Origin of the sequence: Nesterenkonia sp. HG001 (assembly GCF_034438835.1) — a bacterium.
GTDB lineage: Bacteria > Actinomycetota > Actinomycetes > Actinomycetales > Micrococcaceae > Nesterenkonia > Nesterenkonia xinjiangensis.
The window spans coordinates 56,856-170,763 of sequence record NZ_JAOSZD010000004.1 but is presented as its reverse complement, the minus strand read 5'-3'; the positions used below and the strand labels follow the sequence as shown (position 1 = coordinate 170,763).

The following is a 113,908-nucleotide window of genomic DNA, read 5'->3' as shown; positions in this document are numbered from 1 at the left end:
CACACCTTGACCCGGTGCCCGCGCGCGAGGAAGTAGGCGGCCCAGCCGCCGCCGATGGTGCCGGCTCCGATGCAGGCGATCGTGCCGACGTCGTCGATGCTGCGTCCCGGCGCCATCATCCTCGGGCCCTCGCTCCGCCGGAGGGGACCTGGACGGTCAGGTCGAGGATCTCACGGGCCTCGTCCGGAGTGGCGACCTTCTCGCCGAGGGACTCCACCAGCCCCACCGCCCGCTCGGTGAGCTGCGCGTTGGTGGCCTTGACGCCCTTCGAGAGGTAGAGGTTGTCCTCGAGGCCGACCCGGACGTGACCTCCGGCCAGCACGGACCGGGCGGCCCAGGGCAGCTGATTCCGGCCCAGGGCGAAGGAGGTGAACTCCGCGCCGTCGGGAAGCATGTGCACCATGGCCTGCAGCAGCCCCGGGTCGGCGGGGGCGCCGTAGGGGATGCCCATGCACAGCTGGTACATCGGAGGCGGGTCGATCAGCCCCTCCTCCACCAGGACGTTGGCGAACCACAGGTTCCCGGTGTCGAAGATCTCCATCTCCGGCTTCACCCCGAGCTGCTGGATCCTCGCCGCTCCCTCGCGGAGCATGTCCGGGGTGGAGACGTAGAGGTTGCTGCCCTCGCCGAAGTTCAGCGAGCCGCAGTCGATGGTGCAGATCTCCGGCAGCAGCTCCTCCACATGAGGCAGCCGGTCGGTGGCGTTGACCAGGTCCGTGCCCTCCTGCTGCGTGGTGGGGCGCTGCGGGTCGATGACCAGCTCACCGCCCATCCCGGCGGTGAGGTTCAGGACGGGGTCGACGTCGGAGGCCCGGACGATCCGCACGACCTCTCGGTAATGGGCGACCTCGCGGGAACCCAGTGTGGTCTGCGGGTCACGGACGTGGATATGGACGATCGATGCTCCGGCTCGGGCGGCGGCGATCGCGTCGGCGGCGATCTCCTCCGGTGTGACCGGGACGTTCTCATTGCGGCCGGCGGTGTCACCGGCGCCAGTGAGCGCACAGGTGATGATGACTCTGCGTGGCATGGAGGGGCTCCTTCTCTGGGGGGGGGTGGTCGGGTGCAGACGGATGACCCACCGTCGAGTGGGGGATTCATGGCGGCTGAGAGCCGGATCTGGGACTTTGGCCGTCAGGGATTCCCCCACTCGACGTCAGGACTGCAGATGCGGTCGTGTCGGGGACGGCGGCCTCAGCCGGGGTGTCGTCCTCCGGCCGCTCAGGCCTCGACGGCGGGCGGCGAGCCCTGCGAGGAGGGCACGGGGCGCTCGATCGGCAGGTCCACGTCGGGCTGGAGGATCCGACGTCGCAGATGCTCCCGAAGACGCCGCTCCATGTCCTCCTCGGAGAGCACACCGGTCAGCACCTGCACGCCCAGGCCGTCCACGAACGCGGTGAGCTCTCCGGTGAGGTCCTCGCTGAGGCCCGGCTGGAATGTCCCTGCGCGCTGGCCTGCATCGATGGCGCTGCGGACGGTCTCGAACCAGCGGCGGTAGATCTCCACGTACTCCTCGTCCCGGCCGCCGGCCAGCGCCACCCGGTTCCAGGACTGCAGCCAGATGGACCAGTCGAGCCGACCGGCCTCTCCGTGGGGCGACTGCATCTCCAGAAGCCTCCACAGCCGCTCCACCGGATCCTGGACGCCGGTGAGCCGAGCGACCTGCCGGTCATAGGCGAGCTTCACCGAATGGCTCAGGGCCATCGCGAAGAGATCCGGCTTGGCCGGGAAGTAGTAGTGCACCGTGGCGCTGGAGACTCCGGCCGCCGCCGCGATGTCGCTGACGCGGACGGCCTCGAAGCCCGTCCGGGCGAAGAGCCGCCACGCGGATTCGATGATCTCCAGACGGCGGCGAGCCTGCTCCGGGGTCGAGGGCGAGGCTCCGCTCGGGTCAGTCTCCGGCGGAGCCACCGAGACCGGCGCCTCTCCCGGCCCTTGCTCGAGCAGCTCGCCCACAGGCACACCGGTCACGCGTGCCAGGGTGACGAACTCGTCGTCGGTGAATCGACGCTGCCCGGACAGCGACTTGGAGAGCTTCGTCTCGTCCATCCCCATCTCAGCGGCCACCTGGCGCTGAGAGCGGCCGCTGGCGCGGATGGCAGCACGCACCCGATCCGCAGAGGGGCGGCCCGTCGTCGACCTGGACATGGCGATCAGCGTACTGAGGCCCGGCACGGAATCGCAAGTCACCTGACTTTTGATCAGAACTTGCGATATGCTCACCCTCGGTGCCCCGTGGTGACCCACGCCTGAACCCGGTCCGCGGTCCGCAGACCCCTGAGTCGGCGGGCAGTATTCCGTTACGATGACGTGTCGTCGCCATGCCGCTGGACCAGCGAGCAGAACCATGGCCCAGCGGCAGCACCCGCACCCGACCAGAGAGCCAGAGATCCGTGTCCCCTGAGAGTCAGCAGCCCGAGCAGACCCCCGCCCGGAGCCATATGCGCCACCCGCTGTCCTTCGTACGTCGCAGCAACCGGCTGACGCCGCGCCGCCAGCGCGCCTGGGACGCCGCCCTGGGCCAGGAGCTGCTGGACATCCCCCAGGGCCAGCGGGATACCGCCGTCGCCGACGACTTCCGCATCGACTGGAAGACCGAGTTCGGCCGGGATGCCGAGCTGATCGTGGAGATCGGCACCGGCTCGGGGGAGGCTGTCGCCCACGCCGCCGCCCAGCACCCGGAGAAGAACTTCCTGGCCGTGGAGGTCTACAGGCCCGGCGTCGCCCAGCTGGTCAGCCGCCTGCGCCGCGAGGGCCTCCGCAACGTGCGGGTGGCCAACGTCGACGCCACCGAGGTCCTGGACAAGCTCCTTCCGGAGGACTCGGTCGCTGAGCTGTGGGTCTTCTTCCCGGACCCGTGGCACAAGAAGAAGCACAACAAGCGCCGCCTCATCCAGGATTCCTTCGTGGAGAAGATCGCCCACGTGCTGCCCGACGGCGGGATCTGGAGGCTGGCTACCGACTGGTCGGGCTACGCGGTGCAGATGCGGGACACCATCTCCGCCTCGCGCGCCTTCACCAACGCCCACGCCGGCCAGCGCGTCGGTCAGGAGTCTCCGCTGACGGCTGTACGCCTCGAGGATCTCGACGCGCGGAGCATGGGCAAGACCCCGCAGCCGCTGCCGCTGGACGAGGCCGTCGACGACGTCGGCGGCTGGGCGCCACGCTTCGAGGGCCGCATCCAGACCGATTTCGAGACCAAGGCGCTGAAGGCCGGCCGGAAGATCTTCGACCTGACCTTCGTCCGCACTCCACGCACCTGAGCCTGTCCCTCCCGCGACACCGAGATCTGGCAGGTGACAGGGCGGGGTGCGCGACCACGAGATTCTGTCCGATGAGAGAACCGTCCCCGAGACACCAGAGGTGTGATCAGCATGGCTGACTCTCAGCCACCCCACCATCGCCCAGACGAGGGCTCCCGCCGAGACGGGGGCCACGACCCCGAGCATGGGGCCCATGAGACCCAGCAGGAGCCACCGGAGGGCATGGCTGCGGCCCGCCCCCGACGCTCTCCCGTGGAGAAGACCGCCGCGGCCGCCGGCAAGGCCGGGACCGCCACACGGCGGGCCGGCACAGCCCTGAAGCGGCTCAACGTGTATTCCCAGGGCGAGTACCCGCACAACATCCACCCGGCGCTGGTCCCTGGCCTCGGAATCGACGAGCAGCGGCGGCGCTACTCCGTGGACCGAGTCGTCTTCCTGCTGGCAGGGCTGCTGACGGTGGCCTTCGTGATCTGGGGAGTCTCCAACCCGGAGAACGTCGCCGAGGTCGCCGGAGCGACCTTCACCTGGACGATGGAGAACCTCGGGTGGCTGTTCAACGTGGTCGCCATCGTGGTGCTGATCTTCCTGCTGTGCCTGGCGTTCTCCAAGTACGGGCGAATCCCGCTGGGCCGGGACGGGGAGAAGCCCGAGTTCTCCACGTTCTCCTGGACCTCGATGCTCTTCGCGGCGGGGATCGGCATCGGAGTGTTGTTCTTCGGCCCCTCCGAGCCGCTGACCTACTTCCACTCGCCGGCCCCGCTGACCGCCGAGGCGGAGTCCACCGAGGCGCTGCACTCTGCGATGGCGCAGACCTACTTCCACTGGGGCGTGCACGCCTGGGCCATGTACGCCCTGGTCGGCGGGGCGGTGGCCTATGCCGCCTACCGTCGCGGACGCGTCCCGCTGATGTCCTCGATCTTCCGGAACCTCTTCGGCCAGCGGCAGACCGAGGGCTTCGCGGGGAAGCTGATCGACATCTTCGCGATCATCGCCACCCTCTTCGGCACGGCAGCCTCACTGGGCATCGCGGCGATGCAGATCGGCCAGGGCTGGACGATCGTCTCCGGCAACGAGGTCACCAACACGCTGCTGATCGTCGTCATCGCCATCCTGACGGTCGGCTTCGTGGTCTCCGCCGTCTCCGGAGTCGCCCGCGGCATCCGCTATCTGTCGAACATCAACATCGTGCTGACGATCGGCATCATCTCGCTGGTGTTCCTCCTCGGCCCGACCCTGTTCCTGCTGAACCTGGTGCCCTCCTCCTTCGTGGAGTACGTGGGCTCGCTGTTCGAGATGATGGGCCGATCCTCCTCCTGGGGTCAGGAGACCATGGACTTCCAGTCCGCATGGACGGTCTTCTACTGGGCCTGGTGGATCTCCTGGTCCCCGTTCGTCGGAGTCTTCATCGCCCGCATCTCCCGCGGCCGCACCATTCGCCAGTTCGTCCTCGGCGTCATCCTCATCCCCAGCTCGCTGCTGTTCGTGGCCTACGGCGTGATGGGCGGCACCTCCATCTGGATGTACCGTGAGGGCCTCGAGGGGTTCAATGACGAGATGCCCGCCGCCGAGGTGCTGTTCACCATCATCAGCCACCTCCCCTACGTGGAGTGGCTGCCCGCGGTGATCATGGTGGTGCTGGCGATCTTCTTCATCACCTCCGCCGACTCCGCCTCCGTGGTGATGGGCATCTTCTCCACGCGCGGTGATCTCAACCCCCGCAAGTCGGTGGTGGTCTTCTGGGGGCTCGTGATGACCGGCGTCGCCGTCGTCATGCTGCTCACCGGTGGAGACACCGCGCTGCAGGGACTGCAGAACCTGGTCACGGTGACCGCAGTGCCCTTCGCGGTGATCATGCTGCTGATCATGGTGGCTTGGCTGCGCGATGTGCGCACCGACCCGCGGGCGCTGCGCACCAAATACGCGGAGAAGGCCCTGCGCGACGCCGTCATCGATGGTGTGGACCGGTACGGCGACGACTTCAGCCTGCAGGTGGCGCCCACCGAGCCGGGACTCGGCGCCGGAGCCGGAGTGGACTCGGAGGACGACATCTATACCGAGTGGTACCAGCGCACCGATGAGAACGGCGAACCCGTCGGCTACGACTTCACCACCGGCACGTGGGAGGACGGCTGGACCCCGGAGGGCGACGAGGACTGGCATGGCGACGCCGGGGCCTACACCCCGGCGACCACCCTGGCGACCTCCTCGCTGCCGATCGTCCCCGCCGCGGAGGACGACGCCGAGGCGGAGGAGACGCCGCCGCGCTGACCCCCGACGTCGGCTCGACCTCCTCACTCCCTCGAGTGGGGGATCTGGGTCCGCTGCCTCGCCCCATCGGGCCGACAGCGGCCACAGGTCCCCCACTCGATGTGGATCTGGAGATGTCCAGACGCCTTCCCCCGACTCCCGGGGGTGGCTAGACTGACGCGATCTGCAAGGTCTCGACACCTCAAGAGCCCTGGCATCCGGGCGAGGTCGGAAGGAATGCGCCATGGCCGAACGCACCACCTCCACGAAGATCCGGCGATCACGGCGGGACAACGAGAACCCTGGCCTCCTGGTCCGGCTCCTCCGGTGGATCGAGCGGATCGGCAACCTGCTTCCCCATCCGTTCTGGCTGTTCATCATCCTCGCCGTGGTCGTCGTCCTCCTCTCCGCAGTGCTGGAGGCACTCGGCGTCGGGGCGGACAACCCTGCCGACGGCGAGTACATCGCGGTACAGAGCCTGCTCACCCCGGAGGGCTTCCAGCGCATGGTCACCGATGCGGTGGAGAACTTCGTGACCTTCCCGCCGCTGGGGCTGATCATCACTGTGATGCTCGGGGTGGCCGTGGCCGAAGGCTCCGGGCTCATCAGCGCGGCGATCCGAGTGGTCGTCTCGCGGGTCTCCCGAGGCTGGCTGACCTTCACGGTCGCCCTGGCCGGCGTCACCGGCTCAGTGGCCTCGGACGCCATCTACGTCATCCTCATCCCGCTGGCCGCCGCGGCGTTCAAAGCCAGTGGGCGCTCGGCGGTGCTGGGCGCAGTCGTCGCCTTCGGAGCGGCTTCGGCCGGCTACAACGCCTCCCTGCTCATCACTGCCAGCGATCCCCTGCTGGCAGGCATCTCCACCTCGGCGGCCCAGCTGATCGATGCCGATCACGTGGTCTCCCCGGTGGCCAACTACTTCTTCTCCGCCGCCTCCGCGGTGATCCTGGCGCTGGTGGTCACCCTGGTCACCGAGCTTCTGCTGGTGCGGATGACCGAGCGGATGAAGCACGAGGAGGACGCTTCGGGCGGAGCGGCCACGGCGGTGCTCGCCGCCGGCCGTGACGTCGATGTCGAGCAGCACGACGGGACCGGCACGCACCTCGGCACCGGCCGTCCCGGCGAGCACCCGTCGTCCCCCACCACCGACGACGGCCAGGCCGCCCCGATCTCGGACCACAGCTCACTGCTGACCTACAGTCGCCGAGAGGTGACCGCACTGCAGGCCTCGCTGCTGGCCCTGGCGGGGTTCCTCGCGGTGTACTTCACCTTCCTGCTCGTGCCGGGCTCGCCGTTCCGCGCGGAGACGGGAGAGGTGCTCGATTCACCCCTGCTCACCGACATCGCCGTGCCGATCGCCCTGGCGTTCCTGGCCGTCGGCATCACCTACGGCATCAAGGCCGGCACCATCACCCGGCCCCGCGACATCCCGGAGCTGATGGCCCGATCCGTCAAGGAGCTCTCCGGGGTGGTGGTGCTCTTCTTCGCCGCCGCCCAGTTCATCGCCTATTTCGGGTGGTCGAACATCGGCATGGTGCTGGCCATCGAGGGGGCCCACCTCCTCGAGCGACTGGACCTGCCGGTGCTGGTGATGTTCGCCGGCGTCGTCCTGCTGGTGGCGCTGTTCAATCTGACCATCACCTCCGGCTCCGCGCAGTACACCCTCATGGCCCCGGTGCTGGTGCCGATGCTCATGCTCGTGGGCATCTCTCCGGAGGTCACCCAGATGCTGTTCCGGATGGGCGACTCCCCCACCAACATCATCTCCCCGATGAGCCCCTACTTCGCCCTGGTGCTGGGATACCTGCAGCGCTACTACCCGCGCGCCGGCATCGGCACCCTGGTTTCGCTGACCCTTCCCCTCTCCGTGGCCCTGCTGTGCGCGTGGTTCCTGTTCTTCGTGCTCTGGTGGACGGTGGGCATCCCTCTGGGTCCCGGCGTGCCCGTGAGATGACATGCGCATCCCTCCCTGGCGGGATGAGACGATCAGCCAGGACAGCAGATCCGGACAGAGAGGACCCCGTTGGAGAACCGCCCCATGACATCCACCCCGGCCCCGGACTCCGCCGGCGCACAGCCCACGGTCCCGCTGCAGGCGCTGCGCCAGCATGCAGCCGCCCACCACGACGAGATCCTGGAGGACCTGCGGCGGATCGTGCACTGCGAGACCCCCAGCCACGACAAAGCGCTGCTCGATGCCGGCCTCGAGGAGATCCGCACCCTGGCGGCCGAACGCCTCGGCGAACCGGTCGCAGAGACCCGCATTCCCGGGGGCGTCCACGGCGATGTTTTGGATCTGCGCTGGCCCGGACAGGGCCACGACGGCGGCACAGTCGACGATCCGGCCACAGCGGTGCTCTCGGTCTGTCACTATGACACCGTCTGGCCCGCCGGCACGCTCGCCGGCTGGCCGCTGACCGCCGACGGGGACCGGCTCACCGGCCCGGGCGTGCTGGACATGAAGTTCGGGATCGTGCAGACCCTCTGGGCTCTGCGCGCACTGCGTGAGCTGGGCGTCCCGCACCCTCCGCTGCGGCTGCTGCTCACCGGCGATGAGGAGATCGGCTCTGCGGCGGGGCGACCGGCCATCGAGGCCGCGGCGCGCGAATCGGCCCTGACCCTGGTGCCGGAGCCCAGCGCCGGCGGCCAGCCGAAGGACCGCCGCAAAGGCATGGTCTTCGCCGATCTCACCGTCCACGGGGTTCAAGCCCACGCGGGCCTGGAACCGGAGAAGGGCGCCAGCGCGATCCACGCCCTGGCCGCGGTGGTCCCCGCCATCGTCGGACTGGCCGCACCGGAGGAAGGCACCACGGTCACCGTGGGCACCTTTCACGGCGGGACCAGCCGCAACGTCATCGCCGGGCGGGCGGAGTGCCAGGTGGATGTGCGGGTGACCGACCCTGCCGAACAGGAACGGGTGGCCGGTGCCCTGCGCGGGCTGCGACTGCCGGCTCCCTACGACGCCGACGACCGGCTGGACCTGGTGGTCGAGGTCGATGCCAACCGACCGCCGATGAACCCGACGCCGGCCTCGCAGAACGCCATGGCCCGGCTGGGACGTCTCGCCGCCGCCCTGGGGCGCACGATCGTTCCGGCGGCAGTGGGCGGCGCCTCGGATGCGAACTTCGTCTCCGCCCTCGGCCTGCCGGTGCTCGACGGTCTGGGCGCGGTCGGGGAAGGGCCCCACGCGATCCACGAGCACATCCTGCTCTCGGAGATCGCACCGCAGACCGCGCTGTTGGCCGGGCTGCTGGCCGACGTCGCACAGCGTCCCTGAGGCCGGACCACGCCTCGCCACCGCCCGGTGCCCCGCCGTCCCCATCGGAGACGGGCAGCCGGCTCACCGGCGGCGGGGGTCCCAGAGCACCAGGGCCTGGGTGCTCGACCGGGCGCGCCGCCCGCGTGCCACGGTGACGACGTCTCCGCCGGGTCCCACGGCGAAGACCCGGGGCTTGGTGGAGTGCCGCTCGGCCTCGCGCAGCTCATAGCGCAGCGCGTCGACCGTCTCCTCCAGCTCCAGCACACGGTTCTGCAGCTCGATGATCCGCCGGATCCCCTCCAGCGAGACGCCCTCCTGGGAGAGCTGCTGGATCTGCCGAAGCTGCTCGACGTCGTAGGGCGAGTACCGCCGGTGCCGACCGCCCTGCCGGCGTGGCGTCACGAGCCCGATGCGGTCGTACTGGCGCAGCGTCTGAGGGTGCATGTCCGCCAGCTCTGCGGCCACCGAGATGACGAACAGGGGTGCGTGACGATGCTCGACCTCGATCATCCGAGGGTCTTCGCCCCCGATCTGGGGCCGGCGTCTCCTGACCACTGCTGGTCACCTCCTGGCTCCCGTCCCGGCGGCCCGGGATCAGGCCTGTGTCATGCCTCCATGATCGCGCATCCGCTGCCTCACAATGCGGCGCGGGCCTCCAGATCTTCGCGGGGGTCGACGTCGCGCGTCGCCTCCGCGTAGGCCTTCACGGCCTCCACGGCTTCCTCGGGGAGGTCCTTGGGCACCTGCACGTCGACGACGACGAGCATGTCGCCCTGGCTGGACTTCCGGCGCACCCCATGGCCCTTGAGCCGCAGCGTGCGCCCTGACGTCGTCCCGGCCGGGATCTTGATACGCACCTTCTCTCCGTGGACGGTGGGGACCTGCACCGTGGTGCCGAGCACCGCCTCGTCGAAGGAGGTGGGCAGGTGGATGCGGATGTCGTCACCGTCGCGCTCGAAGAAACGGTGCGGTGAGATGGACACCTCCACCAGCAGGTCGCCGGCACCGCCGGGACTCGGCTGGCCCTTGCCCTTCACCCGGACCTTCTGGCCCTCCTTCACCCCGGCAGGGATGCGCACGTCGATGACGTTGCCGTCGGGTTCGCGCAGTCCCACAGTGGTGCCGCGGACGGCTCCGGCGAAGGAGATGGTGGTCTTCGCGGTGCGGTCGGCGCCCTTGGCGGGCGCGCCGCCGCCGAACCGTCCGCCCATCCCGCCGAAGATGTCCGAGAAGTCGGGCCCGCTGCGGCCCCGGCCGAAGCCTCCGCCGTCTCCGAAGAGCCCGCCGAAGATGTCCTCAAAGCCGGATGCCCCGCCGGCTCCTCCTGGCGCACCGGAGAAGCGGGCGCCCGAACCCATCGCGCGGATGGCGTCGTACTGTTCGCGCTGCTCCTTGTCAGAGAGCACGGTGTTGGCCTCGGAGACGTCCTTGAACTTCTGCTCGGCCGCCTCATCACCGGGGTTCTTGTCCGGGTGGTAGGTGCGGGCTAGCTTGCGGTACGCCTTCTTGATCTCTTCCTCAGAGGCGTCCTTGGAGACGCCGAGGATGGCGTAGAAGTCCTTGTTGATCCAGTCCTGCGAGGCCACGGCGCCTCCCTCCCTGCTTCATCTGTGCGGTCCTGCCGCCCGAAGGGGGCGGGGCCTGCGCATGCTGTCCTGTCTGTGGCGCCGGGTGCCGGCGTCGTCCTGATGCGGACGACGCCGGCGCCCGGCCGGGACGCGGGGCGGCTCTCCGGGAGCCGCCCCGCGTCAGGCCTGGCTCACTCAGCCGGGCCGGTGGAGACCATCACCTGCGCGGCGCGCAGCACACGGTCGCCGTGGCGGTAGCCTGCCCGCAGCACGGCGGCCACGTGGTCCGCCGGGATCTCCGGGTGCGGCTGCTGCATCAGAGCCTCGTGGACCGAGGGGTCGAAGGGCACAGCCTCCTCGTCGATCCGTTCCAGACCCTGCTGCTCCAGCAGCGACTCCAGCTTCGCCGCGATCGCCGCGAACGGACCGTCCACCAGATCACCGGCCTGACGGGCGGCGTGGATGTCATCCAGCACCGGAGTCAGGGACGTGATGACCTGGCCGACGGTGCGGGCGCGCTCCACAGCCCGGTCCCGCTCCACACGGCGCCGGTAGTTCACGTACTCCGCCTGGAGACGCTGCAGGTCGGCCTGCAGCTCGGCCTCGCGGTCGCCGGCAGAAGCCGCTTCCAGCGGGACCTCCTGCAGCTCCGGCTCCTCGAGCACCTCGCCGTCGACTCCCTCAGCACTGTCACCCGGCAGGTCCCGAAGGATCTGCTCAGCCTGGGCGAGGGGGTCCCGCACGGGGTCGGCCGGCGTCGCGGCGGAGGCTGCAGCAGCCCCTTCCTCGACGCCGGTCTCGCCTTCGGCGTGACGGGGCTCGCCCGTCTCCGGGTCGATCCGACGCTTGTCGGTGAAGCGGATCGGCTCCTCGGACTCCGGACGGTCAGCGCCGTCCGGGCCCGGGTTCTGGTCCTGCTCTGCCATCAGGGATGACCTCTCACTTCTTCTCGTCGGCGTCCTCGTCGACCACCTCGGCGTCGACGATGTCCTCGTCCTCAGCCGATGCGTCGCCGGCGGGTGCGCCGTCCGCGCCTGCGGCGTCGGCCTGCGAGTACAGCGCCTCGCCGAGCTTGGTCTGCGAAGCCTGCAGCTTCTCGAACGCGGCCTTGATCTCGTCGTCGTTGTCCTGACCCTCCAGGGCCTTCTTCAGGGCGTCGACGTCGGCCTGGACCTCGTCCTTGACCTCGGCGGGGAGCTTGTCCTCGTTGTCCTTGATCAGCTTGTCCACCGAGTAGGCGGTGGTCTCGGCGGCGTTGCGCTGCTCGGCGGCCTCGCGGCGCTTCTTGTCCTCCTCCGCGTGGGTCTCGGCGTCGGCGACCATGCGGTCGATGTCTTCCTTGTCCAGTGAGGTGCCACCGGTGATGGTCATGGACTGCTCAGTGCCGGTGCCCTTGTCCTTGGCGGAGACATGGACGATGCCGTTGGCGTCGATGTCGAAGGTGACCTCGATCTGCGGGACACCCCGCGGAGCCGGGGCGATCCCGGTCAGCTCGAAGGTGCCCAGCGCCTTGTTGTCCCGGGTGAACTCACGCTCGCCCTGGAAGACCTGCACCGCCACGGAGGGCTGGTTGTCCTCCGCGGTGGAGAAGACCTCGGACCGCTTGGTCGGGATCGCGGTGTTGCGCTCGATCAGCTTGGTCATCACTCCGCCCTTGGTCTCGATGCCCAGGGAGAGCGGGGTGACGTCGATCAGCAGCACGTCCTTGCGCTCACCGGCGAGCACACCGGCCTGCAGAGCGGCGCCCACGGCGACGACCTCGTCCGGGTTCACGCCCTTGTTGGCGTCCTTGCCGGAGAGCTCCTTGACCAGGTCGGCCACGGCCGGCATGCGGGTGGAGCCGCCGACGAGGATCACGTGGTCGATCTCGGAGACCTTGACGCCGGCCTCGGTGATGACGTCCTGGAACGGCTTCTTGGTGCGGTCCAGCAGGTCAGCGGTCAGGTCCTGGAACTTGGCGCGGGACAGCGTCTCGTTGACGTGCACCGGGCCGTTCTCGGTCATGGCGGCGTACTGCAGGTTGATGTCGGTGGAGGTCGCCGAGGACAGCTCCTTCTTCGCCTGCTCGGCGGCGTCCTTCAGACGCGGCACGGCGATCTTGTCCTTGGAGAGGTCCACGCCCTCCTTGTTCTTGACCTGCTGGACCAGCCAGTCGATGATGCGCTGGTCCCAGTCGTCGCCGCCGAGGCGGTTGTCACCGGCGGTGGAGCGCACCTGGATGGTGGAGAAGTCGTCCTCATCCTTGCCCACCTCGAGCAGCGAGACGTCGAACGTGCCGCCTCCGAGGTCGAAGACGAGGATGAGCTCGTCCTCCTTGCCCTTGTCCAGCCCGTACGCCAGGGCGGCGGCTGTCGGCTCGTTGACGATGCGAGAGACCTTCAGACCGGCGATCTCACCGGCCTCCTTGGTGGCCTGACGCTCGGCGTCGTTGAAGTAGGCGGGCACAGTGATGACGGCTTCGGTGACGTCCTCGCCCAAGTAGGACTCGGCGTCGTGCTTGAGCTTCATCAGCGTGCGGGCGGAGATCTCCTGCGGCGTGTAGGTCTTGCCGCCGATCTCCTTCTTCCAGTCAGTGCCCATGTGGCGCTTGACCGAAGCGATGGTGCGGTCCGGGTTGTTGACGGCCTGGCGGCGGGCGATCTCTCCGACCAGGACCTCGTCATCCTTGGAGAAGGCGACGACGGACGGCGTGGTGCGAGCACCCTCGGCGTTGGCGATCACAGTGGGTTCGCCGCCTTCGAGGACGGTGACGACGGAGTTGGTGGTTCCGAGGTCGATGCCGACTGCACGTGACATGTGGGGGACTCCCTTCGGTGGACGTTCTCGCTCCGGGGGTGGAGCGCAGGTCTGCTTGAGTGAACCAGGCTCAAGTCTCCACCTCGGCTGCCGAGGTGTCAAACTGACTTGAGTCAAGTCGACTCAACTTTGCATGCTGTGTCCAACGGAGAGGTCCGTCGATTCATTCCCGACGCCGGCTGACTCTCACCCACACCCGCCCCAGACACACGTCGAGTGGGGGATTCACTGCCGCTATCCGCCACATTCGGCGCGATAGCGGCAGTGAATCCCCCACTCGATGTGCAGACAGTGTGGGCGCTCCGGACGTCAGTCCATCGCGATCCCGATGAGCTTGGTCTCGAGGAACTCGTCGATGCCGGTGGGGCCGCCCTCGCGCCCCAGCCCTGACTCCTTGACTCCACCGAAGGGAGCCGCCGGGTTGGAGACCACGCCCTGGTTGAGGCCGACCATGCCGGACTCCACCGCCTCCGCCACGCGCAGCCCGCGACGCAGAGACTCCGTGTAGACGTAGTTGACCAGCCCGTACTCGGTGGCGTTGACCGCGGCCACCGCCTCCTCCTCCGTGTCGAATGGAGTCAGCGGCGCCACCGGCCCGAAGATCTCCTCGTCGCGCATCCGGGCGGAGGCCGGGACGTCGGCCAGCACGGTGGGCGCGTAGAAGAACCCGCCGCCGTCGAGCACCTTGCCTCCGGTGAGCACACGCGCACCGCCTGAGATCGCATCCTGGACCAGCTCGGCGACCTTGTCCCGCTGGTTCACGTCGATCAGCGGTCCGACCTTCACCCCGTCGTCGACGCCGCGGCCGACCGTCATCTCGGACATCCGCTCGGCGAGCCGGCGGCCGAACTCCTCGATCACGCTGCGGTGCACGAAGATCCGGTTGGCCGCCGTGCAGGCCTCCCCGGAATTGCGCATCTTGGCCAGCATGGCGCCGTCGACGGCCTTCTCCAGGTCGGCGTCATCGAAGACCACGAAGGCCGCGTTGCCGCCGAGCTCCATGGAGGTGCGCAGCACCTTGCCCGCACACTGCTCCAGCAGCCTCCGGCCCACCTCGGTGGAGCCGGTGAAGGAGAGCTTGCGCGCGATCCCGGACCGGATCAGCGGCTCCATGACCTTCCCGGAGGTCGAGGTGGCCAGGATGTTCACGCTGCCGGCAGGGGCGCCGGCCTCGGCGAGGATGTCCCCCAGCGCCAGCATGGACAGCGGGGTCTGGGCGGCCGGCTTGGTGACCGAGGTGCAGCCGGCCGCGAGCGCGGGCCCGATCTTCCGGGCGCCCATGGCCAGCGGGAAGTTCCAGGGGGTGATGAGGATGGAGGGCCCCACCGGCTGACGGGTCACCAGGAAGCGGGAGCCTCCGGTGGGGGCGGTCTGGTAGCCACCGTCGATCCGGGTGGCCTCCTCGGCGAAGTGCCGGAAGAACTCGGCCGCATAGCGGACCTCCCCCTTGGCCTCGGCCAGGGGCTTGCCCATCTCCAGGGTCATCAGCAGGGCGAGGTCGTCGACGCGCTCGTGCATGAGCTCGAAGGCCCGCATCAGGATGTCGGCCCGCTTGCGCGGCGCCAGCGCGGCCAGGTCCGGCTGGGCGCGTTCGGCGGCCTTCAGCGCGTCCCAGCCGTCCTCGACGGAAGCATCGGCGACCGCGCACAGCACCTCCCCCGTGGAGGGATCGACGACGTCGAGGGTGCGACTGCCGCGGGCATCGACCCACTGGCCGTCGATGAAGAGCTGCTTCGGGGCCTGGGCGACGACGTCGGCCTCACGGCTGGGTGTCACGGTCTCAGTGGTGCTGCCTGTCATCTGGACTCCTTCTGACGCTTGTTCTCACGGCGTGGTGCTCACGATACGCCCGCCATGCACGGCCGGTCACGGGTGCGACGACACCGGTCCCGGCGGCGGGCTGACATTCTGCGCTCCCACCAAGTAGCCTAGGCCACGAACGGATTGTCAACAATCAGAATGAGGTGCACCGGTGGCGACTCTCTCCCCCCTCCTGAAGCAGGCGACCCCCGTGGTCGCCACGCACGGCCAAGGCGTGAACCTGTACGACACCGAGGGCCGGCGGCATCTGGACTTCACCGCGGGCATCGGGGTGACCAGCACCGGCCACTGCCATCCGAAGGTGGTCGAGGCCGCGCAGGCCCAGGTCGGGAAGCTCATCCACGGCCAGTACACGACGATCATGCACGAACCGCTGCAGCGTCTCACCGAGCGGCTCGGCGACGTGCTGCCGGCGGGACTCGATTCGCTGTTCTTCTCCAACTCCGGCTCCGAGGCCGCCGAGGCCGCTCTGCGCCTGGCCAGGCAGGCCACGGGACGGCCGAACATCGTGGTGTTCCAGGGCGGATTCCACGGACGCACCGTCGCCGCGGCCTCGCTGACCACCTCTGGCACCAAGTTCAAGACCGGCTTCGCCCCGCTGATGCCCGGCGTGGTCGTCGCGCCCTTCCCGAACCCCCGGCACTACCGCGCCTACGGCTTCGACGCGGAGCAGGCCACCGACTTCGCACTCCGCGAGCTGGACCTGGTCCTGCAGACCCAGTCGGCGCCGGCGGACACCGCGGCGTTCCTGGTGGAGCCGGTGCTGGGCGAAGGCGGATACGTGCCCGGCAACCGCCGCTTCTTCGAAGGGCTGCGCCAGCGGGCTGACGAGCATGGGATCCTGCTGATCCTCGACGAGGTGCAGACCGGCTTCGGAAGGACCGGTGAATTCTGGGGACTCGACCACTTCGGGGTCTCACCGGACATCATGATGTTCGCCAAGGGGATCGCTTCGGGTTTTCCGATCTCGGGCATCGCGGCCTCCGAGGAGGTCATGTCCAAGGCCCGGCCGGGGTCCCAGGGCGGCACCTACGGGGCCAACGCGGTGGCGTGCGCCGCGGCGGCGGCCACGCTGGAGGTCATCCAGGAGGAGGGGCTGGTGGGCAATGCCGCCGCCCGCGGCGCCCAGCTGTGGGCCGGCCTGGAGCGGATCGGTGAGCAGCACCCCCAGGTGGCAGGGGTGACCGGACTCGGCCTGATGCTGGCGGTGGAGTTCGTCGACGCCGACGGCGAACCGGACGGCGCGACGTCGGCGGCTGTCCAGCAGGAGGCGGCCAGGCGGGGCCTGCTGCTGCTGAACAACGGCATGTATGGGCAGAACGTGCGGTTCATCCCAGCGCTGGTGGTCAGCGAGACCGAGGTGGACGAGGCGTTGGAGCTCTGGGAGGAGACCCTGGCCGCCGTGCTCGGCTGAGGCACCGCACCCTGAACCCACGCACGTCGCTCGTGGCCGACCTCGTCCGACGGGGCCGGCCACGAGCGACGTGCACCTCACCTCCCCCACGGCGGGCGTGGCCCTGGGAGCGGCTGTGGCCGCCGCCTCCCACCGGCTGTGCGGCTCATGCGCGGAGCCCGCCGACCTCACCGATCACGAGACCCGGCGGCGATAGATGCTCGCTGCGACGACGCAGCCGACAGCCGCCACCCCGACGCACCAGGCCAGCGCGACCCAGACCTCAAGACCCACAGGCGTCCCACCCAGCAGGTGCCGAAGCGTGTCCACGATCGGGGTGACAGGCTGGTTCTCGGCGAAGAGCCTCACCGGAGCGGGCATGGAGTCGGTCGGCACGAAGGCTGAGCTGAGGAAGGGCAGAAAGATCAGCGGGTAGGAGAACGCGCTGGCGCCGTCCACGGTCTTGGCCGACAGCCCGGCGATGACCGCCAGCCAGGTCAGCGCGAGGGTGAACACCACCAGGATCCCGGCGACCGCCAGCCATGCCAGTACGCCGGCGCCGGAGCGGAAGCCCATCAGCAGCGCCACACCGATCACGATGACCAGCGAGACTGTGTTGGACACCAGAGACGTGAGCACGTGTGCCCACAGAACGCTGGAACGAGCGATCGGCAACGAGCTGAATCTCTCGAAGATGCCACCCTGCAGATCCAGAAACAGCCGGTATGCGGTGTAGGCGATGCCTGAGGCCACGGTGATCAGCAGGATCCCTGGGAGCAGGTAGTTCACGTAGTCGTCAGTGCCAGCGTCGATCGCGCCGCCGAAGACGTAGACGAAGAGCAGCAGGAAGGCGATGGGCATGATCGCCGTGGTGATGATCGTGTCAGGACTGCGCCCTATGTGGCGCAGGGAGCGTCCCAAGAGGGTACGGGTCTCGCTGAGGGCCTGGGTGCTCATGAGCTGTCCTCTGCCGTCGCCCGTGTCCGCGGCTCTTCTCTGGTGATGGACAGGAAGATCTCCTCCAGGCTCGGCTGCTTCTCCACGTACTCCACCTCAGCGGGAGGCAGCAGCTCCTTGAGCTCGGCGAGGGTGCCGTTGGCGATGATCCGGCCCTCATGCAGGATGGCGATCCGGTCGGCGAGCTGCTCGACTTCGTCGAGGTACTGCGTCGTGAGCAGAATGGTGGTGCCGCCGCGGGCCAGCTCTGTGATGGAATCCCACACATCAAGCCGAGACTGCGGGTCCAGGCCCGTGGTGGGTTCATCGAGGAAGATGACTTCGGGGTCGCCGATCAGGCTCATGGCGATGTCCAACCGCCGGCGCATGCCGCCGGAATAGGTGGAGGCTCTGCGCCCGCCCGCATCAGTGAGGGAGAATCTCTCCAGCAGCTCATCGGCGATGGCGCCGGAGTTCTTCAGGTGCCGCAGGCGGGCCACCAGGATGAGATTCTCCCGACCGGTGAGCACCTCATCCACGGCCGCGAATTGACCGGTGAGACTGATGGATGCCCGCACTCTTCCAGGGTCCTGCGCGACGTCGAAGCCGTTGACCCGGGCAGCGCCGGAATCTGCCGCCAACAACGTGGACAGGATGCGCACCGTGGTGGTCTTGCCTGCACCGTTGGAGCCCAGGAGGCCGAAGATGCTTCCGGGCGCCACGGCGAATTCCACCCCTTGGAGCACCTCATGATCTTTGTAGGCCTTTCTCAGGTCACGGACGTCGATAGCGGGCTCGGGGAGCGTCGTCGTGGTCATGACGTGTTCCCTTGGTTCTGGATGCGAACCGCCTCGTCGATGGACTTCTTGAGGCGGTCCTTCTCCTTGTTGATCCACTGGCTGTCGGTGTAGTTGGCCAGGAACTCTTCGGCGAAGTCCACCGGGTCCTCGCCGAAGACCTCAGCGACGGACGTGCCGTCGGCCGCGGCGCGTTCCATGAGCTCGGTGAGATCTTCGAGCATCTGCAGCAGCTCCTCACCGTTGCTGATCCCGCCCCGGTGCAGGAGGTAGCGCTGGATCGCTTCCTGGGCCTGGCGGTAGCTCGCCGGCAGCTGCTTCACGCGGGCCTGCTGCTGCTTGTACTGCCTCTTCTGCTCGAGCGAGCCGATCAGCCACTCGAACCACTTCTTTCTCTCGACCATGTCTATTTCCCTTCCTCACGGAGCTGCTCGATGCGTTCGGCCAGGAACGTCCAGTTCCTCCAGAACTCATCGAGGTGCTGCCGACCCTGATCGTTGAGCGTGTACACCTTGCGCGGCGGGCCCTTCTCCGAGGGGGTCCTCTCCACATCCACCAGCTGCCGCTTCTCCAGCCGGACCAGCAGGGCGTAGATGGTGCCTTCGGCGATGTCGGCGAACCCCTGGTCGCGCAGCCACGCGGTGATCTCGTAGCCGTAGGCGGGGCGGCCGGCCAGGATGGCCAGCACGATGCCCTCCAACGTGCCCTTGAGCATCTCGGTCACCTGTCTGCCCACCATGTCTCCCCACTACTCAGTGACACTGATTACTGGTACATAGTAACACTGAGTACCAGCGATGCAAGAGGTAAGACGATCCGTTCTCGAGGGGCCCCTCCGGCTTCTCGAGGCGGGGTCGGACGGAGTCAATGGCCGTGGGGGCCAGGCTCCCGCGGGGCGGAGCCATCGTCACCCAGGCGAGGTGCGACGTCGACGTCGTCCTCCTCCCCGGGGGCCACGACCACGAACTGGCCCATCATGCCCTGATCCTCATGCCAGAGCAGGTGACAGTGGTACATGTAGGGGATCTCGGTGCTGGTGTAGTCGCTGAACCGCATGATCAGCCGGACGCGCTCGTGGGGCGGGAGGTAGACGGTGTCCTTCCATCCGGCCAGCTCCGGAGGCGGGGGCTCGGCTCCCACACTGAGGATCTGGAACTGGACATCGTGGATGTGGACATTGTGCGGCTGGCCGTGGTCGTTCCACACCTCCCAGATCTCGGTGGTGCCGGCCGTGACGACCTCGTCGATCCGGCCCTTGTCCATGGACCGACCGTTGATCCGGTTGGTGCGCAGCTCGAAGCCGCGGACCGTGGAGGCTGCGGTCTCCTCGAGCGCCTCCAGCCTCGCCAAGATGCTCGGCAGGGCTGAGGCAGGGCGAAGCGTCTGAGCAGCGCGGAGGAGCATGATGTCCAGCTCGTCCCCCGACCCGGTGCTGTCCGCCATGCCGCGCGTGAGGCCCAGGTCCTGCGGGAAGGAGCGCAGGACCACCTCCTCGGCGGGTTCCATGTCCACGAGGATCTCGGCGCGTTCCCCGGGCGTGAGCATGATCCTCTCCATCCGGACCGGGGCGGGCAGCAGTCCCCCGTCTGAGGCGATCATCGCGAACTTCCTCCCGTCTTCGAAGCCGAAGGCGTAGCTGCGTGCACCGGAGCCGTTGAGGATCCGCAGCCGCGTGCGTTCGGCGGAGACCTCGAGGATCGGGTCGGCGGTGCCGTTGACCAGGACCGTCTCCCCGAGCATCCCGTTGTTGCGGTGCGAGGTCTCCACCAGCTGGCCCTGTGCATCGAAGGTGCGGTCCTGGACGATGACCGGGATGTCATCGACGCCGTACTCCCGAGGCAGATCAAGCGCCTCCTCCTCGTCGTCGTCGAGGAGGAACAGGCCCGCGATCCCCCGATGGACATGCGCCTCCGTCTCCCCATGCGGGTGCGGGTGGTACCAGAGAGTGGCCGCAGGCTGGGCGATGCGCCAGGACGGCTCCCAGCTCTCCCCCGGCTCGACCATCTGATGGGGGCCGCCGTCGGCCTCTGCGGGCAGATGCATCCCGTGCCAGTGCAGGGTGGTGGTCTCGGAGAGCCCATTGGTGAACCGGACGATCACCGTGTCCCCGCGTCGCGCCCGCAGGGTGGGGCCCAGGTGGTCTCCGTTGATGCCCCAGGTCAGGGTCTCGCCCTGGTCGACGATGTGCGCGCGCCCTTCCTGGGCGGCGAGGTCGAAGGTGAGACGCGCGCCGTCGTCGCCCTGTACCCGCGTCGGTTCGGCCAGAGGCGGGATGTGGAGGGCGTGCCGGAAGTCCACATGCCCCACGGTGCTGCGAGCGGTGCGCACCGGCGCGGACCCGCAACCCGCAGCCCCCAGGGCGGCCAGGCCGAGCCCGCTGACCCCGAGCCGGAGGACGTGGCGACGCCCGAGCAGTCGGTCGGCAGGGCTCATCGGACGCCCTCGGCCTGGACCCCGGACCGGGTCCGCGCGGCACGGCGCCCGGAGACGCCCCGGAGAGCGATCACGCACAGCAGGCACGTCACCAGCAGGATGACCGCGCCGAGGGGCACATGGACGCTGAGCAGGTGGAGGTGCCCGAGCGCGACCTGGGCGATCACCATCACGACCAGCAGCAGGGCCAGGGACGGCCCCCAGACGGTGCCGCGGCCGGGTCTCCACCACAGCACGCCGAGGATCACCAGGGCCATGGAGGCCGGTACGAGGAGACCGCCGATGATGGCGTGCGCCCTCAGCGCCGCAGCATGCCCGTCCAAGCTTCCGCCCGCGAGGAACGGCTGGACGACGACCATCAGCGTCTGCAGCACCACCGCACCGGTGAACAGCCACCGGCAGGTCAGGGCGACGCCGACGGCGAGGCCCTGCGGCGAGCGGCGGGGGCGGCCAGACGGCTGAACCGTCGTCTGGGTGGCTGATCGATCCATGCCTCCGACGCTACGGAGCCCTGGATCACCGCACATCCGCCCCCAGGCGACAGCCGGTGTCGACGGACGTCGACATCCGACCCTGAGCCGACCCTGAGCCGACCCTGAGCCGACCCTGAGCGGAAGCCCTGCCGCAGCCCGGATCAGGGCCGGCGGCTCGAGACTCCGGACCTCACCAGATGCGGGAGGTCAGTTCCGGGTACTTCGGAGACATGTCATCGCCGGAGGAACGCCCGGTCAGGCGCCGCTTCACCCAGGGGTAGACGTGTTCACGGCCCCAGCTGACGTTGTCCACGGTCTTCTCCAGCAGGGAGAGCGGCGGAAGCTCCTCGATCTCCGGGTCGTCGATCTCGTCGGTCTCCCCGAGCACCTTCAGGACCGCCTTCGCCATGCGGGTGTGGCCGGCGATGCCCAGGTGCATGCGGTCCACATCCCAGTATCGCCAGTCCTGGAACTCCTTCATGTGCCAGAAGTCGACGAGATCGATGTCGAGGTCGTCGGCGATCTTGCGCACGTGCTCGTTGTAGATGGCGGTGCGACCGCGGGTGGCCTTGAACAGCGGCGCCTTGGCCGAGTCGAATCCGGTGAACACCACGACCCTGGCGCCGGAGTCCACCAGCTTCTTCACCGCATGCCGGTAGCGGGCCATGAGACCGTCGATGTTGACCAGCGGGCGGAGGATGTCGTTGCCGCCGGCGTAGATGGTCACCAGCGTGGGTTCCATGGCCAGCGCGGTCTCGAGCTGCTCGTCGAGGACCTGGCCGATCTTCTTCCCTCGGATCGCCAGGTTCGCGTATCCCCAGGAGGAGTCGTTGGCGATCAGCTGCGCGGCGACCCGGTCGGCCCAGCCGCGGCAGTCGTTGGGGCTCGAAGGGTCGATGTCCCCGACACCCTCGGTGAACGAATCGCCCAGGGCCACGAACCGCTTCTCGAACGGGCCGTCGAGTTCATCTGCTGCTGACATGCACGAGCTCCTCGGAAGACGAAGGTTCACCAACCTTCACACTATCGCGGGCGAGGCGGACCGGACCACCGAACGGCCTCAGGGACGGTCCCTCCTCCCCACTCGACGTGAAGGCGGGGCGAAGCGGGCGAGCTCAGTCCAGCAGCTCCTGGATCTGAGCCTCGGTCAACGGCCGCACCGAGCGATCCCTGACCAGGAACGCCAGCTGTGCGGACACCTCGAGCTCCTCGGCGGCGTTCGACGCCGCCTCCAGCGACTCTCCGGCCACGATCGATCCGTGGTTCGCCAGGACCACCGCCGGCCCCTGCCGCGCGGCGGCGCGCAGCTCGACGTCCACCTCCGCCGACCCAGGACGGAAGTAGGGAACCATCGGCACCTCACGGCCCACCCGCATCACGAAGTACGGTGTCAGGGCCGGGATCACCGGGCCCTCCTCGGCCAGGCAGCTCACCGCCGTCACGTAGGTGGAGTGCAGGTGCACCACGGCCTGGGCCTCGGGACGCACCTCGTAGAGCGCTCGATGCATCACCACCTCTTTGGACGGCCGGGGCCCGCCCACGTGGTTCCACCCATGGTCCAGCTCCGCGAGCGAGTCCGCCGTGAGCCGTCCCAGCGACGAGTTCGTGGGCGTCATGAGGAAGCCGTCACGGGTGCGCACGCTCAGGTTCCCGGCGCTGCCCACCGAGAACCCCCGGTCGAACAGGCTGGCTCCGATCTCCACGAGCTGCTCACGCAGCTGCTGCTCCGTCAATGCGGTGTCCTCTCGTCTGCGGGTGCTGGGGTCCGATCGCGTCTGCGATCATACGACGGCGCTGATGATCAGCAGGGTCACCAGGCTCACCGCCCAGGCGATGGTGGTGGGCACCGACCAGGTGAGCATCTGATGCTTGGCGTTCTTGACTCCCAGCATCCGGTTCACCACCCAGAACAGGCTGTCGTTGAAATAGCCGAAGAACATGGATCCCAGGCAGGCCGCCTGGGCGGCCAGGACCATGTTCACATCTGGCATCTGCGCCATGATCGGGGCAGAGATGGAGGCCGCGGTGATGATCGCGACCGTCCCCGAACCCTGGATCGCCCGCACGATCGTGGCGATGACGAAGGGGATCAGCACCGCCGGCAGCGCCAGCCCGGCGGCCCACTCCCCGATCGCGTCGCCGGTGCCGCTCTCACGCAGCACCGCGCCCAGCGCACCACCGGCACCGGTGACCAGCAGGATGATGCCCGCGCTCTCCACGCCCTTCTCCAGGTCCGCGATCGTGCCCTGGCGGTCCTGCCCGCGGGTCAGTCCGTAGACGGCGATCAGCACACCGATCAGCAGGGCGATCACCGGGTTCCCCAGGAACGCCGCACCCTGCACGAACCACTCCGGCAGGGCGAGCACACCGGCCTCGGTCAGGTTGGTGGAGAAGGTGTTCAGGAAGATCAGCACGATCGGCGCGAAGATCGGCATCACGGAGATCGTCAGCGAGGGCAGCTCGCGCTCCCGCTCGACGGCGCGATCCTCGAACTCGGCGAAGGCCTCCTGGGGAGACAGCTTCTCCCCGGTGTCCGCCTCGATCATCGCCTCGATGCGCGGCCCCATGATCTTCGCGTAGAGCACCACGCACAGCAGGGACGGAATGGTCAGGATCACGCCCCAGAGGATCATCTCCCCGACGCCGACGCCGAAGATCCCGGCCGCGCCCAGCGGGCCCGGGGTGGGCGGCACCGCATGGTGGGTGACGGTCAGGCCGCCGGCGAGCGCGATGCCCAGGGTCAGCAGGGACCGGCCGGAGGTGCGGCTCAGTGACTTCACCAGCGGGGAGAGGATCACGAAGGCGCTGTCCACGAAGATCGGGATGGAGATGATGAATCCGGCTCCGGCGAGCGCCCATTCCTCCTTCTTCCTCCCCAGCCAGCGGATCAGCGTGACGGCGAGCTTCTCTGCCGCGCCGGAGGCCTCCAGCACGCGGCCCATCATCACGCCCAGCCCGATCACCAGGCCGATGGTGGACAGGGTCGCACCGAAGCCGGTGGTGATGGCCTCGACGACGCTCGCTGGCGCCATGCCGGCGGCGAGGCCGGCGATCGAGGCGGCGATGATCAGGGCGAGCACGGCGTGGACCTTCGTCCGCAGCACGAGGAAGATCAGCAGCGCGACCGCGGCCGCGAGGCCGATCACGGCGGTGATCTCGGTGAGCCCTGCAGTGTCTGTCTCTGTCATGGTGTCCTCCTTGACACGCTCCCGACCCCAGGGTGGGACGGGTGTTCCTTCATCAGGCGACGAATTCGTCTCGGTACTGCTTCACCGCGTCCTCGAAGCTGGAGTCCGGGCGGAAGCCCAGCGCAAGGAGGCGGTCGACGTCGAAGGCTCCCGGCCAGGAGCGGACGATCCGGCTGATCTCTTCGTCCTGCTCGTGGGAGACCAGCGCCAGTGCCTCAGCTCCGCCCACGCGTTCGAGGCTCTCCAGCATCTCGGCCACCGTGACGGTGACTCCGGGCAGGTTGAGCACCCTCCAGCCGGGCAGCTGAGCGGGGTCGAGCCGGACGGCGTGCACCAGGTTGGCGACCACGGTGTCCGGGGAGGAGAGCCACAGGCGGGTGTCCCGGGGCACGGGGCACACGGAAGGCTCGCCCTGCAGCGGCTCACGGATGATCCCGCTGGCGAACGAGGAGACGGCAGTGTTGGGGCGACCGGGCCGCACGGAGATGGTGGGCAGCCGGCAGATCCGGGCGTCCACGAATCCGCGCCGGGAGTACTCGTTGACCAGCAGCTCACCGATGGCCTTGGTGGCCCCGTAGGTGGATTCGGGCTGCACGGCCTGGTTCTCCGGGACGACGTCGGGCATCGGCCCGCCGAAGACGGCGATGGAGCTGGTGAACACGAATCGTGGGGCGGTGCCCAGCGCACGGGCGGCCTCGAGCAGGTGCCGGGTCGCGTCCACGTTGACCCGGTGGGCGAGGTCGAAGTCGTCCTCCGAGCCTCCGCTGAGCACTGCGGCAAGGTGGTAGATCGCCGCAGTGTCGGCCTCGACGACGTCGGAGAGCGTCTGCGGGTCAGCGACGTCACCCACCACGGAGACGACGCGCGAGTCCTGCACCGGGCTCTCGGCCAGGTCCAGGGAGGTGATCCTCTCCATCGGGAAGCCGAGGCTTCCGGCGTCGTGGGACTTCAGCAGGGCGGTGATGACGCGGCTTCCGAGGAAGCCGGCACCCCCGGTGACGATGACGTGCATGGATGGGTCCTTTCGCAGGAGGTGGGGGGGGCGGGTCAGTCGGTGATGAGCAGCTCGACGCCGAGATCCCGGGCACGCTCACGAGCGGCCTCGGGCAGGTCGGAGTCGGTGATGAGACCGTCGAACGCGCCGAAGGGGACGGCGCGGAACGCGGCGACCTTCCCGTACTTGCTGCTGTCGGTGGCCAGGTACGCATGGGTGGCGTTGTCCACCAGCGCACGCTTGACCACGGTCTTGGCGTCCGATGGCACGGACAGTCCGCGCAGGTCGAAGGAGGAGGCTGAGACGAAGGCGAGGTCGATGTTGTACTCGTCCAGCTCCGCGGCGGCGAGCGGCCCCTGCGTGGAGAGGTTCGCGCTGTCGAGCTGGCCGCCCAGCACATGGACCCGGGCGGTCGGGTGCTCTCCCGCGGCGGCGGCCACGGCGAGGTCATTGGTGATGATGTCCCCGGGGCCTGTCGGCCCGGCATCCTGCCGGGCATGCTCGACGGCCCGATCCACCAGCTGCCGGGCCAGGGCGAGCATCGTGGTGCCGGCGTCGAGGTAGATGACGTCGCCGTCGCCGACCAGCTGCGCGGCCCGGGCGGCGATGTGCTCCTTCTCCGAGGGCCGCAGCCCCAGCTTGGTCTGGTGGGTGGCGTCCAGAGCGATGCGGGAGGGCAGCGTCACCCCTCCGGCGACCGAGACGAGCCGGCCGGCCTCCTCCAGGCGGCTGACGTCGCGGCGGACCGTCATATGGGAGACGCCCAAGGCCTCGGTGAGCGCGGCGATGCTGGCCGAGCCCTGCTCCTCGACCAGGTGCAACAGCCGGCGGCGTCGCTCGTCGGGGATCATCGGTGCGCCTCCCTGACCTGCTGCAGCCAGCCGAGGCCGGCCTGGGTCTCCCCCGCTGGGCGGTACTCGCAGCCGATCCATCCGGTGTAGCCGGTCTCCTCCAGCACGCTGAGCAGGTGGGTGAGGTCCAGCTCGCCGCCGTCGGGCTCGTGACGGTCCGGCACGGAGGCGATCTGCACGTGGGCGGTGATCCCCGCGGTGGCTCGGATGAGTTCGGTGAGGTCACCCTGGATGACCTGGGCGTGATAGAGATCCAGCTGCAGGGCGACGGAGGGGTGGTCGATCTCCTGGATCAGGTCCCGGGCGAGGTCCACGGAGTCCAGGAAGTAGCCGGGCATGTCGCGGGTGTTGATCGGTTCGATCAGCACCCGCATCCCGTGGGCGGCGGCCTGCTCGGCGGCGTGCCGGACCCGTGCGACGTAGCGCTCCCGCAGCTCCTGCGGCGTGCCGGCGTCAGCGCCGGGGACCCCGGCCATCGCGTGCAGCTGCCGGCAGCCCAGCGCCTCGGCATACCACAGCGCCGTCTCGACGCCGGCGCGGAACTCGCCCTCGCGGCCGGGCAGGGTAGCCAGGCCGCGCTCACCGGCGGCCCAGTCTCCCGGGGGCATGTTGAAGAGCACCTGCTCGACGCCGGCACGGCGGCGCGCCTCGGCGACGACCGAGGCCTCGTGGTCATAGGGGAACAGGTACTCGACGCCGGTGAACCCGGCGTCGGCTACGGCCTGGAACCGGTCCAGGAAAGGCAGCTCGGTGAACAGCATGCTCAGGTTCGCGGCGAAGCGGGGCATCGGGTCTCCGGTTCTGGTGGGCTGCGGGGCGGTCACGTGTGCCTGCCTGTGACGAGGCGCTGGGCTGCGGAGAAGAAGTCCTCCGTGCCGAAGTTGCCCGACTTCAGGGCGAGGTCCACCCGATCGGCACCGGTGTCGAGGGTGCGGGTCCAGGGGACTCCGGGCGCGATCTGCGGCCCCACCTCGAAGCCTGTGACTTCCAGCGCTTGGGTGACCGCGCCGGAGGTCTCCCCACCGGCGGTGATGAACCGTGTGGTGCCGCGTGCGTGCAGCGCGGAGGCGAGGCGGCCGAAGAACTCCTCGACGGCGGCGGAGACGCGCGCCGCGCCGTACCGGTCCTGCCAGCCCCGGACCTCCTCCGGCGGAGCGGTCGCGGAGACCAGCGGCGCAGCCTCGGTGCCTCGCTGGGCGTCCTCCGCCCAGGCGGCCACCTCGGCGACGTAGTCTGCTCCCCGGCCGAGGACCTCGGCGACGTCGACGGCCAGACTGGGTGCCAGCGGACGGTACGCGGCGACCTGCCGCCGGGTCATCTCGGAGCAGGACCCGGAGAGCACCACCGTGTGTCCGGCGGTGAAGCTCCAGCTCTTCTCAGGAGCATGCTGCGCCGCGTCCTGGCTCGCATCGGATGCTCCGGTCAGCGCGCGGGCGATGCCGGATCCGAGCCCTGAACCGCCGGTGACCAGGCGCATGTCCGCGGTGGCTGCACCGATGGTGTCCAGGTGGCTCATGTCCAGAGCGTCGACGACGGCGTAGCGTACGCCGTCGCGCCGGGCCTGGGCCAGGGCCTCCCGGACGGCCTCCGGACCGGCGCTGACCACCGTGTAGGGGATGTTCCTCGCCCGTCCGGTGCTCTGCGCCTCCAGGAGCCGCAGGAGGTTCGAGTCCCGCATCGGGGTCACCGGATGGTCACGCATGCCGGATTCGTGCAGCAGCTGGTCATAGACGAAGAGGTGCCCCTGGTAGACGGTGCGACCGTTGACCGGCAGCGCGGGGACGACGACCGTGAGGTCCTCGCCGAGCCGGTCCAGCAGCGCGTCGGTGACCGGGCCGATGTTCCCCTCCGCTGTGGAGTCGAAGGTGGAGCAGTATTTGAAGACGATGCGCTCGGCACCGAGCTCCACGAGCAGGCGGCAGGCGGCGAGGCTCTGCGCCACCGCGTCCGCTGCGGGAATGGAGCGCGTCTTGAGGCTGATCACGACGGCGTCGGGATCGGCGGGCAGGTACGTTCCCGGTCTCGGATCGTTGAGCTGCACCGTGCGCAGGCCGGCGGCCACGAGGAAGCCGGCGATGTCTGTCGCGCCGGTGAAGTCATCGGCGATGACGCCGAGTCGAAGCGGCATCCTGCCCACCTCTCCTGGAGTGCCCAGGACGGCATCACCACCCTGGATGTTCTGAAATGTGAATCTCGCGCTGCGAGTTCACATACGCTAACATCATCGCATCAAGATTGTGAAGCACCTCACGATTCTCGCCGCCCCGACCGCGACCTCAGCCGCCCGATGAACCCTCAGGAGACATCATGAGCATCCGCCCGCCCCAGCCCCTGCGCGTCACCTTCGTCGGTGTCGGCGCGATCGGCCTGCCCATGGCCCAGCAGGTCGCTCAGGCCGGACACGCCGTGACCGGCGTAGACCCCTCCCCGGAGCGGCGGGCACTGGCCGCCGAGCACGGCCTCACCGTCGAGGAGACCCCGGCCTCGGCGGCGGAGGCTGACGCCGTCGTCGTCATGGTGGCCACCCCGGACCAGCTGCACGCCGCCGCACTCGGCGAGCATGGGCTGCTGGCACGGATGCGCCAAGGCACGACCCTGATCGTGATGAGCACCGTGGGGCCGGATCCGGTCCGTGCCCTGGAGGCGCCGGCCGCCGAGCACGGGGTGCGGCTGCTCGACGTCCCGGTGACCGGCGGGGTCGGCGGCGCGCAGAAGGGCGCGCTGCGCCTCTTCGCCTCCGGTGCGGCCGACGTCCTCGAGGACAGCGCGGAGCTCCTGGGAGCGATGGGGACCGTGGTGGAGTGCGGTGAGCAGGTCGGCCGCGGCCAGGCGTTCAAAGCGGTGAACCAGCTGCTGTGCTCGGTGCACATCGTGGCCGCGGCGGAGGCGCTCGCGCTGGCCGAGCGGCTCGGGCTGGAGCAGGGCGCCGTGCTCGAGGCGGTCTCTTCAGGAGCCGCGGGCTCCTGGATGCTGGTCGACCGCGGCCCGCGGATGCTGGAGGGCCTCGACGCCGAGGTGCGCAGCGCCGTCGGGATCTTCGTGAAGGACTCCGGGATGGTGGCGGAGATCGCCGGGTCCCTGGGCCTGGACGCTCCGCTGCTGCGCGCAGCCCAGGCCAAGTACGTCGAGGCCGCCGAGGTCGGCCTGATCGCCCGCGACGACTCCCAGGTCATCCAGACCTACCGCTGAGTCTCGCCACGCCCCCTCCTCGTTCATCGAACGGGGCCTCCACGCTCCGTACCGCCGTCGTCAACCGTGCAGCGGGTTCGCCCCGGGCGGGCGCTCCTCCTCCGCCACCGGCCCGGGGGCGGTGCCCGCGCCGAAGGGTGAGCCGCCGAGCTTCTCCCGGCCGTGGTCGGAGAGCCAGTTCTCCAGGTCCGGTCCCTGCGGCACGATCTGGGTGGGGTTCACGTCCTCGTGGACCACGTAGTAGTGCTCCTTGATCTGGTCGAAGTCGACCGTGTCCCCGAAGCCGGGGGTCTGGAACAGGTCCCGGGCATAGGCCCACAGATTCGGCATCTCGGTGAGCTTGTTGCGGTTGCATTTGAAGTGCCCGTGGTAGACGGGGTCGAAGCGCACCAGCGTGGTGAAGAGACGGACGTCGGCCTCGGTGATGTGCTCGCCCATCAGGTAGCGGCGGTCGTCGAGCCGCTCCTCCAGCCAGTCCAGTGCGGTGAAGAGCCGCTCATAGGCCTCGGAGTACGCACGCTGGGAGCCGGCGAACCCGCACCGGTAGACCCCGTTGTTGACCTCGGTGAAGATCCGCTTGATCACCGGAAGCATGTCCTCGATCAGGTCCTCAGGGATCAGATCCGGCGCACCCGCGCGATGGTGCGCCTGCCACTGGGTGGAGAGGTCGAACGTCAGCTGCGGGTAGTTGTTGGTCACCACCCCGCCCGAGGGCACGTCGACCAAGGCGGGCACGGTGATCCCCCGGGGGTAGTCGGGGAACCGGGCGAAGTAGTTCTGCTGCAGCCGCTCAGTGCCCAATACGGGGTCGCGACCGCCCTCGGAGAGGTCGAAGGTCCACGAGCGGACGTCGTGCACCGGCCCCGGGGTGGCCAGGGAGATGACGTCCTCCAGGCCCAACAGTCGGCGGATGATGATCGACCGGTGCGCCCAGGGGCAGGCGCGGGCGGCCACCAGCCGGTAGCGCCCCGGCTCCACGGGCCAGGCCTGCGCGTCCTCGGTGAGTCCGGCGGTCCGCGGGTCGCCGATGCTCGAGCTCTCCTCGCGCGGGGCTGCTGTCACGGCGTCGACGTCGGCGACCACGCGGTCTTCGATGTAGTTCGTGTCCCGGGTGAACTCTCCCCCGGTGACGTACGCGCCGGAGGTGGAATGCTCGGTGCCGGCGGTGGGCTGCGGGTCGGTGGTCTCAGCGGTGCTGTCCTGTGCAGGTGCCATTCCGCCAGCCTACGACGATGCCCCCTCCGGTGGAACAGCGGCAGGTTCACCTCGTCCTAGAGTGGTGGCATGACCATGACGACGACGTCGGTGACACGCCTGCTCTGCGAGAACCCCTCCCCCATGACTCTGGAGGGCACCACCACCTACCTCCTGGCCGGCGAGGACACCGTCGCCGTGGTCGACCCCGGACCCGCCGACCACCCCGAGCATCTCGAGGCGATCCTCTCCGCCCTGGGGAAGCGCCGGGTGACCCAGATCCTGGTGACGCACCGACACCGCGACCACACCGGTGCCGCCTCCGTGCTCGCGCAGCGCACCGGGGCGCCGGTGCGGGGCGCTGACCCGGAGCAGTGCCTGCCGGGGGCCGACGGCCGCTCCCCGGCGCCGCTGACCCACGGCGAGCGCCTCGACCTTGGCGATGCTGTGGCTGAGGTGGTGCACACTCCCGGCCACACCTCCGACTCGATATGCCTGTTCCTGCCTCGGGCCCAGGTGGTCGACGAAACCGGCGACGACCGCTTGGGACATGTCGCCCCGGAACCGGCGGCGATGATGCTGACCGGGGACACGATCCTGGGCCGGGGCACCACGATGCTCGACCATCCTGACGGTACCCTCACCGACTATCTGAGCAGCCTCGACCGCCTCGCCCAGTTCGGGGACAGGCAGAAGGACCAGGACCGGCCAGGTCACGGGGACGTGCTCATGCTCCCCGCCCACGGTCCGGCCCAGCCCTCGCTGGCCGAGTCCGCGCGGGCCTACCTGGCGCACCGGCAGGAACGCCTCGACCAGGTCCGGGCTCTGCTGGCCGAGGCTCGACCGTTCTCCCCTGACGGCGAGGCCGACCCCGAGGCGCTGGGCCGGATCCTCTATGGGACCACGAGCCCCCTGCCGGCGCGGGTGACCACCAAGATCGCTGCGGCGCAGCTGGATCACCTGCGCCGCCTCGGCGAACTCTGAGCATCGGCGTAGGCTCGCCCCATGGGTGAACACATGCTCGTGGAGAACCTTCTCTCCACCTGGTGGATCGTCGCTGCCGCCTTCCTCGCCCCCATGCTGGCCCTGGCCACCCGGCGCAGGATCCCCGACGTCGTCTGGCTGCTCCTCCTGGGAATGCTGATCGGCCCTTTCGGCCTGCAGCTCGCCGAGCAGACCGAGGCGGTGGAGTTCCTGCGCGAGCTGGGCATGGGATTCCTGTTCCTGCTGGCGGGGCTCGAGATCAACACCGGTCAGATGCGCGGACGGCAGGGGCGCTCCGCAGCACTGACCTGGGTGATCTGCCTGGTGCTCGGGATCGGCGCCGGGCTGCTCGTCGCCCAGGGAGAGCTGCATGTGGCGATCGTCTTCGCGATCGCCTCCACCTCGACGGCGCTGGGCACCCTGCTGCCGATCCTCAAGGACTCCGGCAAGGCCGCCACCCCGCTCGGCTCAGCCACCATGCTGCACGGCGCCCTGGGTGAGCTGGGCCCAATCGTGGCCATGTCCCTGCTGCTCTCCACTCGGGGCACGCTCGCCGCCGCCCTGGTCCTGGTGGCATTCGCCCTGGCGGCCGTCCTGGTGGTGCTGGTGCCGCACCGGCTGTTCACCCGGATTCCCCTGCTGGGCCGTGCCATGGCCTCCGGCGCGAACACCACCATGCAGACCACGCTGCGCTTCACGGTGCTCATCCTGATCACCCTGATGCTGCTGACCGCGGTCCTGCAGCTCGATGTGGCACTGGGCGCGTTCGCCGCCGGGATGCTCCTGAATGCCGTGTTGGCAGGGGCCGCCGCAGAGCATGGTCGCACCCTGGTCCACAAGGTGGAGACCATCGGCTTCAGCTTCCTGATCCCGATCTTCTTCGTGACCAGCGGAATGTCCATCGACATCGGCTCGGTGGTCTCGCAGTGGCCGGTGCTGCTGGGCTTCGTGCTCTCGATCGCCGTGGTCCGCGGGTTGCCGGTGTTCCTGCGCGAGCAGCTCACGGAGACCCACTCCGAGCTGCGCACCGTCCGCGATCGCCTGGCGCTGGCCCTCTATGCCTCCACCGGTCTGCCGATCATCGTGGCGGTGACCCAGATCGCCGTGTCCTCGGAGCTGATCGAGGAGTCCATGGCCTCGGTGATGGTCACCGGCGGGGCGATCACGGTGCTGCTGTTCCCGCTGCTCGCCCAGATCGTGGAGAAGGGCCGCGCCTCCGCGCCGACCTTCGACGCGGCCTGAGCACCCTGCTCAGGGCTGTCCCGACTGAACCTGTCCCGGCAGGGAGCTCCGCAGGTCAGAACGGGCGCTTCTGATACGGGTGCTCGGTCCAGCGGATCTCGGAGAGCGCGATGCCGTCGGCCTGGAGGTGGTCCACCAGCGAGGTCGCAGCGGACCCGAGCCGGTCGAAGGCGTGGGGCTGACCCACCCCCACCGGACCCGTCGCATAGAAGATCACCTGGAGCACGCGGCGCCCGCGCCGATTCTCGGTGTAGTGCTGGGTCACGGAGAGCTGCCCGTCGGTCACGCCCACCAGCGGGCGCCCGTCCACGTCCTCCCGGAACGAGTCCATGAATCCGGTGAGCTCCTCGACCGCGTTCTCGACAGCGTCGAGGTCGTCGGCGTCGATCTGTGCCTCGAGCACCGCCCATTCATCCCCGGCGAGGGCCCGCGGCCCCCAGTCGTTCCTCTGGCGCCAACGCATGGGCCCCTCCTCCTGAGCTCTGATTCGCAGTAACAATGCATCTTCGTCGCGTCATCTTGACGCGGCTCCCGGGATTCGTCGGCCCGTGAGCCGTCGTCACAGGCGCGCTGGCCGAACCCGCTGAACATCAGCTGAACGGAATCGGCGGCGCGCCACAGCCTCTCGCCCTAGGATACTGACATGAGTACCCATACCGCTCTGATCACCGGCTCGACGTCCGGCCTGGGCGCCTCGTTCGCTCGCCAGCTCGCCGCCCAGGGCTATGACCTGGTGCTCGTGGCCCGCGACGGCGACCGCCTGCAGGCGCAGGCAGAATCCCTCACCTCGCAGTACGGTGTGCGCACCACCGTCCTCGTCGCCGACCTGGTGACCGAGGACGGCGTCGGCGCCGTCCAGGAACGGCTGACCGATGCGCGCCACCCCGTCCACCTACTGGTGAACAACGCCGGCCACGGGCTTCCCACAGACTTCGTGGAGTCTGAGCTCGACGCCGAGCGGGATCTTCTGCGGCTGCACGTGCAGACCACCATGGAGCTCACCCACACCGCCGCCCGGGCGATGCGCCGTCGTCGTGCCGGACGGATCATCAATGTGGCCTCGGTGGCCGGGTTCACACCCACCGGCACCTATTCGGCCGCCAAGGCCTGGGTCATCAACTTCACGAAGTCCGTCCACCAACAGCTGCGCGGCGACGGCATCACCGTCACCGCTCTCTGCCCCGGTCTGGTCCGCACGGAGTTCCACGAGCGCTCGGGGATCAAGGTCAAGGGCGCCAAGCGCTGGATGTGGCTCGATGCCGAGGACGTCGTCCGTGAGGGCCTGACCGCCAGTGCCCAAGGTGCCTCGATGTGCGTGCCCTCGCGCAGTTATCAGATGCTCACCGCCTCGCTGAAGTTCGTCCCCGACACCATGGTCCGTTGGGCCATGGAGCGCCGGGTGGGGGTCCCTCCAGAGGGCGAGGCCATGGCGCAGCTGGAGTCCGGAGGAGGACGGCGGCACGGCGGCGACGGCACCGCCGAGCCGACCAGCGAGGCGACCCGCACCGTCGACGCTTATAAGGCCGCCAAGGCCCAGGACAGCCGTGGCCGGGACGCGGCGGCACCCCGCTCCTCCGAGACAGAGGCAGCAGGACCTGAAGCAGAGGGCCCTGAGACTGCGAGCTCTGAAACTGCCACCTCTGAGGTGCCGACGACGCCGACCTCGACCGTCCGCGCCGAGACGTCCACCACCCACGGGGAGCCTGAGCCTTCCGGCAGCATGAGGCTCAATGGGCGGAACCCGCTGAAGAAGTGAGCTGACGGCTCGCCACGCGGGGAAGAGCCCAGCAGGAAGCTGCCGGTGCGGAGCGTCACCGATGCAGGATGTCGACCACCAGCCGTGAGCCGTCCTCGGTGGTGAACACGTCGAAGTCGTGGACGTCCTCCAGCGCGATGTAGTAGCTGGCGGCCGCCTCATAGGCGAAGGTGGTAGCAGTGCCCTCCACGATCGTGTCCTCCTGCGGCCAGTCGGTCTGCATGACCAGATGGCCCTGGTCCTCCCCGGCGTTGCCCGGGCTCAGGCCCGTGACGCTGATGGCCAGCCAGGCGTCGCCCTCCATGTCGATGGCGTGCCCGCTGCCGGGCTCGGTCGGTTCATCGACGTACTCCGCGTGCCAGCCGGGCAGACCTGCGTCGTCATGGTCGAAGACGACCCGGTCATAGCCGTCATGGGCGCCCAGCCGCACCTCGCTCAGCAGCAGGGTGTCTCCGTCGGACGGCGGGAGGAGCGTGTCCGGGAAGCCCTCGCTCTGCCGGGTCTGGGTGCCGAACCGGTCCATGCTCAGACCCTCGCGATGCTCCAGATAGGGCCCGTCCTCAGGGCCCTGCTCCGCGCCTTCCTCGTCGTCGCTCTGCGGGTCGTCGGCTGGTTCCCCGTCGGTCTGGTCCTCCGTGCTCGGCTCCTCCTCGGTGGATCCGCCGCAGGCGGTCAGCGTCACGGCCAGCAGGCCGGCTCCAAGGGCGCCCGTCCCCCGCTGACGCAGCGTCCGGCGTGCTTCCGGGGCGAGCACGGGGCTCCCGACCCGTCTCGGGGGCGGGCTGTCCTGGCCGGGGACCGTCTCAGGCGAGGATTCCCGTCGCGGCCACCAGACTCGGCGGCCGCCGTCGCGCCGTGTGCTCATCTCGGGGTCTCGGGGGGGGGTCACGATGATCACCCACCTGCCTATCGGAAACAGGAGTCCGTCCAGCGTACGTGTCAGCCCTCGTCACATGAACCCCCGCAAGCTGACGTCGACCCTGGTCAGACTGACCTGGAGTGGTCCGAGGCAGAGCGCGGCACCCGCGATCCCGATTCGTGCTCCACCGTTGTCTCCGACGGGGGATCGCACGAACCGAGGCGCGGGCGCCGCTTCGCTGTCGAGAGCGGAAAGCCCCGACTCCTACAAGGACGTTCCTGGATCAGCCGGTGAGGGCGTCCACGATCTCCTGGTTGTTCTCGAGCCACTCGGCAGCGCCGGCGGAGGGGTCGTCGTCATGCACGTTGACGACCAGGTCCTCCAGCTCCCCGTACTGCTCATCGTCGAGGCTGAAGCCGCCCATCCACTCGGCGACCTCCGGGAACTCCTCAGAGAACCCTTCGTTCGCGATGAAGTTCAGGGTCTCCGGGTCACCGAGGGCCCCTTCCGGGTCCTCGAGATCCTTGACCGGGAACTCGGCGTTCGCCCAGTAGGGACGCCACAGCGCCACGACGATGTCCTCCTCGGAGTCGATGGCGCTCTCCAGCTCAGCCAGCATCGCCACAGTGGAGGACTCGACCAGCTCGAACTCCTGGTCCAGCTCATACTCCGGGAACACCTCGTTGTTGGTGATGGTCATGTGTCCCGAACCCGGCTCGATGCCGACGATACGACCGTCGAAGAGATCGGCGTTGTCATTCAGATCGGCCAGCGAGTCCACATCGGTGTACTCAGGGACCGCAAGGGTCAGCACAGCACCGTCGTACCAGGCCCCCAGATCCTCCAGGTCCTCGCCGTACTGATCCATGTAATCAGCATGGGTGACCTCCGGCCAGGCGGACGGGTAGACGTCGATATCACCCTGCGCGACGCCGGTGTACAGCGGGCCCGCCTCGTTGATCTCGGTGATCTCGACGTCGTAGCCTTCGCCCTCCAGGATGTGGGACCACAGATGAGCCATGCTCAGACCGTCGGTCCAGGATGGGATGATTCCCAGCTCGATGGTGCCGCCGGCCTCTGTCTCGGTGTCCGTCTCGTCGTCGCCGTTGCCGTTGCCGTTGCCGCAGGCGCTCAGTGCCAGAGCCGCAGCCGCCGTCACGGACACGAACGTCGCGACACGTCCAGTTGTCGTCGTCATGATGTACCCCTCTCAAGGTCGATCTCTTTCAGTGTGCATGATCCCCACGAGCAGACGGCACCGCCGCCGGCCCGCCGAAGTGGTCACTCACTCATCGTCCGAGCCTTCCGCGGCCTCCCGACGGCGCCTCAGTGCGCGGGCGAGCCGCCCCGTCCCAGGCGAGGTCCCACCGATGGCCGCGGTAACCCGGTCCAGATAGATCGCCAGCACCACCACGGAGAGACCCGCTTCGAATCCCAACCCAATGTCGAGACTCGAGATCGCGCGAGCGACCTCCCCGCCGAGGCCTCCGGCCCCGACGAAGCCGGCGATGACGGCCATGGACAGCGCCAGCATGATCACCTGGTTGATGCCTGCCATGATCGTCGGCATCGCCAGCGGCAGCTGAATGCGCCACAGGATCTGTCCCGGCGGGGTGCCGAAGGCCTGCCCCGCTTCGACGACTTCGCTGTCGACCTGGCGGATGCCCAGCTCGGTGAAGCGCACCCCTGGAGGCAGGCAGAAGATGAAGGTCGCGACCACACCTGCAGTCATGCCGATGCTGAAGAGCATGACCACCGGTACCAACCAAACGAAGGCCGGCATGGTCTGCATTAGATCCATGATGGGTCGGACGACGTTGCTCACGCGGTCGTTCTTCGCTGCGAGAATTCCCAGGGGTATCGCGATGATCAGGGCCAGGGCGGCGGCGACGGCGATCATCGCCAGGGTCTGCATGGCTGGCTCCCACATGTCCATGCTGATCACGAAGATCATCATCACTGCAGACAGCAGCGCCAGCTTCCAATTGCGCAGATACCAGGCCAGCGCTGTGAACAGGAGCACCATGATGAGCGCATCCGGGGCGTTCAGCAGACTCCCCAAACCATCGGTCAGCGCGTTGACGGTGTCGCGGATCAGCCCGAACAAGCCGCTCAGGTTCGCGTTGAGCCAGCCGAAAGCCTCCTCGATCCACTCGCCCACGGGCACACGCGGCACCCCGAGCCCTTCGGTCTCCTCTGTGGCCCGGATCATGAGGGCACCTCCTCACCGACGACTGTCGGTTGCGTCCCGGTCGCCTGGCTGACCGGGTCGACGAGCGCATTGAGCAGGGTGACCCGTGGGATCACCCCGAGCAGCCGTCCGCCGTCGTCGACCACAGCCAGGGCGACGGCGCTCGCGGCGGAAGCCGGCATCAGTTCGACCAGGGGCGCGTCCGGGCGGACGGCGACCGCGGGGTGGATCATGCCGTTCAGATCATCACGGCCGACCGCGACAGCGTCGGCGACGTCGGACTCATGGACCACACCGCGCAACAGCTTGCCGCGTTCCACGACCATCAGTGTCGTCGTCTGGTGCTCCCGCATAAGCCGGTGCGCGCCCCGGGGCCCCTGTGCGGCGCCCAGGACCGCGACGGGTGGCTCCATGATGGCTCCGGCCGTGAGCACGCGCGTGCGGTCCACGTCCTGGATGAACTGGGCGACATAGTCGGTCGCCGGGTCGTTGAGGATCTGTTCGGAGGTGCCGATCTGGACGATCCGCCCGTCACGCATCATGGCGATCCGGTCGCCCAGACGCATGGCTTCGTTCAGATCGTGGGTGATGAACAGGACCGTCTTGCCCAACTCATGCTGGAGCTCGATGAGCTGATCCTGCATCTCTCGGCGGATCAGCGGGTCAAGCGCACTGAACGCCTCGTCCATGAGCATCACGTCGGTCTCGGCCGCCAGGGCACGGGCGAGGCCGACTCGCTGACGCATACCACCGGACAGCTCGTCAGGGCGGTGCCCGCCCCAGCCGTCCAGACCGACCATCGACAGGGCGTGTGCGGCCCGACGTTCACGATCCGCACGGTTCACGCCTTGGACCTCCAGCGCATATGCGGCGTTCTGCCCCACAGTCCGGTGCGGCAGCAGGGCGAAATTCTGGAAGACCATGGAGATCCGGTCGCGACGCACACGGCGGAGCTCGCGACCGGTGAGCTTGGCGATGTCCTCTCCGCCGACCCTGACGACCCCGGCCGTGGGCTCCCAGAGGCCGTTGACCATACGGATGAGCGTCGACTTCCCTGAGCCGGAGAGTCCCATGACCACGAATATCTCGGACTCTGCGACGTCGAAGGATGCGTCGATGACCGCCGGTGTGAGCCCGCCCTGGAGGAGCTCCTCACGAGTGGCTCCCGCGCGGAGCTGATCGACCCCTCGCTCGGGGCGTCGCCCGAACACTTTGTAGGCGTTGCGGACACTGACGGCAGGATCGGTGCTGTCCTGGCTCACGTGGATCCTTCGTTCGGGGACAGGCCATGCGACCCTGAACCCCAGGCGGAACGGCGTAGCCCAATGGGAGACCATCGCCGGCGACGCGCATCCCCTCTGTCGGACGACCGCCGGGCGGCGAGCTCAAGGTGCGTGTTCCCGCACCATATCAAGCAACCGTTCAGGCTGGCGCCAGACGGCGCTCAGGCACCGTCGTCGGGACGCGCCCGCGGGTGCTCCTGCTCCTCCTCATCGATCTCCTCGCCGCCGTCGTGCTCCTCCTGGCGCTCCCTGCGCTCCCGGTAGGCGCCTTCGCCGGGACCGGAGAACTCACGGTTTCGCTCCACGGCGGTGATGGAGCCGGTGAACACCGAGGCGCCCTCCCCTGCCTGGGTCAGCGGAGTCTCGCTCGAGGCCGGTGCCGCAGCAGAGTCCTCCCTCGGGGCATCCGATTCCTCTGCTGCAGACGGATGTCCCGCAGACTCGGCCGATGAGCCGTAGCGGCGGATGAACTCCTGCTCCTCGAGGCTGGGGCGTCGGCCACCGGCGGCTCCGGGCCGCGCACCGTCACGGGAATCTGCGGCGGGCACCTGCGGCTGTTCCCGGGTGTCCCCGATGCGTGACTCGGCGGGCTCCTCGACAGTGCCGAACTGGCCGGTCCGGACCTGATACGGCCCTCCGGTGAGCGCTTCCTCGTGCGAGACCAGCATGCGCTGGGTCAGCACCGCGTAGGGATGCTCCGCGCGCAGGTAGTTGACCAGGTCCTCCCTCACCAGGCAGCGCAGATCCCAGAGCTCTCCGGAGTTACGGGCCGAGACCACCACTCGGGCCTTCACCATGCCGCCGGTGGCTTCGGTGACCTGCATCGAATAGTCCTTGTGGTCCCACAGCTCCGTGGAGTCCAGCAGGCGCTTCAGGCGGCCCCGCAGCTCATCCATCGGCACCCGCCAGTCGACGTCGAGCTCCACGGTCCCCATCAGTTCAGTGCCCACCCGGGTCCAGTTCTCGAATGGTGTGGCCACGAAGTAGCTGGAGGGGTAGATGACCCGCCGCTCGTCCCAGACCTTGAGCACCACGGCGGAGAGCGTGATGTCCTCTACGGTCGCGAAGGTATCCTCGACCACCACGACGTCGCCCACCCGGATCGAGTCGGTGAACGCCAACTGGATGCCGGCGAACACATTGGTCAGCGTGGACTGCATGGCCAGACCCGCGACGACGGAGACCACACCCGCCGAGGCGAGAAGACCGGCTCCCAGCGCCCGCACCGATTCGAAGTTCAGCAGCACGGCGGCGAAAGCCACGGTGATGATGATCGCTGCGAGGATCCGGCGGATCAGTGAGACCTGGGTCTGCAGCCGGCGGCCCCGCCGGTCGTCGATGTCGTTCTCCCCGGTGTAACGGGCCAGCACAGCGGCCTCGACCACACCCACCACACGCATCGCCCACCAGGCGATGCCGATCACGATGACGATGAACAGGATGAACGCCAGCCAGGAGTACCACGCAGCATCGCCGGCGGCGAGGCGCAGGGTGACCCGCGTGCCGATCAACGTGAGCGCGAAGAACAACGGGAGCCTGGTCCGGTTGATCGCCCGCTTGACCTCGGAGCTGCGACGGAATATCTGCTTCATCGCCAGGGAGGAGACCACTGTGATGGCCAGCGCCACGAGCAGTGCGATCCCCACGCCGAGGAAGATTCCCAGCACGGGCCCGGCGCCGGATACGAGGGATTGCACCCCTTCAGGGACCGTGTCGTCGACGATGGTGTTGAGATCCTCGTCGGGGACCGGCTCTTCAGTGGTCATGGCGATCACGGAATCTCCTCACACATGTCGATCACTGCCGGGCGGCAGACAGTTCGAGCGGGACCGCGCCTACGGCGTCTGCCGGTACGCGATCACCCAGCATGGTGTCATGCCAGCCTGGAGCGCAACCGGAGCCGGACCACGTTCCCTCCGGGGCCGGGCGCGCACACCCTCGTCACAGCACGTGGCGACCTGCTGTCATGTGATTCTGCGTCCTGCGTCTCCACGGGAGAGAATGGGCGATGAATCCATCCGCCCCGAGGAGGAACATGCTCACCCTCAAGGATCTCCGCGGCAGCACCGCGGACGTCAGCACCGTGCTCCCCCGCGCCGAACAGGACATCTCGGCCACCGTCGAGACGGTGGCGCCGATCCTTGAAAAGGTCCGGCACGGCGGCGTCGAGGCCCTCACCGAGCTCTCCGAGACCTTCGACGGCGTCCGCCCGCCGGCGCTGCGGGTGCCGCAGTGGAAGCTGGAGGAGTCCCTCGCCCACCTGGACGCCCGGGTGCGGGAGGCGCTGGAGACCCTGATCGAGCGGGCTCGGGAGGTCCATTCGGCCCAGCTGCCTGCCGCGTCGGTGGTGTCTCCAGCCCCGGATGCCCGGATCACCAACCGGTGGGTGCCGATCGAACGGGTAGGGCTCTACGTGCCGGGCGGCCAAGCGGTGTACCCCTCCTCAGTGGTGATGAACGTGGTGCCGGCCCAGGTCGCCGGCGTCAGCTCACTGGCCGTGGCTTCCCCGCCGCAGAAGGACTTCGGCGGGTACCCGCACCCCACCGTTCTGGCGGCGGCGCACCTGCTCGGCATCGAGGAGGTCTACGCCGTCGGCGGCGCACAGGCGGTGGCGATGTTCGCCTACGGCGCCCGTGACGCCGCCGGGCACCTGGTGTGCCCGCCGGTGAAGCTCATCACCGGCCCGGGGAACATCTTCGTGGCCACCGCCAAGCGTGCGGTGCAGGGTGTGGTGGGCATCGACGCCGAGGCCGGACCCACGGAGATCATGGTGTTGGCCGACGACTCCGCAGACCCCTCCCTGGTGGCGGCGGATCTGATCTCCCAGGCCGAGCATGACGAGCTGGCCGCGGCAGTGCTGGTGACCGACTCGATGACGCTGGCCGAGCGGGTGCTCACCGCAGTGGACGAGCAGGCCGCGCAGACCCCGCATGTCGACCGGGTGAAGCAGTCGCTGACAGGTTCGCAGTCGGCGGTGCTGGTCGTGGACTCCTTGGACGTGGCGGTCGAGGTCGCCAACGCCTACGGGGCCGAGCACCTGGAGATCATGACCGGCGACGACGTCGCTCTCTCCCAGCGCATCCACAATGCCGGAGCACTGTTCCTGGGTTCCTACACCCCGGTCTCGCTGGGCGACTACTGCGCAGGCTCCAACCACGTGTTGCCCACCGGCGGCGCCTCGGCCTACAGCTCCGGGCTGAACGTGACCAGCTTCCTGCGTTCCCAGCAGGTCATCCGCTACGGGCGCGAGGGACTGGGCCAGGTGGCCCGCCACGTCAGCGCCCTGGCTGCGGCTGAGGGCCTTCCGGCGCACGGGGAAGCAGTGGAGGTCCGCTTCCGCTGACGCCTCCGCATCGAGTGGCCACGAATCCCGGCATCTCGGGCCCCTGACCGGCGTGTCATCGGGCAGATCCCGTGATTCGTGGCCACTCGATGCGCGGGGCGACGCACTAGCCTGGAGCTGTGGATCACGAGCAGCCGCTGACCGGCGGCAATGTCAGCGACGACGTCGTCCGGGTCGGAGGCACGGTCCGCAAGCCGTGGAGCTCTGCGACGGCGAGCGTCCACGCCTTCCTGACCCATCTGGGGAACCATGGCATCGACGTGCCCCGGGTGCTGGGCAGGGACAGCCGAGGCCGCCAGATCCTGGAGTTCGTCCCTGGTCCCACGGTCGAGGCTCGTCGACTCACCTCTGACGAGCTGCACAGAGTGGGCGCGCTGGTGCGGCGCATCCACGACGTCGCCGCGCTGCACCGTCCCGACGAGGACGCTCCCTGGGAGAACGTCATCCCCGCCCCGGAGCACGAGCTGATCTGCCACAACGACCTCGCCCCCTGGAACCTGGTGGTTGGCGAGCGCTTCGTGTTCATCGACTGGGACGGTGCAGGACCGAGCAGTCGGCTCTGGGACCTGGCCTACTCCGCACAAGCCTTCACCGCGAACGACCCTGCGGAGGATCCGGAGGCGGCGGCTGCCCGACTCGCCACGTTCGTCGACGGGTACGGCGCGGACTACGCGCTGCGTTCTGCCCTCCCCCAGTCCATGGTCGACCGCACCGCTGCCATGCACCGGCTGCTGCGCGAGTCCCACGCAAGGGGCCGCGAGCCGTGGGGAAGCATGTACCTCACGGGCCACGGCGCGCATTGGGCCGCGGTGACCTCCTATGTGCGCGCGCATGAGCAGCACTGGCGTGAGGCGCTGCTGCCCCGCCGGTGAGGACAGGTCCTCACTGCATCGAGTGGTCACGAATCCCGGCATCTCGGGCCCCTGACCGGCGTGTCATCGGGCAGATCCCGTGATTCGTGACCACTGGATGCGGGTGGAGGACAGGTCAGGCCTTGGACTCCTGCTCGTCAGTCCCCTGCACCTCGGCGAGGATCTTCTCGCGCCGGGTGCCCCTGACCTTGCCCCAGATGCCCAGGCCCACGAGACCCACGATGATCAGGACCAGGACGAGAGAGAAGGGCCTGGTCACGAAGATCGTGAGGTCCCCGCCCGAAACCAGCAGGGCACGGCGGAAGTTCTCCTCGATGATCCCGCTGAGCACGAACGCCAGCACGAAGGCAGGGAGCGAGAAACCAAGGTTCCTCATGAAGTAGGCGATCACACCGACGGTGAGTGCGACCCACAGCTCGAAGCTCGAGGTGTTCGCCGCATAGACGCCGACGATCGAGATGAGCAGGACGGCGGGGATGAGCATCTCACTGGGAATCTTCAGCACCCGCGAGAAGATGGGCGTCACCAGCTTCCCGGAGAAGAACATCGCCACTGAAGTGAGCAGGAAACCGAAGAGGATTCCGTAGGTGAGAGTGGGTTCCTCGGCAAAGATGTTGGGGCCGGGCACGATGCCATGCATGAGGAAGGCTCCCATCACGATCGCGATGGCCGGCGACCCGGGGACCCCGAGGGTCAGCAGCGGCAGGAGGGACCCGCCCACTGAGGAGTTGTTGGCGGATTCAGCGCCGGCGATGCCCTCAGGACTCCCCTTGCCGAATCTGTCCGGGTTCCTGGAGAGCTTCTTCGCCAGGCTGTAGCCGAACCACGAAGCGGTCCCAGAGCCCGTGCCGGGGAAGATCCCGATCAGCGAGCCGATGATGCTGCCCCCGGTGGTTGCCTTGGCCGTCGTCCTCAGCTCCGCGAACGGGACCTTCGTCTTCACCGACAGAGTATCGGGTGCCGGCTGGCTCCCGTTGTCACGGATCATCGTGATGACCTCGGAGAAAGCGAACATTCCGAGGATGATCGCCACGAGTGTGAACCCGCTGTAGAGCTCCATCTGGCCCCCGGTGAACCGCGGGGCGCCGGTGATGAGGTCCATGCCCACGGTGCCGACCATGAGTCCCAGGATCGCCGAGATGATGCTGCGGACCAGATCGTGGGAGCTGATCACCGCCACGGCGAGGATGCCGAGCATCCCCAGGAGGAAGTACTCCGGATAGCTGAGCGTCATCGCGAAGGCCGCGATTGGGACCGCCAGGAAGAGCAGCGCGAGCCCTCCGACGAGACCGCCGATCGCGCTCGCCCACAGCGAGTACCCCAGCGCCTTCCCCGGCATGCCGCTTTGGGCCATCGGATGCCCGTCGAGGATCGTCGCAACATTCGACGGCGACCCAGGGATGCCCAGGATGATGCTGGAGATCGACCCGCCGTACTCGCTCGACTGGTACACGGCCAGCAGCAGGAGCACTGCGGGCAACGGCGGCAGCAGGAACGAGATGGGCAGGAAGAGGACAAGCACCACCATCGCCCCGACGCCCGGAATGGCGCCGAAGAACATGCCAGCGAGGGAGCCGACCAGGATGGCGACGATGTTGAGCGGGTCGAAGAGGACCGAGACGTCGAATTCCGTCAAGCCCATGTGAATACGTCCTTTCGAGGCGGCAAGGCGGGCGTCATGTCAGGGAGATCCCGAATGTGGCATCGAAGATGAGATACACCAGGCCGGTGAGCAGCACAGCGACCAGACCGAGCTTGAGGACCGCCGGCAGCAGCGGGGTGCCTCTCTTCAGGGTCAGCACCAAGGACACCGCGAGGAAGAACAGCACAGTGAACAGATAGAACAGCGACTCGGCAGTGCTCCAGAGCAGCAGGTACCCAGCGGTCAGTCCGATCACCAGCAGCACACGGCGGGTGTTCCTCTCCGGAAATGCCTCCCTGTTGGTCTTGCTGAGCAGCGTCTGCAGGAGGCTGACCGCGATGAACAGCAGCAGCGCACAGCCCAGAATGGTGGGGAAGAACCCAGGGTTCAGGAAATAGTCCTGCTCTTCGGCCTCCAGGAAATCCACTGCGCTGACCAGATACCAGACCCCGGCCGCCGCGAGGCCGAGCAGCACGATCAGCTCAACCGATCTGACCTTCATGGTTCACCGTCCTTGGTCGAGAACACGCACGATGAGGATCAGTCCTCATAGTCCGAGTAGGTCTCGTAGGTGGCATCGATCAGCGACTGGAAGTCCTCCGGGCCGGCGTAGTCGATGGAGAGATTCAGGTTCTCGGAGGCCTCCTCGTAGCCCGGGGTCTCCAGCGCCTCCTGGAAGACGTCGTGCAGGGCCTGGATGATCTCCGGGTCCGTGCCCTCGGGCACGGCAACGCCACGCCAGGAGCTGTGCATGGTGTCCAGGTCCTGCTCGCTCGCCGTGGGGACGTCCGGCATATCCTCGAGCCGCTCGTCGTCGAACACCAGAATGGGCTTCAGACTGCCCTCGTCGATCGCGGACTGTGCCTCGGTGAGTCCCCCGGCGACCGCGCCGTCGATGTGTCCACCCTGAGCCTGCAGCAGGGCGTCGGCCGTCCCGTCGTGAGGCACCGTGGTGGTCTCGATCCCAGCCGCGCTGGCCAGGTCACGGCTTGTGAAAGCTGTGGTGGTCTCAGCCCCGGAGACACCGATGCTGACCTGTCCAGGGTTCTCCTCGGCGTGCTCGACGAAGGAGGCGAAGTCGTCATAGGGAGCGTCAGCATTGACGAGCAGCACGTGGGGCTCGCTGTTGATGAGAATGACGGGTTCGAAGGAATCGTGGGTGTACGGCACGTCGTTGAACATCGGATTGGTGATGATCGAGGGCGTGACCAGCAGCAGGGTGTGCCCGTCCGGGTCCGCCTGGGCCCCTTCGGCCTGACCCACGGAACCGGACCCGCCGTCGATGTTCTCGATGACGAAGTCGTAGTCCTCGTCAACGGTCTCGGTGTGCTCGGCCAGCATGCGGGCCAGCGAGTCATTCGCCCCGCCTGCGGCGAAGGCGGTGATGAAGGTGATGGTCTCGTCGGGGAAACTCTCCGCGTCGTCTCCGTCAGCCTGACCGCCGCAGGCGGTCAGGGCCAGCGCCGGCACGGCCAGTATCCCGGTGATGAGTGTGGTGCGGGTGTGGGTGTCCTTCATGGTTCCTCCCAAGTTGTGGAATGGCGTCGTGGTCGTGGTCTAGGTGGTGCTGCGAATGGACTCGCGCCGCGCGGATTCGTCTGCCAGAACCGCTTCGGCGGCCTCCGCCGCGGCGGTGGCTTCCTCCGGGGCCAGGAAGAGGATGCCCTCGGCATCGGCGACCACGATGTCACCGGGGTTGCACACAGCATGCCCGACGGCGACGGGCCGCCCCAGCCTGGCGGGGCCTGACTTATAAGGTCCGGCGGCCGAGATGCCGGCCGCCCAGACGGGCAGGCCGACCTCGGCGATGCCGGCGGCATCACGGACCGGGGCGTCGAGGATCATCCCGGCGACGCCCGCCTTCTTCGCCCGCTCAGCGATCAGGTCCCCGATGAGTGCCCGTTCGCGTCCCCGCTCTCCGGAGACGACGAGGATCTGCCCGGGCTTCACACAGGCCAGGGCTTGGTGGATGGCGAAGTTGTCGCCGGCCTGGGTCTGGACCGTCAGCGCCGGTCCTGCGATCTGCGGGCAGTCCCACACCGGGTGCAGGTCCGCGCCGACGAATCCCAGCCGGTCGCTGCCGTCGCCGAGAGCGGCGGTGGGCGTGCGCCGCAGCACCTCGAGAGCGGGCGAGACGTCCTCAGCCCGTCGGGCCAGCAGCAGGTGCCGCTCCCGTGCCCCCAAGGTCATGGGCCAGGTGCCCTCCAGGTCCTGGATGAGGTCGAGGCTGTCGGCCAGCTCCTGACTGCGCCGACGGGCGTGGATCCGGATGCCGCTGTCCAGACGGTCCACTGTGGACTCACCTCCGACGAGCGCCTCCGCCATCTGCTGACGCACCCACTGTTCGTCACCGGCGCCGGCCGCGGCCTCCAGGGACTCCTGGACCAGCGCGCTGAGCCCTTTCATGAAGATGCTGCGCAGCAGCTTGCGCCGCGAGGCGTCGCCGACCTCCGCACCGAGGATCTCGGTGCGGGTGCCGACTCGCCTGAGCTGTTGCTCGGCTTCCCCGCTCGCCTTCCCTGAGAGGAGGACCTGAACGGTGGCTCCGAAGGCCCGCACGGAGCCGATGACCGCGCCGTCGACAACCTGCGCGGCGCCGTCGAGGACTCCAGCCACAGATTTCTTCACTGCAGGAGAGGAAGCGTTGAGGTCCAGGTACAGGGCGCCGGGGCGCAGGGCCGCTCGGCACTCCTCTGCCGCCGCGACGGCGAAGCGCGCGGTGGTCAGCGACAGCACCATCTCCGCCTCCGCGACGGCCTCGGCCGCTGTGTCAGCGCGGACGACGCCGTCGGGAGTCGTGGCCGGACCAGGGTCGAATCCCACGACGTGGTCTCCCGCCTGAGCGAAGGCCCGGGCGAAGACCTGGCCCGCCTCACCGAGCCCGAGAACTGCTACAGTCATCAATGCCTCTCACTGAGTGATAGTTACTCTCATCTTATGAGTGTGCTTACCATCACATGACATCGAGTGTGTTGTCAACCACCCCTCCATGAGGAGGCACACTCGTGGAGAATGAAGGGGCGCATCGGTCAAGACGACAGGAGAGACATGGACGCGTCGGGCAACAAGGGACGCACGCTCGAGCGTGCTTTCGACGTGCTGCGGGCTCTGGAGAATGCGCGGTCACCGATCCGGCTCAGCGAGGTCTCCCGCGAGACGGGCCTGCACATCGCGACCGCTCAGCGGATCATGGCCACATTGGTGGGGAGCGGCTACGCCCAGACCTCGGAGAACGGCTACACACTCGGACCCGTGGCGCTGGCCCAGGCCCACGCCTTCGTGCTGCAGGACCCCCTGGTCAAGGCCGCGCGGCCGGTCCTGACGGAGCTCTCCGACTCGACCGGCCTGACGGCGTCGATCTTCGTGCGCTCCGGCTTCGACCGGATCCTGACGGCACGCGTGGAGGCGCCAGAGCCCATGCGATACCAGTTCCCGATCGGCCGACGCCTCCCCCTGGACGTCGGGGCCGGCAAGCCGCTGCTTGCGCACGTCACAGATGAGGAGCTCCAGGAGTACTTCGAGGACTACCCCGGAGTGCGGCTCGCCTCGGGGGAGCACCAGACGTCCGAGAGTCTGCGCGCGGAGCTGAGCGAGATCCGGGAGTCCGGATACCACCTGGGCGTCTCCGAACGCGTGCTCGGCACGGTGAGCGTCGCGGCCGTGGTGCGCAGTGCACGCGGCGAGGTCCCAGGCGTCTTGAACATCGTCGCCCACGACGACACCGTCAGCGTCGAGACGCTGAGACGGCGGGTCCCCGAGGTGCTGCGAGCGGCCGAGCTCATCGGGCAGCAGGTGTAGGACCAGGCAAACGGCGCTGGACGCGTCGCTGTCCTCAGCTGCCCCGCAGGATCAGGGACCGACAACGACGACGTCGGTGCCTCCGACGGCGACGGATCCCGTGGCCGCGAATGCCGGCATCTCGGGTCTCTGACCGGCGTGCCATCGGGCAGATGCCGGGATTCGTGGCCGCTGGAGGCAGAATGCGGCCTGACACGACGACGGCGCCGGTGCGGCTCTTCCCGCGAACGGAAGAACTGCACCGGCGCCGTCCGCCGCACGGCGAGCCACCCGACATGGATGGGCAGCGATCCGCAACCGGCCAGCGGCATGAGAGAAGCCGCCGACGGAGTGTGTGGAGCCCGAAAGGGCTGACGATGACGCCGAGAGATCAGCGCCCCTCAGCGTACATCGTCAGCCATCTCAGGCGTGGGAGAGGTATCCGGTGTTCACCCAGCCGATGTGGGTCTCACCGTCCTCGACGTAGCGCACCTGGATCCAGCTGCCCTCGGTGTCGAGCTGTTCGACATCGGCGCCACGCGGGATCTGTGCGAGCTTCGAGCTGCCGGAGTCGGCATCCTCCCGCAGCGGGACGCTGAAGCTCGCGTTCCAGATGTTCGCCGAGCTGGAGACGGTGCTCGCGTTGCTGCCCATCTCATAGTTGTCGACGCCGCCCGGGTCCCCGGAGAGCCCCAACTTGGCCTTGCAGCCGGGCCACGCGTCCCAGCCCTGGATCTTCCAGAGTTCATAGGCGCGGGAGATCTGCTCGTATTTGGAAGCCTGGTGAGGCATTCCGGTGCCACCGACCCATTCCCAGGACTGCTGAGAGAACTGGACACCGCCGTAGTATCCGTTGCCGGTGTTGATGCTCCAGTCGCCGGTCGCTTCGCACATGGCCAGTCGGTCCCAGACCGAGTTGTACGACGGCGGCGGGGTGGAGTCCTCCGGCTCAGGCTCAGGCTCTGGCTCCGGCTCCGGCTCAGGCTCCGGCTCCGGCTCCGGTTCCGGCTCGGGCTCCGGCTCCGGCTCCGGCTCAGGTTCCGGCTCCGACTCCGGCTCAGGTTCCGGCTCGGGCTCGGGCTCCGGCTCCGGCTCCGGCTCCGGCTCAGGCTCCGGCTCCGGCTCAGGCTCCAGCTCAGGCTCCGGGCTGAGTTCGTCGACACGTCCCTGCAGAGAGGCGTGGTCGAGAGCACCGGCATCATCCGTCAAGGAGTCGTCCCCGAGAAGGTCGTTGAAGAGCGAGTCGATGCTCTGTCCCTCAAGTTCAGCGAGCTGCTCGACAAGGGCACGGGTAGCCGGCAGGTAGTCGTCGAGGGTGTGCCCAGCGACAATCGACCCAGGCTCCTCCTCGACAGGCTCCTCTTCGACAGGCTCCTCCTCGACAGGCTCCTCCTCGACAGGCTCCTCCTCGACAGGCTCCTCCTCGACAGGCTCCTCCTCGACAGGCTTCAGCTCGTCCAGGCGATCCCGGAGCGCATCGTGGTCGAGGAGGCCGTCGTCGTCGGTGAAGGCCTCCTCCCCGATGAGCTCGTCGAAGAGCGTCTCGGCATCGGAGCCCTCGAGCTCGGCAAGCTGTGCGACCAGGGCACGAGTGTCGGGCAAGTAGTCGGCCAGCGAATGCGACGCGACGACGTCGTCCTCGTCCCCTGCCGGAGCGTCGTTGTCTTCGTCGCCGGGAGCTTCAAGCTCCTCTTCAGCAGGCTCCTCGTCCGGCTTCTCCGCAGGCTTCTCGGCCGGTTTCTCCGCCGGTGCATCGTCCTCAGCCTGAGACTCCGCCTGGTCCTCCGCCGGTTCTTCGGCAGGCTTCTCGGCGGGCTTCTGCGACACGTCCGAATCAGACGCCGCCTCGGTGTCCACGATCTCGGCGTGGGCGGCATCGATCCAGCCGCCCTGGCCCTCGTGGTGCACGAAGTACCAGCCCTCCACCAAAGAGGTTGCGGTCAGCTTCGCCCCCTCAGGCACCGTGGCGAGCGAGGCGCCGTCGTCGTCGTGCTGCGCCCGCAAGACGGTCTCCTGCGTGGTGACGACATCGGTGGGCTCGATGTTCTCCATGTCCGCGTGATGGACCTCGCCGCCGGACTCGAAGTTGAGGAACGTGCCGAAGACCCATCCGGTGCGACCGCCCACCGACACCTGATACCAGCCCCCATTGCGCGGTCCGGAGATCACGCGGACCGACTGCTGCGGGCTCAGCACGCGGACGACGCCGTAGCTGTTCCCCGCGCCGGATCGCATGTTCACCCAGGTGGTCGCCGCGGCAGTGCGGCTGTTCGAGGTCGAGCTGGATCCGGAGTTCGAGGAGCCCGAGTTCGACCCAGAGTTCGAGGAGCCGGAGTTCGACCCCGAAGCTCGCTCCAGGTAGCTCGGACCCACATACAGCGTCCGCCCATTGTGACGGATCGCGTACCAACCATTCTTCGTGCCGGTCACCTCGACCTGAGCACCACGATTAAGCACCGTCACCACAGAGGCACGCATCGAAGCATCCGACCGAGCATTCAACCCCGTCGTGGTCCGATACGTCCCCGCCACAGACGAGTTCGACGAACCCGAATTCGACCCAGAGTTCGAAGAACCCGAGTTCGACCCAGAGTTCGAGGAGCCGGAGTTCGACCCCGAAGCTCGCTCCAGGTAGCTCGGACCCACATACAGCGTCCGCCCATTGTGACGGATCGCGTACCAACCATTCTTCGTGCCGGTCACCTCGACCTGAGCACCACGATTAAGCACCGTCACCACAGAGGCACGCATCGAAGCATCCGACCGAGCATTCAACCCCGTCGTGGTCCGATACGTCCCCGCCACAGACGAATTCGACGAACCCGAACTCGACCCAGAGTTCGAAGAACCCGAGTTCGACCCAGAGTTCGATCCGGTGTCGCCCGCCGGCACCGAGGGCTGGGTGGGAGTGATGTGCGGATGAGGGACCCAGCCGCTGCGTCCGTTGGCCTGCACCCGGACCATGCCGTTGCTCATGTCCCCGGGCACAGAAGTCATCTCCGTGCCCCGTGGCAGCTGAGCCAGCACCTGCGCACCGGAGCTCGCGGCCGCTCGCAGCTGGGTGTCCTGGGCCGTGAAGTAGGAGCAGGAGCTCGGAGTGGTCAGGTCAAGCACCCGCTGGGCGCTCCCGCGCAGGTCGACCCCGCGCTGCGCCAGCCAGGAGGTCGGGTTGTGGGAGGTGCCGTTGAGCCACGCCCCCTCCCAGACCTCGAGGTGCAGATGTGGGGCGGTGGAGGGACCCGAGTTGCCCACCAGCGCGATGGTCTGTCCGGCTGAGACAGTCTGTCCGACTCGCACATGCGTGTTGGCATTCCACATGTGGTAGTAGGCGCTGTGGAAGGTCTTCCCATCGATCTGATGCTGAAGCACGACGTAGCCGGAGTTGTAGCGGTTTCCGCTGAAGGTGCGGACCACTGTGCCCTCGGCGACGGCGTAGATCGGGCTTCCCTCAGACGCTCCGAGGTCCTGCCCCAGGTGATTCGTGGAACCACCCTGGATCGGGATGCACCGCGGGCCGTACTCGGAGGAGTATCGGTAGGAACCGGCAGACAGCGGCATGCGGAAGTCAGTGGCGCTGCGATTCGTCGTGATGTCCACGCCGTCGAGCGCACCGGCTAGACCGGTGGCAGGGAGGGTCGAACCGCTTCCAGGCAGCGTCGGGCTGAGTGGGGACACTGGTGCGGCGGTGGCCACACCAGTGTGGAGGGGCAGCGTCAGGCCGACGGCGAGAGTGCCGACAATGGCCGTCGAGATCTTATTCGGCACAGCTTTACCTCACTAGACGTTCGCGCAGAACCGTCCCCTTGAAGCTGTGAAGGCACCACGGTCGCGCTGCCGCTTCGGTCACGGATCTCCGCCCGGTGATGGGAGCACCGGACGCCGTGGCACGACGCATCAGCACGCCGTCCTTCGAAGTGAAGAGCCCTCGCTTCGCAGGCTGACATGCGACCTGGGGAACCAACATGCCCGCACCTGATCACGATGGGAAGCGTCTCAGCGGACATATCAGAAGTCGGCACCACTGTAACCCGGCATGCACAGCGGAAAGCAAGGAAAGATTCAGAAAGCTTCGACCTCAGCTTCAACCATTCTGTGATGGTCCTGTCGCCCGACGGTGACCTGCCGGGCCGGGAACGTCTCCGCGCAGACCGGGAGCATCCGAGGCCCGCACTGCGGGCATCACTGGCGCTCACAAGGAATGACGGGGTCCGATCGCCTCGCTGCGGAACCTCCGGCGATAAGAGAGAGGAGGGCAGCGCGGCATGTCGAATGCCACTACCGCAGGACACTCGTCAGGGTCGCCGCACTGCCCTCTTCCTGCTCCACTATTCCATCCTCCCTGGCGAGCGGGGGAGCCAGACTGGAACCTCAGGTGACATCGTAATAAGAACGTGACCCAGAAGTCCTCAGGCATGCAAGACTGACCTCCATGGACTTCGAGATCCTCGCTGAGAAGAGCGCCCGGACCCCTTACACCGCCGTCCTGCTCCACCAGGCCGAGGGCACCCGCCCCTCGCGTCGACACTGGCGTTCAGCAGCCGCCATCGCCCTGATCGCGCCGCTGCTGCTCATGGGCTGTGCCGCTGACACCGGGGACGACGACCGTCCCGCGGAGGCGGATGGGGATGAGACGACCTCGGAGCCCGCTGAGGACCCCAGCCCCGACGACGACAACCCTCACGACGACGGTGACGCCCCCGAGGACGGCGCTCAGGACGTCGAGGGCCAGGATGGGGCCGACGACTCCCAGGAGGCGATCACCCGTGACGGACTCCCCGACCCCGAGACCACCCTCGACGTCGAGCGCACCGAGGAGCTGGGAGCCTTCTTCTCAGAGGAGGAGGCCTGTATGACGGTCGGCTCCACCGTGGACGGGCTGCGCGATGACATGGAGAACGGGCTGGAGACCGAGCAGGACGCCGACGGCGCCTACGAGGCCGTGGAGCAGACATACCTGCTCGTGCCCGAAGACCTTCGCGCCCCGTTCGAGAGCATCGCGAGCCTGCTCGAAGCAGACCACGACGCCGTCGACACCGAGTCCGTCCTGACCGAGCTCGAACCGCTGGACACCTGGATGCTGGAGACCTGCGACGGCCAGTATCACCAGCAGGACTCCCCTGAGCACGAGGAGGACGCCGATGCCTCTGCCGCTGACGACGGCGAGGGCTGAGCTCCTGCCGCACCCATGGAATGCGCCGTGCTCAGAGAATCCCAGGAGACTCCCAGGGAGCACCCATTGAGTGTTCACGATGGGTCCGTATTGTAGGCAGTGCCTCTTCAAGGTGCGAGTGATACAGCAGGCCCCGTGCTGGGAAGCAGCGTCCCCCCTCTACGCTCCCAGCACGGGGCCTGTTTCTCTGTCCGGACCACCCTCTGCACCCGTCCAGCCCGGCACCGTAGACTGGAGGCATGCCTGCGAACGCCCCGACAGTTCCGGTCCGCGTCGACGCGTGGCTCTGGTCGGTGCGCATCTTCAAAACACGCTCGGCCGCCACCACGGCCTGCCGTGCGGGCCACGTCAAGATCGACGGTGAGCCGATGAAAGCCTCCGCGAAGATCTCCCCGGGCACCGTGGTTCGTGTGCGCCGCCCAGGTCATGAGCTGGTCCTCGAGGTCGTCCACACTCTGTCGAAGCGTGTCGGCGCCCCCGTGGCGCAGAAGGCCTACCGGGACCACTCGGAGGAGCGCGTCCGGCCGCGCGATGTGGGCCTGCCGGTGCGGGCGCGTGGCGCCGGACGGCCCACCAAGCGCGAACGCCGCCAGCTCGAGCAGCTGCGCGGCCATTGAGCCGACACTGAGTCGACACTGAGTCGCACAGATCCGACGCCCCCTCGATCCTGCAAGAATGACCCTGCACGAAAGAGGCGCTGCGACCCGCCGGCCGCAGCGCTGCATCCACTTGAAAGGCAGTCCTGATGACCCAGTCCCCCGACGCCGACCTCACACGCACCGCGCTCGACCTCGGCCCCGTCGACACCCTCGAAGAAGGTGAGGTGATGCGCGTGGCCGCCGAGGACTCCGGCTATGAGGCTGACATCGCCGTGGTGCACGCCGAGGACGGCGGGTTCTACGCACTGGATGACGAGTGCAGCCACGAGTCGGTTTCGCTCGCCGACGGATTCGTGGAGGAGAACACTCTGGAGTGCCCCATGCACGCCTCGGCCTTCTGCCTGCGCACCGGAGTCCCAGAGACGCCTCCGGCGCTCACCCCGGTGAAGACCCACCTGGTCACAGTGGAGCATGACCACATCATGCTCCACCCGGGCACTCCGCGCCCCGAAGCTCAGGGGTCCTGAACCGCGCGCCACAGTCCTTCCAGCACGCACGCAGGGGCACCTGTGCGTGAGGTCACCGAGCCGCCCCCGAGCTTCTGGGCGCGGCGCTGACCTGGAGGGATCCGCGTTCACATGGATAGCTCGCCTGAAGCCCGCTCGAAGGTCACCAAATTTCAGGAAACTCCCAGGGATTATCAGGCGAACCATCAAGATAGGTCCCTAGAGTAACTATCACCTCATCAAGGTGCGAGTGATACGAGAACCCCGAGCTGACCGCTCATATGCGTCCCCCTCACGCAGGTCAGCTCGGGGTTCTCCCCTTTCCAAGACGACCTGGGCCCTGAATCCCAGCCCTCGCGATCCGAAGAGGGCGCCCTCCCGAAGGAAGGACGCCCTCAAGAGTGGTTGCGACGAATCACCTCACGCAGTCGCGCGGCGAATCATCCAGTAGCTGCCACCCGTGAGCGCGGCGATCGGCAAGACCAGCCAGGCTGTCCAGCTCAGCGCTGTCTGCTCGGTCATCCACTGCCACACCGTCGTCCAGCCTTGGGACTGGGTGATCAGCATCGCCGCCACGGCGAGCACCGCCACCAGTCCCAGGATGAGCGCCCACAGCACCGCGACGCTGAACCGCTTGTACAGCATCACCGAGGCGAAGCCGACCAGCATCAGCAGCAGGCTGACCGTCGCCGCCAACAGGCCACCAGCCCACAGACCGTCGCCGATCAGGTAGGGCAGGGCGAAGTTATACAGATGGATGCCGTACCCGTCGGTCCACTGCTCGATGGCGGCGACCAAGCCGAAGGCGACCCCGAACGCCACTGAGACGGCGAGGAAGGCGAGAAACGTGCCGATCACGTAGACGCGCCGGCTGTAGCTCAGCGCCAGCGAGAACGGGAAGTTGTGCGTCCCCGCGTACGCCGCCATGAACAGCAGGCACCAGAGCGCCGCCTGGGAAGCGCCCGTGTAGATGGGGTCCTGGGCCGCGATCCGGTCATCCGATATCGCGTCACCCCAGAATCCGATCACCAGAGCGATCGCCCACGAGGCCATGAACACCAGCAGTGGCACCCAGATGAGGGTCGGGACGATGAACTGCAGGCGGAAGGCGGCCGGGATGCGCGCGTAGCTCGAGCGCGACCCCGGCATGACCTCACGCGCATCAGCGGTCGGTGCTCGATCGTCGATCCTCGATGTTCCGGCCTGCATCCTCTGCTCCTTGATCTCGAGACTCATCGTGCGACCTCCTTCTGCTCCCGTTCGGTGAGCCGGACGACCAGCTGCTGCAGGGAGACCGGCACGACGTCGAGGTCCAGCACCTCGATCCGGCGGCGATCGCCGTCGTCGAGGGCTCCCAGCACCGTGGTGCGTGCCATGCGGCCCATGGTCTCCTCGTGCAGAACCTCCCGGCCGGCCGCGATCTCCGCGACGGCCTCAGCTCGACCGACCAGCGTCACCGCCCGGTCGCGCAGGTCCTCGACCGGTTCGTCGAGGATGATCCGCCCCTGATCGATGAGCACCACGTTCTCGATGAGATGAGCGACCTCGTCGATCAGGTGCGAGGAGAGCACGATGGTGCGGGGGTGCTGAGCGTAGTCCTCCAGCAGCCGGTCGTAGAAGAGCTGCCGCGCCACGGCGTCGAGGCCCATGTAGGGCTCGTCGAAGAACGTGACCTCTGCTCGGCTGGCCAGACCGATGATGACGCCGACCGCGGAACGCTGGCCGCGGGACATCTTCTTGATCCGCGTCTTGGGCGGAACCTTGAAGTCCCGGATCAGGCGGTCGCAGAGCTCCTGATCCCAATTCGGGAACGAGAGCGCGGCCGCCCGGAAGGCGTGGTGCGCCTTGGCGTCGTCCATGTACTGCTGCTCTTCACGCACGAAGCAGATGTGCGGCAGGATCTGTTCGTTCTCGTGCGGGCTCTTGCCGAAGACGCGGATGTCTCCGGCAGTGGGCCAGTCCTGCGCGGTGATCAGGGACATCAGCGTGGTCTTGCCGGCTCCGTTGCGGCCCAGCAGCCCATGGATCATGTTCTTCTCGAAAGCGACGGACACCTGGTCCAGCGCCATCGTGTTCCTATAGCGTCGCGTGACTCCGCTGACTTCGATCGCGGTGCTCATGGACGCCTCCTCTCCTGGTGACGGGATGCCGCTCAGCGATCTGCGCGGCTGCGGATCATCTCGATGACGGCCTCAGTGGTGAGCCCGACTGCGCGGGCCTCGGTGAGCATCGGGTCGAGGTAGTGATCGGCGAACTGCTGACGCCGTTCGGCACGAAGGACCTCGCGGGCACCCTCGGCGACAAACATGCCCAGACCGCGCCGCTTGATGAGGATCCCGCGGTCTACCAGCAGGTTGACCCCCTTGGCCGCGGTAGCCGGGTTGATGCGATGGAACGCCGCGAGCTCATTGGTTGACGGCGCGCGCTCACCTTCGGCGAGCGCGCCGTCGAGCACAGATGCCTCGACGTGCTCGGCGATCTGCACGAAGAGTGCACGGCCTTCTTCCACTGCCTCACCTTCCTTCAGGAGTTCACCCAGCATATTCCAGTTCACCACCTCTGTGGTTCATTACTCCACTAATGAACCACAGAGGTGAGTGTCCCGTCAAGGTCCCCCGCGGGGTTGAGCTGGTGAGTTTCCGCCGGAATCGACCTGGGGATCGCCGCATTTGGGCGGAAACACACCAGCTCAACGAGGACGGGGCATGGGCAGCGCGCCAGGGACTGCATAGGATGAGGTCATGAACGGTGACTCTGTGGAATGCTGGCTGACCGATATGGACGGCGTGCTCGTCCGTGAGCACGAGGCCCTCCCGGGGGCCGCGGAGCTGCTGGAGCAGTGGCGCCGCAAGGACCTCCCCTACCTGGTCCTGACCAACAACTCGATCTTCACCGCCCGAGATCTCAGCGCCCGACTGCGCCATTCCGGCCTGGTGGTCCCGGAGAACCGCATCTGGACCTCCGCACTGGCCACGTCGACCTTCCTGGCCAACCAGATCTCGCCGGAGTCGAACGCACAGGGCAGCTGCTATGTGGTGGGCGAAGCGGGCCTGACCACCGCGCTGCATGAGGCCGGATTCATCATGACCGAGACCAATCCTGACTACGTGGTCGTCGGCGAGACGCGCAACTACTCCTTCGAGGCGATCACCAAGGCCGTGCGGCTGATCAACGACGGTGCCCGGTTCATCGTCACCAACCCGGACGCCACGGGCCCCAGCTCAGAGGGCGTGCTCCCAGCCACCGGTGCGATCGCCTCACTGATCACCAAGGCCACCGGGCGCGACCCCTACGTGGTGGGCAAGCCGAATCCGATGATGTTCCGCTCCGCCCTGAACCACCTGGGGGCCCACTCGATGCAGACGGCCATGATCGGTGACCGCATGGACACCGACATCGTGGCCGGGATGGAGGCCGGCATGCACACCATCCTGGTGCTCTCCGGACTCTCCAGCCGGGCGGACATCGCGGACTTCCCGTTCCGCCCCAACCGCATCATCGACGGGGTCTTCGAGCTGCTCGACGAGCCGCTCATCGGCGACGCCGACGTCGACGTGCGCGGCTCCGCCTGAGGCGGACCCAGAACGGCATCGAGTGGCCGAGAATCCCGACACCTGACCCCGCGACACGGCGTGTCGTCGGGGAGGTGGGGTGATTCTCGGCCACTCGATGCGTTGGGTCGGCAGTCCGGCCTCAGCGCCTGCGGGGGCCGGCGTCGACCGGTTCCGCGACTCGGGCAGAGTCCTGCTCCGCCGAGTCGGCGCCGTCCCAGTCCTCGACCTCCATGACCTGACGCTCCAGCGCCGAGCCCTCGACGTCGACATCGGGCAGGAGGCGGTCCAGCCACTTCGGCAGCCACCATGCGGCGGGGCCGGCCAGGTGCAGCAGAGCCGGCACCAGCACCAGGCGCACCACGAAGGCATCGAGCAGCACGCCCAGAGCCAGCGCCAGACCGATGGAGGTCACCATCGGATCGTCGGTGAAGATGAATCCGGCGAACACCGAGCCCATGATCAGCGCCGCTGCGGTGACCACGGAGCGCCCAGCATGCAGGCCCTTGCGGACCGCCAGCCGTGCCGAGTCCCCGTGCGCGTACGCCTCCCGCATGCCGGAGCCGGTGAAGAGCTGATAGTCCATCGCCAGCCCGAAGAGGATGCCCACCATGATGATCGGCAGGAAGGTCAGGATCGGCCCCGGCTCGGTGATGCCGAACAGCTCCCCCAGCCATCCCCACTGGAACACGGCGACCACGCCGCCCAACCCCGCGGCGAAGGAACCGACGAAGCCCAGGGTGGCGACCACCGGCAGCAGAATGGACCGGAAGACCATGATCATCAGCAGCAGGGACAGCCCGACCACGACCACCAGGTAGAGCGGCAGCGCATCGGCGATGACCTCGGAGATGTCGATGTTGGCCGCCGTCATGCCGGCCACGGAGACCTCCACGTCGGCGAACTCCTCGCCGGTGAGCACCTCATCACCACGCAGGTCATGGACCAGCTGCTCCACTGACTCCGAGGCGGGCCCATCCTCCGGGATGACCTGGAAGACGGCGACGTCGTCACTCTCGTTGATCGCGGCGGGGACGACTGCAGCGACGTCGTCGCGCTGATCCAGCTCCTGGGCTAGGGCGATCTGAAGATCGGTCGCCTGCCCCGCGCTGAGCCCCTCAGGCAGATCCGCGACCATCAGCAGCGGTCCGTTCTGACCGGCGCCGAATGCCTCCTCCGTGGCCACATAGGCCTGGTAAGAGGAGGAGTCTGCGGACTCTGAGCTGGCGTCAGGCAGACCCAGGCGCATGGAGAAGGTCGGGATCGCCAGCACGGCCAGTCCCACGAGGGCCAGCGCGGCGATGCCGAGCGCACGCGGGGTCTTCATCGGCTCGGTGATGCGACGGGCCTTCCGCAGGCCGATGTATCGGCGCTCCCTGCGGGCGAGGATGCGTCGGCCGGTCAGTGAGAGCGTCGCCGGAGTCATAGTGACCGCCATCAGCACGGCGATGAACACGCAGACCGCGGCGATGGACCCCATCAGCCCGAGGAACCCGATGCCCGTGACGTTGAGTGCCAGCAGCGCGATGATCACCGTCGCGCCGGCGAAGACGACGGCATTGCCGGCGGTGCCGTTGGCGAGGGCGATGGAGGCGCGCAGCTCCATGCCGTCCTTCATCTGGTTCCGGTGCCGGTGCAGGATGAACAGGGCGTAGTCGATCCCGACGGCGAGGCCGAGCATCAGCCCCAAGATCGGCGTCACGCTCATCATGTCCACGAACCCGGACAGCGACATCGCGCCGGCGACACCGATGCCCACGCCGATCAACGCATTGAGCAGCGGCAGACCCGCACCGATGAAGGTGCCGAGCATGACCAGCAGCACGACCGCGGCGATCATCAGCCCGATGGCCTCAGCAGTGCTGAACAGGTGCGGCATCTCGAAGGCGAGGTCGCTGGAGGGCAGGATCTCCACGCCGTCGATCTGTGTCTCGGCGAGCTCGTCGGAGACGAGGGTGAGGTCCCCGGTGCCCACGGACTGCAGCTCCTCGTGGAAGTTCACTGTGAGGATGGCGACGTCCTCGTCGGCGGAGACGGTCTGCACGGCGTCGGTGAGCTCCATCATCTGCTCGCCGCGCTCAAGCTCCCGCTCGCCGGACGCCATCTCCTCCTCCCCGGACTCCAGCTCGTCTTGAGCAGCGTCGAGCTCCTCACGGCCGGCGTCGAGCTCGGCCTGCTGGGCGTCGAGCTCGGCCTGTGTCGCATCAAGCTGGGCCTGCGTGGCCTCGTCGTGGCCGCCGGGCGGAGCCTGGGCGAAGGCGTCGTCGAGCTCCTCCTGGGCCTCATCGAGCTGCTGCTGGCCGGAGTCGAGCTCGGCGTAGCCGTTCTCGACCTCTTCACGACCGGCCTCCAACTCCTCCTGTCCGGTGACGAGCTCCTGGCGGGCCTCGGTGAGCTCCTCCTCGCCCTCGGCGCGCTCCTGGGCGCTGACGAACGGGTCGGTCACGCTGTTGACCGGGTCCAGGGCCTCGAGGTCCTCACTCAGGCCGGCGACCGCGTCGCGCTGCTCCTCAGTGAAGGACCCGCCGTCCTCAGTCTGCAGCACGGCGATCGCGCTGCCGCCGCCGGCGTCGGGGAGCTCCTCGGCGAGCCTGTCCGCCACGCGGGTGGTCTCCAGGTCAGGCAGCGTGATCTGGTCGGTGAGCTGACCGCCGAAGGACAGGAAGGAGGTGACGGCGATGGCCAGCACGGCGAACCAGGCGGCGATGACCGTCTTGGCCCGGCGGGCGGCGAAGAGTCCGAGTCGGTGGAGGAGTCTGGCCATGGGGTGGTGTCCGTCTCCGTCGAGAATGGCAGGAAATGATGAGGAAGGTGACGCGCTTCAGCGACACCGAGCGCGCAGGGTGCACGAGACCCCGGGAGGCTCACGGCACCTCCCTAGGATAAACGGAACGAGCCGTCTCACAAATACGCCGAGATGATCCGGGACTGAAATGCGAGAAAGATCACATCAGCGCTTCAGTGCGGCAGGCGCCACCCTCGATCACCGCGCGCGGGCACCGTCCAAGGCGGTGTCGACCAACGCATGAGCCCAGGCGGCCTCTGGTCGGCCGCTGGTGAGGAGGCGCAGCACCAGCGGAGAGGCGATCGCCGCGGCGGCGGAGCTGGCGTCGAGGTCGGCACGCAGGTGCCCGGCCTCCCTCTCCTGGCGGAGCCGGTCCGCCACCGGCGAGTCCTCCCAGATGCGGGTGACGGCCTGGAACCCCTCAGTGTGCGCGGCTCCGGCCAGCAGCGCGGAGATCAGGCTGCGAGCCATGGACCGATACCCTTCGGTGAAGGCCTCGTCGAGGGTCTGGTCCACCCAGGTGTGCAGGTCGGCGCGCAGGTCGCCGGTGTCAGGGACCTGCGCGAAGTCAAGCTGCAGATGCCCGGTGAGCAGGGCCTCCAGCACCACGGCGGCCTTCTGCGGCCACCAGCGGTAGATCGTCTGCTTGCCCACCCCCGCCTCGGCGGCGATGCCCTCCACCGTGAGATCGTCATACTCCAGATCGCCGCAGGTCAGCAGTCGGGCAGTGGCGGCCAGCACCGCCTGGTGCGCGGCAGCGCTGCGCGGCCGGCCGCGGCGGGTCTCTGCGATGGGCACGTCCTCAGTCACGCCCGTCATCGTATCGGGTGCCCAGTAGACTGGTGCCCATGCCCGCCGACCCCTCGCGCCGCCCCGACTCGGAGCCAGACCCAGGGCCCGCCCGGTCTGTCCAGACCAGCCGCATGTCCTGGTTCACGCTGATCGCGGGCTTCTGCATCGCCGCCACCGGCGCCTACTTCCTTTGGATCGGGCATGACTGGACGTGGTTCTCGGTGCTGCAGGTCGCGGTGGGGATCTGGATGATCGGCGACGGTGGCCGCCATCTGCTGCGACGCCGACGCCTCCTGGGCAGGGACGGCTGACGTACGTCCATGGACGAGTCTCAGCGCACCGGCGTCGGAGATCTGCCGACGGTGCACCGCCACCGATTGGCCGCCGCTCTGCCGGAGGACGCCGCGATCCTACTCTTCGAACGTCTGTCCGCCACCATGCCCACGGCACCTGCTGCTCTGCTGGACTCCAGCGACCATGCCCGCACTGCGGCCCCCGAGCGCAGTCGACGCAGCATCCTGGCCTTCTCCGCCGGACCGTGCGCCCTGGAGGTGCGCCACCACGACGGGGTCACGGTGGAGCACCATCCGGACCACTCCCAGCAGCCTCGGCGCCGCACCGAGGGCCCGTTCTTCTCCTGGCTGCGCCAGGCCTGGCCACACAAGGGATCGCCCGCAGGCCCGGCCGAAACCCAGGGCTCCGGAGAAGGCCCTGCTGAGCCCTTCCAACTGGGCTGGCTGGGCTGGCTGGGCTATGAGCTCCGTCGCGAGGTCGGCTCCCCTGATCTACCCTCCCCTGATCTGCCCTCCCCGGAACGGGCCTCCCCTGAACCGGGCCCCCGCGGCCACAACGTTCAGGACGCCGGTGCCCCCTCGGAGGCCCCCGACGACGCCCACCTCTTCCGCGCCACCCATGCGGTGGTGATCGACCACGCGGCCGACCAGGTGGAGATCCAGTCCCTGGGTGCAGACCCCGACTGGCGGAATCACGTGACGCAGCTGGTCGCGGCCATCGCCACCGAGGACGCCGTTGTCCCCGCATCCCCGGCTCCCCACCTGCGAGAGATGCGCGTGAGGGACACCCGCCGGGAGCACCTGGCGGCAATCGCGGAGGCGCAGCGAGAGATCTATGACGGCAACACCTACGAAGCCTGTCTGACCACGGCGGTCACTGGGCTCGCCGCGGCGGCCGAGGCCGATCCAATGGCGCTGTTCCGGCGGCTCCGGGCCACCAACCGCGCCCCGTTCACCCAGCTGCTCCGCCTGGGCCCCGGCCGCCGAGATCCGGCCCCTGAGGGCGAGGGCCGGCCGCAGGCGGAACGGCAGGGGGTCGACGTCGTCTCCACCTCGCCGGAGCGCTACCTGAGCATCGACGTCGCCGGCACCGTGCGCTCTGAACCCATCAAGGGCACCCGGCCGCGCGGTGAGGACCCGGAGGCCGACGTCGCCCTGCGCGAGGATCTGGCCGCGCACCCGAAGGACCGGGCGGAGAACGTGATGATCACCGACCTGGTGCGCAACGACCTCTCGATCCATGCGATCCCCGGCACACTGCGGACCGAACGGCTCTGCGCCGTGGAGTCCTACCCGACGGTCCATCAGATGGTCTCGACAGTCTCCGCGAGGATCAGCCCGGAGGCGGCCCGCGCCGACGTCGTCGCCGCCGCGTTCCCACCCGGTTCGATGACGGGGGCGCCGAAGATCTCCACCATGGACATCCTGCAGCGACTGGAGACCGGACGACGCGGCCCCTACTCCGGGGTCGCCGGCTATTTCAGCACCACCGGAGCGGCGGACCTGTCAGTGCTGATCCGCACACTGGTGATCTCGGCCCAGGCGCAGGACGACGTCGTCGGCCTCCATCTGGGCCTGGGCGGGGCGATCGTCGCGGACTCAGACCCGGAGGCCGAATGGGACGAGGTGGTCACCAAGTCCGCCGGAGTGCTCGGCGCCCTGGGCGCGGAATTCCCGCACCGCTGAGCCGGAGTCGGCAGCTCACTGAATCCTCGAGACTCCCGGCCAGAGCTCGTCGAGGATGTCCTTCCACGTGACGATCCCCACGATCCGTCCAGGGGCTTTGATGACGGCCAGCTGCTCACCAGCGGCCCGCATTTCCTGCAGCGCGTCGTAGACGGTCGTCCCCGAAGCGATGACCAGGACTGCGCGTGCCACGCCCTGCACGAGGTCGTCAGGGTCAGCCCGGAGAGTGTCTCGGACGTGGACCACCTGAAGGCGGGATGGGGAAGGCACCTCGATCAACACTCGCAGGCGGCGAGACTCTCGGCAGGCCTCCTGCACGTCTCCGGCCGTCGAACCGGCCGGCAGGAGCGGCACCTCCCGGGCGTGCGCCTCGACGATCTCGTCCACAGACCTGACACCCAGGCCCAGAAGATCGGATATCTGCCGCCCGGACTCAGCATCGAGAGTACCGGCTTCGGTGGAGTGTTCCACGAGAGTGCGGATCGTCTCCGAGTCGTACCCGGCCGCCGCGGCTCGGTCCACCGGCTCTACTCCCGCAGCTTTCACGAGCCGGTTGGCCAGGGCGTTGATCAGCCGGAGAGCCGGCCCCAACAGCCTGACCAACAGCTGAGCAGGCAACGCGATGACAGTGGCTGATCGTTCCGGATCGGCGATCGCCCAGGACTTGGGCGCCATCTCCCCGACCACTAGGTGGAGGAACGTGACCATCAGCAGCGCCAGGGTGAAGGCCACGACGTCGGCGACCCACACAGGCAGGAACGCAAGGAGAGGCATGAGCAGGTGGTGCACGGCCGGCTTGGTGATCGCACCGAGCGCGAATGTGCATGCCGTGATGCCAAGCTGCGCGGCAGCGAGCATGACCGTCAGCTGGTCGAGCCCGCGGACCGCAGCTCGAGCGGAGGCGCTACGCTGCGCCTTGTCCTCGAGACGATGCCGACGGGCGGCCAGCAAGGAGAATTCGACGACCACGAAGAACGCGGAGAGGGCGATGATCACCGCCGTGCCCAGCAACGGGAGCAGCCATTCGCTCACAGCTCGGCCTCCTTCAGCTCCACCGTCACAGTGTGCGGCACATGGCGTTGCACCGTACATACCTCGACATCGAGCCAGCGGTGCAGGGGAGGCTCATCGGCCATCGGCACTCCGGCCCAGGGAAGGTCGATGCAGATCCGGTCTCCGGGGCTGGGAAGCCCCCCGGCCTCATGGATGATGAGCCCTGACAGGGTCTCGAAGTCCCCGCGCGGCAGATCGTGACCGACGGCGCGTTCAACCTCGTCGACGTGGACCGCGCCCTCCATCTGCCAGGCACAGCCACCGATCGGGACGATGGCGAGCGGTATCTCCTCGTCGTGCTCGTCCGTGAGCTCCCCCAGGATCTCCTCGGCGAGGTCCTCCAGGGAGATCACCCCGGCGAATCCTCCGTACTCGTCGATCACACAGGCGAACTGGGACCGGTGGCAGCGGAGCTCCTCCACGGCTTCGGGCATCGGCATCAGGGTCGGCAGAATCACGGGCGGTCGCATCAGCTCAGTGACTGGGGCGCTGCGCGGGTGAGACGTGGCCAGGACATCGAGGAGGTGCACGACGCCGACGGGGGCGTCCGCCGCGTCAATGATCGGGTACCGGGTGTGCTCGTCGGCCATGAGCTCCCGCACCTCGCCGATGGTGGTATCCGGAGCCACGATGCCGGCCTGGGTGCGTGGAATCATGGCGTGCTCCACATCGTGGTCAGGGAAGTCGAGCACCCGGTCGAGCACCAGGAAGAGATCCTCGGGCAATTCTCCGCTCTGCCGGGATTCGTCCACGATATGCTCCAGGTCATGCGCGTCGGCCGTGGAGTTGACGTCGTGGACCGGCTCGATGCGGAGCAGTCTGAGCAGGGCGTTGGCGGATCGGTCGAAGAACGAGATGAGCCACCCGAACACCGCAAGATACATTCGCGTCGATCCCGCCAACCGCAGGGCGAGCACCGTGGGGTTCGCGATCGCGTAGTTCTTGGGGAAGAGCTCGCCGAAGATCATCTGCACCACGGTAGAGACGGCAAGCGCGACGACCGTACCGACACCGACGGCCGCGGCACGAGGGACGTCAGCCATGCCGAGCAGGTCACCCAGCGCCTCCCCGACCAACGGCTCCGCCACGTAGCCCACGAGCAGCCCGGTGACCGTGATACCCAGCTGGGCTCCGGAGAGCATGAAGGACGTGCGATCTGTGACTTCAAGAGCCCGAGACGCGGCAACGTCCCCGGAAGCCGCACGGGTACGCAGCTGAGTCCGGTCCACGGACATGTAGGCGAACTCCTGGGCCACGAAGTACGCGTTTGCCGCGATGATCAGCAGGATCACGAAACAGCCCAGCGCGAGGAGCAGGATGGCCGTCATATGCGGGCACTCTCCTGGGCCGCGTCGAAGAATCCGACCTGCGGGAGACCGGCACCGGGGATGAGGCTGCCGGGACGATCAGCGAAGATTTCGGCCGTCCGTCCTCGGGGACGAACGACCAGGAGTTGATCGTGATCCACGGGGGACTCGGACCCTTTCATCGGTGGTCGGGAGAGACAGTCTCAGCATAGCGGGTCAGCGCCATAGAGGTCTTCAGCCGCACACCGTCGACGTCCCGAGCGTCCCGGAGCTGCACCCGGCGGCTGCTCAGCCGGTGCCGAGGCGTGCGTCGATCTTGGCGGACTGCGCCTCGACGACCTCGTCGAAGGTGGCGGCGTCGACGTTGACCGCACTGATCATCAGCAGATTGCTGCCGAGGTCACGGGTAGCGGAAAATCCTTCCATCTCGACAGTCGAGCCGTCGGACTCCACTCCCATCTCCATGGTGAGCCCGCGGAATCCCCCCGCGGAGAAGGCGTCGAAGTCGATGGTGTCCGCACCGTCCTCGAGGCGTCGTCCTTCACAGGCGTCGAGCACCTCGTCCCAGATCTGAGCACTGTCCACGGGGTTCGTGAAGCTGAGCATCCACAGGTAGACCCGCGCCTCGCCGGCGGGCCGGTCGCGAAGCGCCTGTCGGATCACGCCGTCCTGGGGATCGTCGCCGACCAGGTACTCGTTGATCTCGTCCATCTGGCGAGCGCACTCGTCTTCCCCGAAGCCACTCACGTAGGTGTCTCCGACGACGCCGATGTGCTCGTGGAAGTAGTCGACCCCGCTCTCCTCGAGGAAGGAGTCGGGATCGAAGGGGAACTCGTCCTCCTCCAGCAGCAGCGTGGAGATCTCCTCCTCCAGCAGCGGACCCAGACCGGCAGCAGCCTCGACAGGGGTGTCGTCAGCCTCGAGGGTGGCGTCCTGGATCTCGTCACCCTGATCCGCATCCTTCTGCGGCCCGGACTCGGCGGACGAGACGGCGGCCAACGTGTCCCGCGGCCCGGAGGCCTCTTCCCCCGCGGCGCACCCGGTGAGCGCGAGCAGGCCGGACAGCAGTGCTGCAGGCACGGCGGATCTCCGTCCGCCGGACATCATTGCCGGCGACACCATGCGATCTCGGCTCATCGCCCCTCCACTGGTGGCCTCACGTGGGTGTCTGCCCTGCGTGCGAGCGCGCCTCAACGTCGAGCATCAGCTCAGCATGGCGCAGACAACCTCTGACAGTACCTCATCCGTGGAGGGCCCGCGATGGTGTCACTGCAGGGCGGCGGTGAGCCGGAAGACGTTGTCCAGGTATCGCACGTGCCAGGGACGCTGCCTCCACTCCTCCAGATGCAGCTCCGTCGAGATCGCCATGTAGCCGGCGAACACCTCCTCCACCTCCAGGACCTTCTGGTCGTCGGCCACCATCAGCGTGACCTCCAGGTTCAGCGAGAAGGAGCGCATGTCCATGTTGGAGGACCCGATGACCATGACGTCGTCGTCGATGATCATGAACTTCGCGTGGAGCACGTCCGGGTCCGGGTAGCGGAAGATCCGGACCCCAGCGGCCAGCAGCGCCTCATAGTAGGACTGCTGGGCATGCTGGACGGTGAACTGATCGGCCTTCTTCGAGACGAGCAGGATGACCTCCACGTTCCGGTGCGCAGCATTGGTGACCGCGTAGAGCAGCGAGTCGTCGGGCACCAGATAGGGGGTGCAGATGACCAGTCGATCAGTGGCCTGATAGATGAGGTCGTTGAACAGGCGCAGATTGTTCTCATCGGTGAAACCGGGGCCCGAGGGGACCACCTGGGCCAAAGCCCCGCCTGCGGCCGCCTCGTCGGCCTCAGTGTCCACCAACAGCTCCTCACCCAGGTTCTCCCCGGTCTCGGCGTACCAGTCCGAGGCGAAGACGATGTCCAGGCCCGTGACGGCAGGTCCGGCGAGGACCACATTCAGCTCCACCCAGCGGCGCCCCATCCGGAAGGCCGAGGGGCGCTGATAGTGCGGCTCGATGAGGTTGGTGGACCCCGTCAACGCCTTCTCCCCGTCCACCACGACGATCTTGCGGTGGTTGCGCAGGTCCAGCCGGGAGAACCGGCGGCGCAGCGGCCGGACAGGCAGCACCCGGTGCCATTCGATGCTGGACCGCTTAAGCCTGCGTTTGAGGCGGTGGTACCCCTTGATTCGCATCGTGCCCAGATGGTCATAGAGGAACCGCACCTGGACGCCGCGCTCGGCGGCGCGCTCCATGGCGTCCAACACCGGACCGGCATACTCGGAGTCGTCACCGACGATGTAGAAGAGCACATGGACGTAGTCCTCGGCCCCGTCGATGGCTTCGACCATCCACTCGAAGGACTTCTTGTAGTCCGAGATCAGCTCGATGCGGTTGCCCTCCTGGATGGGGAAGGCACCGAGCTTGCGGTTCAGCGCGGCAGTGGCGCCCAACTGCTCGTCTTTGTCCCGCAGCTGGTCAGACAGGTCCATGTGGCTGGTCGCCTCCAGCAGGGACTCGTTGATGCTGCGCTGACGCTCCTGACGCCGTGCGGAGAGCTTGTTGCGGCCGATCAGCAGGAACAGCGGCAAGGCGACGATCGGGATGAAGAAGATCGCCAGCAGCCAGGCCATGGCGGTGTTGGGCCGGCGGTTGTCAGGGATGATGCCGAGCACGGCGAGTCGCACACCGACCTCGAGCACGAGGATGATCAGCAGGATCCACTCAGGGAGTCCCTCGATCCCCAGCCCGCTCAGTGGCCACAGCATCGTCAGCTCCGTCCGTCTCTCATCGTCGCTCCGCCCTGATCAGCGCCGCATACGGCTCACCATCCTACGGTGTCAGGTGTTCTCCCCTGCCCTCTGAGCGGCCTATGCTGAGGGACATGGCTGAGCACTTCCACGAGGACTCCGTCGCCGCCGTCGCCGTGCGGATCGACGTCGAGCACCCTGACGGACTGATCTTTGACCCGCACCAGCCGCAGCTGCGGGTCACGGATCTCGGTGCCGTGCGCGGCGACGGGGTCTTCGAGACCATGTACGCGGTGGAGGGCCAGGTCCGCAAGATCGAGGCCCACCTGGAGCGGTTGGCCCGCTCTGCGGACATCCTGGACATCAGCATCCCTCCGGCGCAAAGCTGGCGGGCGGCCGTCGAACTGGGCTTCGAGGAGTACCGCACCCGCGGCGCCCTGCCGGAGGAGCTGACCATCAAGCTCGTCGCCACCCGCGGGGTGGAGGGCGAGCCAGCCTCCGACGATCCTGCCTTTGCCGGGACGTACTGGGCGCTGCTGAGCCCGGTGACCGAGGCGATGCGCGCCATCCGGGGCCAGCCGGTGGGCGTGACCCTCCTGGACCGCGGCTATGACTCCACCGCCGCCGAACGCGCACCCTGGCTGCTGCTGGGGGCGAAGTCGCTGAGCTACGCGGTCAACATGGCCTCGCTGCGCTGGGCGAGGCAGCATGGCTTCGACGACGTCATCTACACCACCTCCGACGGGCAGGTCCTGGAAGGACCCACCTCCACGGTGCTGATCGTCACCCGCGGGGCGAACGGCGCCCGCCGACTCACCACCCCGGTGCTGGAGACCGGCATCCTGCCCGGCACCACCCAGGGCGCGATCTTCACCGCCGCCGAGAAGGCCGGGTGGGAGCTGGGCTACGGGCCGCTGACTCCGCAGGACCTGCTCGACGCCGACCATCTCTTCCTGGCCTCCTCCGTGCGGCTGGTCTCCCCGGTGGCCCGCCTCGACGACGCCGACCTGGCCGTGGACGACGAGCTCACCGCTGAGCTGATCGATCTGCTCGCCGAGGACCTGCCCGTCAACCACCCGCTGGACTGAGCGCGGACTCCTGCACCTCGGAGCCGCGCCGCTCCGGGATCTGCAGGCCGAGGTGGTCGCGCAGCGTGGTGCCGGTGTATTCGCTCCGGAATCGGCCACGGCGCTGCAGCTCCGGGACCACGTGCTCCACGAAGTCCTCGATCCCGCCCGGCAGGGTGGGCGGCATGAGGTTGAAGCCGTCGGCGGCGCCGGCGTCGACCCAGCGTTCAATCTCGTCTGCGATGGACTCCGGGGTGCCAACCATGGTGCAGTGCCCTCCCCCGGCGGCGAGCCGTCCCAGCAGCTGCCGGACCGTGGGCTGTTCGGTGGCGATGATCCGCAGGATCGTCGCGTAGCGGCCCTTGGGCCCGGTGAACTCCTCCAACGGGGGCAGATCCGGGACCGGCGCGTCCAGCTCCCAGCCCGAGGCGTCCTGACCGATGAACACGCTCAGCTGGCGCAGCGAGGCTTCGGTGGGCAGCAGCTCGTCCAGGGCGGCCTGCTTGGCCCGCGCCTCAGCTATGGTCGAGCCCACGTAGGTGACCAGCCCGGGCATGATCGCGGTGCCGCGGGGGTCACGGCCGACGGTGGCGAGCCGGCGTCGCACGTCGGTGCTGTAGGCCAGTGCGGCCTCGGCGTCGTAGGCGACGGCGTAGATCGCCTCCGCGTGACGTGAGGCGAGGTCCCGGCCCTGCTCCGAGGCCCCGGCCTGGAAGAGCACCGGCCGGCCCTGCGGCGGGCGGGGCACGTTGAGCGGCCCCGCGACCTGGAAGTGCTCGCCTTGGTGGTCGATGGGCGCGATCATGCCACCGTCGGCGTAGCGGCCGTCCCGCTCGTGCAGCAGGGACTCCTGCGGCCAGGAGTCCCAGAGCCGGATGACGGCGTCGATGAACTCCTCGGCCCGGGCGTAGCGTTCTGCATGGGCAGGCATAGACGGATAGGAGTGGTTCTGCGCCTCGGCGTCGAACATGGAGGTCACCACGTTCCAGCCGATGCGACCGCCGCTGATGTGGTCCAGGCCGGCGAGCAGCCGGGCCGCGTGGAACGGTGTCCAGAACGTGGAGGAGACCGTGCTGACCAGCCCGATCCGTTCGGTGTGCTGACTCATGGCGGAGAGCAGCGTCAGCGGCTCCAGGAACCAGGTGGGGCCGTCCTCGACAGCGCCGATGCCCAGCGAGTGGCCGTCGGCGAAGAACACCGCGTCCAGCTTCCCGCGCTCGGCGGTGCGGGCCAGGTCGATGTAGTAGTCGACGTCGCCGAGGCGCTCGACAGCGGAGTCCGGGGCGCGCCAGGCGGCCTTGTGGTGCCCGACGCCGAAGAGGAACAGGTTGAGCTTGACCTCCGGTGCGACCGTTCCCATGCTCAGCCCTTCACCAGCCCGCCGTCGACGATGAGATTCTGCCCGGTGACCCCGCGGGACCACGGGGAGGCGAAGAACAGCGCGGCGTCGGCCAGCTGCTCCGGGGTGGTGACCTTGCGCAGCGGAGTGCCGGCGGCGATGGCGTCGAAGACCACCTCAGGGGTGGCGGCGGAGGCGTCGGTGGTGCGCAGCAGCCCACCGGAGACCATGTTGACGGTGATGCCGTCGGGGCCGAGGTCGTCGGCGAAGGTACGGGTCAGCGAGAGCAGGGCCGCCTTGGCGGCGGTGTAGTCGTGGTAGGGCACCACCGGGTGCTGGAAGAGGTTGGTGCCGATGGTGATGACTCGGCCCTGGCCGGCTTCGCGCATCCCGGGCAGGGCCGCCTGGATGAGGTTCAGCGGACCGGTCACGGAGCCGGCGAACTGGGCCTCGAACTCCTCGGCGGTGATCGCGTCGGCCTTGGAGCGGGCGTCGCCGGTGAAAGCGAAGTCCACCAGGGCGTTGTTCACCACCGTGGTCACCGGACGCTCGAAGTGCTCCCTCGCGGTGCTGATCAGGCTGCGGACCTGCCCCGCGTCGCGGACGTCGGCCTGCACCGCGAGCGCCCGCTCCGCGTGGGCGGCAGCGATCTCCTCGGCGGCGGCCTGCGAGGAGTGGTAGTTGACCACCACCCGGGCGCCCTCGCGCAGGAAGGCGGCGGTCAGGGCTGCGCCCAGGCCGCGGGCGCCGCCGGTGACGACGACGACCTGTTCGCTCAGCGGCAGCGCGCCGTCGTTGTGCTGGGCGGTGGCTTCTGTGGTGATGGTGGCGGTGCTCATGCGTGCCTCTCGTCTCGAGGCGAAGGCAGCCCGCAGGCGATGTGCGACGTGAGCCTGCGGCCATCTGCGGACCGATGCTCACCGCCGCGATGCGGCCGAACGCCGCACCAGCCGGACGATCCCTTCGCCAGTGCTAACTGGATCAGGTTCGACGGGTGTCATCTCAGCCGCAGAGTGCGGCACCCCGTGTCACAGCCTTCATCTCATCACATGGCGGGCGTCACAGCCAGTCGATGACAGGACGGGCCGTCAGCCGTCGTCCCGCAGACTCCTGAGCCCTCTGGGCTCTGTGAGCCTCAGACCTGCGGGATCTCCCGGGCATTGGCCAGCACCGGGAGCTTCTGCCGGGCAGCGGTGACGACGTCGGCGTCGAGGTCCGCCACCAGAAGCTCCGGGGCCTCCCCGGCCTCGGCGAGCACCTCTCCGGTGGGCGAGACGATCATCGAGTGCCCCACCCCGGTGGGCGCCCCTTCCACTGGCTCGACGCCGGCGGCCGAGGGCAGGCCCTGACCGCAGGCGATCACGTACTGCGTGGAGTCCAGCGCCCGGGCACGAGCCAGCAGCCGCCACTGGTCCACCTTGCCCGGCCCGGCACCCCACGACGCCGGCAGGATGGTGGCGAGCGCCCCGGCCCGGGCGTGGGCGGTGAACAGGTTCGGGAAGCGGATGTCATAGCAGGTCGCCAGCCCCAGCGTCTGCCCGTCCAGAGCGAACCGGGCCGGGGCCTCACCGGGTGCCACGGTCTTGGACTCCTGGAAGCCGAAGGCGTCGTAGAGGTGGATCTTGTCGTAGGCGGCCAGCACGCCGTTTCCGGTGCCGTCCACTGCGCCGTCCACTGCGAGGAGGGTGTTCGTGACCCGCTCGCGGCCCTGCTCCCCCGGCTGTGCGGGGGTGAACATGCCCGCGACGATCGCGACCCCGTGGCGCTCCGCGATCCGGCGCAGCTCGGTGCCCCAGGCGCCGTCGACAGGCTCGGCGATGGGTGTCAGCGAGTGCCCGAAAGCCCGCTGAACGGCCTCGGGGAACACCACCAGACGGGCGCCGGCCTCCACGGCCTGCGCCGTCCACTTCTCGACGAGCGCCAGGTTCTGCTGCGGGTCCTCACCGGTGACGATCTGTGCTGCTGCGATACGCATGGGCCCAGCCTACGTCGCAGCGCCGCGTCCCGGGAGCGCCGGCCAAATCCCTCCCCTGGTTCCGCAGACGCCTCACGCTCAGAGGAATTCGTCGGCGATGCGCTGCAGCTCCACCACATGGTCCTGCCACTCGGCATCCCCGGCCGGGGGCATGTTGTCATTGCCGTCCTGCATGCCCACGGCGCCGTCGAGCTGCTCACGCAGGATGTCGGCATGACCCGCGTGCCGTGCGGTCTCAGCGATCAGGTGGACCACCAGCCGCCCCAGAGTGGTGCGCCCGTTCTTTCCCCACCAGGGCACCTGGGCAGGCGCACCCAGGCCCAGCTCGGCGACGGCGTCGTCGGTGGTCCGCCAGGAGGTGCGGTAGAAGTCCCGCACCCACTCGCTGCTCTCCTCTTCGGTCGCGTAGAGGTCAGCGTTGAGGGCGGCGCCGGCCTCCAGCCACGGCATCGGCACCGGACTGGGACGGCCCAGCGGTGCGGTGAAGTAGCCCATCTCCATGCTGGCCACATGCTTGACCAGGCCCAGCAGGTTCGTCCCGGTCGCCGTCAGCGGCCGGCGGACGTCATGCTCCGGGACGCCGTCGAGCTTCCACAGCAGGGCCTCACGGAGCCCCTGCAGGTAGCGCAGCAGCATCTCTGACTCAGCATCATCATCGCTCATGGAGCGAACTGTAGGAGCTGCCTCATTCCCACGGCACCGTTCCCCGGCCGCACCCTGACACCACCAGCACTTGGTGGGCTCTCTCTGCTCTGCGTCTTGTCCCCGTGATGTTCGTTCGTCCCCGTGGAATTGCACGGGGACGAACGAACAGGACGGGGACACATGACGCGTCGCGGGGGCCGGGAAGCCTCAGTCCTCCTCGTCCGCGTCCTCCTCGTCGGCATCCTCGTCGGCTTCCTCAGCCTCCGTGTCCTCAGCCTCGTCAGCATCCTCGTCCGCGTCCTCGGGATCCGTGTCCTCGAGCTCCTCGACGTCGACGCCGGTGTCGGTGCCGTCGTGGCCGGCGTCGTCCTCCCAGCCGACCTGAGTCCAGTCCGTGGTCTCGAAGAGGCTCGGACCGTAGTTCGCGAGCCCCTCACGGAAGGCGGTGATCACCGGACCGTTGGCGTAGGCGAGGTAGTGGAAGTACTCGCTGAGCGCCTCCTGCTCCAGGGCCTGCGCCTCGGCGAAGCGCTCATCGTCGTCCTCGATGCCGAACAGCTCGCTGATCCGGTCGTCGAGCTCCTCGTTCCCCAGCCCGGTCAGGTTTCCGTCACCAGTGGAGTAGAACTGGTTGGGGGCACTGGTCGGGTCCGCCCCGGCCTTGCCGTAGCACATGTTGACCAGGCCGAAGTCACGCCCGCCGACGACCTCGCCGAACTGCCCCGCCCCCTGGTTGTTGACGTCCAGGTTCATCCCGGCACCGGCCGCCATGCTCTGCGCGGCCTGGACCATGGCCTGGTTGATCGGGTCATCCCCGAAGGTGTTGAAGACGACGCGGAGCTCCTCGCCGTCGCGGCTGCGGAACTCGTCGTCCTCACTCTCGAAGGTCCAGCCGGCCTCCTCGAGCACCTCCTCGGCACCCTCCGGGTCGTCGTCCTCGACCGGGTAGGCGTCCTCATAGCGCTCATCGAAGGGCATCATCAGCCAGGACCCGGGAGTCTCCTCGTCCCAGTTGATGCCTTCGAACTGGATGGCGGCGAGCTGCCCGCGGTCCAGGACGCGGAAGATCGCCTCACGCACCGCCACGTCGTCGAGGTTGGTGGCGTCCCCGTTAAGCACGAAGCCACAGGTGGCCATGCGCTGGCCCCGACGGATGTCGTAGCCGTCCTCGGACCACTCGGTGAGCTCCTCGTAGCGGGGCCGGGTCGCGACGCTGGTGGCATCGATCTCGCCGTTCTGGAACGCCGGGATGGTCGCACTGGCCTCATAGGTGGCGAAGTTCAGCCGATCGAGCACCGGCGCCTCGCCCCACCAGTTCTCGTTGGGCACCAACGAGATGACATTGGCGGCCAGGTCCATGGTGTCCACGGTGAAGGGGCCCGCGAGGAACTCGGGACGGACGTCGTTCACGAATCCGTCGTTGAACTCCTCCGGAGTGTCCACGTCCGGGTGGATGATGGGGCTGTCTCCCTGACTGCCCCCGTTGAAGATGCTCTGCCAGGGCTGATACATCTCCTCCATGGTGATGGTGAAGTGCCACTCATCCTCACCCTGCTCGACACTCTCGACCTGGTCATAGGCCGTGGTGCTCACCAGGTCGTAGCCCTCCTCGTCCCCGGAACGGATGGCGAGGGTGTGCTCATAGGTCTCGAAGTCGATCGGCGTGCCGTCGTTCCAGACGGCCTCCGGATTGAGCTCATAGTGGAGCAGCTGGACGCCGTCGTCGGTGATCTCCTGCTCCGCGGAGAGGAAGTAGTCCTCGTTCAGGACGTAGTCGCCCTCCGGGTCCAACCTCCAGGCGCTGGCGGTGTGCACGGCGCTGAGGATCTGCCGGGTGTCCTGCGCGTTGCCCGCATTGGTCAGACCGTTGAAGTTCGGACCCAGGTGACCGATCGGCAGGGTGAGCTGGCCGCCCTCCTGGAGGGCGTCGGCAGGCTGGGCGTTGATGTCATAGACCTCGGCGAGATCGCCGCTCAGTGAGGCCTCATCGGGAGCAGATCCGCCACCTCCGCCCTCACCGTCGCCGCAGCCCGACAGGGTCAGCGCGCCGATCGCCAGCACGGCACCGGGCAGCGCTGCCCTGCGTCGCAGGGTCCTTCTCTTCGGAAATGTCATCTGTCCTCTCCTCCAGTACGAATGCACGGACGCCCAAGCTCCGCTCTTCCCTCCCTGACCGACGAGGCTTCGCCGTCTCAGGGCCACTGACCGGTCGAGGCGGGCGGGCTCCTCGGCCGGAGACTCTTCAGCACATCGCCGCTCAGCTCAGCGAGGTCTGCTTGACACCGAGCAGATCGGTCGGATGGTGGCAGGCCACCCGTTGGTCGACATCGGCTCTGCCATCCAGATGCTCCAGCTCGGGCTCGACCTCCTCGCACACGGTCTGCCTGTCCTTCGGCAGCATCACGTAGAGAGGACACCGGGGACGGAAGCTGCAGCCGACCGGCACGTCCGTGGGCGAAGGCAGATCGCCCTCCAGCACGAGATGCTTCCGGCGCGTCTCGACCTCAGGGTCGGGCACCGGGATCGCCGCGAGCAGAGCCTGCGTGTAGGGGTGCCGCGGGTTCTCATAGATCTGCTCGACGTCACCGATCTCCACCAGTCGTCCCAGGTACATGACCGCCACTCGGTCCGAGATGTGGCGCACCACCGAGAGATCATGGGCGACCATCACGTAGGAGAGCCCCAGCTCTGACTTCAGCCGCTGCAGCAGATTGATGACCCCGGCCTGGATGGACACGTCCAGGGCGGAGACCGGCTCGTCGAGGACGATGATCTCCGGGTCCAGGGCCAGCGCCCGGGCGATACCGATGCGCTGCCGCTGCCCTCCGGAGAAGGCGTTGGGGAACCGGTCCAGGTGATCCGGCTGCAAGCCCACGATCTCGACCAGCTCGAAGACCCGGGCGGTGATGCGCTCCGGCTTCCACCCCTGGGCCTGCATCGGCTCGGCGAGCAGCTCGTAGACGGTCTGCCGTGGGGAGAGAGCTCCGGTGGGGTCCTGGAAGACCATCTGGATCCCGGCACGCTGCTCCTTGGACGCCCGGTGCTTCTTCTTCGAGCCGTGGATCTCCGTTCCTGCGAGATGGATCGTAGAGCCCTCGGGCGGGTCCAGCTCCATGATCTCCAGCAGCGTGGTGCTCTTCCCCGAGCCGGACTCCCCCACGATGGAGAAGCATTCGGCCTCCCGCACCTCGAAGCTGACGTCATCCACTGCCTGGATAGTGCCCAGCCGGCGCTTCAGCAGCCGGGAACGCAGCTCGAAGCGCCGACTCAGATGCCCGACCTCCAGCACCGTCCGGCGCGACTCCCGTGGAGTCAGCTCGATGGCCGACGGGGCGACCTTCTCCACCCCGTAGACCACCCGGGGGTCGGACAGATGCGTCTCCTCGAGCCGCACACAGGCCGCGCTGTGCACCGGCCCGACGCCGTCCGCGCCCGGCATGGGCACCGGCCGCAGCACCGGTTCGCCCTCCTCACAGAGACCGGTGGCCATCGGACAGCGCGGCGCGAAGGGGCAGCCGCTGGGCGGATCGGTGAGGTTCGGCGGCCGACCCGGGATCGTGGCCAGCGCATGCTCCGCGTGGACGTCCAGGCGCGGGACGGCGGCCAGCAGCCCCATGGTGTAGGGCATCGACGGGCGTGCGAAGACCTCTCGGGTCGTCCCCTTCTCCACCGGACGCCCGGCGTACATGACGATGAGATCGTCGGCCAGACCGGCGACGACGCCCAGATCGTGGGTGATCATGATGATCGCCGCACCGGTCTCCCGCTGGGCCACTTTCAGCAGCTCCAACACCTGGGCCTGCACGGTGACGTCCAGAGCCGTCGTCGGTTCGTCGCAGATGATCACCGCGGGGTCATTGGCCATCGCGATCGCGATCATCACCCGCTGCCGCATGCCTCCGGAGAACTCGTGAGGAAAGTTCTTCAGCCGCTCCGCCGGGGAGGGGATGCCGACCTTGTCGAGCAGCTCGGCCGCGCGCGCCTCCTTCTGCTCCCGGGTCATCTGCGGGTTGTGGTTGCCGATGGCGTCGGTGATCTGCTGCCCGACGGACAGCACCGGGGTCAGCGAGCTCAGCGGATCTTGGAAGACCATGGAGATCGTGTTGCCCCGGTGCCGGCTCATCTCCTTGTCGCTGAGTCCCAGCAGGGACTCCCCGCCCAGGCGGATCTCCCCGTCGATGCGGGCATTCTGCGGAAGCAGCCCCATGATGGCCATCGAGGTCACGGACTTCCCGGAGCCGGACTCGCCGACGATCCCGAGGACCTGCCCGGCCCGCAGGTCGAAGTCCATCCCGCGCACCGCATGCACGGTGCCCGCCTCCGACGGGAAACGGACGTTGAGGTCCCGCACGGAGAGCACGACCTCGGACTGCTCGCCCGGGGGACGCGGTGCGGCGTCGACTGATGAGGTGCTCATGCCGTGGCCCTCCCTCCTGCACGCGACTCGGGGTCGAGGGCGTCGCGCAGCCCGTCGTTGATGAGCATCAGGGCCGCGACGATGAGCCCAAAGGCGATCACCGGCGCCCAGAACATCCACGGCTGCTGGCCGAACACGTAGCTGCGCGCCTGGAAGATCAGCAGACCCAGCGAGGTCTCCGGCACGGAGACGCCGATGCCCAGGAAGGACAGCGAGATCTCCGCGAGGATCGCGCCCCACACGCTGGTGGTGGCGTTGATGATCGCCAGCGAGGCCAGGTTGGGCGCCAGGTGCCGCCAGACGATCCGCAGCGGGTGGACTCCCATGAACCGAGCGGCCTTGACGAAGTCCCGATCCACGAAGGACAGCGACATGCCTCGGATGAGTCGGGCGGAGGCCATCCAGCCGAAGAAGACCATGATGAACGCCAGGGTGACCGGTCCGCCGTCGCGCCCGGTCATGATGATCCCGATCAGGATGATCTGCGGGAACATGATCAGCGCCTCGATGAGCCACATCAGGGTGCGGTCCACCCACTTGCCGAAATACGCCATCGCACAGCCGGCGAGCAGAGACATCAGCGGGGTTAGGACGCCGACGATCAGCCCGATCATCAACGAGGTCCGGGTGCCCTGGGCGAGCAGGGCGACCATGTCCACCCCGGCCGAGTTGGTGCCCAGCCAGTGCTCCGCGCTGGGCCCGGTGCCGAGGTTGAGGAAGTCCTGCTCCGTGTACTGCCAGGGGGTCAGGTGGTGCCCGAAGAGCGCGAAGGCACTGAGCAGGGCCAGCAGGAAGACGCCGAACACGGCCAGGCGGTTGCGCAGGAAGCGGGTGAGGATCAGCCGCTTCTTGCCCATCGGTCGGAATCTCACCGACTGGCCGGGCATCTCCTCAGCGGAGGCACGGGTGTTCTGCACAGTGCTGAGCGGAGTGATGGACATGGGATCACAGCCTCACTCTCGGGTCGACCAGGGAGGTGAAGAAGTCCGCGAGGATCGCACCGATGGCGAAGATGATGCAGCCATAGAAGACGATGATCACGGTGGAGTTGACGTCGTGGGCGTGCAGCGCGCGCAGTGCCCAGGAACCGAGGCCGTCCCAGTTGAAGACCATCTCAGCCATGACCGTGCCGGTGAACAGCGCCGGAATCGTGAAGGCGATCGACTGGGCGGTGGGCACGAAGGAGACCCGCAGGGCGTGCTTCCGGATCGCCTGGTTCCGGGTCAGACCTGTGGCTCGTGCCGTCCGGACGAAGTCCGCGTTGACGAAGTCCAGCAGATACTGCCGCTGCGAGATCTGCATCGCGGCCCAACCGAACAGCGTCATCGCGACAGTGGGCACCGTGTAGTGGGCGGCCATGTCCACGAACTGGTTCCAGGTGCCCTCCACGCCGATGCTCCGGAACCCCGTGACGTAGAAGATCTGTCGGCCGGTCAGCTCGTTGACCCAGATGGCGCCCCGCTGAACCAGCAGGTAGGCCACCGGGACGGGCACGATCATCGTGAAGTAGGAGTACCAGGTGGTCACCCGGTCCCCCATCCGATACTGGCGGGCCGCGGCGTAGACGCCCAGGATGATGCCGATGACCATCGTCAGCACGGTCGCCAGCAGAGTCAGCTGGGTGGAGATCCAGACGCGGATGGCGAACTCGTCGTTGACGAAGCCGCCGTTGGGCATCCGACCCCAGTCCCAGGCGGTGATGATGCCGGTGATCCACACCCAGTACCTCTGGAGCATGTTCTGCTCGGGATCAAGGTCGAGACGGCGCAGCGACTCCTGGGCATTCGCCCGGCTGGCCTCCGGGTCCAGGCCTCCGCCCATGATGTCCATGAGCTGCGCCTCGGGATTGAAGAAGCTGACGGCCATCAGATAGGACAGCGAGGTCACCGCGAAAGTCATCACGGCGTAGCGCACCAGGCGCAGGGAGAGAAACTTCAGCACGGTGGCCCCTCCTGCAGTGGGCCCCCGTGGCGGCGGCAGGGACGACGGGCGAGTCCTGGCGCGGCTGGGGCGGCGGGCTGGGCAGTTCGCTCAGCCGGGGCGCCCCGGGGGCTGATGGTCGACGTACTCACGGACGGGCGTTCCTCACATGACGCAGTCCGCCATCCGGCGGCAGCGATTCGTCGTCGCTCGAGCAGAAGGCTCCGGCGCCCGACCCGGACATCCCAGGGGACGGGCCAGGCCATCGGACGGTGAATCTCGTGATGTCGTCTCGGCGCCGGTGCGATCAGCTCAAGTGACGTATCTAACATCTGAACAAGGTGATGCCCACCCTACGCGTGGACGGGCCCGTCTGAGCAGGGATGACGGAGGTCAGCCGCATGAGTTTCGGTGATGGAGGAAGCAGGAGTGTCATCCATACCGATTTTCCATCTACTGTCACGGCTCAGGAGTCACCCTGTGCGAAACATGCCAGCATCGTCGGAGACCTGCAACACATCTTTCAAAGTTCCGCGTGATTCTGGGGTCGAGAAGCACCGACCAGAGGTGGCCCGGCGATGGTGGGCTCCCCGGGCACGGGGCGAGCCGTCACACGCTGGTGACCCGGGCGTCACATGGTCAGACGTCGCTTCTCCGGTCCGGCACGCAGGGCGCACCCAAGAAAAAAGACACAATGTGACGATCGCGCCCCGGCGGTGGCCTGTCGATCGGCGATCACCAGGCCGGGTTCCAGTGACCGCTGAGCACCGCAACCGCCAACGCCCCGACGGCCAGCAGCGCACCGCCCAGCACCACAGGGATGTCGACGACGCTGAAGCTCGCCGGGCGGGCCCAGGTCCGGGCCGGCGCAGGCCCGGAGGCACCTGAGGACGCACCGAAGCCGCGGGACTCCATGGTCACCGCCAGCCGGGTGGCCACCCGGATCGCCTGCACCAGCAGCCCGAAGGCCTGTGAGCAGGTCGCCCGGACCTTGCCCAGGAGCCCGCCCTGTGTGCCCACGCCGCGCGCCCGCCGCGCCAGCCCGATGGTGGTCCAGTGCTCGGCGAGCAGCCCCAGCAGCCGCATCGCCGCCAGCGCCCCGAGCACGAACCGCGCGGGCAGGCGCATCTGCTGGGCCAGCGAGTCGGCCAGATCGGTGGGATCCGTGGTGGAGAAGATGATCACTGAGGGCAGCACCACGGCGAGCGCACGGGCCCCCATCGCGATGCCCAGCTCCACCGAGCCCTCGCTGACCGTGGTGAATCCGAGGTCCAGCAGCACCGCCCCGGACTCCTCAGCAGCGATCGCCGTGCCCCAGACGGCCACCACGGATCCGATCGCGAAGGGCCAGATCCGCAGCAGGAACTGGCCCAGCCGCAGTCCGGCCCACGGCAGGAGCAGGAAGCTCGCCACGATCACCACCGAGGAGCTGACCCAGTCCATGGTGGAGACCAGCGCGGCCGTCACCAGCAGCACCGCGAACAGCTTCGCCAGCGCGTTGGCGCCCCCGAGTCGAGACTCGGAGCGCACCCCGGTCAGCATCGGGGCGGCGGTGCCGCGCGGTCGGGAGGCCCGGTGGTCGACGACGCCGTCACGCGGCGTCCGCCCGTCAGCGCAGTCGTCCTCCTCGAGCGCCTCCTCCTCGAGCGCGTCCTCCGCGGCGGCCTGCCCGGTCGCCTCAGGACGCAGCGGCATCTCCTCGGCCTGTAGAGCACGCAGGAACGCCTCGTCATGGGTCACCGCCACCACGGTGCCCCCGTCGTCGAGGTGCTCGCGCAGCAGTCGGATCAGTGCGGCGAAGGTGTGGGCGTCCTGCCCGAACGTCGGCTCGTCCAGCATGAGGACCTCCGGCCCGGCGGCGAGCACCGTGCCCACGGAGAGCCGACGCTTCTCCCCACCGGAGAGGGTGAACGGGTTGACCTCCGCCAGATGCGCCAGTCCCAGCCGGGTGAGCAGCCGAGCCACGCGGTGCTCGACGTCCTCTGAGGTGAACAGCGGAGCGTCCTCGCCGGGCTGCCGTGCCTGCCGGGCGCCGAGCGCAAGCTCCTCGCGGACCGTGGGCCGGACGAGCTGATGCTCCGGCTCCTGGAACACCATCCCGAGCCGAGCCACCAGATCCGCCGAGCGCCAGCGGTGCGGGTCATCCGTCAGGGCCTCGCCACGCGGCCCTTTGAGCTCTCCGGTGGCGACGAGCTCGCCCTCGTGGACGGGGATCAGCCCGGCCAGACTCAGCAGCAGGGTCGACTTCCCCGCCCCGTTGCGACCGGTGATACCCAGCGCCCGGCCGGCAGGGAGGTCGACGTCGATCCCCTGAAGCACCGGTGCCGGACGGCGGGACTGACGGCGCCGCGGCCTCTCCCGGGAGACGGCGAGCTCCCGTCCGGTCAGCAGGACCCGGGGCCTCAGGGCCTCGGGCCCCGCCGTGGCGCCCTCAGGCTGGGCACCGGCATCGGTGTCCAGAAGCAGGTCCGGGACCGGATCATGGCCCGGCACCCAGAGCCCGAGCTCCACCAGATCCGCCCGCAGATCGGCGTCGTCATGGATCCGCCCGGCGGGTACCCGGTGGCGCACGCCTCCGGCGGTGTCGAGCACGATCAGAGTGTCCACATGGTCCGCCCAGGTGGACAGCCGGTGCTCCACCACCAGCAGGGTGGATCCCTGGCGCGCGGAGGCTTCGATGACCGCGTCCCGCACTCTTCGGGTGCCGTCGGGGTCCAGGTTGGCGGTGGGCTCGTCGAGGAGCAGCAGGGCCGGGCGCATGGCCAGGATCCCGGCCAGCGCCAGCCGCTGCTTCTGCCCGCCGGAGAGCCGCGCGGTGGGATGGTCCAGCAGTGCTTGGGCCTGCTCCCCCGAGCCGGCCAGGCCGGTCTCCACCAGCACCTGTCGCACCCGGTCCCAGATCTGGTCCGCAGGCACGGCGAGGTTCTCCGGGGCGAAGGCGACGTCGTCACCCATCCGAGAGAGCACCACCTGGGACTCCGGGTCCTGCTGCATCAGACCCATCCGGCCGCGGGCCTGCTCCGGGGCGAGCCCGTCGATCAGCAACTCACCGGAGGAGACGGCCTCCTCATCATGGAGCACTCCGGCCAGCCCGTGGAGCAGGGTGGACTTCCCGGCCCCGGAGGCCCCCACCAGGAGCACCTTCTCCCCCCGGTCCAGGTGAAGGTCGAGCCCGTCCACGGCAGGGGCGGGCCGGTCGGCATGCTGATAGCGCCAGCCGCGGACCTCGACGGCGGCACCGCCGGCGAGTCTCCCGGGAGGGCGCGCCGACGTCGTCATGCGGTCCTGCGCCATCGGCTCAGCCCTCACGACGACGGCGCAGCACCGGCTCCTGATGCGCCCGGCGGGAGGCCAGCGGGCCCAACACCGAGGTGGCCGCCAGCCCGCGGGTAGCCAGCCAGGAGAGCAGCCCGGCGATGATCGCCCCGGAGAGCGTGAAGCAGCCGATGTGGATGAAGGTCTCCAACGGCGCGTAGGCGTACATGGGGATGATCCAGTGATAGGTCGCTCCGCCGAAGAACCCGGAGAGCGCGCCGGCGAGCATCGCGACCTCCAGCGTGTACCGGCGGTACAGGAACGCCAGGAAGATCAGCTCCGCGCCGAGCCCCTGCACGAAGCCGGAGGACAGCACGGTCAGCCCCCACTGGGAGCCCAGCAGGGCGGAGACCACGGCGGCGACCATCTCGCAGTAGATCGCGGCACCGGGCTTGCGGATGATCAGCATCCCCAGCACCGCGGGGAAGAGCCACATGCCGTGGACCAGGGTCGCGGCCGGCGGGTAGGCGGCGAAGAGCCCGCCGACGACGTGGTAGCTGAGGTTCCATCCCCAGAAGATGACCCCGGAGGCCACCGCCAGGGTGGAGGCGACGACGATGTCGGAGACCGACCAGCGGAAGGTCCGCGGCCGGGTCCCCGCGCGTGCCGGTGCAGTGGTGCGGTGCGTGCTGCTCATGATGCTCCCTCGTGTGACGAGCGTGGACCACGAGCACGCAGGGAGGGAGCCGTACCTGCCGCCGCGGACAGCCGATGACGGCGTGCAGGTCCGGCATCCGAGGACAGCTCGACTTCCTTCGCAGGCGTTGATCGGGCGGCATCGCGCCCGGGTTGTCCTGATCAGGTTCGAGGGTCTGGGCCGTCAGCCCACTCTCAGCGCATTCCGTCTCCCGCAGGGGGCGACGGGGAGCGCTCCCCTGTCGTGTCTCGAATGACGTGCCCCACAGTAGCGCATCCCCCTCCCTCCTGGCGGCCCGGCCCGCTAGGCTGGAGGCTGAGCAGGTCACCGATGAGCCCCGCCCTCGAGCGGGACGCCGACGTCGCCCTGTGCCAGACTCGCGTGAGAACCCCTACATCCGAATCCCACATCCGAATCCTCAGGAGTGCCGATGGACAAGATCATGGACAAGCTGCTGACCACCGGAATCTCCCTGGCCGGCGGCTACGCCGCCACCAAGGCCTTCGAGTTCGCCTGGCGGCAGGCCACCGGCGAGGACACTCCCCGGGCCAGCGAGGAAGAGGACATCTCGTTGCAGAAGGCCCTGGTCTTCGCCATCTCCTCCGCCGCCATCTCCGCAGGCGTTCAAGTGCTGTCCCAGCGCGGAGCCAAGGCCTCGGTGAAGAAGATCAAGGCCGCCTACGCGAATAAGGCTGAGGTCTGAGCGGCGCGCAGCAGGACGGCACGACACCACGGATCCCCGTCGGAGGTCTCAGCCCCCGTCGATCTCCCGGCGGGCTCCATGGCCCCGCGAGATCCGGTCCACTGCCCGGGCCAGCTCGTCCTGCGCCAGCTGCTCGGACTTAAAGTGCTTCGTCCGGTACCCGGCGCGCCCCACCACATGGGCGCTCGCCGGGGCGGTGAGGATCTGCAGACCCCAGGCGAGCAGGACGAGCACGACGCCGCTCCAGCTGCGCCAGGTGATCGCCGCGGCCAGCAGCAGACTCAGCAGGCCGAGGACCTGAGGCTTCGTGGCCGCATGCATCCGTGAGTGCAGATCCGGCAGCCGCACGAGTCCGATCCCGGCCGCCAGCGACATCAGCCCACCGATCACCAGGAAGACGGCGGCCACGGCATCAAGGATCTGATCCATCAGCTCCGCGTCCAGAAGGTCCATCATCGTGCTCCCTCCCCCGGCGCCTGGTCGGGAGTCTCTCCAGAGGGCTCCTCAGCCTCGTCCTGACCCTCTTCCTCCGCCGCACGGCGACGACGCGTGGTGAAGCCGGAACGGGTCAGCTCGTGGAACCACGAGGTCGCCGGGTCCTCATCCTCCCCGTAGCCGCGGGGAGCAAGAGTGCCGCCGTGGGGATCCACCGGGTCCATGCCGGCGAGCCGCGAGGGGCTGGCCGCATACGGCGCCCGCCCACCGTCCATGGCGCCACCATCACCCGAGGGTGCGGCGCCCGGCACGCCGGAGCCGGCGGGGCTCCCACCGCTCCCAGGCCCGGCATCCGCGCCGTCCGGTGCGCCCGAAGGCCCGCCGGAGCTCGTGGCCGCCTGCGGCAGCGCCCCGGTGAGCACGCTCGCCCCGGGATCCTCCGGCCGACGCACCGCCACATACCGGGCGATCGCCACGGCCCCGAGGAAACCGATCACGGCGGTGGCCACGACGAAGAGGATGAAGTCCTGGTGCCCTCGGGCGACCATGTCCGTGATCAGCATCGAGGAGACGATGATCAGGATGACGTCCACACTGATCACCCGATCCAGCACCGATGGCCCCCGGAACACGCGGAAGACAGAGCAGAGCACAGCCACCGTCAGCAGCGCCTGGGAGATCCAGTAGGCGTAGGTCAGCATCAGCGCCCTCCCTCCTCTGAGGCGCCGGCGGGGCCGCGACCGAGCATCGCGGACGACGGAGCCGCAGAACGCGTCGGGATCGCCTGATCGCGCTCCGTCTTGGAGAAGCCACTGACGCGGCCCAGCCGCTTCTCGGCCTTCACCACCGCCAGCTCCGATCGGTTCCCGCAGCTGCGGAGCACCAGTGCCTCAGTGCGCAGGGCATCCTGCCGGATGCGCTCGGCGTCGTGGTCGTCGGTGACGTTGAGGCAGTGCAGGTACAGGGTCGCCGTGGTGCGATCCACATCGATCACCAGCGAGCCGGGCACCAGTGCCAGCGCGTGGCCTGTCACCGTGACGATGAAGTCGTCATGGCTGCGCAGCTGCACCGAGATGATCGAGTTGCGCACCTTCGGTCCGCGCACGACGGCGATCCAGGCCACCTGGAAGGAGGCGGCCACCATCTTCGCCAGGAAACGGACCGTGAAGACCAGCACCCACCAGATGTTGATCCGCCCCGAGCCGCGCAGCGGCGGCAGGTAGAACAGCCGCACCACGGCGGTGCCCAGCACGGCCCCGACGATCAGAGTGCCCAGGGTGAAGTCCTGCCACATCGCCATCCAGAGAAAGCTGAGGAAGGCGATCAGCGGCAGCTCGAGCGGCAGCGGGGTCCGGGGTCGCTTCATCGGTCATCAGCCTCCTGCGCCGACTCGTCTTCAGGCTCCAAAGAGGTCCGCACCGGGGCGAACTCGTCGGAGCCGCCGTCGCCGGTGTCTAAGTCAGGTATCTGCGAGGCCAGGTCCTCCAGCTCCTCGCGGACCCCGTCCACGCGCTCCTCCCCCAGCACCGCCTCAAGGTAGGGGGTGCGCTCGTACATGTCCTGGGCGGCCGCACGGGAGAAGGACATCAGCGGCCCGGCGAACACGGTGAACGCCAAGGACATCGTCACCAGCAGGGCGGTCGGCGCCACCACCGACATCGGCAGCAGCCGCTTGTTCGCCGCCCGCGCGTGCGCCAACGTCTTCGACATCAGCAGCCGGTCCGGGGAGTCTGCGTCCTCGGCCTTGCGCCAGAACGCACGCGCCCAGATCCGTGCCACGGCCAGCAGAGTCAGCAGCGAGGTCACCACAGAGCCGACCACCAGGGTCCAGGTGATCCAGGTGCCCTCCGCGATCCCGCCCTGGATCATCCCCAGCTTGCCGATAAATCCGGAGAACGGAGGGATCCCCGCGAGGTTCATCGCCGGGATGAAGAAGAGTACGGCCAGAGCGGGAGAGATCTTCGCCAGACTCCCCAGCCGATCCACGTTGGAGGACCCGCCTCTGCGCTCGATCAGTCCGGTCACCAGGAACAGCGTGGTCTGGATGGTGATGTGGTGGGCCACGTAATAGATGGTGGCCGACATGCCCACAATCGAGACCAGCGAGAGTCCGAACACCAGATAGCCGATGTGGCTTATCAGGGTGAAGGAGAGCATCCGTTTGATGTCGCCCTGGGCCAGCGCACCCAGGATGCCCACGATCATCGTCAGCAGCGCGACGATCATCAACGCGGTGTTGATCCGCTCCCCCGGGAACAGCAGCGTCTCAGTGCGGATCATCGCATAGATGCCGACCTTGGTCAGCAGGCCCGCGAAGACCGCCGTCACCGGGGCGGGGGCAGTCGGATAGGAGTCCGGCAGCCAGAACGCCAGCGGGAAGACCGCCGCCTTGATGCCGAAGGCCACCAGCAGCATCACATGCAGCAGCAGCTGCATGTCACCGTCCAGGTCGCCCAGCTTCAGCGCCAGGTCCGCCATGTTCACGGTGCCGGTGGCCGCATAGACCACACCGATGGTGATCAGGAACAGCATCGAGGAGATGACGGAGACGACCACATAGGTCACCCCCGCCCGGATGCGGGACTCCCCTCCCCCGAGGGTCAGCAGCACATAGGAGGCCGTCAGGAAGATCTCGAAGCCGACGTACAGGTTGAACAGGTCCCCGGCGAGGAACGCGTTGGACACCCCGGCCACCAGGATCAGGTAGGTGGGGTAGAAGATCGAGACCGGGCCGGCGTCGTCCCCCTCCTCCGCGGCGCCCTGGCCGACCGCGTAGAGCAGGACCGCCAGGGTGATGATCGAGGAGACGACCAGCATCAGCGCGGAGAACCGGTCGATCACCATCGAGATGCCGAAGGGCGCGGGCCAGCCGGCCAGATGCACCGCATGGGCCCCGCCGTCCCAGGTCTCCGCCAACAGGGTGATCTCAAGGATCACGGTGAGCACCAGCGTGCCGATGGTGATCGCTCGCTGGGTGGTCCGCTGCCGGAAGAAGGCGAAGGCGAGGCCGGCGCCGAAGAACGGCAGGAGCACCGCCAGGGGCAGCAGCTCCACGAAGTTGGTCTGCATGGGTCAGCGCCCCGTCCCGTGATCGGGGCGGCCGTCGCCGTCGTCCTCAGGTGTGTGCGCGGAGGCCACCGGAAGGTCCTCGTCCCGACCCGTGCGGGGGTTGAGCAGCCGGGACGTCCCGAGGTCCTCGACGGCGAACTCGGTGGTCTCGGTGGGCACTTCGGAGTCCTCCTCCGGGTCATAGATGGGCTGGGAGGCCACCCGGCGGTCCTCCTCGTCATCGGAGAGCTCATCCTGACGGGCCAGCACCCAGGATCGATAGATCAGCGCGAGCATGAGGCTGACCAGGGCGAAGGCGATCACGATCGCCGTGAGCAGCAGCGCCTGCGGCAACGGGTCGAAGAAGGGTGCGTCGACGTCACCGTCGACCACCAACGGAGAGTCCCCCGCCCGGCCGCCGGTCTGCAGCAGCAGCAGGTTCACGCCGTTGGAGATCAGGATGATGCCCAGCAGCACGCGGGTCAGCGAGCGTTCCAGCAGCAGGTAGATCCCGACGGCGAACATCACGCCCATCAGGATCAGCAGGGTCAGATTCAGCGTCACCGGGCCACCCCCAGGGTCGTCTCGGAGTGGAGTCCGTGCCCGTGGTAGGGGTCGCCCCGCTCGGCGGCGCGGTTCTCCATCTCGGAGCGCACGTCGATCTCGGAGCCCAGGCTGCGCAGGATGTCCAGGATCAGTCCGACCACCACCAGATAGACGCCCACGTCGAACATGATCGCCGAGCCGACGTGATGCTCGCCGAACACCGGCAGGTCCACGTCCAACATGGCGGACTGGAAGATGTGCCCGCCCGCCAGCAGGGACACCAGTCCGGTGGAGCAGGCCAGCGCGAGACCCCAGCCCATCAGGGAGGAGGCGCTGAACGGCACTGCGGCCTCCAGCTCGTAGCGTCCCCCGGCCAGGTAGCGCAGAGTCAGGGCCAGGCCCGCCAGCAGACCACCGGCGAAGCCTCCGCCGGGCAGGTTGTGCCCCGCCAGGAGCAGATACAGCGAGAGCAGGATGATCGCGTGGAACATCAGCCGGGTCACCACTTCGAAGATGATCGAGCGGTGCTCAGGGGCCACCGTGCGTCCTGCCACGAGCCAGGCCTCACGGGCCACTGTGGAGAAGCTCCGGGCCACCCGGATCTCCTTGGCCTGCCGCGGGGTCAGGTTGTCCTCGTTGAGCACCCGGCCCACCGAGCCGGTGGGCACCTCGTGGAGGCTGCGGCGTCGTGCATCCCGGCGCTTGACGAAGATCAGCGAGGCCACCCCGGTGGCCGCGACCGCCAGCACGGTGATCTCTCCGAAGGTGTCCCAGACGCGGATGTCCACCAGTGTGACGTTGACGATGTTGGCGCCCTGACCGACCTCGTAGGCCATCCAGGGGAACTCCTCGGAGATCGGCACCGCCACCCGCGAATCCATGCCGACCGCGAGCGCGCCCATCATGGCCAGCCCGAAGCCGATGCCGAGCACCACACGGCCGATCTTGAACCGTGCCGGATTCTGGGTCCAGATCCCCGCCGGCAGGTTGCGCAGCGCGAGGACGAAGACCACCAGCACGATGGACTCCACCAGCAGCACGGTCAGCGCGAGGTCCGGAGCGCCCTGCAAAGCGAACAGCCCGGCGATGCCGTAGCCGCACAGCGAGACCATCAGCACCGCCATGAAACGCTTGGGCGCCCAGACCGCACCGATCGCGCCGGCGACGATGACCACGGCGAGCACCAGCTGCAGCGGCTGCTCGGCAATGATCCAGCTCTGCGGCACCTGGTGGGCGGTGAACAGCAGCACTCCGGAGACCACCCCGGTGGCGACCGCGATGATGATGAACAGATACCAGGCGAGCGATCCCCGCTGGGTCACCGAGGTCAGCCAGACGGCGACGACGTCGAGCACCTTCACCGAGGAGCGGTAACCGCGTTCAGCGTCGAAGACGGCGGGAGTGCGCTGCTGCAGGCGGCCGAAGCGCTCCCGCACCGCGAACAGCCCCAGGCCGAGCCCCCAGGCCAGCACCGAGAGGCCCAGCACGGGAGTCAGGCCGTGCCACAGCGCCAGGTAGGTGCCGGGGGCACCCTCCGAGACCGGGTGGAAGAGCGAGACGAACGGGTCGATGAGCCGCTGCACCGGAGCCGGCCACAGCGCCAGCAGCACCGTGGCGACGGCCAGCAGCGCCGGGGCGGCGAGGAACACGGCCCCGGCCGGCGCGTGGAAGTGCGTGGTCTCCAGCGGTTCGCCGGTGGCTCCGCGTTTCGTGCCGAAGGCGCCCCACAGGAAGCGTGCCGAATAGGCCACGGTGAGCGCGGAGGCGACGACGACGCCGACCATGACCACCCAGCCCCAGCCCGGGTGGACCTCTGCGTAGCCGTAGAAGGATTCGAAGACGACCTCCTTGGCCACGAAGCCGAACAGCGGGGGCAGGCCCGCCATGGAGGCGACCGAGACCGCGGAGATCCAGAACAGCGCGCGCTGGGTGCGTCCCAGCCCGGAGAGGCGGGTGAGGTCACGGGTGCCGGTCTCATGGTCGATGATGCCGACCACCATGAACAGGGCCGCCTTGAACAGCCCGTGGGCCAGCAGCATGGCCAGCCCGGCCAGGGCGGCGTCCTCGGTGCCCAGGCCGTTGATCATCACCAGGAAGCCCAGCTGGGAGACGGTGCCGTAGGCCAGCACGAGTTTGATGTCGGTCTGCCGCAGCGCCCGCCAGGCTCCCACCAGCATGGTGGCCAGCCCGACGCCGAGCACTGTGGGCATCCACAGGGCGGTCTCGTGGAAACCTGGGGCCATGCGGGCCACCAGGTAGACCCCGGCCTTCACCATGGCGGCGGCGTGCAGGTAGGCCGAGACCGGGGTGGGAGCGGCCATCGCGGCCGGCAGCCAGAAGTGGAAGGGCACCAGCGCAGACTTCGAGAGCGCGCCGACGAGGATCAGGAACAGGGCGACGTCGGCCGCCGTGCCGTGCAGCTGGTCGGCCGAGGCGAGGATCTCGGAGAGCCGGTAGCTGCCGGCGAGCTCGCCCAGCCACAGCAGCCCGACCAGCATGGCCAGGCCGCCGAAGGTGGTCACGACGAGCGCTTGGATCGCTGAGCGGCGCGCCAGGAGGCGATGCGCCGAATAGCCGATCAGCAGGAAGGACAGGACGGTCGTGAGCTCCCAGAAGATGAAGAGCATCACCAGGTCGTCGCTGAGCACCAGGCCGAGCATCGCTGCGGCGAAGGCGAAGAGCTGGCCCGCGAAGGGTCCGGCAGAGGCCTCCGAGGATCGGAAGTAGCGGGCGCAGTAGAGCAGCACCAGCGCACCGACACCGAGGATCAGCAGGGACATGACCAACGCGAGCGCGTCGACCCGGAAGGCGATCTCCACCCCCAGCTCCGGGATCCACTCGGTGATCTCCGACGGCGGGGCGTTCGGCGCCCCGGAGGGAGCCCCCTGATCGGCGCGCAGCACCTGCGGGAGATAGGTCAGCACCCACACCATGGCCAGTGCGCTGATGGCGGCGAGGATGTGGAAGGAGGACCGTCCGAAGCGACGGAACAGCCAGGGCGCCGCGAGGCTCACTGCGAAGAGCACAGCGAGCACCAGCAGCATAAGTGTCCTTCCGCGTCGAGGACCAGGCTGTGCGGCGCGGGATGCTCCACGTCAGCCGCACTGAGGAGGAGTCGTCCCATGTTAACACGGTTGTCCTTTGCTCCCTAAACAGCGTGATTCATTTAAAGAATATTTAATCATTTCGGGAATATTGAACTATTCATCGCGCAGTCATCCGCCATTCGTCCACCGGCGGCCTCCCCGGACGCCGGCCCGACCAGCGATACGATGCGGCTATGACCTCTGCCGTGCACGCTGATGACACCGCCTCCGGCCAGCCGCTGCACAAGCGGGTGATCGCGGCCTGGAGCCTGTGGAGTTGGGGCAATGCCACCGTGAGCGCAGTGATGGTGACCTTCGTCTTCGGCACCTACATCGCTGACGCCGTCGGCCCCGGCGGGCAGGGCACCCAGTACCTGACCACCGCCAACGCGATCGCCGGCGGAATCATCGCGGTGACCGCCCCGGTGATCGGTCAGCGCGCGGACCGGGCCGGGCGCCGTCGGCTGTGGCTGACGATCAACACGTTCATCGTCGTGGGGCTTGTGGCGGCCTGCTTCTTCATCAAGCCGGAGCAGGGGTACCTGGTCCTCGGGGTCACGCTGATGGCCACCATGACGCTGTTCGACGAGCTCGCCAACCTGAACTACAACGCGATGATCACCGACATCGCCGATCACGAGCGCATGGGCCGGGTCTCCGGGATCGGCTGGGGCGCAGGCTACCTGGGCGGAATCGTCATCCTCGCCATCGTCTACTTCGGGCTGGTCGCCGGGGATCCGCCCTACTGGTTCGGGCTGGGTGACGAGGAGGCCATCAACATCCGCATGGTCGCCGTCGTCGCCGCCGCATGGTTCCTGCTATGGGCCCTGCCGCTGCTGTTCACCAACGTCAAGACCGCCGACACCGAGGTGGTCCAGGACAAAGTCTCCATCGCCGAGTCCTACCGTCGGCTGATCCACGTGATCGTCGGCCTCTGGAAGGAGGACCGCAACACCCTGTGGTTCCTGCTCGCCTCAGCGATCTACCGCGACGGCCTCTCCGCGGTGTTCACCTACGGAGCGATCCTGGGCGTGACGGTCTTCGGCTTCACCACCGGGGACATCCTGCTGTTCGGCATCGCCGGCAACATCGCCGCAGCGCTGGGCGCCTTCGCCGGCGGGTGGTTCGACGATCGCATCGGCCCCCGGCAGGTGATCATGACCTGTGTGACCGCCCTGGTGCTCATCGCGGGCGTCATGTACTTCCTCGACGTCGAACGCGACTTCGGACTCTTCGTGCTCGAGCCGACCACCGCGTTCTGGATCCTCGGGCTGGGATTGTGCCTGTTCGTGGGACCGGCCCAGGCGTCGTCACGCGCGTTCCTGGGGCGCCTGGCGCCGCCGTCGCGGGCCGCCGAGCTCTTCGGCCTCTACGCCACCGCGGGGCGCAGCGTCAGCTTCCTCACTCCGGCGCTGATCTCGCTGATCCTGCTCATCTCCAGCGCCGAGGACACCGACGTGCAGCGCGGAGACAAGGCGATCATCCTCGGCGTCGTGACGATCCTGCTGATGGGGCTGGCCGCGATGCTGCTGGTGAAGAACCCCACGGGCCCGGCGAAGATGCGCGAGCATCGCATCCGGAGCTGACTCGAAGCGGCCCCGTCCCGTCGAGTGGGGGATCTGTGTACAGCTAACTCGCCCGAACCGGCCGGCAGGTGTACACAGATCCCCCACTCGGCGGAAATCTCGGCAACTGCCGATGCCCAAGAGGTTCATTGCCATCCCGACTACCTCGTGGTGTCATGGTCGCGCCTGCCCAGACAGTTGCCGGAAGCAAGAGAAAGCGGAGCGCATGCAGGAGTTCCTCTACCACGGACTGCCCAACTGGATCATGGCGATGGCCTCCGTGATCGCCGCCCTCACTGTCGTCATCGCCTATCGGTCATATAAGGACCAACGTCATCAGGTCCACGACACGCTCAGCAAGCAGGTGCGGGCCACATGGGTCACCCAGGACGGAACGTGGGGCGTCATGGTGGAGAACCACACCGGCGATGACATCAGAGAGCTCGAGCTCGCTGTCCAGGGGAAAGGTCCCGAGACCGCCGACGGCGAGCCCCGCACCTGCGTCCTGCGCCGAAGCGGGCTGGGGCCCGGCTCCTACGTGTGGATCTCTGAGAGCAGGTTCAACGAGACATGGTCCCATCCCCGCCTGATCCGCGACGACGAGGTCTGGGAGACGGTCAACAGCAGCAAGATGCGGATCTGCACGATCGAGTACCGGCAGAACGGGCATCGGTTCCACAAGGACGTGGACAACGACCACTTCGACGTGGCCGTGCACTGAAAATCCTGGCCGGGACGCTCGCGCCAGAACTGACCCCCGCCCGTCGAGTGGGGGATCTGTGTACAGCTAACTCGCCCGAACCGGCCGGTAGGTGTACACAATCTCCCCACTCGACGAACAGGTAGGTGCGGAGGGGGTGCGGGACACTCGCCTCAGCGGATGATCGTGCGGTGGAAGTTCTCATGCGACCGCGACGCCGTCGGGCCCCGCTGCCCCTGATAGCGGGACTGGTGTGCGCCGCTGCCGTAGCCGTGGGTTGCCGCCGAGGTCAGGCGGAAGAAGCACAGCTGTCCGATCTTCGAGCCAGGCCACAGCTTGATGGGCAGGGTCGCCATGTTGGACAGCTCGAGCGTCACCTGGCCGGAGAAGCCCGGGTCGATGAATCCGGCGGTGGAGTGGGTCAGCAGACCCAGCCGCCCCAGTGAGGACTTCCCCTCCAGGCGGGCCGCGACGTCGTCGGGCAGGGAGACGGCCTCATAGGTGGCTCCCAGGACGAACTCCCCCGGGTGCAGCACGAACGGCTCGTCCGGGTCGACCTCCACCAGCCGGGTGAGATCGGGCTGCTCCACCGACGGGTCGATATGCGCGTACTTGTGGTTGTCGAACAGCCGGAACATGCGCTCCAGGCGCACGTCGACGCTCGAGGGCTGGATCATGCTCTCGTCGAGCGGATCCAGCTGGATGCGTCCGGCGTCGAGCTCGGCATGGATGTCACGGTCTGAAAGCAGCACGGTGCCAAGGTACCGCACCGGCCCCCGCGCACCCGCGCGGGAGCCGGCACATGTCACACCAGCTGGTCGGCGCCGATCATCCGCCGACGCACCGCCGAGCTGAGACGCTCCGCCACCAGGACCACCACCAGAATCAGGATGATGATGGTGAAGGCGGTGTCGAACTGCCGCATCTGAAACGCCACGTTGAGTTCGACGCCGATACCGCCCGCGCCGACCAGGCCCAACACCACCGCCCCGCGGACAGATTTCTCCAGGCAGTACAGGCTGGTGCCGGTGAAAGAGGCCAGGGAGGCCGGCAGCACCGCCCCGACGACCACGGCAGAGGTCTTCGCCCCCGTGGAGCGCAGGGCGTCCAACGGACCACGATCCACCTCCTCGACGCGTTCGGCGAAGAACCGCCCGGCGAATCCGAGCACATCCACCGCGATCGCCAGGATCCCTGCCAGCGGCCCCAGCCCCACCGAGATCACGAAGATCATCGCCCACACCAGATCAGGCACCGCACGCAGAGTGCTCAGCACCACTCGCACGAGGGCCGCCACCGGCTTCGGCGCGATGTTGCGCGCCGCCAGCAGAGACACCGGGACGCTGAGCAGCACCCCGATCACGGTGCCGATGACGGCGATCTCCAGGGTCTCCCACATCGCTTCACCAAGCTGCGGGGCCCGGTCGAGGTTCGGAGGGAAACCCCGCGAGATGAAGTCCCAGGTGCGAGCCGGAGACCCCCACAGCCTGGACGACTCCACGTCCAGACGCAGCAGGCCATTGACCACCAGGACCAACAGCACGACGAGGACCGCCACGGTCATCCAGCGAGGCCGCCTCCAGCGCGGCGGTGCCTGGACGCCCTCGGGCCGGGTCAGCAGCGGGGCGCTCACGCGTCGACCGCCTCACGGTGAGCCCCCGTCGCCCGGTGCGGGGCTGTGCGTGTGCCGAGGTCCCCGGCCAGTCCCTCATCCTCTCGTTCGGCGGCATAGAGACCGTCCAGCTCGGCGTCGGCGAGGACGGCGATGTCGGCGTCGAGCTCCACCCGACCAGCACGCAGTGCGACCACCCGGCGAGCGTAGTCGCGAGCCAGCGGCAGCTGGTGAAGGGTGCAGACCAGGGTGAGCCGGCGCTCCTCGGCGATCTCCCACAGCAGATCCATCACCGCGCGGCCCGCACGCGGATCCAGGGCCGCGACCGGTTCGTCGGCGAGCACCATCCGGGGCCGCTGCATGAGCATGCGCGCCACAGCGACGCGCTGTCGCTGGCCCCCGGAGAGCTGCTCGGCGCGGCGGCCCGCCACATGGGCCAGCCCGACACGACCCAGGGCCTCCATGGCCTCCTCCCGGAGCTCGGCCCGAGCGGTCATCGCGAACCAGGTCCGGGCAGAGGGCTCGCGGCCCAGCGCCCCATGGACGACGTTCGTGAGCACGCTGAGCTGGTCCACCAGGTTGATGTGCTGGAACACGACGCCGACCTCACGCCGGAGCCCCGACAGCTCGGCGCGACCTGCTCCCCTGACGTCACGTCCCAGGAGGTGCAGGGTTCCCTCGGTGGGCTCGACCAACCGGGTGAGGCACTTCAGCAGGGTGGACTTGCCCGAGCCGTTCGCGCCGAGCAGCACCACCGTCTCACCGGCAGAGATCTCCAGGTCCACACCGTCCAGGGCACGCGTGCCGGTGGCGAACTCCTTGACCAGGCCGCTCACCCGGACAGCCTGACCGGGGCGTGCGGGGGCGGAACGCGGCGCGGGGAGCTGATGCGAGCTCACTGCTCGTCCTCATCCGGCAGGTCGGAGTACTGCTCGAAGCCCGCGGCCTCGAAGGCGGTCCGGGTGGGGTCATAGTCGGCGTCCTCGGCCCTCACGAGCTCGGACTCGAGATACTTGTCGTTCTCCCCGGTCTGCACGATCGCCTCCAGCAGGACTTCCTGATTCTCCTCCAGCTCATCCTGGAGCCAGGCGGTGCAGTCCTGCCCCAGCCCTTCCCGGGCGACGAAAAGGTCATTGGGGAGGTCCGGCCCCTCCTCGAGGAGCACCACGGTGCCCTCCCCCATCTCCTCCTCGATCTCCTCGAAGTCCTTCAGCCCGGTGCCGAGGGCGTCGCCCTCCCCACTGGCGAAGGCCTCGATGCGTGTGGAGTCCAACGGGACCACCTCGACGTCGACACCGGGTTCCAGCCCGGCGGAGACCAGCATCTCCAGTGGCCCCAGGTGCCCAGAGGTGGAGCCCACCTCCTTGGTGATCACCGTGCCGCCCTCGAGGTCGGCGACGGATTCGATCCCCTGATCCGCCCCCGCGACGAGGATGGCCCGATAGTCCGGACGCGTCACCCCGACCACCGGAAGCGCACCTGCCTCCTGCCGCAGGACCACGTACTCGGCGGGCCCGGTCAGCAGCAGGTCGATCTCGTCGAACTCCAGGGCGGTGGCGGCGGCGGTGCGGGAGGAGATCGGGTAGAAGTCCACCTGTTTGCCGGTCGCCTCCTCCAGAGCCACCCGGAAGTCCTCGAACTCCAGGACCAGAGTCTCCAGCCCTTCCACCCCGGTGTCGGAGAAGCGCAACGTGTCGGGGCAAGGGTCCGAGGCGTCGGCGGAACCGGCTTCAGCCTCGGCTTCCGAATCGCAGGCTGTGAGTCCCAAAGATGTCAGGCCCAGTGCGAGGAAAGCAGTCAAGGTGGCTGTGGAGCGTCGTCGTGCCATGGCGTGTAGTGTCACGGTCCTCTCATGTGTGCGGGTGTGATGCGTGCCGCCAGGCGTCCGTCCGGCGACCCCGGTGAATTCTTGTCACCCGACATGACGGGCCTGGTGAGTCGAGGTGAACACCGGCCCAAGGGAAGATGACGATGCTCACACCGGCGCAGACCGGAAGCGCCGTCGGCCTCGGACCGAGGCCGACGGCGCCTGAGGCCGAGCCCGCGGCCCTGCCTTGCATTCCGCCGCTGGACGTGATCGCGTGGACGGATGAGCGAGACTCCTCAGAACCCCGATGCCCAGACTCCCGACGAGACCCCCGAGGGCGAGCAGCTGCCCGACCTGCGCGACACCCTGGTGGCCGGCAGGGACGGCAACGCCCAGCCCAGCGAGATCATCCGCGCCTTCCTCACCTCCACCGTGTACTTCCTGAGTGCGGAGGAGGTCACCCCGGAGACGGGTTCGGTGAACCCTCTGACCCTGCAGGACAGCGAGGGCAACCCGCTGATCGCCCTGTTCTCCGGAACCGATCTGGTCCCCGCTGAGTATGCCGAGCACGCCCCTCACGCCGTGGACGCCCCCGGCGTGGCCGTGGTGCAGTCGCTCGCCGGCGCAGGCATCATCATCGATGCCGGCCAGGAGCACGGCTTCCAGATCTCTGCCGAAGGTGTGGACCGCATCCGCGAGGACTTCCTGGGCCCCGTCGACGGGCAGTGACCCCCGGGCGGAGGTCACGTCCCCGCCGCTGAGCTGATCCGTGCCCCGGGCCTGATCTCACGGTCAGGCCGGTTTCGTCATGCCTGCGTCACTCCACGTCCCTGTCTGCCAGGATCGGCCCGCCAGGAGTAGAGTCGTCTCCGAGTTCGGTCCGGTGCGGTCGTCGACGTCGGCTGCGACGCCTGTCATGGCGTGGGACCGGACGGCGCCGGCACGCAGACGACCAGGGGGCGAGACATGGAGGCGGTCTTCTCAGGCTTCTCCGTCATCTGGATCATCATCGGCGTGGGCTTCATCATCGGGAAGCTGGGGCTGCTCGGCCCCGAATCCCGGGTGATCCTCAGCCGGGTGGCCTTTTTCGTCGCCTCCCCCTGCCTCCTCTTCCTCACCGTCTCCGATGCCTCGCTGGCCGAGGTGCTGGGCCCCCAGTTCGCGATCGCCGCCCTGGGGGCCTTCTCGACTCTGCTGATCTACCTGGTCCTGGCCAGGCTGGTGATGAAGCGTCGACCCGGATCGGAACGGATGATCGGCGGTATGAGCGCCTCGCTGGTGAACTCGGCGAACCTCGGATTCCCGATCGCGGCCTATGTGCTGGGCGACGTCGCCTTCGCCGCCCCGATCATCATGTTCCAGCTGGCGTTCTACACCCCGGTCTATGTGACCGCGATGGACTGGCTGACTCGGGGCCAGGGCACCACCACGAAGGTGCGCCCGGCGAAGTACACCTCCACGCTGCGCAGCCTGGGCCAGTCGGCCGTGAACCCGATGATCATCGGCGCCGCGCTCGGGCTGCTGTTCTCCTGGCAGGGCTGGGTGCTGCCCGGACCGATGCTCGAGTCCGTGGAGCTGATCGCCGGGGCCTCCATCCCGCTGATGCTGCTCTCCTTCGGTCTCTCCCTGGTGGGCAGCCGGCCGTTGGACAAGAAGGCCGGAAGGCGCGGCGACGTGCTGCTGGCCTCCTCCCTGAAACTTGTGCTGCATCCGGTGCTCGCGTGGCTCTTCGCCGCCGTCCTGTTCGGCATGTCCGGCCACCAGCTGCTGGCGGCCGTGGTCATGGCCTCCCTCCCGACCGCGCAGAACGTCCTGGTCAGCGCCATCCGCTATGAGTCCGGTGAAGTGATCGCCCGTGACACCGTCCTGGTGACCACGATCCTGGCGATCCCCGCGATGATCGCCGTCTCGCTGATCCTGATGTGACCGTCCTCGTGCTCCGCCGATCTGCACCGGGTTTGTGAGATCGCACCCTGAACGTACGCGGTGCGATCTCACAAACCCGGTGCAGATCACCTGGGGACAGACGGCGATCACGGCGATCACCGCGAGGTCCGGTTGCTAGGCTGAGGCAGACGCCGGGAGCGGGCCGTGCCAGCAGCCCGAACGACGAGTCGAACGACGAGGGACAGCATTCCATGAGCCAGCAGGGACACGACGACGGCGCCCACACCGGCGGACGGCGCGAGCATCCGAGAAGCCCCGACCAGGACAGCAGCGGGGCCTCGGCGAGCTCGCCGGCGACGCCCGCCGGGCCCGAGAGCTTCGGCGCCGTGCAGCGTGGCGGGGGCAGACCGGCTCCCGGCACCCCCGGCCCAGGACCTGCTGGCCCGACCCCGGGCGCCGGCACCCCCCGAGCGGGCGGACCCGCGCAGGGAGGCGCCGGGCAGGGCGCTCCCGGACACGGTGCACCGGGACACAGTGAACCTGGACACAGTGCACCGGGCCTAGGCGTACCCGGGCCGGTCGGGCCGCATCAGGGCGGACCCCCGCAAAGCCGTCCCGGGCAGCCGTATCCGCCGGCTCCCTTCCACCCTGGCCCGCAGGGACCCGGCCCTCGCTGGACCGGTGAGCCCGGCCAGCCCCCGCACGGCCAGGCTCCGCACGGCCAGCCCCCGCACGGTCAGGCCCATCAGGGGGGCCCGTACCCCGGCTTCATCCCCGGCCAGCCCGGCGCCCACCCGGCGCACCACGGCCCCGGCCAGCCGGGCGCCCACGCGCAGGCGAAGCGGAAGGGCGGTGTCGCCTGGGCCGGCTGGAGCACGGGACTGGTGCTCGCGGTGGTCGCCAGCGGCATCGGCATCTGGCAGGTGGATGAGCACGTCTACTCCACTGAGGCGATCGCCGAGAACTATTGGGAGGCCCTGCGCGCCGGCGACGGCTCGACCGCCGTTGGCATGTTCTCCTCGCTGCCGGAGCTCAACGCCGCCGCGCCCCAGGCCCAGAGCGTCGTGCTCTCTGCTGCTGACGAGGACGAGGGCCCCGCAGACGAGGACTCCACCGACGAAGATCCTGGCGAAAGCCCCGACGAGGACACAGGCGACGACTCAGACGAGCCCGCCACCGAGGATGAGGCCGGCGACACCGACGAAGACACCGACGACGGCACCGAAGAAGACGCCGACACCGACGAGGTCCCTGACGAGGACCGGCTCGCGCTGGGCTCCGTGGACTCGGTGCTGCTCGACGGCGAGGCTCTCCGCCACTCCGCGGGGCAGCTCGAGGGCCTGTCGATCACCGAGCGCAGCGACGGCGCGGACCTCGCCTTCACGGTGGACGGCGAGCCCCACGAGACCCACGTCCCGATGAGTCGGGAGGGCAGCAGCTGGCTCTTCTTCGACGACTGGAAGCTCGAACCCGAGGCGCTGACCGAAGTGCAGCTCTCCGTGCCGGCCGCCGAGCTCGGGGGCATCGGGCAGATCGAGGTCAACGAGCAGCCGGTCAACCTACATGAGGACGGCGCCACCCTGGCCGCCTTCGTGCCGAGCGTCATCGACGTCGACATCGACAGCGACTGGCTCAGCGGTTCCGCCCGCGAGGTCGTCGTCGCCGACGGCGAGCACAGCGTGGAGATCGATCTGGAGGCCTCCGAGACCGCCGCCCAGCTGCTGCACGACGAGGTCGAGGAGTACCTCACCAGCTGCGCGGACCAGCAGGTGCTCATGCCCAGCGGCTGCCCCATGGGCGTGCAGACGCCCAACTCCGTGGACGCGAGCACCATCTCCTGGGAGATGCCCGACACCGCGGACATCGCGCTGACCTTCGACGACGACGGCTGGTCGGTCACCGGAGCCTCGAGCCTCAGCGCCACGGTGACCTTCGAATCACTGGACCACTTCGACGGTGACGAGCTCGATGAGAGCCACGACATCAGCTTCGGCCTGGACATACAGGTCAGCGCCAGCGGCGAGGACCTGGTGGTCTCCGTCATCGGCGACTGACGACAGCCCCTCCCCCAGACGACAGTGGGTCCGCCTCAGGCGGTGTTCTCCGAGTGCACCGGATCCAGCGGGTCCAGATCCACCTTCTTCTCATGCCACCGGTGCCCCAGCTCGATCAGCCCGGAACCGACCACCGCGGCCACGAACGCCACCGCCAGCAGCTCCGCGCTGGGCATGGCGAACAGGTGGTACTGCTGGGAGATGGGCACCAGCAGGGCCGCGGCCAGCAACGCATACATCGAGGCGATGAGGATGGTCCGCGCGGCGGTCAGCGGACGCAGCGCCACGGTGAGCACCCAGAGCCCCACCGCCGTCAGGCACAGAGTCGAAGCCGTCTGCACCCCCGCGGCCGGCTCGTGCAGGTGCCGGCCCGCGGCGCTGACCGCGACCACCGCCAGGCATATCCCCACCGAAGCGGGGATGGAGAACAGCACGGATCGCCGCAGGAACCCGGGGCGGTAGCGGCGCGCATTGGGCAGCAGCGCCAGGAAGAACGCCGGGCAACCGATCATCAGGAAGTCCACGGTGGAGAACTGGCGCGGCAGGAACGGGAACTGCCAGAACATCAGCCCGAAGAAGAGCCCCAGGATGATCGCATAGGCGGTCTTGGTGAGGAACAGGTGCGCCACCCGTTCGGTGTTGGCGATGACCTTGCGCCCCTCGGCCAGCACCTTCGGCAGACGGTCGAACCGGCCGTCGAGCAGCACCATCCGAGAGACCGCCTTGGTGGCCGGGGCGCCGTTGCCCATGGCGATGCCGAGATCGGCCTTCTTCATCGCCAGGGCGTCGTTGATCCCGTCGCCGGTCATCGCCACCACGTGGCCGTTGGCCTGGAGCGCCTCCACCATCGTGCGCTTCTGTTCCGGGGAGACCCTCCCGAACACAGAGTGGGTGGCCAACGCCGAACGCATGGCCTCCGGATCCTCGGGCAGCCGGGAGGCGTCGACACCGTCGCCGTCCACCCGCATGCCCACCTCACGAGCCACGGCCGAGACGGTGCGCGGGCTGTCCCCAGAGATGACCTTCAGCGCCACGTTCTGCTCACCGAAGAACTCCAAGGTGGCGCGGGCGTCCGCCCGGACGCTCTCCTTGAACGTCAGCAGAGCGACCGGAACGAGCCCGTCCGGCAGCCTCTCCCCACGGCCCAGCGGCCCGGTGGCACCGTCGAGGATCGGTCCGTCCAGCGGTGCGCGGGCCAGGATCATGGTGCGCAGCCCGCCGGCGGCGACAGCCTCAGTGTGGCTGAGCAGCTGCTCCGCCCGCACCGACGCGGCCACATGCGGGGAGAGCAGGATGTCCGGGGCGCCGAGCACCCAGTGCCCGGCGAGCTCGCCGGCGTCGTCGGCGAACGTCACCGCGGACCAGCGACGGGCCGACGAGAACTGGACCTGGAAGGCGGCGTGATGGCGCGGAAGGGCGGAGAACGGCATCTTCAGCGCCGCCGCCGTCGGGTTGGCGTACTGGTCCGCCCCGTACCAGGCGAGCACCTGCTGCCACGGGGCGGTGCCCTCCAGAGCGGTCGAGGACGGGTCCTGCTGAGCGACGGTGGGCAGGCCACGGGCGTCCAGCGGTGCGGCGCCGTGGAAGACGATGCTGCCGTCGGTGAGCGTGCCGGTCTTGTCCAGGCAGACGACGTCCACCCGTGCGAGGATCTCCACGGCCGGCTGCTCCTGGATGAGGACCTTGTCCTGAGCGAGCCTCAGCGCCGCGACGGCGAAGGCGATCGTGGTCATCAGCGCCAGGCCCTGCGGGATCATCGCGGTCACCGAAGACACGGCGGTGACCATGGCCTCGCGCCACTCCCCGGTGCGCCAGGCCTCGCTCCATCCGCCGAAGGCCTGCATCTGGCCGTTGAAGACGATGGCGGTGATCGGCAGCAGCACCATGGAGAGCCAGAACGCGACCTGCTCCAGGGCCCGGCGCAGCTCCGAGTTGATCTTCTGGTACCGCTTCGCCTCGGTGGCCAGCTTCACCGCGTGGGCGTCGTCGCCCACCGCGGTGACCACGAAGCGGCACGTACCGGCCAGCACCGCGGTGCCGGAGAGCACGATGTCGTCCCGGCGTTTGGGGACCGCGTCCGACTCCCCGGTGAGCATGGACTCGTCCACATCCAGCCCGGAGGAGGAGATCACCACCCCGTCGGCGGGAACCTGATCGCCGCGGCGAAGCTCGACGACGTCGTCGAGGACGATCTGCTCGCGGTGGATCTCCACCAGGAGCCTGTCACGCAGCACCCGGACGCTGTCCTGGTGCAGCAGGGCGATGGCGTCCAGCTTCCGCTTGGCCGAGTACTCCTGGACCAGGCCGATGATGACGTTGGCGACCGCGGCGATGGCGAACAGCAGGTCCAGCCAGCGTCCCAGGATGATGATCACCAGGGCGCAGACCCCGATGATCAGGTTGAACAGGGTCATCAGGTGGGTGCGGAGGATCTCCGCGATGGAGCGTGAGGTGGTGTGCGGCTGGACGTTGGACAGCTGGAGGCGCTGTCGTTCGGCCACCTGCATCGAGCTCAGACCCTGTTCCTCCAGGACAGCAGGGTCGACGGCGGACCGGAGTTCCGCGGGGTCGCGGACGTCGGTCTTCTCAGCGGCCACGTGCTCCGTCCTTGTCGAGGTGGTGCGGGAGGCCCCCGCAGCCGGGATGCCTCGGCCCATTCTAGAGGCGGCACCCGCACCTGCCCTCAGCCCAGAGGAGGAGATGCTCCGCACATGCCGCGGCCGCCGCAGCACCCCCAGCGCGCCGACGGCTCAGCGCACTCCCCAGGTGTAGGTCTGCTTGCGCAGACTCAGATACATGAACGTCTCCGTGCCCACCACACCGTCGATGGCGCGGATCCGCTGGGAGACGATCTCCAGCAGATGGTCATCGTCCTCGCAGACGACCTCCACCAGCAGGTCGAAGCCGCCGGCGGTGATCACCACGTAGTCGACCTCGTCATAGGAGCCGAGCTCCTCCGCCACGGGTTCGAGCTCGCCCACCACTTTGATGCCGATCATCGCCTGCCGGGGGAAGCCCAGCTCCAGGGGGTTCGTCACCGCCACGATCTGGATGACGCCCAGATCCTGCAGACGGTGCACCCGGTGGCGCACGGCGGCCTCTGAGAGGCCCACCGCTTTCCCGATGGAGGCGAAGGAACGTCGGCCGTCCTGCTGCAGCAGCTCGATGATGGACTTGTTCACGTCGTCGATCTCAGCTGCGCGAGTCTTGTTCCTGGACATGTGTCAAGCCTTTCACAGCGCCGCCCAGCGCCTGTTCCGCCAGTAGCGCCACAGTTGGACGCCGAGGACCAGGGCGATGGCTCCGAAGAACATCGCCGAGCCGAGCACGTTCACCTCCGCCGGGATGCCGCGCCGGGCGGCGACGTAGGCATACTGCGGGAACGTGGTGAAAGCCCCGGAGTTGAAGTTCGCCACGATGAAGTCATCGAAGCTGATCGCGAAGCTCAGCAGCGCCGCTGCCGCGATCCCGGGGATCAGCAGCGGGAACGTGACCCGCCAGAATGCGGTGCGTCCGGAGGCGTAGAGGTCCGCGGCCGCTTCCTCCAGGGCCGGGTCCAAGGTCGCGATCCGCGCCCGGATGGCCACCACCACGAAGGAGATGCAGAACATGATGTGCGACAGCACCGTGGTGCCCATGCCCAGCTGGACCCCAAGGTTGAGGAACTGCGAGAGCAGCGAGGCTCCCAGCACGACCTCCGGAGTGGCCAGCGGCAGGAAGATCAGCAGGTTCGCCGACCCGGCGAAGCGGAACCGGTAGCGCTCCAGCCCGAAGGCGATCATGGTCCCCAGCACAGTGGCCACCACTGTGGCGATGACCGCCACGTTGAGCGAGTTCACGAACGCCTCGCACAGCTGGGAGGGCCGGCACGGGTCCTGCCAGTTGGCGAGGGTGAAGCCTCGCCAGGTCAGGTTGGTCCGGCCGGCGTCGTTGAAGGAGAACACGAAGATGTAGGCGATCGGGACCAGCAGGTAGAGGAAGGCCAGCCCGCCGATGACCGGCACGAACCACCGGCCGACGTCGAACCCGCGCCTGCTGCGCGGGGTGGGCCCGCTCTGATCGATGCTCACCGGCGCCGCGGTGCTCACGGGCTGCTGGGTGCTCATACGATCTCCTTCGTCCCGAACCGGCGCACGTACAGCGTGACCAGGATCAGGATGATCCCCATCAGCACTGCCGAGAGCGCGGCGGCCGAGGGATAGTCCGCCGCGTGGAAGAACCGCGAATCGACGATCTGACCCACGGTGGTGGTGTCCACGTTGTTGCCCAGCATCACTGCGTTCACATAATCGCCGGAGGCAGGGATGAAGGTCAGGATGGTCCCGGCCATCACCCCGGGCATGGACAGCGGCAGGGTCACGCGCAGAAAGGTCTGGAGCCCGCCGGCGTAGAGGTCCCCGCCCGCCTCGATGAGCCGGGTGTCCAGCCGTTCCAGGTTGGCGTAGATCGGCAGCGTCATCAGCGGCAGGTACAGATAGGTCATGCCGGCGACGACGGAGAGCGCCGTGGCGGTGAGCCGCCCGTCCTCAGGGAGCACGGAGATCGCCTTGAGGAACCCGACCACCCAGCTCTCGTCAGAGAGGATGAATCGCCAGGACTGCACCCGCAGGATGAAGCTGGAGAAGAAGGGCGCGATGATGACCACCAGCAGCAGGCCCTGGAGCAGGGGACGGCCGCGCAGCCGAACCGCCACCAAGTAGGCCATGGGGTAGCCGATGCACAGAGCGGCGACGGTGGCGATCAGCGCGAAGGCGAAGGAGCGCACGAAGGTGTCCCCATAGGTGCTCATCACCTGGGCATAGGTGGCCACATTGAATCCGGGCACGAACTCCCCGGCGACTGCGCCCTCGGGCTGGGTGTAGAGGGACATCGCCAGCATGGAGAAGACCGGCACCACGAAGAAGATCGCGATGAAGGCGAACCCGGGAATGACCAGCAGCATGCCGAGCCGGCCCCGTGTCCGCCAGGTGCGCTGCTCCTCGGCGGACCGTTCAGGAATCGAAGCTGGATCGACATGCTCCCGCGGCGTGGTGAGCTCCTCGGCCGCTTTCAAGCTCATCACAGCTCCTCGACTCCGGCGCCCGTGTCGGAGCCCCCGGCCAGGCCGAAGAGGTTGGCGTCGTCCCACCACAGGTCGACCGAGGTCCCTGCCGCGAGCACTTCCGTCCGCAGGTTCTGCGAGAAGACGGTCAGGGGCCCGGCTCCGGGCAGCTCCACCTCGTACTCCGTGGAGACCCCGGTGTAGGAGGTGGCGCTCACGCGTCCCCCGGTGACACAGGTCCAGCCGGCCCGGTCTCCGGAGGGCTGCTCCCCTGCCCGGGAGAGGACGATCTTCTCCGGACGGATCCCCACGATGATGCTTCCCTCGTGCTGCACGGCGCGCTCGGCGGCCAGGCTGCAGGAGGTGTCTCCGAACCGGATGGTCAGGTCACGGGAGGAGGCGGAGCCACCCAGCACCTCGGCCTCGAAAAGATTGGACTTGCCCAGGAAGTTCGCCACGAACGCGGTCCGCGGCAGGTCATAGAGCTCGCCCGGAGGTCCGATCTGCTCGATGCGCCCCGCGTTCATCACGGCCACGGTGTCGGCCATGGTCAGGGCCTCCTCCTGGTCGTGCGTGACGTGGATGAAAGTGATCCCGACCTCCTCCTGGATGTGCTTCAGCTCGATCTGCATCTGCCGGCGCAGCTTCATGTCCAGGGCACCCAGCGGTTCGTCCAGGAGCAGGACGTGGGGCCGATTGACGACAGCCCGGGCCAGGGCGACGCGCTGCTGCTGGCCTCCGGAGAGCTGCGCCGGACGCCGCTGGGCCAGGTGCCCCAGCTCGACCAGGTCGAGGACCTTCCGGGCGCGGTCGAGCGCGTCAGGGACCTTCTTGCGCTTGGGCCCGAAAGCGACGTTCTCCAGGACGCTCAGGTGGGGGAACAGCGCGTAGCTCTGGAAGACGGTGTTGACCTCCCGCTGATGGGCCTTCGTGCCGGTGACATCCTCCTCCCCGATGAAGACCTTCCCGCGGGTGGGGTGCTCCAGGCCGGCGATCATCCGCAGTGTGGTGGACTTGCCGCAGCCGCTGGGGCCCAGCAGGGCGAAGAAGCTTCCCGCCGGGACGTGCAGCGCGAGATCCTCGACAGCGGTGTATCCGCCGAACAGCTTGGTGATCCCTCGGAGATCGAGGTCTTTGCCGGTAGGAGTCATCAGTTTCCGATCACCGCCTGGAACATGTCGGTGAACTCGGCTTCCTCATCCGTGTCCATGCCGCGGATGATGTGGAGGTTCTCCTGCATCTCCTCGGTGGGGAAGATCAGCGGGTCCTCGGCCAGCTCCGGGTCGATGGCCTCCATCGCCTCCTGGGCCCCCTGGACCGGGCAGACGAAGTTGACATAGGCCGCCACCTCGGCGGCGATCTCGGGATCGAGGTAGAAGTTCATCAGCCGCTCGGCGTTGGACTTGTGCTCGGCCCCGTTGGGGATGAGCAGGTTGTCCGACCACAGCGTGCCGCCGGCCTCGGGGAGGGCGAAGTCCCAGCGGTCGCCCTCCTCCAGGTTCAGCTGAGTGATGTCCCCGGACCAGCCCATCACGGCCAGCGCGTCCCCGGAGACCAGGTCCTCCATGTAGGCGTTGCCCCGCACCTGCCTGATCTGCCCGCTGCTGATGCCCTCCTCCAGGACCTCCAGCGCGGACTCGAAGTCGGCGGCGTCGAAGCTGGTGATGTCGGCGCCTTGGTCGAGCATGATCAGCGACATGGTGTCGCGCCATTCGTCGAGGACCACCACACGTCCGCGCAGGTCCGGATTCGTGAGCAGGTCCGTGACCGTGTGCACTCCGTCCGGGACGGCCTCCCTGTTCCAGGCGAGGCCGGTCATCCCGGACTGCCAGGTGATCGAATGCCGACGCTCCGGGTCGAAGCCGACGTCCTGCAGACCCGGGAGGAGGTTCTCCAGATGAGGGATGTTGCCGTGGTCCAGCTCTCGGACCTGTCCGGCGGCGATGATCCTGCCGGCCATCCAGTCGGTGAAGGTGATGAGGTCCTGACCGAAGTTCTGGCCCTGACGGAGCTGGTTCTGGATGGTCCCGTAGTAGCTCTCGTTGCCGTCGATGTCCTCCGCGTAGGTGACGCCGATCCCGGTCTCCTCCTGGAACCTGTCCAGGGTGGGGTAGCTGCCGGAGTCGCCGTCGTAGTCCAGGTAGAGGCTCCAGTTCGCCCAGAAGAGCTCCATGGTCTCCTCGGAGAGGTCCTCTGCGGGCCCGTCGTCCGTCGTCGTGGTGCCGCCGGTGCCGCAGGCGGTCAGCGCCCCCAGCAGTCCGGCGGCGCCGGCGCCGACCATCAGATGGCGACGGGACATCCGGCGGCTGGCCTGCTGGGAGCGGACCAGTGACCGGATCATCGGATCCGGGGGAAGGGGCGTCTGACGACGGGTCATGGGGTCCTCCTCAGGGTGGTGGTGCAGCGGTGCGGTGCAATGCGGTGATGTGATGGTCCGGTGATGGTGCGGGGTCGAGCTGCTGTGGTGGTGACGATGTCGCGGCGGCTCACGAGTCGAAGCCCAGCCCTAGGCGGTCCAGGGCGCGGAGCCAGAGGTTCTTCCGACCTGTCCGGTCCTCGCGGACCCGTGCCCAGGTGGTGATCCTGATGCCGATCCAGGCCAGCGGCTCCGGCGGGAACGGGAGCGGCCGCCTCCGGACCATCTCCAGCTGGGTGCGCTCCGTCCGACGCCTCTCCAGGAGGTCCAGCATCACCTCTGCGGCGAATCGAGAGGCGCCGACGCCGAGACCGGTGAACCCGGTGGCGTAGACGGTCCGGTCCCCGTGCGCACGCCCGAACAGCGCGCAGAACTGGGTGGAGGTGTCGATCACCCCGGCCCACCGGTGGGTGAAGCGGATCCCCTCGAGCTGCGGGAACGTCTGGGCGAAGTGGTCGGCGAGCTTCTGGTAGGTCCTGGGCCTGTCGAGGTGCTCCTGCTGGATCGAGCGCCCGAAGTGATAGATCACGTCATAGCCGCCCCAGAGGATCCTGCGGTCCGGCGTGATGCGGTAGTAGTGGAACTGGTTGCCCGCATCGGCCACACCGACCGCAGGATCCCAGCGGATCGCGGCCAGCTGCTCATCGGTGAGCGGCTCCGTGGCCAGCACATAGTCATAGACGGGCACCGTCTCCCAGCGGGCCCGCAGATGTCTCCACGAACGGCCCAGGGGATTCGGGAAGGCGTTGGTCGCCAGCACCACGCGTCCCGCGGTGACCGAGGCCTTCCCCTGCGGCGTGCTCAGGCGCGCCTCCACCCCGCCTGGAGCACCGGCGGAGGAGCGGCGGATCGACTCCAGACGGCTGTGCTCACTGATCGTCACGCCGTGCGACTCCGCCGCCTCGGCCAGTCCCCAGGCCAGCCGGGCGGGGTCCACGACCGCGCAGCTGTCGGGATCGAGGCGGCCGGCCAGATAGGTGGGAGAGTCCACGTGCTGACGGACGGCGTCGACGTCGAGGAATCCCGGTGTGCCGGGCTCGAAGGCCTCGACCTCATGGGGGCGGGTGGCCACGCTGAGCGCTCCTCCACGCAGGAAGCCGCAGTCGATCCCGTAGCGCTCCACCGTCTCCTGGATCTCGTCGAGGTTCTCCAGGCCCAGCCGCTCCAGGGTCTCGTACTCCTGGGGCCAGCGGCTGCGCCCATTCTCCTCGCCGTGGGTCAGGCTCGCCTCGCAGAACCCGCCGTTGCGGCCGGTGGCGTGCTCGGCGAGGCGATCCGCCTCGACCAGCAGAACCCGAGTGCCCGGCGAACGCTCCACCGCCCGGAGTGCGGTCCACAGCCCGGTGAAGCCCCCGCCGACGACGAGCAGGTCGACCTGCGCACCGTCCTGGGCAGCAGAGCGGGGCGCCGGGCGCTGCTCGGTGTCCAGCCACAGCGGGGCCAGCTTCGCGCCCTCCAGCGCCTGACGTCCCCAGTCCGTCGTCCTGGTCTCCACGGCGTTCCCCGTCCTACTCACCGTCTCCGATGAAGCTCATGACGTGCTTGATCCGGGTGTAGTCCTCCAGGCCGTACATCGAGAGGTCCTTGCCGTAGCCGGAGTGCTTGAAGCCGCCGTGGGGCATCTCGGAGAGGTAGGGGATATGGGTGTTGATCCACACGCAGCCGAAGTCGAGCTCACGGGAGGCGCGCATCGCGCGGCCGTGGTCGCTGGTCCACACGCTGGAGGCGAGGCCGTACTGGACGTCGTTGGCCATGGTCAGCGCCTCCTTCTCCGTCGAGAAGCTCTGGACGGTGATCACCGGCCCGAAGACCTCCTCCTGGATGAGCTCGTCGTCCTGCGCGAGCCCGGCCAGAACGGTGGGTGCGTAGAAGTAGCCGACGTCCCCCACCCGGTGTCCGCCGGTGACCAGCTGCACGTGCTCCGGGCGGGAGGCGACCTTCTCAGTGACCTTGGCCAGCTGGTCCGCGTTGTTCAGCGGGCAGACGTCGGCGCCCTCGTCATCGGGGCCGCCGACGGTGGCGCTCTCCGCCTGCTGCTTCAGCGCGGCGAGGAACTCGTCATGGATGGACTCGTGGACCAGCACCCGGGTGGCGGCGGTGCAGTCCTGCCCGGCGTTGAAGTAGCCGGCGGCGGCGATCCCCTCGGCCGCTGAGGCGATGTCGGCATCGTCGTGGACGATGACCGGCGCCTTGCCGCCGAGCTCGAGGTGGACTTTCTTGAGGTCCTGGGCGGCGGCCTGGGCTACCTGCATCCCGGCGCGGACGGAGCCGGTGATGGCGACCATCGCCGGGGTGTCGTGGGCGACCAGGGCGCGGCCGGTGTCCCGGTCGCCGCAGATCACGTTGAAGACGCCCGGCGGGAGGATCTCAGCACAGATCTCGGCGAACAGGGTGGATGTCGCCGGGGTGATGTCGCTGGGCTTGAGCACGATGGTGTTGCCTGCAGCCAGTGCCGGCGCGACCTTCCAGATGAGCATCGGCAGCGGATAGTTCCACGGGGTCACCTGCCCGACGACGCCCACCGGCTCCCGACGCACGAAGGAGGTGTGGTCCTCCATGTACTCCGCGGCGGCCTTCCCTTCCAAGAGGCGCCCGGCGCCGGCGAAGAACCGGAAGTGGTCGATGTTCATCGGCATCTCTTCGGCGGCCGTCAGATGCTTCGGCTTCCCCGTGTCCTGGCACTCGGCGTCGACGAACTCGTCGAAGCGCGCCTGCAGGGCGTCGGCGATCTTCAGCAGGGCCTCACCGCGCTCCCTGGGTGTCACCCGCTTCCAGGTCTCGAAGGCGCGAGCCGCTGCGGAGTAGGCGCGGTCGACGTCCTCGGCGCCGGAGAGCGGCGCCCGGGCGTAGACCTCCCCCAGGTGCGGAGCGACGACGTCGTAGGTCGCCCCCGACGCGGCGGGGACCTTCTCACCGTCGACCACGTTGAAGAACTCCGTCAGTGCCATCCTTGGCCTCCTTCTCTTGCCCGGCGTCGTCACCCCGGGCGTCTGATGTGATCTTGATCACTGGCGCCTACGCTACATGGGATGTACGGATCAAGCCCAGCATTAGTCTGTGAACAACTGATTTCGTTGTTGAAACAGATCTTTTTCGCTGATTCTCTTGAATGAGGGACGTGGCCGGTGCACCATGGTGAGATGACTCGACCCCCTCTGCCGCAGGATGAGACGACTCGCCTCCAGACCGCCGCGACACGGCATCTCTGGATGCACTTCACCCGGCACGGATCCTCACCCGATGACCACGTGCCGATCATGGTGCGTGGCGAAGGGGTCCACCTCTGGGACGCCCAGGGCAGGCGGTACATCGACGGACTGGCCGGCCTGTTCACCTCTCAGCTGGGACACGGACGCCGGGATCTCGCCGAGGCGGCGGCGGCGCAGACCACCGAGCTGGAGTTCATGCCGCTGTGGTCCTACGCCCACCCGCCGGCCATCGAGCTCGCCGAGCGCCTGGCCCAGCTCGCCCCCGGAGACCTGAACCGCGTGTTCTTCACCAACAGCGGCAGCGAAGCGGTGGAGACGGCCTGGAAGCTGGCCAAGAACTACTTCCGCCTCACCGGCAGGCCGACCAAGCACAAGGTGATCAGCCGTGCGACGGCTTATCACGGCACCACCCATGGCGCGCTGTCCATCACCGGCATCGCCGGACTCAAGCAGGACTTCGAGCCCCTGGTCCCCAGCACGGTGCACGTCAGCAACACCAACGCCTACCGCGCCGCCGAGCTCACCGCGGGAGCCCTGGAGGTCCAGGACCAGCAGAGTCTCGAGCGGTTCGGCCTCTGGGCGGCGGACCAGATCGCCCTGGCGATCGAGGCGCAGGGGCCGGACACCGTGGCCGCGGTCTTCCTGGAGCCTGTCCAGAATGCCGGCGGCTGCTTCCCTCCCCCGCCCGGATACTTCCAGCGCGTCCGCGAGATCTGCGACGAGCACGACGTGCTGCTCGTCTCCGACGAGGTCATCTGCGCCTTCGGACGGCTGGGGCACATGTTCGGCGCCGAGCACTTCGATTATCAGCCGGACATGATCACCACCGCCAAGGGCATCACCTCCGGCTATGCGCCCCTGGGCGCGGTCCTCGCCTCGGACCGGCTGATGGAGCCGTTCCTGGAGCCCGGCGCGATGTTCGGCCACGGCTACACCTTCGGCGGGCACCCGGTCTCCACCGCCGTCGGCCTCAAGAACCTGGAGATCTTCGAGGAGGAGAAGGTCCTCGAGCACGTGCAGCAGAACGCCGGGGCCTTCCGCAGCACCTTGGAGAAGCTGCTCGACCTGCCGATCGTCGGAGACGTCCGCGGGGAGGGGTTCTTCTACGGGATCGAGCTGGTCAAGGACAAGAGCACGCGGGCCAGCTTCAGCGCTGAGGAGTGCGAGCGGATCCTCTACGGATTCATCTCCAAGAAGCTCTTCGCCGAGGGCCTCTACTGCCGGGCCGACGACCGTGGCGACCCCGTCATCCAGCTCAGCCCTCCGCTGATCGCCACCACCGAGGACCTCGAGGAGATCGAGCAGATCCTGCGCAGCGTCCTCAGCGAGGCGTGGAGCCTGATCTGATCCGTGGACCGGCTGGCCAGGGAAGGATCAACTGTCAAGGAGTCCGCCCGGGACGGCGGTGCGCCCAGGGACGGATCCTTTCGAAGCGTGCGGCGATGTCGAAGACTGCGGCCTCGTCGTAGGGGTGCCCCACGATCTGCAGCCCCACCGGCCTGCCCCGGTCGATCCCGGCCGGCACCGACATCACCGGGCACCTGTTCGCCACGTTGAAGGGAACGGTCATGTGCGCCTCCCAGTAGTGCTCCAGGTGCCGGGCCCCGCCCTCGAAGACGTCGTCCACGGTGAGTCCGTCCAGGCACGTG

At 68.3% G+C, this 113,908-nt stretch carries 98 protein-coding genes and 2 riboswitches (2 of these 100 only partly in view); of the genes, 26 read left to right on the top strand and 72 right to left on the bottom strand.

Going from position 1 to position 113,908, the window contains the following annotated elements; translation table 11 throughout:
- The 3 genes from ODE13_RS08380 to ODE13_RS08370 form a co-directional block, all read right to left on the bottom strand.
- A protein-coding gene (locus tag ODE13_RS08380) for a 3-hydroxyacyl-CoA dehydrogenase NAD-binding domain-containing protein (RefSeq protein ID WP_322478862.1) crosses the window boundary here: on the bottom strand, positions 1-119 show its beginning. It extends 850 nt beyond the left edge of the window; only the first 119 of its 969 coding nucleotides appear in the window; the start codon lies at positions 117-119; the stop codon falls past the left edge of the window.
- The gene (locus ODE13_RS08375; protein WP_322478861.1) at positions 116-1,030 is read right to left on the bottom strand and encodes a 3-keto-5-aminohexanoate cleavage protein; all 915 of its coding nucleotides are present in this window, start codon (positions 1,028-1,030) and stop codon (positions 116-118) included. The genes ODE13_RS08380 and ODE13_RS08375 overlap by 4 nt, the downstream gene beginning before the upstream one ends.
- A 191-nt stretch (positions 1,031-1,221) precedes the next feature.
- Complete coding sequence (locus tag ODE13_RS08370) at positions 1,222-2,148, bottom strand: TetR family transcriptional regulator C-terminal domain-containing protein (protein ID WP_322478860.1); 927 nt, start codon at positions 2,146-2,148, stop codon at positions 1,222-1,224.
- Positions 2,149-2,393: 245 nt separating this feature from the next.
- Here ODE13_RS08370 and trmB point away from each other — a divergent pair, with 245 nt between their 5' ends.
- The 4 genes from trmB to ODE13_RS08350 all read left to right on the top strand — a co-directional run bounded on the left by trmB (position 2,394) and on the right by ODE13_RS08350 (position 8,787).
- Positions 2,394-3,263, top strand: coding sequence for a tRNA (guanosine(46)-N7)-methyltransferase TrmB (trmB, locus tag ODE13_RS08365; protein WP_322478859.1), 870 nt, complete (start codon positions 2,394-2,396; stop codon positions 3,261-3,263).
- Between the two features lie 111 nt (positions 3,264-3,374).
- Positions 3,375-5,531, top strand: coding sequence for a BCCT family transporter (locus tag ODE13_RS08360; RefSeq protein ID WP_322478858.1), 2,157 nt, complete (start codon positions 3,375-3,377; stop codon positions 5,529-5,531).
- 223 nt (positions 5,532-5,754) lie between these two features.
- Positions 5,755-7,464 carry an AbgT family transporter gene (locus ODE13_RS08355; protein WP_322478857.1) on the top strand — a complete coding sequence of 570 codons (1,710 nt, stop codon included), beginning with the start codon at positions 5,755-5,757 and terminating at the stop codon, positions 7,462-7,464.
- Between the two features lie 84 nt (positions 7,465-7,548).
- A complete protein-coding gene (locus tag ODE13_RS08350; protein WP_322478856.1) occupies positions 7,549-8,787 on the top strand; it encodes a M20 family metallopeptidase in 1,239 nt (412 codons plus the stop codon).
- 63 nt (positions 8,788-8,850) lie between these two features.
- On the opposite strand, the gene ODE13_RS08345 is transcribed toward ODE13_RS08350, so the two are convergent.
- The 5 genes from ODE13_RS08345 to ODE13_RS08325 form a co-directional block, all read right to left on the bottom strand.
- Entirely contained in the window at positions 8,851-9,279 is a 429-nt protein-coding gene (locus ODE13_RS08345) for a heat shock protein transcriptional repressor HspR (RefSeq protein ID WP_179541856.1), read from the bottom strand.
- A 125-nt stretch (positions 9,280-9,404) separates the two neighbouring features.
- Positions 9,405-10,355, bottom strand: a complete 951-nt coding sequence (locus ODE13_RS08340) for a DnaJ C-terminal domain-containing protein (RefSeq protein ID WP_179541855.1) — start codon at positions 10,353-10,355, stop codon at positions 9,405-9,407.
- 173 nt (positions 10,356-10,528) lie between these two features.
- Positions 10,529-11,263 carry a nucleotide exchange factor GrpE gene (locus tag ODE13_RS08335; protein ID WP_322478855.1) on the bottom strand — a complete coding sequence of 245 codons (735 nt, stop codon included), beginning with the start codon at positions 11,261-11,263 and terminating at the stop codon, positions 10,529-10,531.
- A 13-nt stretch (positions 11,264-11,276) separates the two neighbouring features.
- Positions 11,277-13,133: a molecular chaperone DnaK gene (gene dnaK / locus ODE13_RS08330; protein WP_322478854.1), complete on the bottom strand. Its 1,857-nt coding sequence runs from the start codon at positions 13,131-13,133 to the stop codon at positions 11,277-11,279.
- 309 nt (positions 13,134-13,442) lie between these two features.
- Complete coding sequence (locus ODE13_RS08325; RefSeq protein WP_322478853.1) at positions 13,443-14,933, bottom strand: NAD-dependent succinate-semialdehyde dehydrogenase; 1,491 nt, start codon at positions 14,931-14,933, stop codon at positions 13,443-13,445.
- A gap of 172 nt (positions 14,934-15,105) precedes the next feature.
- Between ODE13_RS08325 and ODE13_RS08320 the strand changes: the two genes are divergently transcribed.
- Positions 15,106-16,368 carry an aspartate aminotransferase family protein gene (locus ODE13_RS08320; RefSeq protein ID WP_322478852.1) on the top strand — a complete coding sequence of 421 codons (1,263 nt, stop codon included), beginning with the start codon at positions 15,106-15,108 and terminating at the stop codon, positions 16,366-16,368.
- Positions 16,369-16,542: 174 nt separating this feature from the next.
- Here ODE13_RS08320 and ODE13_RS08315 read toward each other — a convergent pair whose 3' ends face one another.
- From ODE13_RS08315 to otnK, 13 genes are all read right to left on the bottom strand, one after another.
- Complete coding sequence (locus tag ODE13_RS08315; RefSeq protein WP_322478851.1) at positions 16,543-17,304, bottom strand: ABC transporter permease; 762 nt, start codon at positions 17,302-17,304, stop codon at positions 16,543-16,545.
- Entirely contained in the window at positions 17,301-18,101 is an 801-nt protein-coding gene (locus tag ODE13_RS08310; protein ID WP_322478850.1) for an ABC transporter ATP-binding protein, read from the bottom strand. The genes ODE13_RS08315 and ODE13_RS08310 overlap by 4 nt, the downstream gene beginning before the upstream one ends.
- On the bottom strand, positions 18,098-18,484 hold the full coding sequence (locus ODE13_RS08305) for a DUF1048 domain-containing protein (protein WP_322478849.1): 387 nt from the start codon (positions 18,482-18,484) through the stop codon (positions 18,098-18,100). Before ODE13_RS08305 ends, ODE13_RS08310 begins: the two co-directional genes overlap by 4 nt.
- Positions 18,485-18,486: 2 nt before the next feature.
- A complete protein-coding gene (locus ODE13_RS08300; protein WP_179543128.1) occupies positions 18,487-18,816 on the bottom strand; it encodes a helix-turn-helix transcriptional regulator in 330 nt (109 codons plus the stop codon).
- A 128-nt stretch (positions 18,817-18,944) separates the two neighbouring features.
- Entirely contained in the window at positions 18,945-20,513 is a 1,569-nt protein-coding gene (locus ODE13_RS08295; RefSeq protein WP_322478848.1) for a multicopper oxidase family protein, read from the bottom strand.
- The gene (locus tag ODE13_RS08290; protein WP_322478847.1) at positions 20,510-21,004 is read right to left on the bottom strand and encodes a hypothetical protein; all 495 of its coding nucleotides are present in this window, start codon (positions 21,002-21,004) and stop codon (positions 20,510-20,512) included. The genes ODE13_RS08295 and ODE13_RS08290 overlap by 4 nt, the downstream gene beginning before the upstream one ends.
- A 172-nt stretch (positions 21,005-21,176) precedes the next feature.
- Positions 21,177-21,968: an SGNH/GDSL hydrolase family protein gene (locus tag ODE13_RS08285; protein ID WP_322478846.1), complete on the bottom strand. Its 792-nt coding sequence runs from the start codon at positions 21,966-21,968 to the stop codon at positions 21,177-21,179.
- A gap of 133 nt (positions 21,969-22,101) precedes the next feature.
- Positions 22,102-22,719 (bottom strand): aldolase, encoded by a 618-nt coding sequence (locus ODE13_RS08280; RefSeq protein ID WP_179541845.1) that lies wholly within the window; start codon positions 22,717-22,719, stop codon positions 22,102-22,104.
- 48 nt (positions 22,720-22,767) lie between these two features.
- Complete coding sequence (locus ODE13_RS08275; RefSeq protein WP_322478845.1) at positions 22,768-24,174, bottom strand: gluconate:H+ symporter; 1,407 nt, start codon at positions 24,172-24,174, stop codon at positions 22,768-22,770.
- Between the two features lie 52 nt (positions 24,175-24,226).
- Complete coding sequence (gene denD / locus ODE13_RS08270; protein ID WP_322478844.1) at positions 24,227-25,186, bottom strand: D-erythronate dehydrogenase; 960 nt, start codon at positions 25,184-25,186, stop codon at positions 24,227-24,229.
- 35 nt (positions 25,187-25,221) lie between these two features.
- On the bottom strand, positions 25,222-26,019 hold the full coding sequence (locus tag ODE13_RS08265; protein WP_322478843.1) for a DeoR/GlpR family DNA-binding transcription regulator: 798 nt from the start codon (positions 26,017-26,019) through the stop codon (positions 25,222-25,224).
- Positions 26,016-26,843, bottom strand: a complete 828-nt coding sequence (otnI, locus tag ODE13_RS08260) for a 2-oxo-tetronate isomerase (RefSeq protein WP_322478842.1) — start codon at positions 26,841-26,843, stop codon at positions 26,016-26,018. Before otnI ends, ODE13_RS08265 begins: the two co-directional genes overlap by 4 nt.
- Entirely contained in the window at positions 26,840-28,147 is a 1,308-nt protein-coding gene (gene otnK / locus ODE13_RS08255; RefSeq protein ID WP_322478841.1) for a 3-oxo-tetronate kinase, read from the bottom strand. Before otnK ends, otnI begins: the two co-directional genes overlap by 4 nt.
- Before the next feature lie 179 nt (positions 28,148-28,326).
- On the opposite strand from otnK, the gene ODE13_RS08250 reads away from it, so the two are divergent.
- Positions 28,327-29,208: an NAD(P)-dependent oxidoreductase gene (locus ODE13_RS08250; RefSeq protein WP_322478840.1), complete on the top strand. Its 882-nt coding sequence runs from the start codon at positions 28,327-28,329 to the stop codon at positions 29,206-29,208.
- 60 nt (positions 29,209-29,268) lie between these two features.
- Here the strand turns inward: ODE13_RS08250 and ODE13_RS08245 are convergent, their stop codons facing one another.
- The gene (locus tag ODE13_RS08245) at positions 29,269-30,423 is read right to left on the bottom strand and encodes a glutathione S-transferase family protein (RefSeq protein WP_322478839.1); all 1,155 of its coding nucleotides are present in this window, start codon (positions 30,421-30,423) and stop codon (positions 29,269-29,271) included.
- A 69-nt stretch (positions 30,424-30,492) separates the two neighbouring features.
- Between ODE13_RS08245 and ODE13_RS08240 the strand changes: the two genes are divergently transcribed.
- Both ODE13_RS08240 and ODE13_RS08235 read left to right on the top strand, forming a co-directional pair.
- Complete coding sequence (locus ODE13_RS08240) at positions 30,493-31,386, top strand: MBL fold metallo-hydrolase (protein WP_322478838.1); 894 nt, start codon at positions 30,493-30,495, stop codon at positions 31,384-31,386.
- 21 nt (positions 31,387-31,407) lie between these two features.
- On the top strand, positions 31,408-32,628 hold the full coding sequence (locus tag ODE13_RS08235; RefSeq protein WP_322478837.1) for a cation:proton antiporter: 1,221 nt from the start codon (positions 31,408-31,410) through the stop codon (positions 32,626-32,628).
- A gap of 55 nt (positions 32,629-32,683) precedes the next feature.
- On the opposite strand, the gene ODE13_RS08230 is transcribed toward ODE13_RS08235, so the two are convergent.
- Positions 32,684-33,091, bottom strand: coding sequence for a hypothetical protein (locus ODE13_RS08230; RefSeq protein WP_322478836.1), 408 nt, complete (start codon positions 33,089-33,091; stop codon positions 32,684-32,686).
- A 180-nt stretch (positions 33,092-33,271) separates the two neighbouring features.
- Here ODE13_RS08230 and ODE13_RS08225 point away from each other — a divergent pair, with 180 nt between their 5' ends.
- Positions 33,272-34,384, top strand: coding sequence for an SDR family NAD(P)-dependent oxidoreductase (locus ODE13_RS08225; RefSeq protein ID WP_322478835.1), 1,113 nt, complete (start codon positions 33,272-33,274; stop codon positions 34,382-34,384).
- A 55-nt stretch (positions 34,385-34,439) separates the two neighbouring features.
- Here ODE13_RS08225 and ODE13_RS08220 read toward each other — a convergent pair whose 3' ends face one another.
- The 5 genes from ODE13_RS08220 to ODE13_RS08200 form a co-directional block, all read right to left on the bottom strand.
- Positions 34,440-35,138 (bottom strand): hypothetical protein, encoded by a 699-nt coding sequence (locus ODE13_RS08220; protein ID WP_322478834.1) that lies wholly within the window; start codon positions 35,136-35,138, stop codon positions 34,440-34,442.
- A 388-nt stretch (positions 35,139-35,526) separates the two neighbouring features.
- Positions 35,527-36,441 carry a glycine betaine ABC transporter substrate-binding protein gene (locus ODE13_RS08215; protein ID WP_322478833.1) on the bottom strand — a complete coding sequence of 305 codons (915 nt, stop codon included), beginning with the start codon at positions 36,439-36,441 and terminating at the stop codon, positions 35,527-35,529.
- A gap of 87 nt (positions 36,442-36,528) precedes the next feature.
- The gene (locus ODE13_RS08210; RefSeq protein ID WP_322478832.1) at positions 36,529-37,455 is read right to left on the bottom strand and encodes an ABC transporter permease; all 927 of its coding nucleotides are present in this window, start codon (positions 37,453-37,455) and stop codon (positions 36,529-36,531) included.
- On the bottom strand, positions 37,452-38,696 hold the full coding sequence (locus tag ODE13_RS08205) for a betaine/proline/choline family ABC transporter ATP-binding protein (protein WP_322478831.1): 1,245 nt from the start codon (positions 38,694-38,696) through the stop codon (positions 37,452-37,454). The genes ODE13_RS08210 and ODE13_RS08205 overlap by 4 nt, the downstream gene beginning before the upstream one ends.
- Positions 38,697-38,878: 182 nt before the next feature.
- Positions 38,879-40,483, bottom strand: a complete 1,605-nt coding sequence (locus tag ODE13_RS08200; RefSeq protein ID WP_322478830.1) for a mechanosensitive ion channel family protein — start codon at positions 40,481-40,483, stop codon at positions 38,879-38,881.
- Between the two features lie 269 nt (positions 40,484-40,752).
- Between ODE13_RS08200 and hisD the strand changes: the two genes are divergently transcribed.
- Positions 40,753-42,060: a histidinol dehydrogenase gene (gene hisD, locus ODE13_RS08195; RefSeq protein ID WP_322478829.1), complete on the top strand. Its 1,308-nt coding sequence runs from the start codon at positions 40,753-40,755 to the stop codon at positions 42,058-42,060.
- 119 nt (positions 42,061-42,179) lie between these two features.
- Positions 42,180-42,932 carry a phosphotransferase gene (locus ODE13_RS08190; protein ID WP_322478828.1) on the top strand — a complete coding sequence of 251 codons (753 nt, stop codon included), beginning with the start codon at positions 42,180-42,182 and terminating at the stop codon, positions 42,930-42,932.
- Positions 42,933-43,047: 115 nt separating this feature from the next.
- On the opposite strand, the gene ODE13_RS08185 is transcribed toward ODE13_RS08190, so the two are convergent.
- The 4 genes from ODE13_RS08185 to ODE13_RS08170 are packed head-to-tail and all read right to left on the bottom strand — an operon-like array spanning position 43,048 to position 47,475.
- Complete coding sequence (locus ODE13_RS08185; protein WP_179541830.1) at positions 43,048-44,574, bottom strand: tripartite tricarboxylate transporter permease; 1,527 nt, start codon at positions 44,572-44,574, stop codon at positions 43,048-43,050.
- Positions 44,575-44,608: 34 nt separating this feature from the next.
- Entirely contained in the window at positions 44,609-45,076 is a 468-nt protein-coding gene (locus tag ODE13_RS08180; protein ID WP_322478827.1) for a tripartite tricarboxylate transporter TctB family protein, read from the bottom strand.
- A gap of 38 nt (positions 45,077-45,114) precedes the next feature.
- Positions 45,115-46,092, bottom strand: a complete 978-nt coding sequence (locus ODE13_RS08175) for a Bug family tripartite tricarboxylate transporter substrate binding protein (RefSeq protein WP_179541828.1) — start codon at positions 46,090-46,092, stop codon at positions 45,115-45,117.
- Between the two features lie 39 nt (positions 46,093-46,131).
- Complete coding sequence (locus ODE13_RS08170; RefSeq protein WP_322478826.1) at positions 46,132-47,475, bottom strand: NAD(P)-binding domain-containing protein; 1,344 nt, start codon at positions 47,473-47,475, stop codon at positions 46,132-46,134.
- 147 nt (positions 47,476-47,622) lie between these two features.
- On the opposite strand from ODE13_RS08170, the gene ODE13_RS08165 reads away from it, so the two are divergent.
- Positions 47,623-48,372: an IclR family transcriptional regulator gene (locus ODE13_RS08165; RefSeq protein ID WP_322478825.1), complete on the top strand. Its 750-nt coding sequence runs from the start codon at positions 47,623-47,625 to the stop codon at positions 48,370-48,372.
- A gap of 402 nt (positions 48,373-48,774) precedes the next feature.
- On the opposite strand, the gene ODE13_RS08160 is transcribed toward ODE13_RS08165, so the two are convergent.
- Positions 48,775-51,948, bottom strand: a complete 3,174-nt coding sequence (locus tag ODE13_RS08160) for an SH3 domain-containing protein (RefSeq protein WP_322478824.1) — start codon at positions 51,946-51,948, stop codon at positions 48,775-48,777.
- Positions 51,949-52,780: 832 nt separating this feature from the next.
- On the opposite strand from ODE13_RS08160, the gene ODE13_RS08155 reads away from it, so the two are divergent.
- The 3 genes from ODE13_RS08155 (at position 52,781) to ODE13_RS08145 (ending at position 54,647) form a co-directional block, all read left to right on the top strand.
- Positions 52,781-53,521, top strand: coding sequence for a hypothetical protein (locus ODE13_RS08155; RefSeq protein WP_322478823.1), 741 nt, complete (start codon positions 52,781-52,783; stop codon positions 53,519-53,521).
- 239 nt (positions 53,522-53,760) lie between these two features.
- The gene (locus ODE13_RS08150) at positions 53,761-54,138 is read left to right on the top strand and encodes an RNA-binding S4 domain-containing protein (protein WP_179541823.1); all 378 of its coding nucleotides are present in this window, start codon (positions 53,761-53,763) and stop codon (positions 54,136-54,138) included.
- Between the two features lie 128 nt (positions 54,139-54,266).
- Positions 54,267-54,647, top strand: a complete 381-nt coding sequence (locus ODE13_RS08145; RefSeq protein WP_179541822.1) for a Rieske 2Fe-2S domain-containing protein — start codon at positions 54,267-54,269, stop codon at positions 54,645-54,647.
- Positions 54,648-55,046: 399 nt separating this feature from the next.
- On the opposite strand, the gene ODE13_RS08140 is transcribed toward ODE13_RS08145, so the two are convergent.
- The 3 genes from ODE13_RS08140 to ODE13_RS08130 are packed head-to-tail and all read right to left on the bottom strand — an operon-like array spanning position 55,047 to position 57,168.
- On the bottom strand, positions 55,047-55,862 hold the full coding sequence (locus ODE13_RS08140) for a hypothetical protein (protein ID WP_322478822.1): 816 nt from the start codon (positions 55,860-55,862) through the stop codon (positions 55,047-55,049).
- The gene (locus ODE13_RS08135) at positions 55,859-56,746 is read right to left on the bottom strand and encodes an ABC transporter ATP-binding protein (RefSeq protein WP_322478821.1); all 888 of its coding nucleotides are present in this window, start codon (positions 56,744-56,746) and stop codon (positions 55,859-55,861) included. The genes ODE13_RS08140 and ODE13_RS08135 overlap by 4 nt, the downstream gene beginning before the upstream one ends.
- A 32-nt stretch (positions 56,747-56,778) precedes the next feature.
- Entirely contained in the window at positions 56,779-57,168 is a 390-nt protein-coding gene (locus ODE13_RS08130) for a GntR family transcriptional regulator (protein WP_179541819.1), read from the bottom strand.
- Between the two features lie 199 nt (positions 57,169-57,367).
- Here ODE13_RS08130 and ODE13_RS08125 point away from each other — a divergent pair, with 199 nt between their 5' ends.
- Entirely contained in the window at positions 57,368-58,198 is an 831-nt protein-coding gene (locus ODE13_RS08125) for an HAD-IIA family hydrolase (protein ID WP_179541818.1), read from the top strand.
- Between the two features lie 121 nt (positions 58,199-58,319).
- Here the strand turns inward: ODE13_RS08125 and ODE13_RS08120 are convergent, their stop codons facing one another.
- Both ODE13_RS08120 and ODE13_RS08115 read right to left on the bottom strand, forming a co-directional pair.
- Complete coding sequence (locus ODE13_RS08120; protein WP_322478820.1) at positions 58,320-60,941, bottom strand: MMPL family transporter; 2,622 nt, start codon at positions 60,939-60,941, stop codon at positions 58,320-58,322.
- A 219-nt stretch (positions 60,942-61,160) separates the two neighbouring features.
- A complete protein-coding gene (locus ODE13_RS08115; protein ID WP_322478819.1) occupies positions 61,161-61,772 on the bottom strand; it encodes a TetR/AcrR family transcriptional regulator in 612 nt (203 codons plus the stop codon).
- Positions 61,773-61,810: 38 nt separating this feature from the next.
- Here ODE13_RS08115 and ODE13_RS08110 point away from each other — a divergent pair, with 38 nt between their 5' ends.
- Together ODE13_RS08110 and ODE13_RS08105 are read left to right on the top strand one after the other, a co-directional pair.
- Positions 61,811-62,065 (top strand): hypothetical protein, encoded by a 255-nt coding sequence (locus ODE13_RS08110; RefSeq protein WP_322478818.1) that lies wholly within the window; start codon positions 61,811-61,813, stop codon positions 62,063-62,065.
- A 9-nt stretch (positions 62,066-62,074) separates the two neighbouring features.
- A complete protein-coding gene (locus ODE13_RS08105) occupies positions 62,075-63,733 on the top strand; it encodes an anthranilate synthase component I family protein (RefSeq protein ID WP_322478817.1) in 1,659 nt (552 codons plus the stop codon).
- 15 nt (positions 63,734-63,748) lie between these two features.
- On the opposite strand, the gene ODE13_RS08100 is transcribed toward ODE13_RS08105, so the two are convergent.
- From ODE13_RS08100 to cls, 4 genes are all read right to left on the bottom strand, one after another.
- A complete protein-coding gene (locus tag ODE13_RS08100; RefSeq protein ID WP_322478816.1) occupies positions 63,749-64,765 on the bottom strand; it encodes a CNNM domain-containing protein in 1,017 nt (338 codons plus the stop codon).
- Positions 64,762-66,114, bottom strand: a complete 1,353-nt coding sequence (locus tag ODE13_RS08095) for a hemolysin family protein (RefSeq protein ID WP_322478815.1) — start codon at positions 66,112-66,114, stop codon at positions 64,762-64,764. The genes ODE13_RS08100 and ODE13_RS08095 overlap by 4 nt, the downstream gene beginning before the upstream one ends.
- A gap of 267 nt (positions 66,115-66,381) precedes the next feature.
- The gene (locus ODE13_RS08090) at positions 66,382-67,173 is read right to left on the bottom strand and encodes a hypothetical protein (protein WP_322478814.1); all 792 of its coding nucleotides are present in this window, start codon (positions 67,171-67,173) and stop codon (positions 66,382-66,384) included.
- A 186-nt stretch (positions 67,174-67,359) separates the two neighbouring features.
- Entirely contained in the window at positions 67,360-68,853 is a 1,494-nt protein-coding gene (gene cls, locus ODE13_RS08085) for a cardiolipin synthase (RefSeq protein WP_322478813.1), read from the bottom strand.
- A 116-nt stretch (positions 68,854-68,969) separates the two neighbouring features.
- On the opposite strand from cls, the gene ODE13_RS08080 reads away from it, so the two are divergent.
- The gene (locus tag ODE13_RS08080; protein ID WP_322478812.1) at positions 68,970-69,923 is read left to right on the top strand and encodes an aminotransferase class IV; all 954 of its coding nucleotides are present in this window, start codon (positions 68,970-68,972) and stop codon (positions 69,921-69,923) included.
- Here the strand turns inward: ODE13_RS08080 and ODE13_RS08075 are convergent.
- From ODE13_RS08075 to ODE13_RS08030, 10 genes are all read right to left on the bottom strand, one after another.
- Positions 69,904-71,262 carry an LLM class flavin-dependent oxidoreductase gene (locus ODE13_RS08075; protein ID WP_322478811.1) on the bottom strand — a complete coding sequence of 453 codons (1,359 nt, stop codon included), beginning with the start codon at positions 71,260-71,262 and terminating at the stop codon, positions 69,904-69,906. The two genes, ODE13_RS08080 and ODE13_RS08075, sit on opposite strands and share 20 nt — an antisense overlap.
- A gap of 2 nt (positions 71,263-71,264) precedes the next feature.
- On the bottom strand, positions 71,265-72,080 hold the full coding sequence (locus tag ODE13_RS08070; protein ID WP_322478810.1) for a 3-oxoacyl-ACP reductase: 816 nt from the start codon (positions 72,078-72,080) through the stop codon (positions 71,265-71,267).
- Positions 72,081-72,181: 101 nt separating this feature from the next.
- A riboswitch (TPP riboswitch) is annotated at positions 72,182-72,277 on the bottom strand.
- Between the two features lie 99 nt (positions 72,278-72,376).
- On the bottom strand, positions 72,377-73,216 hold the full coding sequence (locus ODE13_RS08065; protein ID WP_322478809.1) for a carbon-nitrogen hydrolase family protein: 840 nt from the start codon (positions 73,214-73,216) through the stop codon (positions 72,377-72,379).
- Between the two features lie 78 nt (positions 73,217-73,294).
- Complete coding sequence (locus ODE13_RS08060; protein ID WP_322478808.1) at positions 73,295-73,879, bottom strand: DinB family protein; 585 nt, start codon at positions 73,877-73,879, stop codon at positions 73,295-73,297.
- A 189-nt stretch (positions 73,880-74,068) separates the two neighbouring features.
- Positions 74,069-75,976: an ABC transporter family substrate-binding protein gene (locus ODE13_RS08055; protein WP_322478807.1), complete on the bottom strand. Its 1,908-nt coding sequence runs from the start codon at positions 75,974-75,976 to the stop codon at positions 74,069-74,071.
- A 142-nt stretch (positions 75,977-76,118) separates the two neighbouring features.
- A complete protein-coding gene (locus ODE13_RS08050; protein WP_322478806.1) occupies positions 76,119-78,278 on the bottom strand; it encodes an ABC transporter ATP-binding protein in 2,160 nt (719 codons plus the stop codon).
- Entirely contained in the window at positions 78,275-79,219 is a 945-nt protein-coding gene (locus ODE13_RS08045) for an ABC transporter permease (protein ID WP_179541802.1), read from the bottom strand. Before ODE13_RS08045 ends, ODE13_RS08050 begins: the two co-directional genes overlap by 4 nt.
- Before the next feature lie 4 nt (positions 79,220-79,223).
- The gene (locus tag ODE13_RS08040; protein WP_179541801.1) at positions 79,224-80,219 is read right to left on the bottom strand and encodes an ABC transporter permease subunit; all 996 of its coding nucleotides are present in this window, start codon (positions 80,217-80,219) and stop codon (positions 79,224-79,226) included.
- 714 nt (positions 80,220-80,933) lie between these two features.
- Positions 80,934-83,477, bottom strand: coding sequence for an ATP-binding cassette domain-containing protein (locus ODE13_RS08035; RefSeq protein ID WP_322478805.1), 2,544 nt, complete (start codon positions 83,475-83,477; stop codon positions 80,934-80,936).
- 19 nt (positions 83,478-83,496) lie between these two features.
- The gene (locus tag ODE13_RS08030; protein WP_179541799.1) at positions 83,497-84,150 is read right to left on the bottom strand and encodes an ECF transporter S component; all 654 of its coding nucleotides are present in this window, start codon (positions 84,148-84,150) and stop codon (positions 83,497-83,499) included.
- A 96-nt stretch (positions 84,151-84,246) separates the two neighbouring features.
- A riboswitch (TPP riboswitch) is annotated at positions 84,247-84,400 on the bottom strand.
- A 180-nt stretch (positions 84,401-84,580) separates the two neighbouring features.
- Here ODE13_RS08030 and ODE13_RS08025 point away from each other — a divergent pair.
- On the top strand, positions 84,581-84,853 hold the full coding sequence (locus ODE13_RS08025) for a DUF4235 domain-containing protein (protein WP_179541798.1): 273 nt from the start codon (positions 84,581-84,583) through the stop codon (positions 84,851-84,853).
- Between the two features lie 48 nt (positions 84,854-84,901).
- Here ODE13_RS08025 and mnhG read toward each other — a convergent pair whose 3' ends face one another.
- From mnhG to ODE13_RS07995, 6 genes are read right to left on the bottom strand one after another with little or no spacing between them, the layout of a single operon-like run.
- Positions 84,902-85,309, bottom strand: a complete 408-nt coding sequence (gene mnhG / locus ODE13_RS08020) for a monovalent cation/H(+) antiporter subunit G (RefSeq protein WP_416210609.1) — start codon at positions 85,307-85,309, stop codon at positions 84,902-84,904.
- Complete coding sequence (locus ODE13_RS08015; protein ID WP_322478804.1) at positions 85,306-85,989, bottom strand: monovalent cation/H+ antiporter complex subunit F; 684 nt, start codon at positions 85,987-85,989, stop codon at positions 85,306-85,308. Before ODE13_RS08015 ends, mnhG begins: the two co-directional genes overlap by 4 nt.
- A complete protein-coding gene (locus ODE13_RS08010) occupies positions 85,989-86,654 on the bottom strand; it encodes a Na+/H+ antiporter subunit E (RefSeq protein ID WP_322478803.1) in 666 nt (221 codons plus the stop codon). Before ODE13_RS08010 ends, ODE13_RS08015 begins: the two co-directional genes overlap by 1 nt.
- Positions 86,651-88,357 (bottom strand): Na+/H+ antiporter subunit D, encoded by a 1,707-nt coding sequence (locus ODE13_RS08005; RefSeq protein ID WP_322478802.1) that lies wholly within the window; start codon positions 88,355-88,357, stop codon positions 86,651-86,653. The genes ODE13_RS08010 and ODE13_RS08005 overlap by 4 nt, the downstream gene beginning before the upstream one ends.
- Positions 88,358-88,360: 3 nt before the next feature.
- On the bottom strand, positions 88,361-88,900 hold the full coding sequence (locus ODE13_RS08000; protein WP_322478801.1) for a Na(+)/H(+) antiporter subunit C: 540 nt from the start codon (positions 88,898-88,900) through the stop codon (positions 88,361-88,363).
- Positions 88,897-91,926 carry a Na+/H+ antiporter subunit A gene (locus ODE13_RS07995; RefSeq protein ID WP_322478800.1) on the bottom strand — a complete coding sequence of 1,010 codons (3,030 nt, stop codon included), beginning with the start codon at positions 91,924-91,926 and terminating at the stop codon, positions 88,897-88,899. Before ODE13_RS07995 ends, ODE13_RS08000 begins: the two co-directional genes overlap by 4 nt.
- 236 nt (positions 91,927-92,162) lie before the next feature.
- Between ODE13_RS07995 and ODE13_RS07990 the strand changes: the two genes are divergently transcribed.
- Positions 92,163-93,554 (top strand): MFS transporter, encoded by a 1,392-nt coding sequence (locus ODE13_RS07990; RefSeq protein WP_322478799.1) that lies wholly within the window; start codon positions 92,163-92,165, stop codon positions 93,552-93,554.
- 205 nt (positions 93,555-93,759) lie between these two features.
- A complete protein-coding gene (locus tag ODE13_RS07985) occupies positions 93,760-94,254 on the top strand; it encodes a hypothetical protein (protein ID WP_322478798.1) in 495 nt (164 codons plus the stop codon).
- A 152-nt stretch (positions 94,255-94,406) separates the two neighbouring features.
- Here ODE13_RS07985 and dcd read toward each other — a convergent pair whose 3' ends face one another.
- The 4 genes from dcd to ODE13_RS07965 are packed head-to-tail and all read right to left on the bottom strand — an operon-like array spanning position 94,407 to position 97,673.
- Complete coding sequence (gene dcd, locus ODE13_RS07980) at positions 94,407-94,985, bottom strand: dCTP deaminase (protein WP_179541792.1); 579 nt, start codon at positions 94,983-94,985, stop codon at positions 94,407-94,409.
- Between the two features lie 53 nt (positions 94,986-95,038).
- Complete coding sequence (phnE, locus tag ODE13_RS07975) at positions 95,039-95,866, bottom strand: phosphonate ABC transporter, permease protein PhnE (protein WP_322478797.1); 828 nt, start codon at positions 95,864-95,866, stop codon at positions 95,039-95,041.
- Positions 95,863-96,681: a phosphonate ABC transporter ATP-binding protein gene (locus ODE13_RS07970; RefSeq protein WP_322478796.1), complete on the bottom strand. Its 819-nt coding sequence runs from the start codon at positions 96,679-96,681 to the stop codon at positions 95,863-95,865. Before ODE13_RS07970 ends, phnE begins: the two co-directional genes overlap by 4 nt.
- A 59-nt stretch (positions 96,682-96,740) precedes the next feature.
- Positions 96,741-97,673 (bottom strand): PhnD/SsuA/transferrin family substrate-binding protein, encoded by a 933-nt coding sequence (locus tag ODE13_RS07965; RefSeq protein WP_322478795.1) that lies wholly within the window; start codon positions 97,671-97,673, stop codon positions 96,741-96,743.
- Between the two features lie 261 nt (positions 97,674-97,934).
- Between ODE13_RS07965 and ODE13_RS07960 the strand changes: the two genes are divergently transcribed.
- Together ODE13_RS07960 and ODE13_RS07955 are read left to right on the top strand one after the other, a co-directional pair.
- Positions 97,935-98,381, top strand: a complete 447-nt coding sequence (locus ODE13_RS07960; RefSeq protein WP_179541789.1) for an SseB family protein — start codon at positions 97,935-97,937, stop codon at positions 98,379-98,381.
- A gap of 237 nt (positions 98,382-98,618) precedes the next feature.
- Positions 98,619-99,578: an AEC family transporter gene (locus ODE13_RS07955; RefSeq protein ID WP_322478794.1), complete on the top strand. Its 960-nt coding sequence runs from the start codon at positions 98,619-98,621 to the stop codon at positions 99,576-99,578.
- Positions 99,579-100,099: 521 nt separating this feature from the next.
- Here the strand turns inward: ODE13_RS07955 and ODE13_RS07950 are convergent.
- Entirely contained in the window at positions 100,100-100,474 is a 375-nt protein-coding gene (locus ODE13_RS07950) for a hypothetical protein (RefSeq protein WP_322478793.1), read from the bottom strand.
- On the opposite strand from ODE13_RS07950, the gene ODE13_RS07945 reads away from it, so the two are divergent.
- A complete protein-coding gene (locus tag ODE13_RS07945; RefSeq protein WP_322478792.1) occupies positions 100,463-101,593 on the top strand; it encodes a hypothetical protein in 1,131 nt (376 codons plus the stop codon). The genes ODE13_RS07950 and ODE13_RS07945 overlap by 12 nt on opposite strands.
- Positions 101,594-101,628: 35 nt before the next feature.
- Here ODE13_RS07945 and ODE13_RS07940 read toward each other — a convergent pair whose 3' ends face one another.
- The 8 genes from ODE13_RS07940 to ODE13_RS07905 all read right to left on the bottom strand — a co-directional run bounded on the left by ODE13_RS07940 (position 101,629) and on the right by ODE13_RS07905 (position 111,998).
- A complete protein-coding gene (locus ODE13_RS07940) occupies positions 101,629-104,190 on the bottom strand; it encodes an HAD-IC family P-type ATPase (RefSeq protein ID WP_322478791.1) in 2,562 nt (853 codons plus the stop codon).
- A gap of 153 nt (positions 104,191-104,343) precedes the next feature.
- On the bottom strand, positions 104,344-104,814 hold the full coding sequence (locus tag ODE13_RS07935) for an Lrp/AsnC family transcriptional regulator (RefSeq protein WP_322478790.1): 471 nt from the start codon (positions 104,812-104,814) through the stop codon (positions 104,344-104,346).
- A gap of 12 nt (positions 104,815-104,826) precedes the next feature.
- Positions 104,827-105,699, bottom strand: coding sequence for an ABC transporter permease (locus tag ODE13_RS07930; RefSeq protein ID WP_322478789.1), 873 nt, complete (start codon positions 105,697-105,699; stop codon positions 104,827-104,829).
- The gene (locus ODE13_RS07925) at positions 105,696-106,652 is read right to left on the bottom strand and encodes an ABC transporter permease (protein WP_322478788.1); all 957 of its coding nucleotides are present in this window, start codon (positions 106,650-106,652) and stop codon (positions 105,696-105,698) included. Before ODE13_RS07925 ends, ODE13_RS07930 begins: the two co-directional genes overlap by 4 nt.
- Positions 106,652-107,785 carry an ABC transporter ATP-binding protein gene (locus tag ODE13_RS07920; RefSeq protein ID WP_322478787.1) on the bottom strand — a complete coding sequence of 378 codons (1,134 nt, stop codon included), beginning with the start codon at positions 107,783-107,785 and terminating at the stop codon, positions 106,652-106,654. The genes ODE13_RS07925 and ODE13_RS07920 overlap by 1 nt, the downstream gene beginning before the upstream one ends.
- The gene (locus ODE13_RS07915; protein WP_322478786.1) at positions 107,785-109,011 is read right to left on the bottom strand and encodes a spermidine/putrescine ABC transporter substrate-binding protein; all 1,227 of its coding nucleotides are present in this window, start codon (positions 109,009-109,011) and stop codon (positions 107,785-107,787) included. The genes ODE13_RS07920 and ODE13_RS07915 overlap by 1 nt, the downstream gene beginning before the upstream one ends.
- Before the next feature lie 109 nt (positions 109,012-109,120).
- Complete coding sequence (locus ODE13_RS07910; RefSeq protein ID WP_322478785.1) at positions 109,121-110,545, bottom strand: FAD-dependent oxidoreductase; 1,425 nt, start codon at positions 110,543-110,545, stop codon at positions 109,121-109,123.
- Between the two features lie 13 nt (positions 110,546-110,558).
- Positions 110,559-111,998, bottom strand: a complete 1,440-nt coding sequence (locus tag ODE13_RS07905; RefSeq protein WP_322478784.1) for a gamma-aminobutyraldehyde dehydrogenase — start codon at positions 111,996-111,998, stop codon at positions 110,559-110,561.
- Positions 111,999-112,190: 192 nt separating this feature from the next.
- Between ODE13_RS07905 and ODE13_RS07900 the strand changes: the two genes are divergently transcribed.
- Positions 112,191-113,606: an aspartate aminotransferase family protein gene (locus tag ODE13_RS07900; RefSeq protein WP_322478783.1), complete on the top strand. Its 1,416-nt coding sequence runs from the start codon at positions 112,191-112,193 to the stop codon at positions 113,604-113,606.
- Between the two features lie 34 nt (positions 113,607-113,640).
- Here ODE13_RS07900 and ODE13_RS07895 read toward each other — a convergent pair whose 3' ends face one another.
- Positions 113,641-113,908 carry the 3' portion of an amidase gene (locus tag ODE13_RS07895; RefSeq protein ID WP_322478782.1) on the bottom strand. Its footprint extends 1,253 nt past the window's final position, so only the last 268 of its 1,521 coding nucleotides appear in the window; its start codon lies beyond the right edge, outside the window; the stop codon is at positions 113,641-113,643.

Excerpts from the sequence above, each read along its gene's own strand:
- ODE13_RS08135 (WP_322478821.1), bottom strand. The coding sequence starts at position 56,746 with ATGAGCACCGCGATCGAAGTCAGCGGAGTCACGCGACGCTATAGGAAC.
- ODE13_RS08230 (WP_322478836.1), bottom strand. The coding sequence starts at position 33,091 with ATGCGTTGGCGCCAGAGGAACGACTGGGGGCCGCGGGCCCTCGCCGGG.
- ODE13_RS08145 (WP_179541822.1), top strand. The coding sequence starts at position 54,267 with ATGACCCAGTCCCCCGACGCCGACCTCACACGCACCGCGCTCGACCTC.
- ODE13_RS07925 (WP_322478788.1), bottom strand. The coding sequence starts at position 106,652 with ATGAGCTTGAAAGCGGCCGAGGAGCTCACCACGCCGCGGGAGCATGTC.
- ODE13_RS07920 (WP_322478787.1), bottom strand. The coding sequence starts at position 107,785 with ATGACTCCTACCGGCAAAGACCTCGATCTCCGAGGGATCACCAAGCTG.
- ODE13_RS07965 (WP_322478795.1), bottom strand. The coding sequence starts at position 97,673 with ATGGCACGACGACGCTCCACAGCCACCTTGACTGCTTTCCTCGCACTG.
- ODE13_RS08245 (WP_322478839.1), bottom strand. The coding sequence starts at position 30,423 with ATGGCACCTGCACAGGACAGCACCGCTGAGACCACCGACCCGCAGCCC.
- ODE13_RS08350 (WP_322478856.1), top strand. The coding sequence starts at position 7,549 with ATGACATCCACCCCGGCCCCGGACTCCGCCGGCGCACAGCCCACGGTC.
- ODE13_RS08275 (WP_322478845.1), bottom strand. The coding sequence starts at position 24,174 with ATGACAGAGACAGACACTGCAGGGCTCACCGAGATCACCGCCGTGATC.
- ODE13_RS08025 (WP_179541798.1), top strand. The coding sequence starts at position 84,581 with ATGGACAAGATCATGGACAAGCTGCTGACCACCGGAATCTCCCTGGCC.
- ODE13_RS08140 (WP_322478822.1), bottom strand. The coding sequence starts at position 55,862 with ATGAGTCTCGAGATCAAGGAGCAGAGGATGCAGGCCGGAACATCGAGG.
- ODE13_RS07990 (WP_322478799.1), top strand. The coding sequence starts at position 92,163 with ATGACCTCTGCCGTGCACGCTGATGACACCGCCTCCGGCCAGCCGCTG.
- ODE13_RS08130 (WP_179541819.1), bottom strand. The coding sequence starts at position 57,168 with ATGCTGGGTGAACTCCTGAAGGAAGGTGAGGCAGTGGAAGAAGGCCGT.
- ODE13_RS08175 (WP_179541828.1), bottom strand. The coding sequence starts at position 46,092 with ATGAAGGACACCCACACCCGCACCACACTCATCACCGGGATACTGGCC.
- ODE13_RS08045 (WP_179541802.1), bottom strand. The coding sequence starts at position 79,219 with ATGTCCATCACTCCGCTCAGCACTGTGCAGAACACCCGTGCCTCCGCT.
- ODE13_RS08360 (WP_322478858.1), top strand. The coding sequence starts at position 3,375 with ATGGCTGACTCTCAGCCACCCCACCATCGCCCAGACGAGGGCTCCCGC.
- ODE13_RS07905 (WP_322478784.1), bottom strand. The coding sequence starts at position 111,998 with ATGGCACTGACGGAGTTCTTCAACGTGGTCGACGGTGAGAAGGTCCCC.
- ODE13_RS07985 (WP_322478798.1), top strand. The coding sequence starts at position 93,760 with ATGCAGGAGTTCCTCTACCACGGACTGCCCAACTGGATCATGGCGATG.
- ODE13_RS08170 (WP_322478826.1), bottom strand. The coding sequence starts at position 47,475 with ATGACTGTAGCAGTTCTCGGGCTCGGTGAGGCGGGCCAGGTCTTCGCC.
- ODE13_RS08120 (WP_322478820.1), bottom strand. The coding sequence starts at position 60,941 with ATGGCCAGACTCCTCCACCGACTCGGACTCTTCGCCGCCCGCCGGGCC.
- ODE13_RS08265 (WP_322478843.1), bottom strand. The coding sequence starts at position 26,019 with ATGATCCCCGACGAGCGACGCCGCCGGCTGTTGCACCTGGTCGAGGAG.
- ODE13_RS08050 (WP_322478806.1), bottom strand. The coding sequence starts at position 78,278 with ATGAGCACCTCATCAGTCGACGCCGCACCGCGTCCCCCGGGCGAGCAG.
- ODE13_RS08080 (WP_322478812.1), top strand. The coding sequence starts at position 68,970 with ATGGCTGAGCACTTCCACGAGGACTCCGTCGCCGCCGTCGCCGTGCGG.
- mnhG (WP_416210609.1), bottom strand. The coding sequence starts at position 85,309 with ATGATGGACCTTCTGGACGCGGAGCTGATGGATCAGATCCTTGATGCC.
- ODE13_RS08070 (WP_322478810.1), bottom strand. The coding sequence starts at position 72,080 with ATGAGCACCGCCACCATCACCACAGAAGCCACCGCCCAGCACAACGAC.
- ODE13_RS07930 (WP_322478789.1), bottom strand. The coding sequence starts at position 105,699 with ATGAGCACCCAGCAGCCCGTGAGCACCGCGGCGCCGGTGAGCATCGAT.
- otnK (WP_322478841.1), bottom strand. The coding sequence starts at position 28,147 with ATGCCGCTTCGACTCGGCGTCATCGCCGATGACTTCACCGGCGCGACA.
- ODE13_RS08285 (WP_322478846.1), bottom strand. The coding sequence starts at position 21,968 with ATGTCAGCAGCAGATGAACTCGACGGCCCGTTCGAGAAGCGGTTCGTG.
- ODE13_RS08110 (WP_322478818.1), top strand. The coding sequence starts at position 61,811 with ATGCCCGCCGACCCCTCGCGCCGCCCCGACTCGGAGCCAGACCCAGGG.
- ODE13_RS08355 (WP_322478857.1), top strand. The coding sequence starts at position 5,755 with ATGGCCGAACGCACCACCTCCACGAAGATCCGGCGATCACGGCGGGAC.
- ODE13_RS07955 (WP_322478794.1), top strand. The coding sequence starts at position 98,619 with ATGGAGGCGGTCTTCTCAGGCTTCTCCGTCATCTGGATCATCATCGGC.
- ODE13_RS07900 (WP_322478783.1), top strand. The coding sequence starts at position 112,191 with ATGACTCGACCCCCTCTGCCGCAGGATGAGACGACTCGCCTCCAGACC.
- denD (WP_322478844.1), bottom strand. The coding sequence starts at position 25,186 with ATGCACGTCATCGTCACCGGGGGTGCCGGCTTCCTCGGAAGCCGCGTC.
- ODE13_RS08125 (WP_179541818.1), top strand. The coding sequence starts at position 57,368 with ATGAACGGTGACTCTGTGGAATGCTGGCTGACCGATATGGACGGCGTG.
- ODE13_RS07935 (WP_322478790.1), bottom strand. The coding sequence starts at position 104,814 with ATGTCCAGGAACAAGACTCGCGCAGCTGAGATCGACGACGTGAACAAG.
- ODE13_RS08290 (WP_322478847.1), bottom strand. The coding sequence starts at position 21,004 with ATGGATCGATCAGCCACCCAGACGACGGTTCAGCCGTCTGGCCGCCCC.
- ODE13_RS08215 (WP_322478833.1), bottom strand. The coding sequence starts at position 36,441 with ATGACGACGACAACTGGACGTGTCGCGACGTTCGTGTCCGTGACGGCG.
- ODE13_RS07915 (WP_322478786.1), bottom strand. The coding sequence starts at position 109,011 with ATGACCCGTCGTCAGACGCCCCTTCCCCCGGATCCGATGATCCGGTCA.
- ODE13_RS08250 (WP_322478840.1), top strand. The coding sequence starts at position 28,327 with ATGAGCATCCGCCCGCCCCAGCCCCTGCGCGTCACCTTCGTCGGTGTC.
- ODE13_RS08185 (WP_179541830.1), bottom strand. The coding sequence starts at position 44,574 with ATGGGCTTGACGGAATTCGACGTCTCGGTCCTCTTCGACCCGCTCAAC.
- ODE13_RS08335 (WP_322478855.1), bottom strand. The coding sequence starts at position 11,263 with ATGGCAGAGCAGGACCAGAACCCGGGCCCGGACGGCGCTGACCGTCCG.
- ODE13_RS08200 (WP_322478830.1), bottom strand. The coding sequence starts at position 40,483 with ATGACCACTGAAGAGCCGGTCCCCGACGAGGATCTCAACACCATCGTC.
- ODE13_RS08155 (WP_322478823.1), top strand. The coding sequence starts at position 52,781 with ATGGACTTCGAGATCCTCGCTGAGAAGAGCGCCCGGACCCCTTACACC.
- ODE13_RS07995 (WP_322478800.1), bottom strand. The coding sequence starts at position 91,926 with ATGCTGCTGGTGCTCGCTGTGCTCTTCGCAGTGAGCCTCGCGGCGCCC.
- ODE13_RS08210 (WP_322478832.1), bottom strand. The coding sequence starts at position 37,455 with ATGATCCGGGCCACAGAGGAGACCGAAGGGCTCGGGGTGCCGCGTGTG.
- ODE13_RS08065 (WP_322478809.1), bottom strand. The coding sequence starts at position 73,216 with ATGCGTATCGCAGCAGCACAGATCGTCACCGGTGAGGACCCGCAGCAG.
- ODE13_RS08225 (WP_322478835.1), top strand. The coding sequence starts at position 33,272 with ATGAGTACCCATACCGCTCTGATCACCGGCTCGACGTCCGGCCTGGGC.
- ODE13_RS08010 (WP_322478803.1), bottom strand. The coding sequence starts at position 86,654 with ATGAAGCGACCCCGGACCCCGCTGCCGCTCGAGCTGCCGCTGATCGCC.
- ODE13_RS08240 (WP_322478838.1), top strand. The coding sequence starts at position 30,493 with ATGACCATGACGACGACGTCGGTGACACGCCTGCTCTGCGAGAACCCC.
- dnaK (WP_322478854.1), bottom strand. The coding sequence starts at position 13,133 with ATGTCACGTGCAGTCGGCATCGACCTCGGAACCACCAACTCCGTCGTC.
- ODE13_RS08375 (WP_322478861.1), bottom strand. The coding sequence starts at position 1,030 with ATGCCACGCAGAGTCATCATCACCTGTGCGCTCACTGGCGCCGGTGAC.
- ODE13_RS08150 (WP_179541823.1), top strand. The coding sequence starts at position 53,761 with ATGCCTGCGAACGCCCCGACAGTTCCGGTCCGCGTCGACGCGTGGCTC.
- ODE13_RS08075 (WP_322478811.1), bottom strand. The coding sequence starts at position 71,262 with ATGGGAACGGTCGCACCGGAGGTCAAGCTCAACCTGTTCCTCTTCGGC.
- hisD (WP_322478829.1), top strand. The coding sequence starts at position 40,753 with ATGCTCACCCTCAAGGATCTCCGCGGCAGCACCGCGGACGTCAGCACC.
- ODE13_RS08315 (WP_322478851.1), bottom strand. The coding sequence starts at position 17,304 with ATGAGCACCCAGGCCCTCAGCGAGACCCGTACCCTCTTGGGACGCTCC.
- ODE13_RS08325 (WP_322478853.1), bottom strand. The coding sequence starts at position 14,933 with ATGACAGGCAGCACCACTGAGACCGTGACACCCAGCCGTGAGGCCGAC.
- ODE13_RS08105 (WP_322478817.1), top strand. The coding sequence starts at position 62,075 with ATGGACGAGTCTCAGCGCACCGGCGTCGGAGATCTGCCGACGGTGCAC.
- cls (WP_322478813.1), bottom strand. The coding sequence starts at position 68,853 with ATGCTGTGGCCACTGAGCGGGCTGGGGATCGAGGGACTCCCTGAGTGG.
- ODE13_RS08295 (WP_322478848.1), bottom strand. The coding sequence starts at position 20,513 with ATGAGCCCTGCCGACCGACTGCTCGGGCGTCGCCACGTCCTCCGGCTC.
- ODE13_RS08095 (WP_322478815.1), bottom strand. The coding sequence starts at position 66,114 with ATGACGGCCATCCTGCTCCTCGCGCTGGGCTGTTTCGTGATCCTGCTG.
- ODE13_RS08305 (WP_322478849.1), bottom strand. The coding sequence starts at position 18,484 with ATGGTCGAGAGAAAGAAGTGGTTCGAGTGGCTGATCGGCTCGCTCGAG.
- ODE13_RS08235 (WP_322478837.1), top strand. The coding sequence starts at position 31,408 with ATGGGTGAACACATGCTCGTGGAGAACCTTCTCTCCACCTGGTGGATC.
- ODE13_RS08015 (WP_322478804.1), bottom strand. The coding sequence starts at position 85,989 with ATGCTGACCTACGCCTACTGGATCTCCCAGGCGCTGCTGACGGTGGCT.
- ODE13_RS08180 (WP_322478827.1), bottom strand. The coding sequence starts at position 45,076 with ATGAAGGTCAGATCGGTTGAGCTGATCGTGCTGCTCGGCCTCGCGGCG.
- ODE13_RS08005 (WP_322478802.1), bottom strand. The coding sequence starts at position 88,357 with ATGCAGACCAACTTCGTGGAGCTGCTGCCCCTGGCGGTGCTCCTGCCG.
- ODE13_RS08165 (WP_322478825.1), top strand. The coding sequence starts at position 47,623 with ATGGACGCGTCGGGCAACAAGGGACGCACGCTCGAGCGTGCTTTCGAC.
- ODE13_RS08370 (WP_322478860.1), bottom strand. The coding sequence starts at position 2,148 with ATGTCCAGGTCGACGACGGGCCGCCCCTCTGCGGATCGGGTGCGTGCT.
- ODE13_RS08035 (WP_322478805.1), bottom strand. The coding sequence starts at position 83,477 with ATGACGACGTCGGCGCGCCCTCCCGGGAGACTCGCCGGCGGTGCCGCC.
- ODE13_RS08030 (WP_179541799.1), bottom strand. The coding sequence starts at position 84,150 with ATGAGCAGCACGCACCGCACCACTGCACCGGCACGCGCGGGGACCCGG.
- ODE13_RS08060 (WP_322478808.1), bottom strand. The coding sequence starts at position 73,879 with ATGAGCGATGATGATGCTGAGTCAGAGATGCTGCTGCGCTACCTGCAG.
- ODE13_RS08310 (WP_322478850.1), bottom strand. The coding sequence starts at position 18,101 with ATGACCACGACGACGCTCCCCGAGCCCGCTATCGACGTCCGTGACCTG.
- ODE13_RS08345 (WP_179541856.1), bottom strand. The coding sequence starts at position 9,279 with ATGATCGAGGTCGAGCATCGTCACGCACCCCTGTTCGTCATCTCGGTG.
- ODE13_RS08055 (WP_322478807.1), bottom strand. The coding sequence starts at position 75,976 with ATGACATTTCCGAAGAGAAGGACCCTGCGACGCAGGGCAGCGCTGCCC.
- ODE13_RS07960 (WP_179541789.1), top strand. The coding sequence starts at position 97,935 with ATGAGCGAGACTCCTCAGAACCCCGATGCCCAGACTCCCGACGAGACC.